Source organism: Halobacillus naozhouensis, assembly GCF_029714185.1.
GTDB lineage: Bacteria > Bacillota > Bacilli > Bacillales > Halobacillaceae > Halobacillus_A > Halobacillus_A naozhouensis.
In genome coordinates, this window is sequence record NZ_CP121671.1 from 230686 (window position 1) to 346028 (window position 115343).

Annotated in this window: 119 protein-coding genes and 5 riboswitches (2 of these 124 only partly in view); of the genes, 75 read left to right on the top strand and 44 right to left on the bottom strand. The window is 41.5% G+C overall.

What is annotated here, in order from left to right; genetic code table 11:
- From P9989_RS01355 to P9989_RS01365, 3 genes are all read right to left on the bottom strand, one after another.
- Nucleotides 1-642 carry the 5' portion of a type 1 glutamine amidotransferase domain-containing protein gene (locus P9989_RS01355; RefSeq protein WP_283077052.1) on the bottom strand. Its footprint begins 21 nt before the window's first position, so the window shows 642 of its 663 coding nt (coding positions 1-642); the start codon lies at nucleotides 640-642; its stop codon lies off the left edge, out of view.
- A 155-nt stretch (nucleotides 643-797) separates the two neighbouring features.
- The gene (locus P9989_RS01360; protein WP_283077053.1) at nucleotides 798-2264 is read right to left on the bottom strand and encodes a UDP-N-acetylmuramoyl-L-alanyl-D-glutamate--2,6-diaminopimelate ligase; all 1467 of its coding nucleotides are present in this window, start codon (nucleotides 2262-2264) and stop codon (nucleotides 798-800) included.
- Between the two features lie 148 nt (nucleotides 2265-2412).
- Entirely contained in the window at nucleotides 2413-3243 is an 831-nt protein-coding gene (locus P9989_RS01365; RefSeq protein ID WP_283077054.1) for a YitT family protein, read from the bottom strand.
- A 177-nt stretch (nucleotides 3244-3420) separates the two neighbouring features.
- Between P9989_RS01365 and P9989_RS01370 the strand changes: the two genes are divergently transcribed.
- The gene (locus tag P9989_RS01370) at nucleotides 3421-4914 is read left to right on the top strand and encodes a UDP-N-acetylmuramoyl-L-alanyl-D-glutamate--2,6-diaminopimelate ligase (protein ID WP_283077055.1); all 1494 of its coding nucleotides are present in this window, start codon (nucleotides 3421-3423) and stop codon (nucleotides 4912-4914) included.
- Nucleotides 4915-4919: 5 nt separating this feature from the next.
- Here P9989_RS01370 and P9989_RS01375 read toward each other — a convergent pair whose 3' ends face one another.
- Nucleotides 4920-5462 carry an HD domain-containing protein gene (locus P9989_RS01375; protein ID WP_283077056.1) on the bottom strand — a complete coding sequence of 181 codons (543 nt, stop codon included), beginning with the start codon at nucleotides 5460-5462 and terminating at the stop codon, nucleotides 4920-4922.
- Nucleotides 5463-5560: 98 nt separating this feature from the next.
- Here P9989_RS01375 and P9989_RS01380 point away from each other — a divergent pair, with 98 nt between their 5' ends.
- From P9989_RS01380 to bioB, 5 genes are all read left to right on the top strand, one after another.
- On the top strand, nucleotides 5561-6379 hold the full coding sequence (locus P9989_RS01380) for a riboflavin kinase (RefSeq protein ID WP_283077057.1): 819 nt from the start codon (nucleotides 5561-5563) through the stop codon (nucleotides 6377-6379).
- 51 nt (nucleotides 6380-6430) lie between these two features.
- Nucleotides 6431-6643, top strand: coding sequence for a YuzB family protein (locus P9989_RS01385; protein ID WP_283077058.1), 213 nt, complete (start codon nucleotides 6431-6433; stop codon nucleotides 6641-6643).
- A 404-nt stretch (nucleotides 6644-7047) separates the two neighbouring features.
- Complete coding sequence (locus P9989_RS01390; protein ID WP_283077059.1) at nucleotides 7048-7872, top strand: aldo/keto reductase; 825 nt, start codon at nucleotides 7048-7050, stop codon at nucleotides 7870-7872.
- A gap of 125 nt (nucleotides 7873-7997) precedes the next feature.
- On the top strand, nucleotides 7998-8600 hold the full coding sequence (locus P9989_RS01395; RefSeq protein WP_283077060.1) for a biotin transporter BioY: 603 nt from the start codon (nucleotides 7998-8000) through the stop codon (nucleotides 8598-8600).
- A gap of 12 nt (nucleotides 8601-8612) precedes the next feature.
- The gene (gene bioB / locus P9989_RS01400; RefSeq protein ID WP_283077061.1) at nucleotides 8613-9605 is read left to right on the top strand and encodes a biotin synthase BioB; all 993 of its coding nucleotides are present in this window, start codon (nucleotides 8613-8615) and stop codon (nucleotides 9603-9605) included.
- A gap of 35 nt (nucleotides 9606-9640) precedes the next feature.
- Here the strand turns inward: bioB and P9989_RS01405 are convergent, their stop codons facing one another.
- Complete coding sequence (locus P9989_RS01405; RefSeq protein WP_283077062.1) at nucleotides 9641-10228, bottom strand: TetR/AcrR family transcriptional regulator; 588 nt, start codon at nucleotides 10226-10228, stop codon at nucleotides 9641-9643.
- A 185-nt stretch (nucleotides 10229-10413) separates the two neighbouring features.
- Here P9989_RS01405 and P9989_RS01410 point away from each other — a divergent pair, with 185 nt between their 5' ends.
- From P9989_RS01410 to uvsE, 6 genes are all read left to right on the top strand, one after another.
- On the top strand, nucleotides 10414-11367 hold the full coding sequence (locus P9989_RS01410) for an ABC transporter permease (protein WP_283077063.1): 954 nt from the start codon (nucleotides 10414-10416) through the stop codon (nucleotides 11365-11367).
- Nucleotides 11357-12301 (top strand): iron chelate uptake ABC transporter family permease subunit, encoded by a 945-nt coding sequence (locus tag P9989_RS01415; protein WP_283077064.1) that lies wholly within the window; start codon nucleotides 11357-11359, stop codon nucleotides 12299-12301. Before P9989_RS01410 ends, P9989_RS01415 begins: the two co-directional genes overlap by 11 nt.
- Nucleotides 12298-13053, top strand: coding sequence for an iron ABC transporter ATP-binding protein (locus P9989_RS01420; protein ID WP_283077065.1), 756 nt, complete (start codon nucleotides 12298-12300; stop codon nucleotides 13051-13053). The genes P9989_RS01415 and P9989_RS01420 overlap by 4 nt, the downstream gene beginning before the upstream one ends.
- 19 nt (nucleotides 13054-13072) lie before the next feature.
- The gene (locus tag P9989_RS01425) at nucleotides 13073-14005 is read left to right on the top strand and encodes a siderophore ABC transporter substrate-binding protein (protein WP_283077066.1); all 933 of its coding nucleotides are present in this window, start codon (nucleotides 13073-13075) and stop codon (nucleotides 14003-14005) included.
- Nucleotides 14006-14340: 335 nt separating this feature from the next.
- Complete coding sequence (locus P9989_RS01430; RefSeq protein WP_283077067.1) at nucleotides 14341-14850, top strand: GNAT family N-acetyltransferase; 510 nt, start codon at nucleotides 14341-14343, stop codon at nucleotides 14848-14850.
- A gap of 43 nt (nucleotides 14851-14893) precedes the next feature.
- Nucleotides 14894-15850, top strand: coding sequence for a UV DNA damage repair endonuclease UvsE (gene uvsE / locus P9989_RS01435; protein ID WP_283077068.1), 957 nt, complete (start codon nucleotides 14894-14896; stop codon nucleotides 15848-15850).
- 69 nt (nucleotides 15851-15919) lie between these two features.
- Here uvsE and P9989_RS01440 read toward each other — a convergent pair whose 3' ends face one another.
- Nucleotides 15920-16450, bottom strand: a complete 531-nt coding sequence (locus P9989_RS01440; RefSeq protein WP_283077069.1) for a YceI family protein — start codon at nucleotides 16448-16450, stop codon at nucleotides 15920-15922.
- Between the two features lie 380 nt (nucleotides 16451-16830).
- Between P9989_RS01440 and P9989_RS01445 the strand changes: the two genes are divergently transcribed.
- On the top strand, nucleotides 16831-17409 hold the full coding sequence (locus P9989_RS01445; RefSeq protein ID WP_283077070.1) for a cell wall hydrolase: 579 nt from the start codon (nucleotides 16831-16833) through the stop codon (nucleotides 17407-17409).
- Nucleotides 17410-17462: 53 nt separating this feature from the next.
- Here P9989_RS01445 and P9989_RS01450 read toward each other — a convergent pair whose 3' ends face one another.
- The 3 genes from P9989_RS01450 to P9989_RS01460 all read right to left on the bottom strand — a co-directional run bounded on the left by P9989_RS01450 (nucleotide 17463) and on the right by P9989_RS01460 (nucleotide 20799).
- Entirely contained in the window at nucleotides 17463-18293 is an 831-nt protein-coding gene (locus tag P9989_RS01450; protein ID WP_283077071.1) for a 5'-methylthioadenosine/adenosylhomocysteine nucleosidase, read from the bottom strand.
- A gap of 75 nt (nucleotides 18294-18368) precedes the next feature.
- Complete coding sequence (gene ade / locus P9989_RS01455; protein ID WP_283077072.1) at nucleotides 18369-20108, bottom strand: adenine deaminase; 1740 nt, start codon at nucleotides 20106-20108, stop codon at nucleotides 18369-18371.
- A gap of 89 nt (nucleotides 20109-20197) precedes the next feature.
- Nucleotides 20198-20299: riboswitch (purine riboswitch) on the bottom strand.
- An 83-nt stretch (nucleotides 20300-20382) separates the two neighbouring features.
- Nucleotides 20383-20799: an RDD family protein gene (locus tag P9989_RS01460; RefSeq protein ID WP_283077073.1), complete on the bottom strand. Its 417-nt coding sequence runs from the start codon at nucleotides 20797-20799 to the stop codon at nucleotides 20383-20385.
- Nucleotides 20800-20928: 129 nt separating this feature from the next.
- Here P9989_RS01460 and P9989_RS01465 point away from each other — a divergent pair, with 129 nt between their 5' ends.
- From P9989_RS01465 to P9989_RS01490, 6 genes are all read left to right on the top strand, one after another.
- Complete coding sequence (locus P9989_RS01465; RefSeq protein ID WP_283077074.1) at nucleotides 20929-21732, top strand: SDR family NAD(P)-dependent oxidoreductase; 804 nt, start codon at nucleotides 20929-20931, stop codon at nucleotides 21730-21732.
- A gap of 85 nt (nucleotides 21733-21817) precedes the next feature.
- A riboswitch (TPP riboswitch) is annotated at nucleotides 21818-21923 on the top strand.
- 88 nt (nucleotides 21924-22011) lie between these two features.
- Nucleotides 22012-22800 (top strand): thiazole synthase, encoded by a 789-nt coding sequence (locus P9989_RS01470; protein WP_283077075.1) that lies wholly within the window; start codon nucleotides 22012-22014, stop codon nucleotides 22798-22800.
- Nucleotides 22797-23900, top strand: coding sequence for a 2-iminoacetate synthase ThiH (gene thiH, locus P9989_RS01475; RefSeq protein WP_283077076.1), 1104 nt, complete (start codon nucleotides 22797-22799; stop codon nucleotides 23898-23900). The genes P9989_RS01470 and thiH overlap by 4 nt, the downstream gene beginning before the upstream one ends.
- Nucleotides 23901-23902: 2 nt before the next feature.
- A complete protein-coding gene (locus P9989_RS01480) occupies nucleotides 23903-24499 on the top strand; it encodes a thiamine phosphate synthase (protein WP_283077077.1) in 597 nt (198 codons plus the stop codon).
- A complete protein-coding gene (thiS, locus tag P9989_RS01485; RefSeq protein WP_283077078.1) occupies nucleotides 24496-24702 on the top strand; it encodes a sulfur carrier protein ThiS in 207 nt (68 codons plus the stop codon). Before P9989_RS01480 ends, thiS begins: the two co-directional genes overlap by 4 nt.
- Before the next feature lie 303 nt (nucleotides 24703-25005).
- Entirely contained in the window at nucleotides 25006-25158 is a 153-nt protein-coding gene (locus P9989_RS01490; RefSeq protein ID WP_283077079.1) for a hypothetical protein, read from the top strand.
- A gap of 205 nt (nucleotides 25159-25363) precedes the next feature.
- On the opposite strand, the gene P9989_RS01495 is transcribed toward P9989_RS01490, so the two are convergent.
- Nucleotides 25364-26770: an alanine/glycine:cation symporter family protein gene (locus P9989_RS01495; RefSeq protein ID WP_283077080.1), complete on the bottom strand. Its 1407-nt coding sequence runs from the start codon at nucleotides 26768-26770 to the stop codon at nucleotides 25364-25366.
- A gap of 182 nt (nucleotides 26771-26952) precedes the next feature.
- Between P9989_RS01495 and P9989_RS01500 the strand changes: the two genes are divergently transcribed.
- From P9989_RS01500 to P9989_RS01520, 5 genes are all read left to right on the top strand, one after another.
- Nucleotides 26953-27540, top strand: coding sequence for a flavin reductase family protein (locus P9989_RS01500; RefSeq protein ID WP_283077081.1), 588 nt, complete (start codon nucleotides 26953-26955; stop codon nucleotides 27538-27540).
- A gap of 212 nt (nucleotides 27541-27752) precedes the next feature.
- Nucleotides 27753-28130: a GntR family transcriptional regulator gene (locus P9989_RS01505; protein WP_283077082.1), complete on the top strand. Its 378-nt coding sequence runs from the start codon at nucleotides 27753-27755 to the stop codon at nucleotides 28128-28130.
- A complete protein-coding gene (locus P9989_RS01510) occupies nucleotides 28123-29022 on the top strand; it encodes an ABC transporter ATP-binding protein (RefSeq protein WP_283077083.1) in 900 nt (299 codons plus the stop codon). Before P9989_RS01505 ends, P9989_RS01510 begins: the two co-directional genes overlap by 8 nt.
- Nucleotides 28997-30964 (top strand): DUF6449 domain-containing protein, encoded by a 1968-nt coding sequence (locus P9989_RS01515; protein ID WP_283077084.1) that lies wholly within the window; start codon nucleotides 28997-28999, stop codon nucleotides 30962-30964. The genes P9989_RS01510 and P9989_RS01515 overlap by 26 nt, the downstream gene beginning before the upstream one ends.
- Nucleotides 30965-30984: 20 nt before the next feature.
- A complete protein-coding gene (locus P9989_RS01520) occupies nucleotides 30985-31515 on the top strand; it encodes an RNA polymerase sigma factor (RefSeq protein WP_283077085.1) in 531 nt (176 codons plus the stop codon).
- A gap of 23 nt (nucleotides 31516-31538) precedes the next feature.
- Here the strand turns inward: P9989_RS01520 and P9989_RS01525 are convergent, their stop codons facing one another.
- On the bottom strand, nucleotides 31539-32063 hold the full coding sequence (locus tag P9989_RS01525) for a PCYCGC motif-containing (lipo)protein (RefSeq protein WP_283077086.1): 525 nt from the start codon (nucleotides 32061-32063) through the stop codon (nucleotides 31539-31541).
- A 189-nt stretch (nucleotides 32064-32252) separates the two neighbouring features.
- On the opposite strand from P9989_RS01525, the gene P9989_RS01530 reads away from it, so the two are divergent.
- Complete coding sequence (locus P9989_RS01530) at nucleotides 32253-32525, top strand: GNAT family N-acetyltransferase (RefSeq protein WP_283077087.1); 273 nt, start codon at nucleotides 32253-32255, stop codon at nucleotides 32523-32525.
- A 180-nt stretch (nucleotides 32526-32705) separates the two neighbouring features.
- Here the strand turns inward: P9989_RS01530 and P9989_RS01535 are convergent, their stop codons facing one another.
- A complete protein-coding gene (locus tag P9989_RS01535; RefSeq protein ID WP_283077088.1) occupies nucleotides 32706-33662 on the bottom strand; it encodes an iron-hydroxamate ABC transporter substrate-binding protein in 957 nt (318 codons plus the stop codon).
- A gap of 259 nt (nucleotides 33663-33921) precedes the next feature.
- Between P9989_RS01535 and P9989_RS01540 the strand changes: the two genes are divergently transcribed.
- From P9989_RS01540 to P9989_RS21615, 5 genes are all read left to right on the top strand, one after another.
- Nucleotides 33922-34896, top strand: a complete 975-nt coding sequence (locus P9989_RS01540; protein WP_283078804.1) for a FecCD family ABC transporter permease — start codon at nucleotides 33922-33924, stop codon at nucleotides 34894-34896.
- Nucleotides 34896-35918 carry a FecCD family ABC transporter permease gene (locus tag P9989_RS01545; protein ID WP_283078805.1) on the top strand — a complete coding sequence of 341 codons (1023 nt, stop codon included), beginning with the start codon at nucleotides 34896-34898 and terminating at the stop codon, nucleotides 35916-35918. Before P9989_RS01540 ends, P9989_RS01545 begins: the two co-directional genes overlap by 1 nt.
- A 15-nt stretch (nucleotides 35919-35933) precedes the next feature.
- Nucleotides 35934-36917 (top strand): NAD(P)/FAD-dependent oxidoreductase, encoded by a 984-nt coding sequence (locus tag P9989_RS01550; RefSeq protein WP_283077089.1) that lies wholly within the window; start codon nucleotides 35934-35936, stop codon nucleotides 36915-36917.
- Between the two features lie 90 nt (nucleotides 36918-37007).
- Nucleotides 37008-37466, top strand: a complete 459-nt coding sequence (locus P9989_RS01555) for a DinB family protein (RefSeq protein ID WP_283077090.1) — start codon at nucleotides 37008-37010, stop codon at nucleotides 37464-37466.
- Nucleotides 37444-37518 carry a hypothetical protein gene (locus tag P9989_RS21615; RefSeq protein ID WP_390305510.1) on the top strand — a complete coding sequence of 25 codons (75 nt, stop codon included), beginning with the start codon at nucleotides 37444-37446 and terminating at the stop codon, nucleotides 37516-37518. The genes P9989_RS01555 and P9989_RS21615 overlap by 23 nt, the downstream gene beginning before the upstream one ends.
- A 160-nt stretch (nucleotides 37519-37678) precedes the next feature.
- Here P9989_RS21615 and P9989_RS01560 read toward each other — a convergent pair whose 3' ends face one another.
- Complete coding sequence (locus P9989_RS01560) at nucleotides 37679-37909, bottom strand: hypothetical protein (RefSeq protein ID WP_283077091.1); 231 nt, start codon at nucleotides 37907-37909, stop codon at nucleotides 37679-37681.
- A gap of 245 nt (nucleotides 37910-38154) precedes the next feature.
- Nucleotides 38155-39102 (bottom strand): glutaminase A, encoded by a 948-nt coding sequence (glsA, locus tag P9989_RS01565; protein ID WP_283077092.1) that lies wholly within the window; start codon nucleotides 39100-39102, stop codon nucleotides 38155-38157.
- 152 nt (nucleotides 39103-39254) lie between these two features.
- Here glsA and P9989_RS01570 point away from each other — a divergent pair, with 152 nt between their 5' ends.
- Nucleotides 39255-39872: a winged helix-turn-helix domain-containing protein gene (locus P9989_RS01570; RefSeq protein WP_283077093.1), complete on the top strand. Its 618-nt coding sequence runs from the start codon at nucleotides 39255-39257 to the stop codon at nucleotides 39870-39872.
- A 75-nt stretch (nucleotides 39873-39947) separates the two neighbouring features.
- Nucleotides 39948-41210 carry an MFS transporter gene (locus P9989_RS01575; protein WP_283077094.1) on the top strand — a complete coding sequence of 421 codons (1263 nt, stop codon included), beginning with the start codon at nucleotides 39948-39950 and terminating at the stop codon, nucleotides 41208-41210.
- A gap of 85 nt (nucleotides 41211-41295) precedes the next feature.
- Here the strand turns inward: P9989_RS01575 and P9989_RS01580 are convergent, their stop codons facing one another.
- On the bottom strand, nucleotides 41296-42174 hold the full coding sequence (locus P9989_RS01580) for a class I SAM-dependent methyltransferase (protein ID WP_283077095.1): 879 nt from the start codon (nucleotides 42172-42174) through the stop codon (nucleotides 41296-41298).
- 149 nt (nucleotides 42175-42323) lie between these two features.
- On the opposite strand from P9989_RS01580, the gene P9989_RS01585 reads away from it, so the two are divergent.
- Nucleotides 42324-43154, top strand: a complete 831-nt coding sequence (locus tag P9989_RS01585; protein WP_283077096.1) for an ABC transporter ATP-binding protein — start codon at nucleotides 42324-42326, stop codon at nucleotides 43152-43154.
- Between the two features lie 188 nt (nucleotides 43155-43342).
- Entirely contained in the window at nucleotides 43343-43510 is a 168-nt protein-coding gene (locus tag P9989_RS01590) for a large conductance mechanosensitive channel protein MscL (protein WP_283077097.1), read from the top strand.
- A gap of 105 nt (nucleotides 43511-43615) precedes the next feature.
- Here P9989_RS01590 and P9989_RS01595 read toward each other — a convergent pair whose 3' ends face one another.
- The gene (locus P9989_RS01595) at nucleotides 43616-43756 is read right to left on the bottom strand and encodes a hypothetical protein (RefSeq protein WP_283077098.1); all 141 of its coding nucleotides are present in this window, start codon (nucleotides 43754-43756) and stop codon (nucleotides 43616-43618) included.
- 530 nt (nucleotides 43757-44286) lie between these two features.
- On the opposite strand from P9989_RS01595, the gene P9989_RS01600 reads away from it, so the two are divergent.
- The 3 genes from P9989_RS01600 to P9989_RS01610 are packed head-to-tail and all read left to right on the top strand — an operon-like array spanning nucleotide 44287 to nucleotide 48002.
- Nucleotides 44287-45816, top strand: a complete 1530-nt coding sequence (locus P9989_RS01600) for a spore germination protein (protein WP_283077099.1) — start codon at nucleotides 44287-44289, stop codon at nucleotides 45814-45816.
- On the top strand, nucleotides 45809-46927 hold the full coding sequence (locus P9989_RS01605; protein ID WP_283077100.1) for a GerAB/ArcD/ProY family transporter: 1119 nt from the start codon (nucleotides 45809-45811) through the stop codon (nucleotides 46925-46927). Before P9989_RS01600 ends, P9989_RS01605 begins: the two co-directional genes overlap by 8 nt.
- The gene (locus P9989_RS01610) at nucleotides 46917-48002 is read left to right on the top strand and encodes a Ger(x)C family spore germination protein (protein WP_283077101.1); all 1086 of its coding nucleotides are present in this window, start codon (nucleotides 46917-46919) and stop codon (nucleotides 48000-48002) included. Before P9989_RS01605 ends, P9989_RS01610 begins: the two co-directional genes overlap by 11 nt.
- Nucleotides 48003-48142: 140 nt before the next feature.
- Here the strand turns inward: P9989_RS01610 and P9989_RS01615 are convergent, their stop codons facing one another.
- The gene (locus tag P9989_RS01615; RefSeq protein WP_283077102.1) at nucleotides 48143-48571 is read right to left on the bottom strand and encodes a BrxA/BrxB family bacilliredoxin; all 429 of its coding nucleotides are present in this window, start codon (nucleotides 48569-48571) and stop codon (nucleotides 48143-48145) included.
- Nucleotides 48572-48586: 15 nt separating this feature from the next.
- Entirely contained in the window at nucleotides 48587-49723 is a 1137-nt protein-coding gene (locus tag P9989_RS01620; RefSeq protein WP_283077103.1) for a conserved virulence factor C family protein, read from the bottom strand.
- Nucleotides 49724-49889: 166 nt separating this feature from the next.
- On the opposite strand from P9989_RS01620, the gene P9989_RS01625 reads away from it, so the two are divergent.
- From P9989_RS01625 to P9989_RS01650, 6 genes are all read left to right on the top strand, one after another.
- The gene (locus P9989_RS01625; RefSeq protein WP_283077104.1) at nucleotides 49890-53315 is read left to right on the top strand and encodes a hypothetical protein; all 3426 of its coding nucleotides are present in this window, start codon (nucleotides 49890-49892) and stop codon (nucleotides 53313-53315) included.
- A 108-nt stretch (nucleotides 53316-53423) separates the two neighbouring features.
- The gene (locus P9989_RS01630) at nucleotides 53424-54344 is read left to right on the top strand and encodes an ABC transporter ATP-binding protein (RefSeq protein WP_283077105.1); all 921 of its coding nucleotides are present in this window, start codon (nucleotides 53424-53426) and stop codon (nucleotides 54342-54344) included.
- Nucleotides 54337-55293, top strand: coding sequence for an ABC transporter permease (locus tag P9989_RS01635; protein WP_283077106.1), 957 nt, complete (start codon nucleotides 54337-54339; stop codon nucleotides 55291-55293). The genes P9989_RS01630 and P9989_RS01635 overlap by 8 nt, the downstream gene beginning before the upstream one ends.
- A 22-nt stretch (nucleotides 55294-55315) precedes the next feature.
- Nucleotides 55316-55765, top strand: coding sequence for a DUF4064 domain-containing protein (locus P9989_RS01640; RefSeq protein ID WP_283077107.1), 450 nt, complete (start codon nucleotides 55316-55318; stop codon nucleotides 55763-55765).
- Nucleotides 55766-56006: 241 nt separating this feature from the next.
- A riboswitch (SAM riboswitch) is annotated at nucleotides 56007-56103 on the top strand.
- Between the two features lie 234 nt (nucleotides 56104-56337).
- Complete coding sequence (sfnG, locus tag P9989_RS01645) at nucleotides 56338-57426, top strand: dimethylsulfone monooxygenase SfnG (protein WP_283078806.1); 1089 nt, start codon at nucleotides 56338-56340, stop codon at nucleotides 57424-57426.
- Nucleotides 57423-58013, top strand: a complete 591-nt coding sequence (locus P9989_RS01650) for an NADPH-dependent FMN reductase (protein WP_283077108.1) — start codon at nucleotides 57423-57425, stop codon at nucleotides 58011-58013. Before sfnG ends, P9989_RS01650 begins: the two co-directional genes overlap by 4 nt.
- A gap of 38 nt (nucleotides 58014-58051) precedes the next feature.
- On the opposite strand, the gene P9989_RS01655 is transcribed toward P9989_RS01650, so the two are convergent.
- Nucleotides 58052-58228, bottom strand: coding sequence for a hypothetical protein (locus P9989_RS01655; RefSeq protein WP_283077109.1), 177 nt, complete (start codon nucleotides 58226-58228; stop codon nucleotides 58052-58054).
- A gap of 133 nt (nucleotides 58229-58361) precedes the next feature.
- Between P9989_RS01655 and P9989_RS01660 the strand changes: the two genes are divergently transcribed.
- Complete coding sequence (locus P9989_RS01660; protein WP_283077110.1) at nucleotides 58362-59255, top strand: formate/nitrite transporter family protein; 894 nt, start codon at nucleotides 58362-58364, stop codon at nucleotides 59253-59255.
- Between the two features lie 67 nt (nucleotides 59256-59322).
- On the opposite strand, the gene katA is transcribed toward P9989_RS01660, so the two are convergent.
- The 4 genes from katA to P9989_RS01680 all read right to left on the bottom strand — a co-directional run bounded on the left by katA (nucleotide 59323) and on the right by P9989_RS01680 (nucleotide 62934).
- The gene (katA, locus tag P9989_RS01665; RefSeq protein WP_283077111.1) at nucleotides 59323-60786 is read right to left on the bottom strand and encodes a catalase KatA; all 1464 of its coding nucleotides are present in this window, start codon (nucleotides 60784-60786) and stop codon (nucleotides 59323-59325) included.
- Between the two features lie 248 nt (nucleotides 60787-61034).
- Nucleotides 61035-61505, bottom strand: a complete 471-nt coding sequence (locus tag P9989_RS01670) for a DinB family protein (RefSeq protein WP_283077112.1) — start codon at nucleotides 61503-61505, stop codon at nucleotides 61035-61037.
- A gap of 132 nt (nucleotides 61506-61637) precedes the next feature.
- Nucleotides 61638-61892 carry a hypothetical protein gene (locus tag P9989_RS01675; RefSeq protein ID WP_283077113.1) on the bottom strand — a complete coding sequence of 85 codons (255 nt, stop codon included), beginning with the start codon at nucleotides 61890-61892 and terminating at the stop codon, nucleotides 61638-61640.
- Between the two features lie 4 nt (nucleotides 61893-61896).
- The gene (locus tag P9989_RS01680) at nucleotides 61897-62934 is read right to left on the bottom strand and encodes an AimR family lysis-lysogeny pheromone receptor (RefSeq protein WP_283077114.1); all 1038 of its coding nucleotides are present in this window, start codon (nucleotides 62932-62934) and stop codon (nucleotides 61897-61899) included.
- Nucleotides 62935-63462: 528 nt separating this feature from the next.
- Between P9989_RS01680 and P9989_RS01685 the strand changes: the two genes are divergently transcribed.
- Together P9989_RS01685 and P9989_RS01690 are read left to right on the top strand one after the other, a co-directional pair.
- On the top strand, nucleotides 63463-64092 hold the full coding sequence (locus tag P9989_RS01685) for a flavodoxin family protein (protein ID WP_283077115.1): 630 nt from the start codon (nucleotides 63463-63465) through the stop codon (nucleotides 64090-64092).
- Nucleotides 64093-64169: 77 nt separating this feature from the next.
- On the top strand, nucleotides 64170-65576 hold the full coding sequence (locus P9989_RS01690) for an FAD-binding oxidoreductase (protein ID WP_283077116.1): 1407 nt from the start codon (nucleotides 64170-64172) through the stop codon (nucleotides 65574-65576).
- A gap of 87 nt (nucleotides 65577-65663) precedes the next feature.
- Here P9989_RS01690 and P9989_RS01695 read toward each other — a convergent pair whose 3' ends face one another.
- Complete coding sequence (locus P9989_RS01695; RefSeq protein ID WP_283077117.1) at nucleotides 65664-67172, bottom strand: UDP-N-acetylmuramoyl-L-alanyl-D-glutamate--2,6-diaminopimelate ligase; 1509 nt, start codon at nucleotides 67170-67172, stop codon at nucleotides 65664-65666.
- A gap of 171 nt (nucleotides 67173-67343) precedes the next feature.
- Entirely contained in the window at nucleotides 67344-67895 is a 552-nt protein-coding gene (locus tag P9989_RS01700) for an NADPH-dependent FMN reductase (RefSeq protein ID WP_283078807.1), read from the bottom strand.
- Between the two features lie 307 nt (nucleotides 67896-68202).
- Between P9989_RS01700 and P9989_RS01705 the strand changes: the two genes are divergently transcribed.
- The 3 genes from P9989_RS01705 (at nucleotide 68203) to P9989_RS01715 (ending at nucleotide 71020) form a co-directional block, all read left to right on the top strand.
- A complete protein-coding gene (locus P9989_RS01705; protein WP_283077118.1) occupies nucleotides 68203-68355 on the top strand; it encodes a hypothetical protein in 153 nt (50 codons plus the stop codon).
- A 209-nt stretch (nucleotides 68356-68564) separates the two neighbouring features.
- Nucleotides 68565-69581, top strand: a complete 1017-nt coding sequence (locus P9989_RS01710; protein WP_283077119.1) for a thiazole biosynthesis adenylyltransferase ThiF — start codon at nucleotides 68565-68567, stop codon at nucleotides 69579-69581.
- A 281-nt stretch (nucleotides 69582-69862) separates the two neighbouring features.
- Complete coding sequence (locus P9989_RS01715) at nucleotides 69863-71020, top strand: AI-2E family transporter (protein ID WP_283077120.1); 1158 nt, start codon at nucleotides 69863-69865, stop codon at nucleotides 71018-71020.
- Nucleotides 71021-71118: 98 nt separating this feature from the next.
- On the opposite strand, the gene P9989_RS01720 is transcribed toward P9989_RS01715, so the two are convergent.
- Together P9989_RS01720 and P9989_RS01725 are read right to left on the bottom strand one after the other, a co-directional pair.
- Nucleotides 71119-71586 (bottom strand): GNAT family N-acetyltransferase, encoded by a 468-nt coding sequence (locus tag P9989_RS01720; protein WP_283077121.1) that lies wholly within the window; start codon nucleotides 71584-71586, stop codon nucleotides 71119-71121.
- Between the two features lie 23 nt (nucleotides 71587-71609).
- Nucleotides 71610-72611, bottom strand: a complete 1002-nt coding sequence (locus P9989_RS01725) for a YeiH family protein (protein WP_283077122.1) — start codon at nucleotides 72609-72611, stop codon at nucleotides 71610-71612.
- 118 nt (nucleotides 72612-72729) lie between these two features.
- On the opposite strand from P9989_RS01725, the gene P9989_RS01730 reads away from it, so the two are divergent.
- Nucleotides 72730-73629, top strand: a complete 900-nt coding sequence (locus P9989_RS01730; protein WP_283077123.1) for a LysR family transcriptional regulator — start codon at nucleotides 72730-72732, stop codon at nucleotides 73627-73629.
- A gap of 323 nt (nucleotides 73630-73952) precedes the next feature.
- Here the strand turns inward: P9989_RS01730 and P9989_RS01735 are convergent, their stop codons facing one another.
- Nucleotides 73953-75164 (bottom strand): MFS transporter, encoded by a 1212-nt coding sequence (locus P9989_RS01735; protein WP_283077124.1) that lies wholly within the window; start codon nucleotides 75162-75164, stop codon nucleotides 73953-73955.
- Nucleotides 75165-75272: 108 nt separating this feature from the next.
- Between P9989_RS01735 and P9989_RS01740 the strand changes: the two genes are divergently transcribed.
- Nucleotides 75273-76121, top strand: coding sequence for a LysR family transcriptional regulator (locus P9989_RS01740; RefSeq protein WP_283077125.1), 849 nt, complete (start codon nucleotides 75273-75275; stop codon nucleotides 76119-76121).
- 119 nt (nucleotides 76122-76240) lie between these two features.
- Here the strand turns inward: P9989_RS01740 and cypC are convergent, their stop codons facing one another.
- From cypC to ehuB, 5 genes are all read right to left on the bottom strand, one after another.
- Nucleotides 76241-77500, bottom strand: a complete 1260-nt coding sequence (gene cypC, locus P9989_RS01745; protein ID WP_283077126.1) for a CYP152 family fatty-acid peroxygenase CypC — start codon at nucleotides 77498-77500, stop codon at nucleotides 76241-76243.
- A gap of 155 nt (nucleotides 77501-77655) precedes the next feature.
- On the bottom strand, nucleotides 77656-78432 hold the full coding sequence (gene ehuA / locus P9989_RS01750; RefSeq protein ID WP_283077127.1) for an ectoine/hydroxyectoine ABC transporter ATP-binding protein EhuA: 777 nt from the start codon (nucleotides 78430-78432) through the stop codon (nucleotides 77656-77658).
- Complete coding sequence (gene ehuD, locus P9989_RS01755; RefSeq protein ID WP_283077128.1) at nucleotides 78429-79139, bottom strand: ectoine/hydroxyectoine ABC transporter permease subunit EhuD; 711 nt, start codon at nucleotides 79137-79139, stop codon at nucleotides 78429-78431. Before ehuD ends, ehuA begins: the two co-directional genes overlap by 4 nt.
- Nucleotides 79136-79795: an ectoine/hydroxyectoine ABC transporter permease subunit EhuC gene (gene ehuC, locus P9989_RS01760; protein ID WP_283078808.1), complete on the bottom strand. Its 660-nt coding sequence runs from the start codon at nucleotides 79793-79795 to the stop codon at nucleotides 79136-79138. Before ehuC ends, ehuD begins: the two co-directional genes overlap by 4 nt.
- 68 nt (nucleotides 79796-79863) lie before the next feature.
- On the bottom strand, nucleotides 79864-80748 hold the full coding sequence (gene ehuB, locus P9989_RS01765) for an ectoine/hydroxyectoine ABC transporter substrate-binding protein EhuB (protein WP_283077129.1): 885 nt from the start codon (nucleotides 80746-80748) through the stop codon (nucleotides 79864-79866).
- Between the two features lie 347 nt (nucleotides 80749-81095).
- Here ehuB and P9989_RS01770 point away from each other — a divergent pair, with 347 nt between their 5' ends.
- The 5 genes from P9989_RS01770 to P9989_RS01790 all read left to right on the top strand — a co-directional run bounded on the left by P9989_RS01770 (nucleotide 81096) and on the right by P9989_RS01790 (nucleotide 85016).
- Entirely contained in the window at nucleotides 81096-82256 is a 1161-nt protein-coding gene (locus P9989_RS01770) for an acyl-CoA dehydrogenase family protein (RefSeq protein WP_283077130.1), read from the top strand.
- A 99-nt stretch (nucleotides 82257-82355) separates the two neighbouring features.
- On the top strand, nucleotides 82356-82916 hold the full coding sequence (locus P9989_RS01775) for an NAD(P)H-dependent oxidoreductase (protein WP_283077131.1): 561 nt from the start codon (nucleotides 82356-82358) through the stop codon (nucleotides 82914-82916).
- Between the two features lie 149 nt (nucleotides 82917-83065).
- Nucleotides 83066-83620: a spore coat protein gene (locus P9989_RS01780; RefSeq protein WP_283077132.1), complete on the top strand. Its 555-nt coding sequence runs from the start codon at nucleotides 83066-83068 to the stop codon at nucleotides 83618-83620.
- Nucleotides 83621-83753: 133 nt separating this feature from the next.
- Complete coding sequence (locus P9989_RS01785; protein WP_283077133.1) at nucleotides 83754-84620, top strand: manganese catalase; 867 nt, start codon at nucleotides 83754-83756, stop codon at nucleotides 84618-84620.
- A gap of 219 nt (nucleotides 84621-84839) precedes the next feature.
- A complete protein-coding gene (locus P9989_RS01790) occupies nucleotides 84840-85016 on the top strand; it encodes an asparagine synthase (RefSeq protein ID WP_283077134.1) in 177 nt (58 codons plus the stop codon).
- Nucleotides 85017-85191: 175 nt separating this feature from the next.
- Here P9989_RS01790 and P9989_RS01795 read toward each other — a convergent pair whose 3' ends face one another.
- Together P9989_RS01795 and P9989_RS01800 are read right to left on the bottom strand one after the other, a co-directional pair.
- Nucleotides 85192-85716: a type 1 glutamine amidotransferase domain-containing protein gene (locus tag P9989_RS01795; RefSeq protein WP_283077135.1), complete on the bottom strand. Its 525-nt coding sequence runs from the start codon at nucleotides 85714-85716 to the stop codon at nucleotides 85192-85194.
- Between the two features lie 58 nt (nucleotides 85717-85774).
- Nucleotides 85775-86146, bottom strand: a complete 372-nt coding sequence (locus P9989_RS01800) for a DoxX family protein (RefSeq protein WP_283077136.1) — start codon at nucleotides 86144-86146, stop codon at nucleotides 85775-85777.
- A 185-nt stretch (nucleotides 86147-86331) separates the two neighbouring features.
- Here P9989_RS01800 and P9989_RS01805 point away from each other — a divergent pair, with 185 nt between their 5' ends.
- Nucleotides 86332-87231: a DUF1002 domain-containing protein gene (locus P9989_RS01805; RefSeq protein ID WP_283077137.1), complete on the top strand. Its 900-nt coding sequence runs from the start codon at nucleotides 86332-86334 to the stop codon at nucleotides 87229-87231.
- 32 nt (nucleotides 87232-87263) lie between these two features.
- Here the strand turns inward: P9989_RS01805 and P9989_RS01810 are convergent, their stop codons facing one another.
- Nucleotides 87264-88544, bottom strand: coding sequence for a helix-turn-helix domain-containing protein (locus P9989_RS01810; RefSeq protein WP_283077138.1), 1281 nt, complete (start codon nucleotides 88542-88544; stop codon nucleotides 87264-87266).
- A 265-nt stretch (nucleotides 88545-88809) separates the two neighbouring features.
- Here P9989_RS01810 and P9989_RS01815 point away from each other — a divergent pair, with 265 nt between their 5' ends.
- On the top strand, nucleotides 88810-89343 hold the full coding sequence (locus P9989_RS01815) for a sigma-70 family RNA polymerase sigma factor (RefSeq protein ID WP_283077139.1): 534 nt from the start codon (nucleotides 88810-88812) through the stop codon (nucleotides 89341-89343).
- Nucleotides 89344-89397: 54 nt separating this feature from the next.
- Here P9989_RS01815 and P9989_RS01820 read toward each other — a convergent pair whose 3' ends face one another.
- Complete coding sequence (locus P9989_RS01820; RefSeq protein WP_283077140.1) at nucleotides 89398-89982, bottom strand: SCO family protein; 585 nt, start codon at nucleotides 89980-89982, stop codon at nucleotides 89398-89400.
- A gap of 196 nt (nucleotides 89983-90178) precedes the next feature.
- Between P9989_RS01820 and P9989_RS01825 the strand changes: the two genes are divergently transcribed.
- Nucleotides 90179-90961, top strand: coding sequence for an alpha/beta fold hydrolase (locus P9989_RS01825; RefSeq protein WP_283077141.1), 783 nt, complete (start codon nucleotides 90179-90181; stop codon nucleotides 90959-90961).
- 6 nt (nucleotides 90962-90967) lie between these two features.
- On the opposite strand, the gene P9989_RS01830 is transcribed toward P9989_RS01825, so the two are convergent.
- Complete coding sequence (locus P9989_RS01830; RefSeq protein WP_283077142.1) at nucleotides 90968-92395, bottom strand: hypothetical protein; 1428 nt, start codon at nucleotides 92393-92395, stop codon at nucleotides 90968-90970.
- Between the two features lie 169 nt (nucleotides 92396-92564).
- Complete coding sequence (locus P9989_RS01835) at nucleotides 92565-92741, bottom strand: hypothetical protein (RefSeq protein ID WP_283077143.1); 177 nt, start codon at nucleotides 92739-92741, stop codon at nucleotides 92565-92567.
- Nucleotides 92742-93038: 297 nt separating this feature from the next.
- Here P9989_RS01835 and P9989_RS01840 point away from each other — a divergent pair, with 297 nt between their 5' ends.
- From P9989_RS01840 to P9989_RS01900, 13 genes are all read left to right on the top strand, one after another.
- Nucleotides 93039-93239: a hypothetical protein gene (locus P9989_RS01840; RefSeq protein ID WP_283077144.1), complete on the top strand. Its 201-nt coding sequence runs from the start codon at nucleotides 93039-93041 to the stop codon at nucleotides 93237-93239.
- Between the two features lie 62 nt (nucleotides 93240-93301).
- Nucleotides 93302-93928, top strand: a complete 627-nt coding sequence (locus P9989_RS01845) for an NUDIX hydrolase (protein WP_283077145.1) — start codon at nucleotides 93302-93304, stop codon at nucleotides 93926-93928.
- Nucleotides 93929-94000: 72 nt separating this feature from the next.
- Nucleotides 94001-95146, top strand: a complete 1146-nt coding sequence (locus tag P9989_RS01850; RefSeq protein ID WP_283077146.1) for a trans-sulfuration enzyme family protein — start codon at nucleotides 94001-94003, stop codon at nucleotides 95144-95146.
- A 74-nt stretch (nucleotides 95147-95220) separates the two neighbouring features.
- Nucleotides 95221-95330: riboswitch (SAM riboswitch) on the top strand.
- Between the two features lie 131 nt (nucleotides 95331-95461).
- Nucleotides 95462-97249: a PLP-dependent aspartate aminotransferase family protein gene (locus P9989_RS01855; protein WP_283077147.1), complete on the top strand. Its 1788-nt coding sequence runs from the start codon at nucleotides 95462-95464 to the stop codon at nucleotides 97247-97249.
- Nucleotides 97250-97267: 18 nt separating this feature from the next.
- Nucleotides 97268-98251, top strand: a complete 984-nt coding sequence (locus tag P9989_RS01860) for an aliphatic sulfonate ABC transporter substrate-binding protein (protein WP_283077148.1) — start codon at nucleotides 97268-97270, stop codon at nucleotides 98249-98251.
- 24 nt (nucleotides 98252-98275) lie between these two features.
- Nucleotides 98276-99109, top strand: a complete 834-nt coding sequence (locus P9989_RS01865) for an ABC transporter permease (protein ID WP_283077149.1) — start codon at nucleotides 98276-98278, stop codon at nucleotides 99107-99109.
- A gap of 15 nt (nucleotides 99110-99124) precedes the next feature.
- Nucleotides 99125-99838 (top strand): ABC transporter ATP-binding protein, encoded by a 714-nt coding sequence (locus P9989_RS01870; protein WP_283077150.1) that lies wholly within the window; start codon nucleotides 99125-99127, stop codon nucleotides 99836-99838.
- Between the two features lie 14 nt (nucleotides 99839-99852).
- Complete coding sequence (gene acsA / locus P9989_RS01875; RefSeq protein WP_390305418.1) at nucleotides 99853-101544, top strand: acetate--CoA ligase; 1692 nt, start codon at nucleotides 99853-99855, stop codon at nucleotides 101542-101544.
- A 263-nt stretch (nucleotides 101545-101807) separates the two neighbouring features.
- Nucleotides 101808-102371: an RNA polymerase sigma factor gene (locus P9989_RS01880; protein WP_283077151.1), complete on the top strand. Its 564-nt coding sequence runs from the start codon at nucleotides 101808-101810 to the stop codon at nucleotides 102369-102371.
- Nucleotides 102361-103185: an anti-sigma factor gene (locus P9989_RS01885; RefSeq protein WP_283077152.1), complete on the top strand. Its 825-nt coding sequence runs from the start codon at nucleotides 102361-102363 to the stop codon at nucleotides 103183-103185. The genes P9989_RS01880 and P9989_RS01885 overlap by 11 nt, the downstream gene beginning before the upstream one ends.
- Nucleotides 103186-103325: 140 nt before the next feature.
- On the top strand, nucleotides 103326-104657 hold the full coding sequence (locus tag P9989_RS01890; RefSeq protein ID WP_283077153.1) for a copper amine oxidase: 1332 nt from the start codon (nucleotides 103326-103328) through the stop codon (nucleotides 104655-104657).
- Nucleotides 104658-104953: 296 nt separating this feature from the next.
- Nucleotides 104954-105175, top strand: a complete 222-nt coding sequence (locus P9989_RS01895) for a hypothetical protein (RefSeq protein WP_283077154.1) — start codon at nucleotides 104954-104956, stop codon at nucleotides 105173-105175.
- Nucleotides 105176-105219: 44 nt separating this feature from the next.
- Nucleotides 105220-105363, top strand: coding sequence for a hypothetical protein (locus P9989_RS01900; protein WP_283077155.1), 144 nt, complete (start codon nucleotides 105220-105222; stop codon nucleotides 105361-105363).
- Between the two features lie 401 nt (nucleotides 105364-105764).
- On the opposite strand, the gene P9989_RS01905 is transcribed toward P9989_RS01900, so the two are convergent.
- Entirely contained in the window at nucleotides 105765-107918 is a 2154-nt protein-coding gene (locus tag P9989_RS01905) for an MMPL family transporter (RefSeq protein WP_283077156.1), read from the bottom strand.
- Nucleotides 107919-108117: 199 nt separating this feature from the next.
- Between P9989_RS01905 and P9989_RS01910 the strand changes: the two genes are divergently transcribed.
- Nucleotides 108118-108789 carry a uracil-DNA glycosylase gene (locus P9989_RS01910; RefSeq protein ID WP_283077157.1) on the top strand — a complete coding sequence of 224 codons (672 nt, stop codon included), beginning with the start codon at nucleotides 108118-108120 and terminating at the stop codon, nucleotides 108787-108789.
- A 106-nt stretch (nucleotides 108790-108895) separates the two neighbouring features.
- Here the strand turns inward: P9989_RS01910 and P9989_RS01915 are convergent, their stop codons facing one another.
- Nucleotides 108896-109561, bottom strand: a complete 666-nt coding sequence (locus P9989_RS01915) for a hypothetical protein (protein ID WP_283077158.1) — start codon at nucleotides 109559-109561, stop codon at nucleotides 108896-108898.
- Nucleotides 109554-110138, bottom strand: a complete 585-nt coding sequence (locus P9989_RS01920; protein WP_283077159.1) for a sigma-70 family RNA polymerase sigma factor — start codon at nucleotides 110136-110138, stop codon at nucleotides 109554-109556. The genes P9989_RS01915 and P9989_RS01920 overlap by 8 nt, the downstream gene beginning before the upstream one ends.
- A gap of 199 nt (nucleotides 110139-110337) precedes the next feature.
- Between P9989_RS01920 and P9989_RS01925 the strand changes: the two genes are divergently transcribed.
- On the top strand, nucleotides 110338-111243 hold the full coding sequence (locus P9989_RS01925; RefSeq protein ID WP_283077160.1) for an SDR family oxidoreductase: 906 nt from the start codon (nucleotides 110338-110340) through the stop codon (nucleotides 111241-111243).
- A gap of 68 nt (nucleotides 111244-111311) precedes the next feature.
- Here the strand turns inward: P9989_RS01925 and P9989_RS01930 are convergent, their stop codons facing one another.
- Entirely contained in the window at nucleotides 111312-112352 is a 1041-nt protein-coding gene (locus P9989_RS01930; RefSeq protein ID WP_283077161.1) for a ribonucleotide-diphosphate reductase subunit beta, read from the bottom strand.
- 15 nt (nucleotides 112353-112367) lie between these two features.
- Nucleotides 112368-114599, bottom strand: coding sequence for a ribonucleoside-diphosphate reductase subunit alpha (locus tag P9989_RS01935; RefSeq protein ID WP_283077162.1), 2232 nt, complete (start codon nucleotides 114597-114599; stop codon nucleotides 112368-112370).
- Between the two features lie 226 nt (nucleotides 114600-114825).
- A riboswitch (cobalamin riboswitch) is annotated at nucleotides 114826-115005 on the bottom strand.
- 175 nt (nucleotides 115006-115180) lie between these two features.
- Here P9989_RS01935 and P9989_RS01940 point away from each other — a divergent pair.
- Nucleotides 115181-115343, top strand: partial view of a class I SAM-dependent methyltransferase gene (locus P9989_RS01940; protein WP_283077163.1) — the 5' end (the start) only. It continues 518 nt past the right edge of the window; only the first 163 of its 681 coding nucleotides appear in the window; the start codon lies at nucleotides 115181-115183; its stop codon lies beyond the right edge, outside the window.

The following is a 115343-nucleotide window of genomic DNA, read 5'->3' on the forward strand; positions in this document are numbered from 1 at the left end:
GAGTTCTTTAGCAACGACTAATGTAGATTGAGGATTTTGACCGGTAATTAAGTGATCATCGATTTCCACATGTTTAGACCAATTATCTGCGGTCGCAAAGTTTGCCCCCAACTCACGCAGTTTGCTTTCCAAAAGAAAAGGCATGTATTGATCCAGAGCAGTGTCAGCTTCTTCAGCGTTTGTAAATGAATTGACTTGCTTCCCTTTTACAAGCGGTTCGCCATTTGAAAGCTTCACTCCTACCAACCCTGCTGGGCCGTGACAGACTGCAGCAACGAGTTTATCCGATTCATACATGTCCCGGATTAATTCTGCAAGCTTCTGATTGTCTGGAAAATCGAACATCGTACCATGTCCGCCCGGTAAGAAAATGGCATCAAAAGAATCAGCAGACAGTTCATTAATGGAAATCGTATCTTCAAGGTGTTGTTTTGATTCAAGAATTTCCTGCGGTTCATCCTCACTGACACTGTTTGGATCAACTGGTGCCTTACCTCCCCTCGGACTAGCAACGGTCACCTCATATCCATGCTTTATAAATTCATTATAAGCTTCACCGAATTCGGACAACCAAATCCCGGTTGTTTTATCTTCATTAATTTTTTCATGATTTGTAACGACCATTAAGATCTGTTTAGACATCTGACATTCCTCCTGCTCTTATTGCAAAATTAAAGGTTTTACACAAATCAACTATTCCCGTATCTAAGGCTTTACAAAACATGAAAACACTTAATATAAGAGAAGGAGGGGAAGCGAGGGCGTTTTCAATAAAAAAACGTGAGCAGCTGCTCACGTCAATTGGCTTCAGATATTTCGTTTTTTCGTAGGTAATTTACTGTGTTTTCGTCCGAATGGGTAGGAAGTGAATAGGATTGAGTGTATTCTTCATGACCTTTCCCCGTAATGACGATCCATTCTCCAGGTTGGCTGTTGTCTATAGCTGTTTTAATCGCGAGTGTCCGGTCAGGGATGATTTCTCCTTTTCCGAACTTTGTATGGTTAAGATAAAAGGTCAGCATCTGCTCCATGTCACGTTGATGAACCCCATTTAAATCATCCATTGTTAAAATAAATTGATCACTCATTTCTGCAGTAATGTTCATCATTTCCTGCCTCTTTGTTTGGTCCCGATTGCCTCGAAAACCGAAGATATGTGTGAGTTTTTTCGCTTCTGCTTCCTGGACGGTTTGTAAACAATTGAATACTGCATCCGCTGTATGAGCATAGTCTACCACGACAGTAGCACCGTTCTTTAGAGGATACGTTGTAAAACGACCAGGCACACCAGGAAAGCCGCTAATGGAATCTAAAACCTTTGCCGTCTCTCCGTCAAGCTGCATCGCTGCGGCGTAGGCTTGAAGAGTGTTATATAAATTATGGATACCTGCCATGGGGGAGTGAAGTGTATGTATGTCATGGTCTTTGAATCTGCATGAAGGGGGGTCAACAGAAAGTTGATCCAATATTTGTAAATCGTTTGCGATTGACTTACCCAGGGTGTAAGTTTGCAAACCTTCTTGTTTAAGTTCGTTAGCCAACTGTTCTCCATAAGCATCATCGGAATTGATGACAGCCGTTCCATTAGGTTTTAATTTACGGAACAATGCTTTCTTGACTTCATAGTACTGGTCGATGGTTCCATGATAGTCAAGGTGTTCATGCGTCAAGTTTGTAAATAAGCACAGATCAAAATGCAGGCCTTCCAGACGGTATTCCGCTAATCCGTGAGAGGATGCCTCCATAATGACAACCTCGTCATTGCTTTTATCGATTAACTGGTTAAGAGTCAATGCGTTTGGAGTGGTATTGGCTGTCTTTGAGCATTCTCCATTGATGACGTTTTGAATTGTACCGAGGAGGGAACAAGTGTAATCCATGTTCTCAAGAATATGCTTCACTAAATAACTGGTCGTTGTTTTACCATTTGTTCCGGTAATTCCGACCATGATTTTTTGTGAAGCAGGGTTCTGGTAGTAATTGCGTGCAAGCATTCCTAATGCTTTTTTGCTGTTTGGGACTTGTATATAAGGAACATCTGTAACTTGGTGATCCTTTTCACCGACGATCGCAGCAGCTCCATTGTTAATGGCATCTTGAATGTAGGCATGTCCATCTAGCTGATGACCTGGAATGGCTATAAATAGGAATCCTGGTTTCACCTTCTGAGAGGAATCAGTCAATCCATGAACAGTCACATCATTAGACTTGGACACTTCCTCGTACCGGAAGGAAATATCTTGCAATAGTTGATCAAGTTTCATTTATATCGTGCACACCTTTTTTATATTTAAAATTAAGTAGAGTTTTAATGTTAATTTTATCAAATAAGCAGCATGCTATGTGGTGAAAACGAAAAATAAGCTAAACGATTCATAAATAAGCCATAAAGAGGGAATGGCGTCTATAAACTCATCTTCCCTTATATCCTTTACGAAAGATTTCCTGAACGCCATGAACGGTAACGTAAGCATTTGGGTCAATGTTTAGAATGATCTTCCTGAAGGGCACAATTTCATGTTTGTTAATAACTAGATAGAGCACCTCTCGTTGTGCACCTGTGTAACCGCCTTTCCCTTCAAGAACTGTGATTCCACGAGCCATTTGGTTTGTGACTGCATCGAGTACTTGAGCGGGGTGGCTTGAAATGATCATAACCGCTGTACGTTCGTTAGCACCTTCTACTACGACATCGATAACTTTTGCACCGACATAAACAGAAATAAGGGTGTACATGGCTTTTTGTTGCCCTATGATGAAGGAAGATCCCACGATGACTGCAATATCAATAATGAGCATTCCTTTGCCAATCGTCCATCCGAAAAATTGGTTGCCAAGACGGGCGAGGATAGCTGAGCCGCCAGATGTACCACCGGATCGGAAAATGAGCCCAAGGCCAAACCCGACTGCTAAACCAGCAAATAAAGCTGCAAGTAATGGATCGCTAATCTCTTTGCCCCAGTCCACTGTGAAGTGTAAAAAAAGAGATGATGAAATAATTGCGGTAATTGTATAGATAATCACTCGATTATTGAAAAATTTGTACCCGATGGCAACGAGCAGAGTATTTAGAACAAAATTGACAATACCGGGCGACCATTCAAACAAATAATAAGTAACAATCGTAATCCCGATCACGCCGCCTTCGGATAAGCGGTTAGGGATTGCGAAGTAGTTTACACCAATCGCAAAAACAAATGATCCGATAATGATCATTACGATATCTTTTACGGCACGTTTCATAGATAACCCTCCTTTCCTTCATTTTATTATAATTGCGGGGAAGAAATATACCGATAATAGTAAGTCTTACTATTCATACTAAATGCTTAATAATATATCCGGATAAGTCAATAATAAGTAGAGATAAAAACACGAACATTCGAAGGCGACTATAAAAAACATGAGTGAGGAATAACTATGATGACAATACGTTTCGACCAAATAAAAGGGGTTGTTGTGAAGGAAATCTACGGACCGAATGAACAAATGGTATCAAGCCTGGCTTTTCATTCTGGACGGGTCTCAGTCTCTTCGCTGTTTTTTAGTATTAAAGGAGCTCAGGAGGACGGACATCACTATATCGAAGAAGCGATTAGCAATGGTGCTTCTGCAGTCATCGGCGAAAATTCTGAACAGCTTACAAGGTTAAGTGAGTCTTACCCTTCCTGTACCTTTATCGTCGTTGAGGATGTAAGAAATGCGATGGCCCACATGTCTAAGCACTTTTACAATCATGCGGATGAACAAATCTTTACGGTTGGGATAACGGGTACAAATGGTAAAACAACTGTAGCTGCCTACGTACGTTCCTTACTGATGCTGTTAGGGGTTCCCAGTGGATCGATCGGCACGACAGGGATATGGTCATCCCAAGAAAAGTGGATGTATAAAAAGAGTACGCCTACGACACCTGAAGCTATTGATCTTCATCAAATTTTTCGCGACTTTAAAGAAGCGGGAGATGAAGCAGCGGTCATGGAAGTTTCTTCGATTGCTTTAGATCAGAAGCGGGTAGAGGGGATGTTGTTTGATATAGGTATTCATACCAATTTCTCAGAAGAACACTTGGAATATCACAAAACGATAGACCATTACAAAGCGAGTAAAATGAAATTATTCGAGCAATCCAGGCAAGCGGTTGTGAACATCGATGATGAAGGTATGGGGAAGGACCTTATACATTCCTATAAAGGTCCGTTACTAACGTATAGTTTAATACCAGGAAGCGAAGCAGACCTCATCGGTACAGGGATTGAAATAACCGAAGAAGGGTCCATGTTTACCATTCAATACAGGAATAAAACTTTTCGGGTTTTCACCCCTGTATTTGGGGCGTTTAATGTAGCAAATGTTCTCTCTGCCATAGCTGTTGCACTTATGCGAGGGTATACGATGGACGAGGTTGCTGCCGTACTGCCAGAACTTCAAGGCCCTGAAGGAAGGTTTCAAATTATTGAAGTTCCTGATCGTACAAAAGTGATTCTCGATTATGCTCATACCCCCGTCGCCCTCGATAGACTTGTAGAAGAAGTCCGGAAAATGAAGCATGGTCGTCTTATCACTATGATTGCCGGGATTGGGATTCGTGATTTTAGTAAAATGCCAAAAATGGCTGCAACCATTGAAGGAAGAGCCGATGAAGTCATCGTGACCGTCGATCACCCAGGGTATCACAACCCTCAAACCATCGTTGACCAAGTTATGAAAGGGTTTAAGGAACCGAACGCAGGCAATATTCATCACGCCTTGACGCGACAGGAAGGGGTACGGCGCTCCCTTATGCTAGGACAAGCAGGGGACATTATTCTATTAACGGGCGGCTGCATGAATAATGCTCAAATTATAAAAGGGGAAGAGGTTCCCCATTCTGATGAAGACATTATCCATGAGCATTATCTACAATCAAAATAAAGGGTCTATTTTTGGAAAAAGCGGTCGACAGTTTCTTGATACACATGAAAAAATTCAGGAATGTCGCCGCTCGTGATTCCTTTGGTCATGTTCTCAGCAATTGATGTATTATACCACTTTTGCTGTAGATAGCCTGCGTTAAAGTGCTTCCACAATGCATCGCCATCGCGTTCGAAATCTTTCTCAAGCGACAACAAATTGTCTAATTTATCTGCCACAATTAAACATTTCACTTCAAGGGAGCCCATTCGAACGTTGTCTACTGTGTGCTGTTTGCGTTCCTGCCATGACTTTGACTTATCTTCTGTATGGGCTGCTACTAGATCACGAACCTTCTTTGTAAATTCCCGTTCAATATCTGCAAGTTCATACATTGTATCCTCCACAACGTCATGCAGATACCCGGCGCAAATAACCTCTTCCCGGTAGCCGGCCGATTTTAAGGTAGCAGCTACCTGAATGGGATGGATGATATAGTCAGTATCAGAATTCTTTCGTTTCTGGCCCTGGTGTGCTTTCTCAGCGAATTGTTTCGCCTTTTCTATCATAACGGTCACTCCTTTGTAAGCGTAAAATTTGTCGGAATATACCCTTTGCAGATACCATAGAAACAGGCTTATAAAATGGAGTAGAGGAGTCATGTACGATGCAAATCAATCAGATAGATGATCAGCCAGTTATTCTCATAATTGCAAGGTTCGATGGTATTCACCGCGGGCACCAGCAACTTATTAATAAGGCCAAACATTATGCTTTATCTCAGCTCGAACTAGCTGTTTGGGATCTGTCCAGTCCTGAACCTATCTTAACAACCGTTGAAGATAAATTACGCATCCTTGCAGAGCAAGGTGTTGATCGATATTATGATCATTCTGAGCTTAAGCCATTAAACTGCAAGCGAATTGTGATCGAGGAAGATTTACAACAAGAGGCAGCTGGCTTGTATGATTTTCATGACATCCCTGTTACCATTGTACAACAGCCCATGTTCAACCATGAAATGATTCAAAGAGCATCCATTCAAACCTTTGTGGAAAAAGGGCAAATAGAAGCAGCCCAAGCTCTTATGGACCGGCCATTCCAAACGACAGGCATCGTCGTTAAAGGGGATGCACTCGGCCGTAAGCTTGGTTTTCCAACTCTTAATCTCGGCGGTATTGATGAATACGTCAAACCAAAACCTGGGGTGTACCTCGGAGTAGTGGAAGTGCATAAGGAAACTCCAGACTACTATTACACCTTAATTAGTGCTGGATACCGTCCAACCGTGAATGGAGAGACCTTTAAAGTGGAAGCCTATTTACTGAACTTTTCAGGTGACCTATATGGCGAGACCGTGACCGTAAGTTATCTGCGCCACATGCGCGATGAGGAAGATTTTGACGGGTTAGATGTACTCGTCGAACAAATGAAACAGGATGAACGGGATGCAAGAGCGATCTTAGGCATGCCGGTCATTTCATAATAAAGGGGCTATCATTATGGGGTAGTTGTAGTTGAAATATGTGATGGCAATTTGATTAACGAGCTTGATGTGGAGACCATTATAGAGTCAGAGTACCCGGATGTCGCTGTTCTGATGAGCGAATGTTTATCATTCTGTGGGCTGTGTGCGCTAAAGCCATATGCACTCGTTAATGGAGCACGAATTTTTGGTAAAACGCCTGAAGAGGCTTTAGATAAGATTAGAAAGAAAATAGAAGAAGAACTAGCATTATTTGCTGAGTAATGAGTAGAGGCTGCCAAGTGACGTGGTCTCTTTTTTTTGTGCACCAGAGAGCAGAGCGTTGTGAGCGTCGGATTATAATATCGTTAATTTATCTTAAATTTGAAAAACATGACGATGGAACGCCTCCATGGAAAATGGTACTGTCCCTCCTGCTCGACAAATTGCTGGGTTGCTCACCATCAAGCTCTCCAGGATTATGCTCATCTTTTACGTAAATAGCTCTCTTCTTACCAATTGCGCTCTGTGTTTGAGGTTAAATGCTCAAGATTACTGAAAAAGGCTCCAAGTTGGGTTATTTACGCCCCCTTTAAAAAATTCATTAAGCTCTTGAAGATGCTGTAGATTAATGATGTGCTACACTTGCAGGGGAACCCTATTTATAATAGAAAGGAAGAGATAGCAATATGAACACAGTGAAGCTGCATGACAAGATTGACATTCCTCAACTAGGCTTTGGTGTATTTCAAGTTGAGGAAAAAGATGCCGAACCGGCTGTGTCAAAAGCGATTGAAACAGGATATCGCTCCATAGATACAGCTGCGATTTACGGAAATGAACAACAAGTCGGGGAAGCGATCGCTAAAAGTAACGTACCGCGTGAAGAACTGTTTATCACTACAAAAGTGTGGAATACAGATCAAGGCTATGACAAGACATTAAACGCCTTTGACGAAAGCCTGAAGAAACTAGGACTTGATTATGTAGATATGTATCTGGTTCATTGGCCAACTCCAGAGTACGACGACTATGTAGAAACGTATAAAGCTCTCGAGAAATTGCAGAAAGATGGAAGAGTGAAGGCCATTGGTGTGTGCAATTTTAATATTGAGCACTTGCAGCGTTTACTTGATGAATGTGACGTGAAGCCTGCTGTGAATCAGGTGGAATGCCATCCCTATCTAGCACAAAATGAACTAAAGGAATTTTGTCATGAAAATGGAATTCTGCTTGAGGCATGGGCTCCAATCATGCAAGGAGGAGACGTGCTGACTGACGATGTTATTCAATCGATTGCACGTGAGCATAACAAATCTTCTGCCCAGGTTATTATTCGCTGGCATTTGCAAAATGGAACGATCGTGATTCCTAAGTCCATTACTCCTTCACGTATCGAAGAAAATTTCGATGTCTTTGATTTTACGTTAAGTGATGAGGAAATGAACAACATCAATGAACTCGATCGTGGGGAGCGTAAAGGCCCTGAACCTAGCGAAATGAATGTACGATAAAAATATTTTTGTAAAAGGGCGCTGATTGGGCGTCCTTTTTTACATCTAATATGTTAACCTATTTTTATTAACGTTGACATAGTTTAGGTCATTAATTTATCCTATAAACAGAGAGGAGGTATAAGATGGAATCAAGAAGGAGGTGGAGCCCTCTGGATTTAACGATGGGGAGTTTATTTGTTGCGATGATGGCGATCGGAGCAAATATTACATCCATTGCTCCCTTCATGGTCATTGGAGGCGTCCCCATTACGTTACAAACTTTTTTTGCAACTTTGGCAGGATTAATCCTTGGAAGTCGATTAGGGGCCCTGTCTATGTTTACGTACATGTTGCTCGGGTTAGCTGGTGCGCCAATTTTTGCCCAATTTAAAGGGGGTTTTTCAACACTGCTTTTTCCGACTTTCGGTTTTATTGTATCGTTTATCTTCATTGCTTATATTGCGGGTAATATGGCAGAAAGGAATCGCAGCTTGCTCAAGTACATATTAGCTTCTCTAATGGCTATGACAGTTAATTATATTTTTGGAACAAACTGGATGTATGCGGCTTATATTCTATGGTTTGATGCGCCGGAAGGTTTTACCTACAAGATGGCCTGGTATTGGATGATCTTCCCGCTGCCAAAAGACATTGTTCTATCGATATTTGCAGGGATCATGGCTTTTCGGCTTGAGAAAAGTATTGTTTCAAAAAGTCCTTTTCGTCAGCAGAGAAAAATTTCTTGAAGGGGGAATTACATGCATAACTGGAGGTCATTGGCTGAACAAGTTCTTCGAGGTGAAGAAATAACTGATCAAGAGGCTTTTAATGTCCTGGATAGTCCAAATGAGGAACTCTTGGAGTTGTTACATAGTGCGTATTTGGTACGTAAACGTTATTACGGCAATCAAGTAAAATTAAACATGATTATCAATACAAAATCAGGGTTTTGTCCGGAAAACTGCGGATATTGTGCTCAGTCTAGGGATTCAGGTGCCCCCATACAAAAGTACCGCATGATGGACAAGAACACAATTATTGAAGGGGCCGAACAAGCTCATCGATTGAAGTCAGGCACGTATTGTATCGTAGCTAGTGGCCGTGGACCATCGAAGCGAGAACTCGATGTTGTTACGTCAGCGGTCAAAGAAATTAAAAGCAACTTTGACATGAAAGTTTGTGCATGTCTCGGATTGCTAAAACCTGCACAAGCAAGACAATTAAAAGAAGCCGGAGTTGACCGTTACAACAATAACATTAACACCTCCGAACAGCATCACGATAATATCACCACAAGCCACACCTACCAGGACCGGGTTTCCACCGTTAATCATGCAAAAGAAGCGGGGATATCCCCATGTTCAGGGGTCATTGTTGGAATGAAGGAGTCAAAACAGGATGTCGTTGATATGGCACGCGCACTAAAAGAACTTGACGCTGACTCTATTCCTGTTAATTTTTTACATGCCATCGATGGAACATTGTTGGAAGGAACCGATGAACTGACACCAACCTACTGTTTAAAAGTACTCTGCCTATTCCGCTTTATTAATCCTACGAAAGAGATCCGTATCTCGGGAGGAAGAGAAGTCAACTTGAGGAGTCTACAGCCGTTCGGTCTTTATCCGGCAAATTCAATCTTTGTGGGAGATTATTTGACAACTTCTGGACAGGAAGGAACAAAGGACCATCAAATGCTTGAGGACCTCGGTTTTGAAGTCGATTATGTAACAACAGAAGAGACCGTATAGTTTTTAAAAAAGGACGCACTTATGTAGCGTCTTTTTTACTTGCTTTCATAGATTCCATAATCAATCATGTCCGTTATATGTTGAGCGAGGACAGCTGGTTCACAGGGGAACTTCTCTTCCACCCACCATCTAATAATTCCTAAGATACTTGTTGAAATAAAGACTCGAGTTATATGTTCAGAATATTTTACCTCATGCTTATATGCAAGTGCGATATCTAGGGTCGCTAGGGAGGAATCATGAACGAGTGCCTCAAATTTCCTATAAAAATAAAGGGATTTCTGTTTCTTTAACATGATGAAGAAGAATGAATCACGTTGTTTAATAGACGTGAGCAGCTGAACGAATCTTGGGTGAGGTTGTTTCACTTTTACAAAATCGAATGCAGAATTGCAAGCTTGAACCTCATTGGTCAGCTGCTCGAAATTTTCATTAATCATTCCTTGCAGTAAATGATCTTTATCGTGAAAGTGCCTATAAAAAGTAGCGCGGTTAATCTTGGCTTCATATGTTACTTGTTTTATTAAGATATTCTCGTGGTCCTCATTTGCCAGTAGCACCAGGTAAGCTTCTTTAATCCGTTTTTGGGTACGTAACACCCTTGGATCCTGCTTTTTACTCACATCAAGTCCTCCCTTCCTCTAGAATTTTTAGCGACATTTAAAGCAAATATGTTTATTAAGTGTGGAACTTATTGACGCTTTATTTGACCTTGCTATAATAATATTGTCCCATTTAATTGATAATGATTTTCAATTTCATTATAACAGAAAAATAAGAAAGTGGGATAGTGGGCAGGGGAATATGGATGAAATTTAGATACACTCTTTTTATTCTTATCATTTTAAGTTTTGGGTCATTGTTTATTGGAGTATCGGATATCTCGTTTATGGACATTTTCCACTTATCTCAGGAGCAATTTCAAATTCTGATGATCAGCCGTTTTCCAAGGTTAGTAAGCATTCTAATTGCCGGAGCTAGTATTAGTATTTGTGGCCTCATTATGCAGCAGCTGACTAGGAATAAATTCGTCTCTCCTACGACAGCTGGCACCTTTGATTCGGCTCGGCTTGGCGTTTTAGTCTCGTTACTCGTGTTTACTTCGGCAAGCCCCTTAGTGAAAATGCTTGTAGCATTCGGATTTGCTCTCTTGGGCACGTTCATTTTTATGAAAATCCTAGACCGAATTCCTTTCAAGGATACGATCTTTATCCCGCTTGTTGGATTGATGTTTGGGAATGTGATCAGTTCGATTGCAACGTTCTTTGCATTGAAACACAACCTTGTTCAGAACATGTCCTCTTGGTTACACGGTGATTTCTCTATGATTATGGAGGGACGTTATGAGCTAATGTACATATCGATTCCCTTTCTTGTGATTGCTTATTTATACGCGAATCAATTTACGATCGCAGGTGTAGGGGAGGATTTTGCAAAAAACGTAGGGTTAAACTATAAACAAGTCGTAAATATAGGGTTAGCAATTGTTGCTATGGTGACAGCGTCAGTTGTCCTTACCGTAGGCATGATTCCGTTTTTGGGCTTAATCATTCCTAACATCGTTTCATACTATTACGGGGATCACTTGAAGAAAAGCATTATTCAAACTGCGATAATTGGTGCAGCATTCGTCCTTGTCTGTGACATCTTAGGTCGGGTCATCCTTTACCCATATGAAATTTCCATCAGCCTGACTGTAGGTGTCATCGGGAGCGCAATCTTTATTTACTTACTGATGAGGAGGCGGTCGTATGCAGCTTAGAAGGAGAACTATTATGATCGGTCTGTTTGCGACCCTGCTTATCGTCATTTATTTATTCACAGGTATCAGCAGCAATTGGGATTATATTTTGCCACATAGAGGAATGAAAGTTTTGGCGATTATTGTGACAGGGGGAGCAATCGCCTTCTCTACGGTGATTTTCCAAACAATCACAACGAATCGAATCTTAACTCCCAGTATTCTAGGTTTGGACAGTATGTATTTGCTCGTTCAAACAGCTGTAATATTCTGGTTTGGATCGGGCTCGATGGTGATGATGAATAGTCAATACAACTACTTGCTCTCCGTCGGTGCGATGGTCTTATTTTCTTTCATTTTGTTCAAATGGTTATTAAAGAAAGGTGAGAATGTTTATCTCTTATTATTGGTTGGTATCATTCTCGGAACCTTTTTCTCAAGTCTATCTTCGTTTATGCAAATGTTAATTAATCCAAACGAATTTATGATGGTCCGGGACCGCATGTTTGCCAGTTTTAACAATATTAATACTGACTTACTTTGGATTTCCATCCTGCTCATGGTACTGGGTGCTGTATTTTATTTACCATTACATAAATACATAGATGTAATGGCACTGGGTAAAGACCATGCCGTTAACTTGGGTGTTCCTTATGACAGAGTTGTTAAGAAACTGTTGATTATTGTAGCAATTCTTATCTCTGTAGCAACAGCCCTTGTTGGTCCCATCACGTTCTTAGGCTTACTTGTTGTCAACTTAGCCCATGAATTTATGAAAACGTACAAACATAATTATCTAATTCTCGTGTCGATCCTATTCGGTATCGTGGCACTTGTAGGAGGTCAGTTAATCGTGGAGAGAGTATTTACGTTCTCTACCACCATAAGTATATTGATTAATTTTATTGGAGGAATCTACTTTATTTATCTATTACTAAGGGAGAATAAAGCATGATCAAACTGAGAAATTTATTTAAAAGATATGGCAATAATTCTGTCGTGGACAACATCTCTGTTGCAATACCTAAAGGGAAAATCACCACATTTATCGGTCCAAATGGCGCCGGGAAAAGTACCTTATTATCAATGGTCAGCCGCCTTATTGCTAAGGATGAGGGAGAGGTGTATATCGAAGAGAGTGAGATTGGTAGTTGGAAGACTCAAGAGTTATCCAGAAAACTGGCCATTCTTAAACAAAGCAACCACATCCATTTAAGATTAACCGTCAGGGAGCTCGTTTCTTTTGGGAGGTTTCCTTATTCAAAAGGCCGATTGACCGCAGAGGATGAAGAAATGGTAGATCAAGCCCTGGAATTTGTGTCCTTAAGGAAAAGGGAAGAACAATATTTGGAGCACTTGAGTGGCGGGCAGCGGCAAAGAGCCTACATTGCCATGGTAATTGCTCAAGATACAGATTATGTGCTGCTGGATGAGCCATTAAATAATTTGGATATGAATCATTCCGTTCAGGTAATGAAAACATTGAGGAGGCTTGTTTGCGAACTTGGAAAAACAGTGGTGCTTGTTGTTCACGACATCAATTTTGCCTCCGTCTATTCAGACTATATTGTTGCCTTGAAGGATGGTGGAGTTGTGCGGGAAGGTCCCACGGAAAAAATGATTCAGGCGGATGTGTTGAATGAAATCTATGATATGGACATTGATATTCGAACAATTAATGACAATAGAATTTGTGTTTATTTTTAAGAAAGGGTGAGGTAATTTTATGAAGAAATGGTTATTGTTAATGAGTGTGGCAATCGTTCTAGTCGTTTTATCAGCGTGTGGTGAATCTGGGGAAACTTCTGGTGCTGAAGAGGGCGAAATAATTACAGTGGAACACGAGCTAGGTAAGACAGAGGTACCTAAAAATCCGGAAAGTGTCGTTGTATTTGATTATGGGATTGTAGACAGTCTTGATAAGCTGGGAGTAAATATTGAAGCCGTTGCAAAGAAATCGCTTCCGGAATACTTAAGTCACTATAGTAGTGATCAATATGAGAATGCCGGATCATTGAAAGAACCCGACTTTGAGAAAATCAGTCAAATGGACCCAGATTTGATCATTATTTCTGGTCGTCAGGCTCCTGTATATGAACAGCTAAGTGAAATTGCTCCGACCATTCATTTAGGGGTAGATACAACCAACTATATGGAATCATTTAAACAAAACATGATGACACTTGGTGAGATTTTTGACAAAAAGGATGCCGTAAAAGAAGAACTGACTACCCTTAAGGCTGAGATTGAAAAAGTATATGAGAAGGCTTCAAATATGGATGAAGAAGGATTAATTGTTTTAGCGAACGATGGAAAAGTAAGTGCATACGGACCATCCTCGCGCTTCGGACTTATTCATGATGTCCTGGGGGTCAAACCTGTCGATGATACAATTGAAGCATCCACACATGGTCAAAGTATCTCATTTGAATACATCACCGAAAAAAATCCAGATTATCTATTCGTCATTGACCGCGGAGCTGTAGTTGGCGGGCAATCCTCTGCGAAGCAAGTAGTGGAGAATAAGCTGGTCAAGAAGACGGATGCCTATAAAAATGACAACATCATCTATCTTAATCCAGAATACTGGTACTTATCCGGTGGTGGATTACAGTCTGTTTCGGCGATGGCTGAAGAAATAGGTGCCAGCTTAGAATAATCATTGGAAGGACGCGCCTGGCGTGTCCTTTTAATGTGAGCACTGATAAAAGGAGAGTGAGCGCCAGAAAAACGAAAGCATCCTTTTCTTTTTATAAGCGGAAGGTTTATAATCTTAAATTAAAAAAGGAAGAAAAATATGATTATAAAAACTCGCTCCTATCTTTTGAAATTAAGAAAGTTAGGGACACACTCCAAAGAGGAAGACCCCCGCTAGATCACCTCAAGAACTCCCTTGTACGAGAAATACTTGCCCGCACGCGTGCTGGTTACAAGAAAATAGAGGTAAATAAATTTAAACGAAATCCCCCTTGAATACCCAAAGAGGTGAAAGCTATGAGTATAAACATTAGAAAATTCGCCAAAAAAGATTGGACCGAAGTGAAAGAAATCTATCAATTAGGAATTGCTACAGGCAACGCTACACTGGAGGCAGTTGTTCCAGCCTACGAAACGTGGGTTTCTTCCGGCGACCCTGCGTGCACTTTTGTTGCATATACAGGTCAAGAAGGGAGTATCTTGGGATGGTGCAGGTTAGCTCCAGCTTCTACACGCAAAGTATACGAAGGCGTAGCTGAGGTGAGTGTGTACGTTCACCCGGCTGAAACTGGTAAGGGTATCGGAGGACTTTTGCTTGAAAAGTTAATTCAAGCGTCCGAGCAAAAAGGCTACTGGACGTTAACAGCAGGAATCTTAGTTGAAAACACCAGCAGTATTTCATTACATAAGAAGCATGGATTTAAGGAGATAGGCGTTCGTGAAAAAATAGGCAGCTTACATGGAGTATGGCGTGATGTCCTCCTTTTAGAAAGGAGAAGTCGGATCGTTAACTGGAATACTTTTTAAATTATGGGAGTTAGGGAATAACTGAAGAAAAAAGGAGCTCACTATGATCATTCGATTTGGGTATGTAGCAATGGCTACTTCCTTATATGATGCTAGTCCATCTAAAACGATGACCTTTTCTCGTTACAAACAACTCGGGGAAGAGCAACGAGATAAGCAGCTTAAGAAAATTACGAAAGCCAATTTAGAACATACAAAACGTGCATTACATTATAATATTGCCCATCAAATTCATCTTTACCGTCTCTCATCGTCCATTGTCCCCCTTGCCACTCACGAGGAGGTTAATTGGGATTATCTCACCCCTTTCCAGCAAGAGTATAAGGAAATCGGACAGCTTGTAAAAAAGTATCAAATGCGGACAAGCTTTCATCCTAATCAATTTACACTTTTCACAAGTGATAAAGAACATGTAACAACAAATGCAGTCAAGGATATGGAATATCACTATAATCTGCTGGAAGCGATGGGTCTTGAGAATGAATCCCATATCAATCTTCACGTAGGGGGAGCCTATGGTGATAAACCCTCAGCTATAAAGCGATTTCACGAAAACCTTAAGCAGCTTCCTCCACGGATTAAAGAACAAATGACACTTGAGAATGACGACAAAACGTACACGACTAGCGAGACGTTAGCTATTTGTGAAAAGGAAAGCATTCCGATGATGTTTGATTATCATCATTATATGGCAAACCGTGAGAAGGAGGAGAAGCTCGTAGATCTGTTGCCATGTTTCTGTCAAACATGGTCGAAAAGCTCCCAACCTCCTAAAATCCATGTCTCTTCGCCAAAATCAGAAAAGGCCTATCGTAGTCATGCTAATTATGTTGACATTGATTTTATTAAGCCTTTGCTCAAAGAATTAAAATCCCAACAGGTGGATGTAGATTTTATGATTGAGGCAAAGAAGAAGGATAAGGCGGCTTTGCAGTTAGTTGAGGATGTGGGAAAAATCAGGGGGGTGAAACGGGTAGATGGAGCTACGGTAGAAATGTGATGGGGATACAAGCAAAAAACAAAAAACCACCCATTACCAATAAGAGGTAATGGGTGGGGTAATATGACTTTAGTCTTCTACAATAAACTCAAAGTCACCTTCGAATTTAACATCTTTACCTAGTAACATACCGCCAGTTTCAACAGCTGCATTATAAGTCATGCCGTAAGCTTCACGGTTTACCTTTCCACTAACCGCAAAACCAGCAACTGTGCTTCCATCAAGTGGACTCTTAGAAGTGCCGTTGTATTCTACGGTAAATGTTTCTTCATTTGTCTCGCCTTTGATCGTAAAATCACCAGTAACTTTATATTCATCATCGGATACCTTTTTAACAGATTTACTTTGAAAAACCATGTTTGGATATTTCTCAGCTTCGAAGAAATCACCAGCTTTTAAGTGTCCGTCACGGTCTTCATTACCTGTATCAATAGAAGTAACAGGAATTGTTACTTTAATACTTGATGATTCAAGATTAGAAAGATCTCCACTGAAATCAACGTCGAAATCCTGGAATTCACCTTTTGCTTTAGAAACTACCATATGCTTGATTGAAAAATCTAAACTGCTGTGTACTTTATCTAGTGTTAATGTTGCCACTCTAATTCCTCCTAATTTTATTGGACAGACCAATATTTTAAATATTTTTCTCTTTATTTTGGAGATTATCCCCTAATCACTTACCTTATGTAAGTAACTTTACAATACATATTGATAATCGTCAAGAGATATCTCGAATTCGAGTAAATTTTTTAGTTTTAATCACTTGTAACTCTATCATTCCTGTTGTTGATTATTTTTAAACTTTCTAATATTGTCGCTGGCAAATCCTTTACTCGTCGATGAGACTGGGTACTTTTATATTGAGATATAAGGTAGGAACCCTCTCCTTGTTTGGAAACAATGGAAATAATTAATAGTGATATCCTTTACAGACGTGTGTTACCTTTTAAAATGATTAAACATCAAGGAGGTAAGTCATGTTGTTTAAACAAATGATGATTGCAGCGATTACAATCGCCTGTTCATTGACGTTTTCAAGCCAAGTTTTTGCTCAAAACAATGCTCATACCGTTCAAAAAGGTGAGTCTTTATATATTATTGCAAATCAGTATGGAATTTCTATAGATCAGCTTAAAGCCATGAATAACATCGAGAAAAATGAAATTTATTCTGGTGAACAGCTGAAACTTCCTGTTACCCCGGATGAATCCGGAAAAGACCTGCTAGCCAGGTTAGTGGAAGCAGAGGCTAAAGGGGAAAGCTATGCGGGTAAGGTAGCCGTAGCCACGGTTGTGCTCAACAGGGTCTCAAGCGATCAATATCCTGACTCTATTTATGGGGTTATTTATGATGGGTATCAATTCTCTCCTGTTTTAAATGGAACGATTAATCAGCCTGCAAGCGAGGAATCTAAGCGTGCGGTTGAAGAGGCGCTAAATTATCAAGGGTATGACAACGAATCTCTGTTTTTCTATAATCCTGATAAGGCAACTAGTGAATTCCTGAGTGATCAGGAAGTAACTACAGTGATTGGCAACCATGTTTTCCTTAGATAGTCCACCTTAAAATAAGAAAGGCACACTCTCAATCCAGGGAGTGTGCCTTTTTGCTATTCCATATTTTTTAGCATATTTTCGATAATGAAAGAGGAGTTATTGATAGCTTGCTGTTTGAAATCTTCCCATTTCATAACGGCTTCATCCCCCGCATCATCTGAAGCAGAGCGAATGACTATATAAGGAACATCATTCAAATAGGCTACTTGTCCAACTGCTGCTCCTTCCATTTCTACTACGTAGGCATTAAATGTTTCATAAATCCATTGTTTTTTTTCGGCACTGGCGATAAATTGATCTCCTGTTGCAATCAGCCCTTTAAAAACGTCGACCTTATCTGGCAGTTTTTCTGTCGCTTGTTCTGCAAGGGCAATGAGGTCTTTATCTGCTTTGAAATATCCTTTGTCTAAACGTGGGATGACTCCGGGCTCGTAACCTTTTGCAGTTTCATCCATGTCGTGCTGAACTGTTTCGGTTGAGATGACGATGTCTCCAAGGCTTACACCGGGATGAATGGCTCCAGAAATTCCGGAATTAATAAGCTTGTCGGCATTGAAGTGGCTGACTAATAGCTGGGCAGCCATGGCGGCATTTACTTTACCGATACCCGATTGGACGAGGACGATATTTTGGCCCTTTAATGTTCCTTCATAAAAGGTCATGCCTGCAATATCTTTCGCTTTCTTTACTTCCATATCGGAATGTAAGATTTCAATTTCTTCTTTCATGGGGCCGATAATGCCAACGATTGTTTCGTCGGTCTGCTTTTGTGAATCATTTGATTCGGCCGTGGCTTTTTGCTGTTCTTGTTGTGAGCATCCAATGAGCAGGATACTTAAGAAAATAAATAAGATGGGATAAGTGCTTTTTTTCAAAAGGTTCATGGCTGGTCTCCTCCAATGATGATTTTTAATTTATATAAAACAATTACTTACTGAGCTCTGGAAGTTCTTTGTTAGTTAAATTTCTACCTGAATGTGCTGAAAAGTTTCTACATCGAACAGACCTAAATCTGTTAATTTCAGTGATGGAATGACAGGCAGGGTAAGGAACGACAGCGTCAAAAATGGATCGAATTCTCCAGCAAATTCTAAAGCAGACAGAGCTTGTTTTAGTTTTATGAGGTCCCGATTTACAGTATGGTAGTTTTGGTCAGACGTTAATCCAGCTATGGGCAGGGTAAGGGAAGCAACCGTTTCCCCGCTCTTAATAATAACAAGGCCGCCACCGAGATTATGGACCACATCAATCGCCTTTAGGATGTCTGTATCGTTTGTCCCTGTTGCGACAATGTTATGGGAATCATGGGCGATCGTAGTCGCAATTGCCCCTCCTTTTAACCCGAATCCTTTTACTACTCCTAATCCGATGTTTCCAGTATTCTGATGTCTTTCTACCACAACAATTTTAAGTTGATCTTTCTCAATGGAAGGGATAAAAGAACCGTCTTCGAGATGTACGTCTTCTATTAATTTGTTCGTCGTTAATTGATTGGGAACCACTTCGATAATGTTCCCCTTACCTGATTTACGGAAAGGGATTTGCAGATCCTTTTGACTTAGTTTGGGGATATGTACACTATGTTTGAATGGCTGAGTTAGCTTTGCTTTTGTGGGCCAATCGCTCACATAGTCACCGTTACGGGCGACAAGCTGTCCGGATTTAAATACTTGTGAAATTGTAATAGATTCTAAATCGTCTAAAAGTAAAAAGTCTGCGTCATAGCCGGGGGCGATCGCTCCTTTTTCATGTAACTTGTAACACTCAGAGGCATTCAAAGAGGCCATTTGAATAGCGGACAAGGGCTCGATTCCGTGTTGAATAGCTAAACGAACATTGTGGTCAATACTGCCCTCTGCTACCAAATCATCCAGGTGTTTATCATCCGTACAAAACAGACAGCGTCTTAAATTATTTTGATTTACGACAGGGATTAATGTAGGTAAATCCTTAGCAGCAGAACCTTCTCGAATTAAGAGGTACATTCCGCGTCTGAGGCGTTCTACGGCATCTGAAGCAGTGTGGCATTCATGATCTGTTCTAATTCCTGCTGATTTATATACATTTATAGCATTTGTATCTAAGCCAGCCAGATGGCCATCTATTTGCTTGCTATCAGAAGACGCCATTACGATTTTGTCTATGATCGAATCATCCGCGTTTTGCAATGCAGGATAATCCATCACTTCAGCTAAACCAAGAACACGGTTATGGTTGTAAAATGGTTCCAGATCAGCAGCAGTTAATTCGGCACCGGAGTTTTCGACTGAAGTAGCTGGTACGCATGAGGGAAGCATAAAAAATACATCGAGCGGGATATGATCAGAGTCATCCAGCATAAACTTGACCCCATCTTTGCCAAAAACGTTCCCGATTTCATGTGGATCTGTCACAACGGTTGTGACTCCGTGCGGAAGGATGACTTTCGCAAATTCAGAAGGCGTCACCATGGATGATTCGATATGGACATGCCCATCAATAAATGCAGGGCAGACATAACGGCCCTTGGCATCGATAACTTGTTTTCCGTGGAACTCCCCGATCCCAACAAACACCCCATCAGAAATGGCAAGGTCACCTGTGGTAACTTCCAGGTTGAATACATCGATAATTTGCCCGTTTTTGATGACAATGTCTGCCGGGATTTGTTTAGTAGCAATAGCAATTCTCTTTGTTAGTTTTTCTTTATCTGTATTCATGGATATCCTTCTCCTTAAAATAAAAAACCCCAGGAAGACCCGGGGTTTGACATAGAGAAGGCAACTGGAGTTTTTGCATGATGAATGCGTAAGATTCCAGTTGCCCTCGTAGTCAAACCATTTACGGTAGTTTGGTAGAAACTTCTGGACCATATCTCCAATATTATACGAGTGAATGTTATAAGATTTTTTCAATGATTAATTCACATTCTATAAGGCATATATAAGTTCGTCAATGCTTTACGAAGAGTTTGAAAATTAGCTTTATTCCTATTTAAAGGTTAGAGTCCCCAGGTTTTGCTTCCGTCACATAAGTACCGGCAATAAAGTCATGAATGGCGCGATTATCTTCCCTGAGTCCTACCATAAAGGCACTGACAATGAGTCCAATTCCCAGTGTCAGTAAATAAACGAGTCCACCTACGATCAGACGCAAGAACATAGTCCAGAGACCGACATTGCGTCCGTCAACCTTTACTATCCGAATACCCATAACCCTTTTTCCGACCACATAACCATTCCAAAGAACAGGTACAATCAATGAATAGGGGATAATCACCCAATCGGTGTATGAGCTGTTAAAATCCCAGCCAAATAAGATCACACCAAGCAGGGAAATAGGTATTACAACAAGGAGGGAATCCAGTATATTAGCACCAAGGCGTTTCCAAAATCCTACTGTTTGATACATAAAATCTTCCTTTCTAGTAACATACGACTATTGTACGACCCCGCACAATTGTAATGCAATTAGAAGAGACAGTTTCATAACTCGGGTTAAAAGGTATGGAAAGACATAGCTGTAAAGGAGGCGGAATTCGTGAGAAATATTTTTTCAAATGAAGCTCTTAAGAAAGAACATATTCTGATTACTGGGGCTACAGGAGGAATTGGGTATGCCACAGTAAAAGCAGCTGTTCAAGCTGGAGCTCATGTAACGATCACAGGACGAAGAGAGGAGAATTTAAATGAACTTAAGAATGAGTGTGAAGACGTAAACGAATCTGTACATGTATATGCTCATCCTGCTGACCTTAATGATGATAAAAGTCGTAATCAATTAGTTGAACAAGCGGTGAAGGAAAACGGGCCAATTACGGGTCTTGTCAATTCAGCGGGAGTGGTTGGCGGTGGTCCTCTCGACAACTTAACGGAACAAGATCTTCGCCAGGTGATGGAGTTAAATTATTTTTCTACCGTACTTTTCACCCAACTTGTCTATGAAAGAATGAAGCCTCAGAAAGCAGGAGCCATTGTCAACTTGTCCTCATTATCAGGACTGCGCGGTACGTATGCAAACACAGCCTATAGTGCCTCGAAGTTTGCTATAACTGGATTTACCCAATCTTTCGCTGTCGAAGCAATTGAACACAACATTCGGGTAAATGCCGTTTGTCCAGGTTATGTCGATACTGATATGGGTCGAGACTCCATTCGTTCCAAAGGAGAACGGAATAAAAGAAGTTTTGAAGAGCAATTAAAGGTGGCGGAAGACGGAATTCCTTCTAGTAGGATTTCTACAGCCGAAGAAGTAGCGAATACAATTGTGTTTTTGTTGTCAGAGGCAGCCGGGAACATCGTCGGTGAGTCTGTAAAAATTTCTGGTGGAAGTGTAATGAGGTGAAAAAATACAGGAAGTTGTTTCCAAAGTGAAATAGTTTTGCTATCCTTTAAGTGAATGGTCCAAAAAATTTTCAACAATTGAATAGGAAAAAAGCTAGGGGTGCCAGGCATGTGGCTGAGAGGAAGAGTAATTCCGACCCTTTGAACCTGATTTTGGTTAGAACCAGCGTAGGGAAGCTTCCGAGACTCAATGTATTGTGTAATGCATAAGGTTAATTCGAAGCTCACCCTAGCGCAGGTGAGCTTTTTTTTATTGAAAAATGAAGGAGGAGGAGATGTGATGAAGGATCCATTGGTCATTGCAGGGGAAGAGATTGAAAGTCGTTTGTTTACAGGGACTGGGAAATTTGCGAACCATAATGAGATGCACGAGGCAATTGAACAGTCTCATTCACAAGTGGTTACAGTAGCGATAAGAAGGGTGGATTTAACTGGTTCCGGCAAGCATATCGTCAGCGACATTCCTAAAAAGGTGACCTTAATGCCGAATACTTCAGGGGCGAGGACGGCTGAAGAAGCGGTGCGGATTGCCCGGCTTGGAAAAGCTAGCGGAATGGGCAGTTGGGTGAAAATTGAGGTGATTTCCGATCAAAAATACCTTCTGCCGGACAATGAGGAGACAATTAAAGCCACGAAAGCGCTGGTTGAGGAGGGGTTTGTTGTTCTGCCTTATATGAGTCCTGATTTAATGGCCGCTAAACGTATGGAAGAAGCTGGGGCAGCTGCCATCATGCCGTTGGGGTCCCCAATTGGCTCCAATCGGGGGATCCGCTTGAAAGAAATGATTCGGATTATGATTGACGAAATCCATGTACCCATTGTGGTGGATGCAGGTATTGGCAGGCCATCTGAAGCTGCGGAGGCGATGGAAATGGGAGCAGATGCTGTGCTTGTGAATACAGCTATTGCTACTGCGGATGACCCTGTGGCTATGGCGAAGGCTTTTGACATGGCCGTTAGAGCCGGAAGATTAGCTTATCGGACAGGGCTTGAGCCATCATCAATTCAGGCGAAAGCTTCTTCCCCGCTTACAGGATTTTTAACGCCAACAGGAGGTGGGGATCAATGAGTTTCTATAACGTATATGAAAAGCTGAAAGACCAGCCGTTTCACACATGGTTTAATGAGGTGACAACGACTGACGTCGAGAAAGTTTTGCGAAAAGACCGACTAACGGAATCGGATTATCTCACTTTACTGTCCCCTGCCGCGGAAGGATATATAGAAGAGATGGCTCAGAAAGCGCATCGAGTCACATTGCAGCACTTTGGCTACACGATGCAGCTGTTTCTACCGCTCTATGTGTCCGATTACTGTGTAAATACATGCAAATACTGCAGCTTCAGTGTCGATAACGTTTTCCCTAGAAGGCGGTTAACGATGGAAGAAGTAGAAGAGGAGGCTCAAGCGATTGCAGCAATGGGGATTGAACAAATTATCATTCTCTCGGGAGAGTCCCGTATTCATTCATCTGTTGATTACCTGACGAAAATTTTGAAGGTGCTTAAGAAGTATTTCTCATCCGTAGGGCTCGAAGTTCAGCCGATGGATCGGGAAGATTATGAAAAATTAGTGGGGAGCGGGATTGACGCTCTGACAGTTTTTCAAGAAACCTACGATGAAAATATATATCGTGCTTTGCATACAAAAGGGCCGAAGCGGTTTTACAACTATCGATTAGACACACCAGAGAGAGGGTGTCAGGCTGGAATGAGGTCTGTCACGATTGGTGCTCTGCTTGGTCTTAATGATTGGCGTAAGGAAAGTTATATAGCTGGATTGCACGGACATTATCTTCAAGATAAATACTTGGAAACTGAAATTGGGATGTCGTTCCCAAGGGTTCAGCCGAATGCGGGGAGCTTTCAACCCGAAGTTCATGTAACCGATAAAAATATGGTTCAGGCTATGCTTGCGTTCAGGTTATTTCTACCACGGGCAGGTATTATAGTATCAACGCGTGAAACTCCCCAACTACGCGATCAACTGATTCCGCTTGGGGTGACCAAAATGTCGGCTTCTTCCTCAACTGAAGTTGGAGGATATGCTCAACCTGAGGAGACTCAGAGCCAATTTGAGATTTCTGACGAACGTTCTGTCGAGGAGATTCGTCAGTTGCTTCATAAAAAAGGATATCAACCAGTTATGAAAGACTGGCAAATCGTGTAGAGATGGAATTTCATGTGATCTCAAATGGCAAATGGCCAATGAATCAGTTCGCTGACAAAATCGCCCCGCTTCATGGTGAGGATGTATTTTTTCATATAAGGGAAAAACGGAGGAGTGCAGAAGAAATCTCACAGGGAATCATCGAGATGCGGAAACGAGGAACAGCGTCTGAACAGATTGTTGTCAATGACCGTGTAGATATTGCGCATTGTTTTGGAACTGGGGGCGCCCAGCTCACGAATCAAAGCTTAAGCGTAAGAGATGTGCTTCAATATTTTCCTTCCTTACGAATTGGAAAGTCCGTGCATTCCATTAAAGAAGCTCAACAGGCAGAAGGTGAGGGGGCTGATTACGTTATGTTCGGTCACATTTATCCGACTTCCTCAAAGCCAGGCAAAGAGCCGCGGGGATTGAGGCTGTTACAAGAGCTGACCGATTCGGTTACGTTGCCGGTTATTGCGGTAGGAGGGATTAAACCGGAACATGCTCCGGACATACAAGAGGCTGGTGCAGCAGGGATAGCGGTTGTATCTGGTTTGTTGGATGCAGACGATGCGGTGAAACAATATGAGTGGTACAGGAAAGGATGGGGTTCATGATGACCATACAGGTAAATGGAGAATCTCTAAAGTGTCCAGAAAACGTTATGACGTTGACGGATCTCTTAGATTTTTACAAGTTGGATGGACAAATGGTGATCATTGAGTATAATCAAAAGATTGTACAACGGAAAAGGTATTCGAATGTTTACTTACAAAAGGGTGATCGGATTGAATTGGTTCATTTTGTCGGAGGCGGTTAAGCTCAATTGAAATTAACTCTATTCTGAAAAAGGGGCTTCTCCTTATGGGAATCACCCTTCGCTCTTTACCTAGTTTTCACTTACCATAATACTTCATCTAATACATGTCTGATGAACAAGTTTTGTCAATGTTACATTCTTGTACTTCTCTTCTATAGTATATTGCCAATCGACGTTACAATTAATGTAAACATCAATGGTATTTTCCTGTCCTTCTAGTTAGGTATAAATTTTTAAGGATGAATAAGGGAGGGCAAAGTTCAGAAACTAATACTGAGTTGCCAGCTGGAAGGAGGGAAAATAATGACGAATAAAGAAAAAGAATTTAATAATCAATTTAAGGAAAACAAGAATAATGGGGAGCATCGTAATGGTCGTTTGAGCCAATTTAAAAATCATAATGATGGGCACGGAGAAGAACCGAATGAGTACATTAGCAACAAGAAAGAAGAATAATATAGACCTCTAAGTGTTCGTTTGTGGTCTATTTTAGCGCAAATTTCTCCTTGCTTCCATGAATCGTTGACACCTGTAATCAAGAAACTCCTCTGTCATATTATCCATTATTTGGATGACCTGAGGTGGGGATATTTGGGATACCAACATATAAAAAGAAGCTGCTTCCGCTATGTGAAGGGAAACAGCTTCTTCTTTAAAGTCATTAATCTTCTTCTGCGAATAGTTTAACCTTTCTCTCTGTTGTTTTCTTTTTGAGTACTCTGTTTACATAGTCGTCACTAATGGCTGCAATTTCTTTATGCAGGAAGATGAGCGGTATAATGTTGGCCAGAACGACAAAAGCAAGAGTGATATCGAGGAATTGCCAAATTAATTGGAGACCTCCAATCGCACCAATAAATGCCGATACAATATATATGATTCTCATGACCTTGGCTGCCTTCAATCCATACAAGTACTCGGCCTGTTTTTCACCATAAAAGACCAGAATACCTACTGTTGTTATGATAAAAAACAGTAGAAAAATGGATACGAAAGCCCCGCCAAATACATCACCCAATTCAGTTGCAAAAGCAACGTTAATCATATTGGATGCATTCCCTGCACTGACATCTTTCCAGGCCCCTGTTACTAAAACTACAAGTCCAGACACCGTACAAATTACAATGGTGTCGATAAATACACTAAAGATTCCCCACATTCCTTGTTTAGAAGGGTGATCCGTCTGCGCTGCGGAATGGGCAATTGGTGCAGTACCGATCCCGGCCTCATTAGAGTAAAGACCACGGGCGACACCCCAACGTAGTGCTTCTGCAATTCCAGCTCCGGCAAATCCCCCAACAGCCGATATAGGGGTAAATGCGTTCGTAAATATTAGACCGAATACCTCTGGGATTTGACCAATATTTACAAAAATCACATATAAACCTACTCCGAGATAAATGAGAACCATGGTAGGTACGACTTTATCCGTTACCGTGGCAATTCGCTTAATCCCGCCAAAAACAACTAGTGCTATCAAAGCACACATAGCAAATCCAGTTAGATAGACAGGCCAGCCAAAAGCGCCTTCTGTCTGTGTGGCAATGGAATTGGATTGTACCATTACACTAGGAATCAGTTCGATCATTAGTAAAAAAGCAAAAGCTGAAGATACCCATTTCCATCCAAGGGCCTTCTTTATGTAATATTGCGGTCCGCCGACCCAGACATTATCCTCGTTCTTTTCCCGGTACTTGATCCCGAGCATAACTTCCGCATACTTTGTGGCCATCCCAATCAAGGCCACGAACCACATCCAGAATAAAGCTCCTGGTCCACCTAAAGCAATCGCTACAGGAACCCCAACAATATTTGTGGCGCCTGCTGTTGAAGCCAAGGCTGATGTGAAGGCTTGGAAAGGAGAGATCGTCCCGGTATGTTTATTCTTCTTAAAGATTTGTCCTACGGTTTGCTGAAGAACGTGACCAAAGAAACGAAACTGGAAAAACTTTAAGCGAATGGTTAGAAAAATTCCTCCGAAAATGAGAATGATGGACAAAAGATACGTCCATAGAAATCCTGATACATTTGCTATTGCTGCTTCAAAAAAGCCCCAAATTTCAGCCAAAAAACTTACTCCTCTCTAAAAATGGTATATCCTTATATTCCCTATTTCAAATCAATTAAACAAAATTGAGGCAATTTTCTGTTTGAAGGTAAATACTGCCACCTCAGGTCATCCATATTATGGATGACCTGAGGTGGCAGTATTTGGATGTGATATGATGTAAGAAGTGAGGGGGGATATATATGATTATTCAGCAAAATCAGTTTCACGACCATAATATGAGTAAGCTTATTAAAGGGGCTGTGGTTCCACGGCCTATTGCCTGGGTTTCTAGTCTCTCTAGCCAGGGCGTTCGGAACTTAGCGCCGTTCAGTTTTTTTACAGTTGCGTCTATGAATCCCATTACTCTCTGTTTTTCCGTAGGGGCAGAAGGACGGGCGAAAGATACATTGGTAAACATAAGAGAAACAGGACAGTTTGTGGTTAATATCGTATCTGAATCTCTCGCTAATCAGATGCATGAAAGCAGTAAAGCCCATGAGTCCGAGGTAGATGAATTCAAAAAAGCAGACCTGAAAGCAGCAGAAAGCAAAACGATCCAACCACCTCGGGTGATGGAAGCGCCAGTTAATATGGAATGTGAGCTTGACCAAGTCATCGAAATTGGAACGAACCATCTCATTCTCGGGAAAGTGGTATGCTATCATATTCAGGAAGATGTCTATATGGAAACAGATAAAGTGGATCCATATAAACTTGCGCCGGTTGGGAGAATGGCTGGTGATTACACATATGTTAAAGAGTTCTATAAATTGCCAACATCAGAATAAATCATAAGCACTTGACCTCTTCTAAAGGACAGGTGCTTTTTTAATGGCATAGGAAATTATAAAAATATTTGGCTGTGGAAGTGGAGGCATCTGAATGATTTCCATAAGTTTAATAAAAAATGACTTCTCAAATTTAATTCCATTATATATACTGTTACTGTACTACGATTAATAATACAGTTGGTACAGTAATGGATTTTGGAGGTGTATTTATGTTCGAGCTGGATATGAGGAGCCGTAAGCCTATTTATGAACAGCTTGTTGAAAAACTAAAACATCTCATTATCAGTGATGTTTTACAGGAAGATGAGAAGCTCCCATCTGTCCGCGAGCTGGCTCAGGAACTGACGATTAATCCTAATACGATCCAAAAAGCCTATCGTGAACTCGAAATACAAGGATACACTTATTCCGTTAAAGGGAAGGGGAGTTTTGTTAATCCAGCTTCTCCATTTAAGGATAAACACAAATTAGAAGAAGTACGCTTAGAACTAAGGAAATTGTTTGCCGAAGCGATATACCTTGGTATGACGGTACAAGAAATTAAGGCATTGGTTGAGGAAGTAAAGGGAGGACCTGATCATGATTGAAGTGAAGAATATTACTAAATCATTTGCAAAAGAGATGGTTGTGAACAATGTGAGCTTTGGTGTGAAACAAGGGTCGATTTACGGGCTTCTTGGTTCAAATGGTGCTGGAAAAACAACTCTTATGCGTTTAATAAGTGGAATTCTTAAGCAGAACTCAGGTACAATCCGCATGTTTGACGAAGACGTATTTGAGAATTTACATGTAAAAAATAGACTTGTCTTTATTCCGGATTCTCTTTATTTTTTTCCACAATACAATGTGAAACAACTTGCTAAATATTATAAGGAAATGTATCCAGATTGGAGCGAGGAACGTTACGAACAGCTCAAAAAGATGTTTAATTTGGATGAAAATAAGAAAGTACACCAGTTTTCTAAGGGGATGCAGAGACAGGTCGTGTTTTGGTTGTCGATGTCAGCTATGCCTGACATTCTAATCCTGGATGAACCGTTTGATGGCCTTGATGCCGTAATGAGAAAGAAAATAAAGAATCTAATTATTCAAGATGTAGCAGAGCGTGCAATGACGGTCCTTATTTCTTCTCATAACCTGCGGGAAGTAGAAGACATCTGTGACTACATAGGTATTTTGCACAAAGGTGAAGTGTTACTTCAGAGGGATTTAGACGATTTAAAAACGGACATCCATAAAATTCAGGTTTCCTTTAAAGACTTCGATATGGCCCCACTTAAGCGCAGGTTGAATATTTTATATCACGAGAAGCGAGGAAGTGTCCATCTCCTAATTGTCAAAGGGAAAGAGGAGGAGGTAAGTCATACGGTGGAAAAATATTCGCCTGTCCTGTATGACCGTTTGCCCCTAACCCTCGAGGAGATTTTCATCTATGAATTGGGAGGTGCAGGGTATGCCATCGAAACCATCACTGTTTAAGAAAGAGGTTATCAAACAGGATTTTAGAAACATCGGCTGGATCGGAATCGTTTATTTACTAGGGTTGCTGTTCACATTGCCGCTTCAACTGATGATGGACATGAACAGTGAATTCAGCAGAGAAATGTATTATGATAATGGGCTGTTTGACCCGTTATTTTTGTACGGAATTCAAATAATTTTTTTATTTGTTATGCCCGTACTTATGGCTATTTTCCTCTTTCGCTATGTGCATGTCAGGGAAGCGGCTGACTTCATTCACAGCCTGCCAATTAAGAGAGGCTCTTTATTTAACTACCATATAATCTCGGGAACAATTCTTTTGATTGCTCCGATTTTAATTACAGGTTCAATTCTCATTATTTCTCATTGGATATGGGATGTAGGAGACTATTATACTCTTAGTGATTTAGGCTATTGGGTGTCTGTTTTTGTGATATTCTCACTTTTTCTATTTATAACTAGTGTTTTTGTGGGATCACTGACTGGATTATCTGCCGTACAGGGTGTATTAACGTACGTTTTATTAGTGTTACCCGCTGGGGGGTATGGATTAATTTCCTATAATCTGAAATTTTTCGTACAAGGTTTTTCCATTGATAAAGCAATGACCCAGGCTATTGAAAACTATTCACCTCTCCTTGAATTTGCAATGTATCAACCTAGGGGACCTATTGGTACAGAGGTGAGTCCGCCTATCGGTTTTGTAGGGTTAGTCATTTATTTTGGATTAGCTCTCCTGTTATACGCAGCCGCCTTATTGATCTATAGAAAACGAAATATCGAAAATGGCAGTCAGGCTTTCGCAGTTCTCACTCTTCGGCCCGTGTTTAAATATGGGACCACCTTTTCCGTCATGTTGCTTGGAGGTTTATATTTTAGTAGCTCGCAATTGAGCTACTCCTGGTTATTTATCGGCTATGCCATAGGGGCGTTCTTTGGCTTTGTCATTTCTGATATGCTTCTACAAAAAACATGGCGTGTCTTCCATATCCATAAGTTAAAAGGGATAGTCAGTTATACAGCAGTAGTAGTTATTCTTATTTTAGCAGTGCCTATTATTGCAAGAGGGTATGAATCTGCCGTGCCTCCAAAAGATGACATTAAAAATGTGTACATGGGCACCAGCTATTCTGAATATCAAGGGAAACTCGAATTAGGTGCCCCTTTTATTCATAAACCAGACAACGTTGAGGCTGTACGAAAAGTACATCAGGAGTTAATCGATGTAGCTGAACCGATGGAAGGCGGGAGGCGTACTATCTTCCTGGCCTATGAGTTAAATAATGGGGAAAAAGTTTTTCGTGAATACCATGTGAAAGAACAGCGTAGGCTTCCCTATATAGAAAAAGTTTATAACAGTAAGGAATATAAATGGATGACTTACGATGCATTTCATGTAGACCCCTCTAAGATAGATCGGTTGACCCTTCATTCCCCTATCTCTCAAGGGGGCCCCGTAAATATTGTAGATCCTGAAGAAATAACCCAGGCACTACAGCTTATTAAGAAGGATATTCTGAACCAATCTTATAGAAATATGAGAGGGCCTAATGGGTTATCTATTAGTTTAAACATTGAGGAAGGATATAAACATCATAATGTCCAAATCCCTATAAGTTTTACGAACTTCAAGGATTGGCTAAAGGATAAAAATTTGTATGCCAAAATGTTTCTACAAGCAGATCAGGTTCATAAAGTAGAAATAATCAAGATGAAATCACCAATGAGAAGAGGAGAGAGCCCTTATGATCTCTTGCTAGGGGAAAGTGGACTAGAAACATCAGATAATGAAAAAATTGCTGAGGTGATTTCTGCTGCTAGTGAATCCGCAGGGGGCGATTATCTAGTAGGTTTCTATATAAGTGAGGATGAACTTTTTACGGTTGCCACCTTAGAAGCAAGTGAAGCACCCGATTGGATTATGGACCAATTTAAATAATGGTTAAGAGAGGAAATATAATGATGGATGAAGATTTTGATGAGCTCTATCTAACCTATTATAATAGAGTCTATTATTCAGCCTATCGAGTTACTAAGGATCAATGCTCTGCAGAGGACGTCCTTCAGGAAACGTTTATAAAAGCCTACCGAAATTCCGACCAACTCAAAGACGTTGAGAAAATCGGGGCGTGGTTGTCTACTGCAGCTACCAGAACAGCTATCGATCTTTTGCGAAAAGAAAGAAAGTATGTGGTAACGGAGATCGAAGAGGTTCCACTGAGAGTAGGTGAAGTTGCTTCGTTTCGTTCAACCGTAGAAGAGTCTTGTGAGCAGCGGGAACTGGAAGAAGAAGTATGGAAAAGTACAAGTTCTTTGTCCCCGAAATTGAAGGAGATCTTTAAGATGAAATATTACTTTTATTTTAAGGAGGCTGAAATTGCCAAGCATCTACAGTTATCGCCGTCTGCAGTGAAGTCAAGGCTTTACCGAGCAAGGAATTACATGAAAAAACAGGTGGAAGGCTTGACCGAACACGATCAAACCGCATGAAAAAACCCGCTTCTGGCGGGTTTTTATATTTCTGGAGTTGGAGTTGGCTCGGCATAACCTTGTTTGTACTGTGCATCGATGTTCTCTCGAATTTCCTGCACCGATTTGCCATTTTGGTAGTCAATCATAGCCTGAGCGGCAATTTCTAAACAGACTCCACATTTTGTTCCATGATCGTCCCAAACAATAGCTCCGTTTTCTTTGTTGTCATGTATGAAACAGTCGTAATTATTCTTATGGCCGACAGATTCACCACAGCCGCAGTAGCATGGTATTTGCTCTAACAGTTCTTTATGCTGAGAAGCTGATGTATAGATAAGCTGCATATTTTCAGGCTTATTTTTTAAAAACTTTGGCATTACCTCATAACTTGGTGTTTTAACTCGTTTATCCCCCATAACTATTTCACTTGAATGTTGGTGTTGTGAGTGAGTTTCAGGTTGTGATGGGGTGGAGGATTGCTGAGTTTCTTCTGTATGATTGCTTGAACAACCTGCCATCAAGCTGCCTACTAAAAAACCGATGACGATCAAAAGCTTTACTCTCATTCGTTACTCTCCTTTCAGGTAACACTTGCTTCTATCTTAGACGCTACTGAGGCGGAGGGCAAGCAGGTAATCAAAAATTCGAAAATAGACCTAAAGAAACCAGCAGAGAACTGTGGGTGACAGCAGGATGTTCAATCATGCAAAATTAAGGGTATAACAACTAAGTAAATCGTAAGGAAGGGTGATTGTATGCGAAACATCGCTAAAGAAGGAGATCAATTTGTGATGAAGGAAGATGGCAATCGTATTGCAGAAATTTCTGTTGTACCTTCCGGGAGTGACCGGCTTATTGTGGACCATACCTTTGTTTCGGAAGCGCATCGTGAGGAAGGGAATGGCGAAAAGCTTGTGGAAAAGGTTGTTCAATTTGCACGTGAGGAGAATAAAAAGATCATTCCCCTATGTTCTTTTACTAAGAATGTGATGGAGCAGAATGAAGCTTATCATGATGTCCTAATTTAACCCTCCTAAATGAAAGGATCCTCCTGAAATTCATTTGAATGAAGTTCAGGAGGATCCTTTTAGGACAGCAGGAAGCGGATCAGTTCGACGTTGACACAGGAAGTGCGTTCTTAACCCAACTTCCTTTGAATACAAACTTAGTAGAACGTCCTCTCATGCTTATCGGGAGTGTTTACTCGTTCATTCGGCTAATGTTTCAACGATTTTATCAATAGACATACTATGAGCAATTACACCATCAATCGTCCAGTGACTTGGCTTGTTCATAACATAAATTTGATCTTTTTCAGCAGCAGGGATACTCTGCCAGACAGAGCTGTTCTTGAGAGTTTCAAACCCTCCTTCCCCTTCAGATCCAATCAAAAATACATGATCTGCCTTGAGCTGTCCCAATTTTTCTATCGACATTGGCTTCCATTGGGCGCCCGCTTCAGGAAGGTTTTTAATGAATTCCGGCTGTGTAACACCCATTTCGCTGTAAACTACTTCGGCAATATATCGGTTGTTTTCAAAAACAAAAAACTGGTCGCCTTTGGTCCATATAAAAGCAACTGATTCATCTCCAATTGCTTCTTGCAGGCTTGTTTTAGCCTCTTTTACTTTCTTGTCAAAATCAGCGAGTATTTGTTCAGCTTTGTCTTGTTTCCCTAGGATTCTACCCATTCGTTTCAGCTGATCTCTCCAGTTCGAACTTACTTCTTCTTTATATACATAAGTTGGAGCAATCTTGCTGTAATCTTCGTAACTGCCATTTTGTAAGGAAGAAGGGGAACTGAAAATCAGCAGATCCGGTTTATGTTTAAGTACTTGTTCGAGCGGCATATCCCAGGCAATCTTAGGAACTCCTTCAAGCTGTGGCTGCAAGTAGTCAAGAACATCGCTGCCTATTGACCATTGAGCAGCAGGGGTTACTCCAAGAGCTACTAAAGAATCTTCTAAGTAGGGAGCAATAATTCTTTCCGGATTGGCCGGTATGGTTACTTCACCGGAAGCATGCTCAAGGGTACGTTCTTTGTTAGCACCTTCCTCTTTATTAGTTGAATCAGATGTACCTTCCTCATTGCCGTTCCCGCAGGCTGTGATGAAAGTCAAAACGAATAACAGGCTAAACATTATACATATTTTTTTGTTAAACATGAGGCTCCTCCTAATAATGATGATTATATACGATAATGATAATCATTTTCATTTGATCAGTCAAATCTTATTTTAGTATGGCGATAAGACCTTGAATTATGAGAAGGAGAATTATATACTAGTTTAAGTGATAATGATTCTCATTTCAGATGATATAAACGATTTACAGCTTGTGGGGAACTAGAGAGGGTTGAATGACGTGGGAGAATTGGACAAGGGTCGCATAGAAGGATTAACAAGCCGTTTTTTTCGAGCGGTTATGATTTTCGTGGGTGGTTTTATTGCTCTAATTGTATCATTGGGGTTTTCAGTGGCCCTGGGTGTAACCGATATCAAGCTTGCTACAGTTTGGCAAGCTGTCGTTGCCTTTGATCCAGATCTGACTAACCATCAAGTGATTAGAGAGTTGAGGCTGCCCAGGGCAATTGCTGCTGCTCTTATCGGGGGATTCCTGGCTGTTTCAGGGGCTGTGATGCAAGGTCTCACTAGAAACCCGCTTGCCTCTCCATCAATCATGGGAGTTACTCACGGGGCTGCTTTTGCTTTAATCATTGCGCTTGTCTTTTTTCCAACTGTCAGTAATCTTGGCATGACCTTAGCCTCTTTTGTTGGAGCTGGAGTAGGGGTTGTTCTCGTGTTTGCCGTGGGGTCCTTTTCGAAGGGTGGACTTACTCCGGTTAAGCTGGCGCTTGCTGGTGTAGCGGTAGGCGGTATGCTTAGTTCACTTTCCACAGCTATTTCTCTGCATTTCCAAGTGGCAAAGCAAATGAGCTTCTGGTATGCAGGAGATCTATCCAGTACGAGTTGGACATCTGTGCAGTTATTATTAGCAGCTGGGGCTGTTGGGCTACTATTGGCTGTAATCATATCCCGAGCAGTGACAATTCTGAGTTTAGGGGAAGAGGTCTCAAAAGGGCTGGGGCAAAACACGCTCGTAGTTAAGACACTTGGTGTTATCGTCGTGCTGGTCTTGACGGGGGCGGCTGTTTCAGTAGCAGGAACTGTTGGATTTCTTGGACTGGTTATTCCTCATATTACTCGATTTCTCGTCGGAACAGATTATCGTTTAATTATTCCGGTATCAGCTGTGCTTGGAGGCTTGCTGCTCGTACTAGCTGATATCGGTGCTCGACTGGTTAATGCTCCGTATGAAACACCGGTTGGGGCCATTACGGCTTGTATTGGTGTGCCGTTCTTTCTATATCTGGCCCGCGGGGAAAGGAGCGGGTTATGATGAAACAACTTTCATTACAAAACAGGAGCCGGTTTTGGTGGACGGTGGGCAGCTTGCTCGTACTCATTGCGGTTATGCTGCTAGTCAGTTTAAATACTGGTGTTGTCCAAATTGCCCCGGTGGATGTTATGCGGACATTGTTTGGTTTCGGGAATGAAAGACAGGAACTGGTGTTATTTGACTTCAGGCTGCCAACAATAGTTCTGGCATTATTGGTTGGTGCCGGGTTTGCCATCTCCGGTGCAATTTTACAGGGAGTCACTCAAAACGAATTGGCAGACCCCGGGATATTAGGAATTAACACGGGAGCGGGATTAGCTGTTGTCGTGTACATATTCTTTTTTCAAAGTTCAATGGCCGGTATTAGTGGATTTGGTGTTTATATTCTTCCGATATTTGCCTTGATTGGCGCGTTTGCAGCAGCCGTGCTTGTGTATCTTTTAGCATGGAAAAAAGGAGTTAACCCTGTTAGGTTGATTCTCGTTGGAATCGGAGTCAACGCAGGATTTAGTGCAGCTTTAATTATTTTTCAAATAAAAATGAACCCGCAAGATTTTACGCAGGCTTTAGTCTGGCTGTCGGGAGACATTTGGGGCTCTAGCTGGAGTTTCGTAATCGCTCTCTTTCCATGGATTATAGGATTGATCGTTTACAGCATGTATAAATCGCCTGTCATTAATATATTAAATTTGGGGGATCAGATGGCGGTAGGACTGGGAGCGAGAGTTGAACGGGAACGCCGGCTGCTTCTTTTGCTGGCTGTAGCCATTGCAGGTTTATGTGTAGCGGCAGCCGGAGGGATTGCGTTTCTCGGTCTTATTGCACCACATATTGCCCGAAGGATAGTTGGCCCCAAGCATCAGCAGCTGCTCCCGGTCACTGCTCTGCTGGGCGCACTCATATTACTTGTGGCTGACACGATCGGAAAAAATATTATTGCCCCTGCTGAAATTCCGGTTGGTATTGTAGTCACCATTGTTAGCACACCTTATTTTCTTTATTTGCTCATGAAAACGAAATAAAAGGAGACTGAACGAATGAGTGAACTTTATGATGTAACGATAATTGGCGGAGGAACGACAGGGCTCTATACAGCATTCTATAGTGGCATGCGTGATTTGAAAACGAAGGTCATTGAATATCAGCCGGATCTTGGCGGCAAGGTTTCCTTTTTTTACCCCGAGAAAAAGATCTATGATGTCGGGGGATTCCCTGGAGTACTTGGAGATGATCTGGTAGCAGATGTAAAAGAACAAGCCCTAAGTGTTCAACCGACCATTGTAATGGGGGAAAAGATCAAAGCCCTCGAAAAGCAGGAAGATGGAACATTTGTGTTGACCTCCCATTCCGGTGAAAAGCATTTTTCTAAAACGGTGATCGTGGCATCAGGGTTAGGAACTTACGATCTGCGTCCTCTAGATGTGGAAGGAAGTCATTATTATGGAGGTCAGCATATTCATTATACGATTCAGAACCTTATGCAGTACACAGGTCAAAAAGCTGTCGTGATTTCAGAGAATCGGGTGGGGCTAGATTGGGCTCTGGCCCTGGAAAACGTGGCCTCGGAAGTTCATCTCATTAATCGGGGGGCGGAATTTAAAGCTGTCTATGGAAATGATTTAGAAAAGCTAGAGCATTCTAATGTCCATGTTCATATGGAAGCGAGAGTGGAAAAGCTGGAAGGTACAGAAACTGCACTGGAAAGAATCATCCTCGACAATGGGGAACAAATTCAGACGGATCACCTGCTCGTATACGAAGGACTACAAATTGATAAGAGTTTGTATGACCAGTGGGGATTAGTGACAGAAAAGGGACGAATTCCTGTAGGTACCGATATGGCTACATCACTTGAAGGGGTGTTTGTGGCAGGGGATGCAGCTGTTTATCCGAGTAAAACAATGTTGATTGCTTCAGGTTTTAATGAGGCCATGGCAGCTGTGAATAGTGCCAAATCATTTATTGATCCAAAGGCGAAATCGCAGGTATATAGTACGGTTATTTATAAACACGTGGAATAGCGGGGTCTCTCTCAATTCCCTTCTATAAAATTAAGGCTAAGTTAGGTAATGTTAATCTATATCTATTTAGCTAGAGAGGGGAATGAGGCAATGAATCATGTATTAATGAAGCAGTTTGAGTTTCATGTTTGGGCTTATGAAAAAACATTCAGGCATTTAGAGAGTCTGCCTGATCACGTTTTCGAAAAGAAAATGCAAAATGTCTTTCCTTCCTTAGCGAAAGTGTTTGGACATGTATATGTCGTGGATAATCTTTGGCTGGGGGCCATTGCAGGGAAAAGTTTCCATGAAGTTCGCCGCTCTATAGGGCAATGGACAGAGGAAACTGAGGGAAGAAGTATCGTTGGTATGGAGGAGTTGTTTGGCCATCTTGCCCACCAGTACAGAAACTTTCTCCATGACAAACACGAAGGTGAGGTAATAAAGGTTGTTCACCCTGAATTTGGAAATTTGACCGCTTCTTATTTTGATCTTATTCAACATGTCGTAAAATCATGGTACATATCATCGGGGAAATATTACGTCCATGTTGCGCCAGTTAGGTTATGAAGGTGTGTCGACAGATTATATATTTTATTTGTATGCCTCAGCAGAAGCATAACCTTTATAGGAAGATGGTATGGTAAAATACACATAAAAAGGGGGATTCCGGGTGGATCGGTGCCCTTTTTTTATGTGTATAATTACCAGTAAGATCACAATTAGTGTGCGAAATGTGGTCATGACTAATATATAATCGTGTACAACGTCCTTGTACAGGATTAAGTTGGTCTGACTACACCAGTTTCGATATAAGAGCGGACGAGCTGCCATTCATTATCTATCAACTTAAATGTATTGAAGTATAGATGAGGGGCTGCCTCTTCTCCTTTAATAATCGGAGAAAGATAGAAGCTGGCCAGCCATTCGTCTTCCTTTAATTTTGTTAAGAATGGTCCGTATATTTCCACTCCATATCCATAGATGCAAAATGATCGAACGCTTGCTCCCAACCCATAATTGACTCTTTATAGGAGTAATCCATAACTTCGCCTTCCCTCACCTCTCTTACTATGAGGTTTTTAGAAGTTACCTTTTTTAAGTATGAAAGATCGTGTTGACTTATCCTGGTTTTAAACTGTTCATAGAATTCTTTGAAAGTTAACTGTTCCACGTATAGTCACCCCTGATTTTCAGTAAGTTATTCTATACTTTACCATATAGTAAGAAACAGTTTGGTTGTTTTGAGCAAGATAAATTAATACTTTATTTCAGTTCGGAACATATTTAATTTCAAATCCTTAGATAACTTCTTAATAAGAGCTCCTCCAGCTGTGCTGTTTCCCTTTTTGTCAATTGCCGGACCAACAACACCGATTCCCATCCGGCCCGGCACAGCTCCAATAATACTTCCAGAGACGCCGCTCTTACACGGGAAACCGGCCTCAACGGCGTATTGGCCGGAAGAATTATACATTCCTGAGGTCATCATGATGGCTTTCACGGTTCGCAAGTGATGGGGAGGAATCAGCTTCTCATCTCCTCCAGGAGCTATTCCGCCCCGGGCCAGAAAAAGGCCTGCTCTTGCGAAATCATCGCAACACATCATGACAGCGTTTATCCGAAAGTAAAGATCAAGAGCTTCCTCTACATCTGTAATGAGGGCTCCAGTACTTTGCATGAAATAGGCTAAGGAACGATTACGCGCTCCATTAGCGATCTCAGCCTGATACACCTTCTCATCCATTTCCAGGGTTGGATTATTGGTCAGGTCTCTCAAAAAGTGCAAATAGCGTTCAAAGCGGTTATCGTTATTGCCGCCTTTTATCAATGAACAAACAGCAATCGCTCCAGCATTCACCATAGGATTAAAAGGTTTAATGTCATCATGAGACTCAAGGGCGCTAATGGAATTAAACATCTCTCCAGTTGGTTCCATACCTACCGCTTGAAAGACTCGTTCCTTGCCGAAATCCTGCAGGGCAAGCATCAGAGCAATGATTTTGGATGTGCTTTGCATAGGAACTTTATGGGAAGAGTCACCGGCTGTATAATGATTCTGTTCACTCGTAATGATAGATACCCCTAATTTATCTCTTAACGTCTCGTCAAAGTTAGGAAGCTCCGTATTCACGCGTCCATTTACGGCATAAGGTTTGCTGTCTTCGATTACTTTATTCAAATATTCGTTTGATAGTTGGTTCATATGAAAACTCCTTAGTTGGATGGATGGTAGTAATATATACCCAATATTGGCAGAGCTAATTCTTTTTAAGTTCTCCTGATTTGGTTTGACAATTCATAGATTTGGTATATGATTTAGTTAAATAATTTTTACTGTATAAAAGGAGTTAACCGATGAAGGATATACAATTGCTCACCACCCATGAACAGCTCAAAACATTAAGTGATCCTTTTCGTTCTCAATTACTGCTTCGCCTCATGGAGAAGCCAATGACAGGACAACAACTATCTGAGGTGTTTGAGTTATCAAGAGCTCGAATTCATTACCATCTAAAAGAACTTGAGAAACATGAACTGGTCCATATCGCAAAAAAGGAAGAAAAGAACGGAATTGTACAGAAATTTTACCAATCGGTCTCACGCGGCTTTGTGGCAGATCGCTCATTACTGCCTCATCCAGAGGAAATGAGTGAGTCTGTTCGCCAGATGATGATTAATATGCTAGAGCGCTCTCAAAAGCGAGTGTTAAGTGCACCGGAGGAAGCGTTACATGAGGAGACTGGTTCTCAGGATCCTACTGAGTGGAAGTACTTATCGGCAGCATTTGAATTCAAAGCGACGGAGGCTGACTTCAAAGCCTGGCAGAAAAAATACTTTGCATTGATGGAGGAGTTAAGTGATATGCAGAAGCAGAATCCATCGGCAGATGCTAAAACGTATTATTTTCATTCATTAGGGATTCAAGTAGATGAACCATTATTTAATAGGCAAAAGTCTGAAGGTGAAAGCTGACTCAGGCTTTTCTTTTTTACGTTACAGTAAAATTATTTTTACTGAATTATTTATTTTACCTAAGGGGTGGTTAAGGTGGAGGAGCAACAAACAGCGGAGGAGTTGAAGAAGTCAGGACGTGCGTTTTTTAAAACCAAATCATTTTTTATGTTATGGATAGCTTCCTTATGTTCCAGTCTAAGCATGTCAATATTTATGTTTGTGCAGTCGTGGTATGTAGTGCAAGGATTAGGGTTAGAGGCTGCTTTAGGCATTGTACTTATCTCTTTGTCCGTTCCAAGAATCATATTTATGTTGGCGGGGGGCGTGCTTTCAGATCGAAAGGATCAAGCAAGAATTATGTTCTGGTCAGATTTATCGAGAGCTTTCCTTGCTTGCCTGCTGGCCATCTTATTTGTATTTGCCCATCCACTCCCCATTTGGGTGCTGATAATCAATGCAATAGGGTTTGGAATACTGGGTGGGATCTTTGAGCCCGCGCGAGACTCCATTATACCCACTGTCGTTGAACCGGATATGCTTACTCGGGCAAATTCAGTTCTTCAGGGAACCATGCAGATTGCCCTTTTTGCAGGGCCTTTGTTTGCTGGCGTCATTCTAGGTATAGCTGGTTATGGAATATTATTTTTACTTATCGGTGGTTTATTGGTGATTGGATCATTATGTGTTGTATTAGTAAATAGTGATAAAGGAAGAACGGAAGTTACAGAACAACTAGATGATTGGTTGGGATTCTGGGTTCAGTTAAAAGAAGGAATCATGTATTTGTGGTGTTCAAAATTGCTTAGGGCATTGTTTATTATAGCGATTGTTGTAAATTTCTTTATGTCAGGACCATTGTTCATAGGTTTGCCGATTTTCGTTGAAGGAGTCCTCGAGGGTAGTGCTCTTGATTACAGTTATGTGCAAGGAGGATTAACATTTGGGATGATTCTAGGTTCGATCATCATGGGGATCATTAACATTCGTAGAAAACGAGGCTCCTATGCTTTGATTCTGATGGCAGCCCAGGGAATTATTATTATACTTTTTAGTCAATCCAACACGATTTGGTTAGCAGTAGGGATTATTATCTTCATCGGTCTGTTGAATCCTGCGATTAATATTCCACTAATCTCCATGATTCAGGAGTACACTGATCCAGGCAAAATGGGTCGTGTGATGAGTCTGATCCGCATGGCATCCTTTGGACTAATGCCGCTATCCTATGCCATGGTATCTTTCCTGCTCGGCCAGGGAGTTTCCATTAGAGCGATTCTTTTTTGGAGTGCCCTTCCGTTAATAATTAGCGTGATTGTTCTATTCGCCTGTTTCCCAGTCCTTCGAAAAGCAAATTAAGCAGGAAGACCAGGTATTCCTTACATTGGGTTACATACCAATAAGTGTATGACCTGGTCTCCCATTTATTTGCATCAATAAATTTTTAAAATTTCTTTGCTTTGATCATCCATTCATCGATTGAGAATGCATCAATCTTTTCTCCTTGTTCCTGAACAGCGAAGTACAATTTTACATCGGCATCCGCATTCCTCAAATAGTTGGTTACCTGTTTTTTATCTTTTTCATCTTCAAGAGTGCGATCCAGCCAATCCGTAAATGGTAGCTTTTTTTTGCGTTGAAGTTGATCTTCAAGCTGAAATCCATTTTCCCGAAATAATTTCTCCCATTCAGAAACTTTTAATGCTCTAACATGGCTAGGGTCTCTCATTTTCTCAAGCGTATTATAGAAATGATCCAGTTCATCGTTCTCTGGGGCTGTATTATCAATCATAAGGAAATATCCGCCTTTTTTTACTACACGCTGAGCTTCTGTAATAAATCGTTTCGGATAAGGAAAATGGTGTGGTGCAATTCTGCATGTTACGATATCGAAGCTTGATGGGAGAAAAGGCAGCTCCTCTGCATCGGCGATTACATAGTGGATATTATCAAATGATGACAAGTGAGAAGCCGTGTTCTCCAGCATTTTTTTAGTTAAATCAGTAGCAAATACCGTCTTCACATAGGGGCTTAATTGACGAGCGACATGGCCGCCGCCTGTTGCAATATCTAACGCTGACCATGCAGGATCCGGTTCAAGCCATTCGGTGATTAAACTCAAATCTGACTGGTTGTTATGAACCTTGCTTTGCACATAAGCTTCATTATTCTTGGCAAAAGTCTCTTTCACACGATGTTTAGTCTCATCTTTCAATTCGCCACCCGCTTTCAAGAAATGTGATAATTCTATTGTAAGCAATTGAATAGAATAAGGATAATACACAATTCGAATAACGAACGATAACCAAAACCAATCGCTCATGAAATGGAAATGAATGGATGACCTGGTCTGGAAATTGGTAATACGCCTTGCACTTGTCGGAAAAATACCTTATACTTTTCAATGATAATGATTTTCATTATCGTGATAAATATAATTCTCATGTTTACATATATAGGGAGGATTTTTGCATGGCTAAGTTAACAACTGAACATGTAGATATTGCTTATGGTGACCATCAAGTAGTGGAAGATTTAACATTAGATATTCCTGAAAATAAAATCACATCCATTATCGGACCAAACGGATGTGGTAAATCGACCATTCTGAAGTCCCTTGCAAGGATCCAATCTGTAAATAGTGGCTTTGTATATTTAGATGGCAAGGCTATAAAGAAAGAGTCATCGAAGCAAATAGCAAAAAAAATGGGCGTATTGCCTCAGTCCCCTGAAGCGCCTAATGGGCTGACCGTTGCGGAACTAGTTTCTTACGGAAGGTTTCCCCACCAGAATGGTTTTGGCAAACTAACCAAACATGACCTTGAAATCATCCAGTGGGCGATTCAAATTACTGGAGTTTCTGATTTCGAAAACCGTCCCATTGACTCCTTATCTGGAGGACAGCGTCAACGAGTCTGGATAGCGATGGCATTAGCACAGGAGACGGAAATACTGATTCTGGATGAGCCAACTACCTATTTAGACCTTGCCCATCAACTTGAGGTCCTCCAATTGCTTGAACGATTAAATAAAGAGGAAGGGCGGACGATTGTGATGGTCATTCACGATTTAAATCAAGCCGCCAGATTTGCTGATTATATCGTAGCCATCCATCAGGGGGAGATCGTCAAAGAAGGTACCCCTGAAGAGGTTATTGAGAAAAACGTGCTTCGAAACGTATTTCATATTGATGCAGAGGTCGTTACTGACCCAAGAACACAAAAACCAGTCTGTCTCACTTACGATTTAGTACCCGAGCAGTCGCACAGCCATACAGAAGATAAAGTCGTTGCATTTATGTAAAAGAGAGAAGCCCCTGGACCTATACTAAAGTTCAGGGGCTTCTTTCTCTTTTCATATACTCGTACAAGGGAGGGACGAGCTGTTGCAAGAATTCCGGGAATTTGCTGTCAGAGGATATGTGATAGATAGGATGTTGGAGTTGTTCTGGGAGCAGCCCTCAATGGGTTTATTAAATCGTTAGTTTCAGAATGTACTGTTACCAACCTATTGGGGTGATTCTAACGAAGGTGAACTTTGAAAATCTCTATATTAACCTTACTGGGGAAACGTTTGCATCATTAGCTAAGGCGAAAGCTGTTGGTACAGCTACGGTTAATTATGGGGTAATTATTAATGCGTTCATTCACTCCTCGTAGTCAGATAAATCAATCGATGGAGAAAACTGAACAAGAGTACAATGGGTTCCTTGAAAAAAGATTACCCGTATTACTGTTTTGCCAATCGTTTGTAAGAGAATAAAACTAGCTGGTACGGTCTTCAATTTTCTTTGAGTGTTCTTCGGCTAACCAATTAATAAATTGTAATTCTTCTTTTTTCAGTGATCTTTCAAGTTTAGATTCAAATTCTTTAATCAAATATTGATAATAAGTTTCCTGATTCACAATTGGGTCACCTCTCAGATGTTAGGGTTTAATAGTGCTTCGTGCTTACCTTAACATAAAACATTCATAAATAGTGTACCTTTATTAATTGTTTATTCCAAAGTTTAGAGTATGGTAAAAACCCCCGGCTCAGGTCATCCAATTATTGGATGACCTGAGCCGGGGGTTTTTGGTTATTAAGCTACCAAATTTCATCCTCGGTTTCTGATCGTTTGCTCACTCTAACTTCCTCTTTGTATAGCAGAAGAAAAGGAATGAACATAAGCCAAATAATATATATGAATAAGAAAAATTTCGCAAACCCTTCTAATAAAAAAAACACCGAAATGAAGAATGCTGCAAGTAATAATAATGGGCTAGTATAGATCAGGACTTGAATCATGAAATCCCTCCTCACATTCTCTCCTCATATCCTTTCCTTACTGGTATAAATTATTACCTTAGGGTGAAAGATAAATACAACTAATTATGTGCAATTTATACGTCGAAATAAATAGAAGACAGTCTGGTGTAGAAGAAGGAGTTTTCTAATGTTTAACTGGATGAAGAAAAAGAAGGGGAAAAAAGGCGACGGAAGCACTCAAAAAGAGATGCTCAAAAATAAGCAACAAGAACAATCCTTTCAAGACTTATTTGATTTGGCGAAAGACTCTAAGGACTTTATCGTTTATCATCATACGGGGCGGACTAAATGTGTTCTCTCTTATTATAAGACTCTAAGTGGCTCTAAATTTCTCAATGACTCCATTCTGCCTCCCTTAAAAAAACATACGCTGTTAACGTTAGAAGATATAAAAGAAAAAGTGCCTGTCGAGAACGCCTATATTTCCAAAGATTTGAAAAAGATTAAAGAAAATATTACTCAGGGCTTTGTCATAATTAGATTGAATGAAATGGATGAAGAAGTTCTCCTGATTCCTGCTACTAAAAATGAGGGACGATCCATTAGTATTCCGGAAGTAGAGTATAGTGTGGTGGGTCCGAAGGAAGCATTCGTGGAAAACCTGGATCAGAATATGAATCTTATTCGTAAACGATTGCCAATCCCCGAGTTAACGATGAGGGAAGTAACGGTTGGCAACCTAACCAAAACACGGATAGCGGTTGTGTACGTCGAGGGGATTGCCAATAAAGAAAATATTAATACCGTCCTACAGCGCTTAGACGATATTCAATATGATCAGATTATTGATAGTTCATTTATTACTCAAATGGTTTCGGATAACTCAAACTCTCCATTCCCACAATTATTAGATACCGAACGTCCAGATCGTGTAGTTGGGACGCTTGTAGAAGGAAAGGTTGGCATCGTGGTAGACGGATCGCCGCATGCTCTGACCGCACCGACTACCATTACTGAATTCTTTTCATCTTCAGATGACTACTTTTTACCATGGCATTTAGCAACAGCTTTCCGTTTGATCCGGTTATTTGCCATCTTCTTTTCCGTTTTAAGTACGCCCTTATATGTAGCGATATTAACGTATCATCATGAAATGATTCCGCAGGAGCTTTTAGCTACGATTAGCTCCTCAAGAGCCGATATTCCTTTCCCGCCCATTCTTGAGGTAATCATCCTGGAGTTAACAATTGAATTATTAAGGGAAGCTGGAGCGCGTCTCCCAAGTAAAATCGGCCAAACCATCGGTATTGTTGGGGGTATCGTTATTGGGACAGCTGCAGTTGAGGCAGGTCTTACCAGTAACGTGCTACTAATTACCGTCGCATTAGCAGCGCTGGCATCCTTTACAACCCCGGTCTATCAAATTGGTAATACGGTCCGCCTTGTTCGTTTTCCCTTTATTATTGGAGCACAAATGTGGGGATTAGTTGGAGTTTCTATGTGTATGGGATTCTTTCTTGGTCATCTGATGAATTTGCAGTCGATCGGAAGACCCTTTTTCGCTCCATTGTATCCGCTCAGGTTCCATGACTTGAAGGATGCATTTGTTCGATTGCCATTTAACAAGCAAAAGAAACGACCTATGCAAATGCGCCCGGTCCATTCAGCCCGATTTAACCCGGAATTGGTTAAGGGAAAGAGGGATATTGATGAATAAACACTCGCGTCCTATCGAAGGTCTCTCAATCCCTGAATATCTCATGATTACACCAACGTATGTCTTTTTTTTAATAAATGCGATGCAAGTTGGAGTAGGGATTCTGGGGTTTGAAACGTACATTGCTAGATATGCTGGTTTTGATGCATGGATTTCGATACTAATAAGTGGTGTATGCATTCATGTCCTGGTATGGATGATTTACCATATCCTTCAGGATAGTAAAGGAGATATCGTTTCAGTTCATAGAAATATTTTCGGTAAATATTTTGGCGGATTTTTAAGTATGCTCCTAAGCCTCTATTTTCTCATGCTAACCTTAACAGTTCTAAGATCATTTATAGAGGTTATTGAAGTTTGGATTTTCCCTGAATTGCAGCTTTGGCTCTTTACGTTTGTTTTTGTGATGATTGTCTACTACTTCGTGGCAAGTGGTTTCCGTGTCGTCACCGGTGTATGTTTAATCAGTGTAGTATTGGGACTCCCGATTTTATTGTTAAAATTCTTCCCGATTATGGAAGGAGATGTGATGAATCTTTATCCCGTTGTTGATCATAGTATCGGGGAAATTCTCGGTGGAACGAAACAGAGCGTCCTTAGCTTTCTCGGGTTTGAACTATTACTGGTTTTCTATCCATTTATAAAAAATCCGCACGCATCTAAAAGTTGGGCACACTTCGCTGTGTTTTTCACGGTTTCGATTTACCTAATAACAGCCATTACGTCGTTTATTTATTTTAGTGAGGGCCAACTTCAATATGTTATATGGGGAACCATCACTCTTTGGAAGATCGTCGAGTTTCCATTTATTGAACGATTTGAATATATTGGTATCGCCATGTGGTTTTATGTTGTTTTACCCAACATAGCATTAGCCTTATGGTCCGCAAGCCGTATTCCAAAACGCGTGTTAAAGATAAAACAAAAATATGTGCTGGCCCTCTTTAGTATTACTCTTGTCGTAGTATGTAGTTTATTTACGGACCGTCAGGCTATTGACACGCTTAACAGTATTACCAGCCGAATCGGGTTTTATATTTTGTTGTACATTCCGATATTATTCGTTCTGTCGAAAATCATGGTTAAAGTGAGGAATCGAGATGAAATATAAGTGGTTATGTCCATCAATCATTGCCTGCTTAATGTTACTTACGAGCTGTATGCCTAACGTGAGTGTGGAAGATGCAGCTATTGTCCAAATAGCCGGGTATGATTTTGTCGATAAGGACCAAATTAAAGGGACTTTTGCTGTTGCTCAGTATACTAAAAGTGAGCAGAAAACGTCTGCTAATGAAGTATATTTATCGACTACGGCAAATACCGTTAAAAATATCCATGCTAAGTTGCAGAGACAATCATCGAGACCGATATCCACAGGGAAATTGACCATCGCTTTATATGATAAGGAACTCGCTAAGGATGGTATGTCCAAGTTTATTGACTCGTTAAGCCGTGACCCCAGGATCGGGAGAGACATTCTACTTGCGATTGTAGATGGAAGCACGGAAGAAATGGTCAAAATGAAATATGAGCAAAATAATACAACGGCAAGCTATATGAAGGGGATGATCGAACACAACATGTATAGCAATTTCCCGAATACCAATCTGCATAATTACTTACATGCCTATTTCGGGCAGGGGATTGATGGTTTCCTTCCTTATCTGGAAAAGATAAAGGATCATATAAAGCTTAAGGGGATTGCATTTTTAAAAGACGGCCGTTTAGCCCACACAATTCCTTATTCAAAAAGCTTATTCTTTAAAATGATGAAGGAAGAAGTAAGGGAGGGAGTGCAAGAAATGAACTTCCAAGGGGAGGGAGTCATGATGGAAAGTATCAGTTCAGATGTGGAGATTCATATTAAGGGAGAGACCGAAAATCCTGAATTTCTAGTTAAACTTAATGTGAGAGGGATTGTCAACGAAGTTTCCAATCTGTCCCATTCATCAACTCCTCCACTCGTTGAAAAAATAGAAAAGGAGTTTACGAAATTTTTCAACGAGCAATGTACCGCTTTAGTTCATGAGTTTCAGGAACAAAATATTGACCCAATTGGTTTTGGAAATGCGTTAAAAAACCGAAGAAGAAATGTCGACATGAAAAAGTGGCAGGAGCAATACCCTGAAGTACCTATTGAGGTGGAAATACAATTAGAAATTACCGAAACAGGAATATCTACTTAAGCAAAGGTGGACACAATTCACAAAGGATTGTGTGCGTTTCTTATGAAAGTCTTTAAAGAGACATTTCCCGGGAAATAACGTCGGACTTTACCAAATTTCGAAAAAAACCGCTGCTTCTTCTAGCAGCGGTTGATTACTGTTTAGCAATATTTGTTATAAGCAGTTGTTAAATTGCTGACTATCTCTTCAACATCATGATCTTCAATTTCTTCCCTAGGTATGAAATGAAGAACTTGGCCATCCTTCAAAAGTGCCATGGATGGTGAAGAAGGTTCATAGCCTTCCAAATAATCGCGCATGCGACTTGTTGCTTCCCGATCCTGTCCAGCAAAAACGGTTACCAGGTGCTCCGGTTTCTTCTCATTTGCAAGCGACTCTCTGGCGGAAGGGCGCGCTAACCCGGCTGCACATCCACACACAGAGTTAATAACAACAAGTGATGTTCCGTCTGTTGCACTGATGAACTCATCGACAGATTCTGGGGTCGTTAACTCAGAAAAGCCAGAATTGGTTAACTCGTCTCTCATAGGTTGAGATATTTCCTTCATATATGCTTCATATGGGTTCATTTAAAAAACCTCCAATTATTTTTGTTTTGTAGCTTGAGTCATTTGATGCCATACGGAACCTTTAGCTTCTTTGCCTCCTTCAATTCGTTCAATGGCCATATTGATCTGCATTCGAACTTCAAATTCAGGATCATTGGCAGCCTCCTTCAGAGCAGGAAGAGAGGATTCATCCCCGAGCTCATATAAGAACATGGCTGCTCGCCACCTTACTAAGCGGTTAGGGTCAGCCAATGAATCAACCATTTCGGGTATTGCTTCTTTTAACCCCAAGTCAGATAAGCAGTCTCCAGCTGTTCTTCTCACTGTTACGGTCTTATCCTTTAAGGCTTTGTAAAGGTAAGGAAGAACTTCTGGTTCTTCGATCATACCTAGATAAGCAGTTGCTAAGCGTCTAATGGATGCTTTCCCATCGCTTAGTGCTTTATCTAATACAGGTAAATCCTCTATTGTCGGATCCATCCGGTCAAGGGCAGCATAGCGGACCTTCCAGTCAGGATCATCCAGTGTATCCAGAGACACCTTCTGGCCTTCTACAGGCTCTGATTTACTCGGGTTTTCCTCAAAAGCCAGGGTAACTAACCTCTTTAATCGCTCTGCATCGTAACTGGCTGTAAGTTCCTCCTTAACTTGTTCTCCAATATCCATCGGATCACCGTAACGCGGACTTTGTTCCACCCATTTTCGTTCCATAATCATATTAGGGGAAGCTGGAGAAGCCTCCATTGCTGCTTCCATAAACATCTCAGGCAGGCCAACCCGTTTTTCTTCGTCACCGTTCTCCAGCTTTACTTGCATGGGGATTCCACGAAACATTTGGATAAACACTTTTACTTCGCCAAAAGAATCATCAAAGGTTTGCTCATCCTTTTGACTTGTCCCATCTAATTCTTTCTCTGAGCCAAAAACGGCACGAACTTCTGGCAATATAGCCTCCCAGCTTACTTTAGGGTGTCTTTCTAACGCGATAAAATCAGCCACATGATACAAACCTTTAACTCCTTCAATCTCAAAGAGCTGTGGGATGAAGGAAGGAGCACTATCGAAATTGTCACCTTGCTTATAGTTCCGAGTATCGCCGCTTGGCAACTCTTCATTTAGATTGATTTTCATCGAGTTAGGGCTGGGTGTCGGTTCGATCGACACGATCTTCATAGCATAATCCCCTCCATACATTCTTTATGCTAATTTTATCAAAGAAGTATAACTACTTCCATTGAAAGGCACATGGGGTTATTGGAAAAAATAGGTTGATATTCATTTTACAAGGGTGTTATATTACACGGGTAGAGGAATAAAATGGAATGAAGGGGGCGAGCAGATGGGGGAGCTTTCTCGAGAACAGCGTGAAAAAGGATTTCGTAAAGAATTAAAAGAGTTAAGAGAGAAGCATTACATAACCAGCGAAGAGTACAATCGGGTATTTGATGCGCACGAACAACATGTGAAGAGTCAGTACGTCGAACCTGAACCAGCGGATGAACAGATGGAAGTACCGGAAAGTGTTATTTCACAACCGAAAGCACTAAAAGAAAAGTCAGTAAAACCGGCTAAGCCCAAAAAAGTAAAGACAAAAGAGCAAGTGCGTGAAAGGAATATCACTTGGTCTTTAATTCTTGGTGTCGTTCTTTTACTGATTAGCGGACTGGTTGTAGCGACTAGTCAGTGGGAGCAAATGGGGGCAGCGATGAAGGTATTCTCCATTTCATTTGTTTCCCTGTTCTTCTTGGGTTTAAGCTATGTTACCAGAAAGTATTTACGAATTGAACAAACTGCTTTTGCTTTTCTGACACTTGGGAGCCTGCTCGTGCCCATTGTGATCCTCGCAATTGGCTATTTTGAGCTGCTAGGAGATTATTTATCCCTTAGTGGTCAAGGTCGCTATATTTTAGGAATATTGGGAGCGGCTATTCCATTGCCTCTTTATATTAAAAATGCTTTCAATCATCAATCACGATTATTCGTATGGATTTCTTTTATTTTTCTCTCCCTTACAGTCGGTTTTACCCTTGGGGCGTTAAAACTCCCTGTCGATGCTTTTTACCTCCTGTTAATGCTGTTCAATGCTATTTTATTATTCCTCTATCATCGGTTTGAGAAAAAGAAGATATGGAAGTTGTTTATAAAGGAAATGCCGTTATACGCCCAGGTCAATCTGATTTTGTCCACATTGCTGATGCTTACACTGTTTGAGAATGAATTATTGTACAGCTTCAATCTTTTTCTAACGGCAGGACTTTACATGGCTATGGTTTTCGTATATAGAACAAAAGAGTATCAATTTGTTTTTTCAGTACTATTTGCATATGGAGTGTATCAACTCGTAGAGCATTCCCCGTTGCAGGCCGTTGATTATGTGATCTATGCCTCTGCAGGCATGCTTTACCTTGGATTTGCCTACGCTGGACGACATCATGCGTTTATGAAGCAGGCTTTTACGTACACGAGTGGAGTTATCTCTTTTTTCGCCTTTATTTATGTGAGTTATGAAGGAATTCTCCTGCATGCAGAAAAAGGGTCAGTACTGCTTTTGTCAGCCTACCTGATTGTGGCATTGAATTATGGAGTGCTTGCTTATTTTACTAGAGAACAGGTTTTTGAGTATCTCACACCAGTGTTTATATTTGCAGCCGCCTGGCAGCTATGGATGGTAACTGAGCCGGACTGGCTGAATATAGAGATGTTTTTGTTTGTAGTGGCAAGTGTTATGCTGCTTTACCTTGGTTTATGGACGAAGCTTAAATGGCTCCAGCCAATTAAAGATAGCAGCTTTTATGAGTCTGCCGTGATCATGGTCCTTTGTATTGGCTTTGGAGCTCAAACGAATGAATATGGTGCAACGGCTGTTATGTTGTTCCTATTCGGTGTATGTGCATATTTATCATTTAATAAATCAACAGTTAAAGAAGTATTGGATCTCGCGGAATGGGCTTTTCCAGTGAGCTGGCTTTTAGCCCTTGTTATGTTTTATTTTCTTATGGCTAATCATATTACCGGTATAAGGGATGTTTATGGGGAAGCTGCTCATTTAGCATTTAGCGGATTGGTATTATTGGCCGTGAGCGCTGGATTGAGAAAGGTTAAAGAAGAGAAATTATCAACGTCCACGTTTTATATCAGTCAATCTACGTATGCTCTGTCTATCTTCTTTTTACTGAATGGCCCAGTCGTAGAACCAGACTGGCTGCGCTCATTGATTTTGATGGCAGGGATCGGGGTATTTACGTGGCTTGTTCTACGCTCAGCCGTTGCTCAGCTCTGGGTAGTCGTTTCATTAACGGTATTGGCTTTTTATGTATCGCTTGTTCCATTGATGTCATTACAAGGACTCCCTGAGGTATTACTGTTTCTCATTGGTGCTCCTGTGCTGCTTATTGGAATCGGTTATGTTGGTGCTAGAAAATGGCCTGAAATGAACTCCTACTTCTTTTGGGTCGCTCACGGATCTATGGTTGTGCTAATTTGTATTATTTTGCTTGAACAGACCATTTCTATGAGGTTAACACCCTATATCTTACTCGTTCCGATAGCAGTTTATCTCTATAGCAGTTTAATCAACAGACAGGAATGGAAAGTGAAATTGTTCCTATATGCCAGTTTCTCAATCTTGTTCTTCCTGATCGGTTATACGGGCCTTTATTATGATTTATTTAAAGACATTTCGGTAAAATATACGTTCATGATTACAAGTATCATCCTTTCCCTAGTTTGGTATGGTACACCTGAGGTATGGAAAAGGCGGATAGAATGGTATGTTATCCCGTTTTCCGTTGTAGGATTGTTTAATATAATTTATCAGACGAATCAGCTTCACATCATAGAACTGGTCCCTATACTTGCGTACGTAGTGCTAATCTGTTTTTTTACATGGATTCGAAAATGGTCAGTTGTTACAATCCTCCCTCTCCTTGGCACCATGTCTATGTGGGGGGGGTATCGTGATGTAATAGATACTCCCGTGCTGCTCTCCTTATTAGTGCTAAGTTTTGCTTTGCTCATGGGAATAGGGAAGTTCCTGTATAGTCGCCTCATTGTTAAAAAAGGAAAAACAATAGTAGTAGATAGCTTTACATGGGTAGCTTTCCTTTACATTCCCTATTACACTATGTTTTTGGATAGAGACTTGACGATTTGGCTTCAGGTGCTGCCTTGCTTCCTGCTAAGTATTTGGCTCATTTTGAACCGTTTCAGGTGGAAGTCTCGAATGGTCTCGTCTGTATTTGAGACGTTAGGTATGTTCAGCATTTATCCCGCCTACCTGCTTATTATGGAGGAGTATCGTCACTTATGGACAGATTTAATACACGCTGAACTTCAAGTACTTCCGCTAATCGGAGTGTTAGTATTCCTGCGTCAGCACACATGGCCGGGCTATAAAAAGGTAATGAATCATGTTCAGCTTGGCTTACTGTTGGGGATCTCCGCGTTTTTAGTAGTAGATGCTATATGGAGTCACACCATCTGGGATGCGTGGATCATTGGCAGTCTCTCTTTGATTTCCCTGATTGTTGGTATGCAGCTAAGAATTAAATCTTACTTTTTTGTGGGGGCAGGGGTGCTGATTTTTAACGTGATCTACCAAACACGCCCGTATTGGGGAAATCTACCTTGGTGGGTTTATCTTCTTCTCTCCGGACTTCTGTTAATAGGGATTGCCAGTTACAATGAGTGGCAAAAACAAAAAGACCATAAACCCCTGGAGGAAATGGTGAAACGAATCTTTTCTGCTTTTAAGAAATGGAACTAGAAGCGGGTGCGACAATATATTCCATGAAAGTTACAAGATCTGTGAAACATAATCCATACTTATTCGTAGAATAGGGGGATATGGAAAGAAAGGGAGGGGATTTAAGTTATGTCGGAACCCGTAATGCAATTAAAGAATCTAAAGAAAACGATAAGTGGTAAACCGATTATTAAAGGTTTGGACTTTGAGATTTATAGTGGTGAGGTATTTGGTTTCCTTGGACCAAACGGTGCTGGGAAAACGACTACCATTCGAATGATGGTTGGTCTTATGAGCATGACAGCTGGAGATGTGATCATCAAAGGTCAGAGCGTTAAAACCGATTTTAAAAACGCTGTGCGCCATGTAGGGGGTATTGTAGAGAATCCCGAGATGTACCCATTTATGACAGGGTGGAAGAATCTTGTTCATTACTCACGGATGATGCCAGGCATCAGTAAGGAAAGAATACATGAAGTTGTGCGTCTCGTAGGACTTGAAAAAAGGATTAAAGATAAAGTATCCAAATATTCGTTAGGAATGAGGCAGCGACTTGGGATTGCCCAGGCTCTTTTACACAATCCTTCCATTCTCATACTTGATGAACCCACTAATGGACTAGATCCTTCAGGAATTCGTGAGATTCGTTCTTACATAAGAAGACTTGCAGCTGAAGAAGGAGTAGCAGTTATTGTCTCAAGCCACATTTTATCTGAAATGGAAATGATGTGTGACCGAATTGGTATTATTAAAAATGGAGATCTTGTTTCCATTCAGTCTGTGGATGATGCTTTACAACAGTCGGAACAAAAGGAAGTAGCACTTGAGGCACATCCTATGGAGAAGGCTTTTGAAATCCTGCAGCAAATTTTAGAAGGGCCTGTCACTCAGCATAAAGATGAGTTGGTATTTTCAATCAGGAAGACGGAGATTCCGAATGTCATCCAGAAACTTGTCGAACAAAATATTGATATCTACAGTGTGAACGTGAACCGTTCTACCTTGGAAGATAAATTTCTAGACTTGATCGGAGAGGGAAGCATTGAGTAACTTTATCCAGCTAGTTAAGAATGAACAAATGAAGACTTATTCCCAGATAGCTACATGGGTGATGTATATCGTTTTAGCAATCTTTATTATTGGATTCGGTGTTGTTATGAAAGTTGATCAAACAATGACCGACGATCAGCAAGCCTCAGGAGACAACTGGAAGCAAGAACTGAAAGCTGAAAATGAACAGCTCCAGAAGGAAGCCGCGGAACAGGAATTTGTTGCACCCATAAACGAAAAGCAAATCACTATGAATGAATACCGGATCGAAAATAATGTAGAGCCGGACGGATATGATGTTTGGAATTTTGTTCAGGACAATAGGGCGAATATTTCCATAATCAGTCTACTGACGATTATTATAGCAGCGGGAATGATTGCGAATGAATTCAAATGGGGTTCCATTAAATTACTGCTGATCAGACCGATTTCCCGTACGAAAATATTAGCCTCGAAATATGTTTCTGTGCTAGTATTTGCGATGACCATGTTATTATTTTTATATGTACTCTCGTTTCTAACAGGTTCTGTTTTATTTGGCTTTGAAAACTTTATGGAACCTTATTTATACTGGAAAGGGGAGGAAATCCAACAGGCCGCGATTTTCCAGTTTACGTTGTCCCAATATCTATTGAGCTCTGTGAATTTGATTATGATGGCAACTTTCGCATTTATGATTTCTGCTATTTTTAGAAATAGTTCACTTGCAATTGGGATCGCGATTTTCCTAATGATGTCGGGAAATGCGATAGTGGGCTTTTTTAGTAGTAAAGAGTGGGCAAAATTTATTCTGTTTGCTAACACAAATTTGAACCAATTTTTCACAGGGACACCGGTCATATCGGATTTAACCTTAACCTTTTCCGTATCAATACTTGTGGTTTACCTAGTGCTGTTCCTTGGTCTATCCTGGTTTTTCTTCTCCAAGCGGGATATAACGAATGTTTAGTCAGTAAAGGAGTGTAAGTTATATGAAAAGAATTGTAGAAACCGTGTTTGTGGTGATAGGACTGCTTATTTATGGGATTGCAACTGCACTAAGCTTTGTTTTTCTCAATATCCAGGATAATGAAGGATGGAGAGCAGAGATGCAGAGTATGTTGAATCAAGATCCAAACTTTGAACAAGCTCAACTCTCTGTTGACCAAATAATGCAGGGTGTAGCATCTGTAGTCTGGGTCATTATCATTTCTGCTTTATTGGCAATTATTCTGGGGATTTTGGCTATTGTTTACCTTAAAGGAAATAAAAAGCCGAAAGCGGCCGGGATTATCCTGATCATAACAGGGGTCGTTACAACAGTTGGAACACTCGGATTTGGACTGTTCGGCGGACTTGCTTTTCTGATTGCGGGAATTGTTGCTTTAGTCAGGAAAACGAAGCAGCCAATTGAAGGAGAAAGCTCTTCCGCAAGTTATTAATTAATTCATAAGGAGAAGCATGGGCAGCTGCCCATGCTTTTTTTGCGGAAAAAACAGACTTCTCATATGTGCGGACCTTCGTATTGTAAGAAGAACAAATATGATATTCATTCATAAAAATGAATATTTGGAGAACAAGCTCACTAACTCCAATAATTATGTAAATATTTAAAAAACGGATTGACAGTAGGTAATTTAACTATTATGATAGGGTCTAATCATTCAATTAAATAGTGATATCTTCTTATCAAGAGAGGCGGAGGGACTGACCCTGTGAAGTCTCGGCAACCAGCGTTTGCATGGTGCCAAATTCAGTGGATTGCATCCGAAGATAAGAAGGTCGTGTAAGACGGATGTTTAATCGTCTACTATATACGCCCTTTCTTGCTTCGTGAAGCAGGAGAGGGCTTTTTAATTGAATGAAAAAGGCAAAAGGTGCTGCAACACCTTCTGCCTTTGCTGATCATTCAAGTCCTACCCGCCTAAGGGAAATACGGACATCTATGACCATTATTATTAATGTATCATGGTCGTATTGTGTCCGTCTACTTATGAAAGGAGACGGTTTAATTATGGGAAATTTAAAATTTGCTTATTGGGTTCCGAATGTAAGTGGAGGGTTAGTGGTATCAAAGCTGCCCCAGCAAACGGATTGGAGTTTTGAAGCGAATAAGAGATATGCACAAATCGCTGAGGATTCGAACTATGATTTAGCATTATTACAAACAAGGTTTTTTGCAAGCTATGGAGCAGAATACCAGCTCGAAGCAATCACGTTAGCTTCAGCATTGGCAGCCGTTACAGATCGCCTGCAGCTGATTTCGGCGGTTCATCCCGGGCTATGGCATCCGGCCGTGTATGCCAAAATGCTGTCGACGCTGGATCAGATTAGTGGGGGGAGAGCCGCTGTTAACGTAGTGAGTGGCTGGTTTAAACAAGAATTTACTGGTTTCGGCGAACCTTGGCTCGAGCATGATGAACGATACCGCCGTTCTGAGGAGTTTATTCGAGTACTTCGTGAATTTTGGACAAAAGAAAAAGCTGCATTCAGCGGCGATTTTTACAAAATAAATGATGCGCCATCTAAACCAAAACCTGTTCAGGGAGGTAATCTTCCTATTTTCCAAGGAGGGAATTCTACAGCGGCCAAACAGATGGCAGCACGTGTATCAGATTATTACTTTATGAATGGTAATACACTCGAAGGGTTCCAAAAACAAATTAATGAGGTGCGTGAGCTGGCACAGCAAGAGGGGCGCGAGGTGAAATTTGCAGCTCATGGTTTCGCGATTGTGAGGGATTCTGAAGAGGAAGCATATCAACAGTTAAACGATATCGTTCACGCTGCAGATGATGAGGCAGTCGAAGGGTTTAAGCAGTCTGTAAAAGAAGCCGGTCAATCCACACAGGACAGGCAAGGCATGTGGGCTAATTCCAGCTATAAAGATCTTGTTCAATATAATGACGGATTCAAGACTGGCTTGATTGGTACAGCCGAACAGGTAGCAAATCAAATTATCGAGTTAAAAAAAATAGGTGTCGATTTGATTCTAACTGCACACTTTCATTATGAACAGGATCTTGAGCGCTTCGGGAAGGAGGTAATTCCGCTTGTAAAAGAGAAGGAAGCAAAGCTTAAAGCTGAAGGAGTTCTGGCATGAAGGTGTTAGGCCTGTCAGGAAGTGTAACGTTAAGCTCGAAGACGTGGATTTCAGTTAAACGAGCTATTGAAGCGGCTAAGAAAGCTATGCCTGAGGCTGAAGCAAAGCTTGTGCATCTCGGTGAGTACGATACTACGTTATGTGATGGACGTGATCCGTCGTTATATGAAGATGATACAAAAGCACTAATAGACTTAATTGTTGAAGCTGACGCATTGATCATTGGGACGCCTGTCTATCGAGCTTCATTGACCGGGGCTTTGAAGAATGTCTTTGACTTAATTCCGAATGATTCGTTAAGAGGCAAGGCTATTGGTTTCATTGCGACAGGAGGCAGTTATCACCACTATTTAGTGATCGATCACCAATTGAACCCACTCGCTAATTACTTCCGAGCACATGTTATACCAGGAGGAGTGTACGTTCATAATGGTCATTTCAGTGAAGGAGAACTGGTGGATGAAGATGTTCAAAGCCGTTTACGTAAATTGGGCGAGGCAGCTGTCCAGTTAACGGATCACCTTCAAAATAAGGATTTTGAGATTCAACAGCCATCGATCCCCAGGCGAAAACTGCATCAAACATAAAAAAGAAGTGCTGGCATTGATTCCAGCACTTCTTTTTTCTAGTCCAAGATACGGTTTGTTTCGTCTACATCGGCCAACTGCCGATTCGCTACGTTTGTACCCTGAGGCATGAATCCATCACCATTGCAAATTTTACAAGTATAATGCCATTCTTCATCATCCATAAGCAATCCTCGTCCATCACACGCTAGACAAGCCTGATCTCTACTGGGCACAGGATATCCTCCTTTGTTGGGGTGGTGTAACTAGTAATGTGTGCTTCTAGCCTCAAAAATATACCCAGGAAGGAAAAATAGGTTATCTGTTTCGTGAAACCGGGTAAAGCAGAAGAATTGGAGGGTGAGACCTATGGCTATTGAAGATAGAAATGAACAAGATATAACATCTAGCGAGTCAGTGGATCGTCCGAGCCGTCAGTTCTATATCCCATCCCAAATTATCGAAGAGTTTGGGGAAAAGGGAAGAGATCATTTAAATAAACCATTCAGTGGCCAGTTTCTACTGGCTATGACGGCGGGTTCGTTTATGACATTCGGAGCTGTTTTTTCCATATTGTTAGCAGTCGGTGTGGAAACAAAAGGGATCTATCACTTATTGTCCGGGTTAGGGTTTGCAGCAGGTTATGCGATGGTATTTATTTCAGGCGCCGTGCTGTTCACGGAAATTAACGTCCTTCTGCCATCCTACTTGTTTAACAAAACCAATCTTATGAAAAAAAGTATCTATCGTTTCTGGGGTGCCACTTATATTGGAAACATTATCGGTGCCTTCTCAGTTGCCGTATTAATTCAATTGTCAGGCTCGCTCGCACCGGAATTTTATGCAGAGCTTTCGATATATTTAGATCATAAAATGAAGTTTTTAGAACATGGAGTTAAGGGCTGGTTTGAAGTGGTCATATCAGGGATATTGGCCAACTGGCTTATCGGTATGGCAGCCTTTTTGACGACTGCAGCACGGGATTTTACCGGTAAAGTTTTAGGAACCATTCTTCCGGTGGTTTTATTCGTTGCGGGTAACTTCCAGCACAGTGCTGCCAATATGGGGTACTTTAGTATGGGGCTCCTAGCCTCGGATCAATATACTTGGTATCAGTATATCTTCTTTAATCTTGTGCCGGCTAGTATTGGTAACTTAATTGGCGGTGCCATACTTGTATCACTTTTATTTTCTTACGCATACAAAGAAGATATTCAAACTTCTTTAGGACAGGGAAAACAAAAAAAGAAACAAAATCATTAAGTTTTTCATAAACCACCTCAGGTCATCCAGACTTTGGATGACCTGAGGTGGTTTATTATTGAAATTGCTAGGCGTTTTGTGGGACTTGCAGGCCAAGGCCTTCAGCCACCCGTGTGCCGTATTCTGGATCTGCTTTGTAAAAGTGTTCAATTTGGCGAAGTTTCACTTCATCTCTTTCCACAGGTTTCATGGAATCAACAATGTTCTGAACGAGACGAGTTTGTTCTTCTTCACTGAGCAGACGGTAAAGATCTCCTGCCTGAGTGTAATGATCATTATGATCGTAGCCTACACTTTCTGCAAGTCCAGATACCTCATAAGCTGCTTGTTTGCTTTCAGGCTGTTCAGCAGGTCCCCCCAGACTGTTTGGTTCATAGTTTGGAGCGCCGCCTCCGTTACCATCGAAACGCATAAAGCCATCTCGCTGATAATTGTGCACCTGTGCCCTCGGGCGGTTAACAGGAAGTGCCTCATGGTTAGCCCCAACACGATAGCGGTGTGCGTCAGAGTAGGCAAATAGTCGACCTTGCAGCATTTTATCAGGAGAGACATCAATTCCAGGTACGAGTGCACCAGGTGAAAGTGTTGCCTGTTCTACTTCTGCAAAGTAATTCTCAGGGTTTTGGTCAAGGACCATACGACCCACCTCAATGAGAGGGTAATCTTTTTGTGACCATACTTTTGTGACATCAAATGGGTCAAAACGGTACGTATTTGCATCCTTCAGCGGCATGATTTGTACATACAGCTTCCACGCTGGGTAGTCACCATTATCAATTGCAGCATACAAGTCCTCTGTATGGAAATCAGGGTTTTCCCCACTCAGGCGTGTACCTGTAGCCTCGTCAATATTTTTAACTCCTTGTTCCGTTCTGAAGTGATATTTCACCCAAACGGATTCACCATCAGCATTTGTCCACTTGAAGGTATGACTGCTGTAACCGTGCATATGTCTATAAGTAGCCGGAATACCACGATCAGAATGAAGAATGGTCACCTGGTGGAGCGATTCCGGTGAAAGTGAGAAGAAATCCCAAACCGCATTTGGGTCTTTCAGGTTCGTGGCTGGATTCCTTTTTTGCGTGTGAATAAAGTCTGGGAATTTAATAGCGTCTCTTAGGAAAAAGACCGGTGTATTGTTTCCAACCATGTCATAGTTGCCGTCCTCTGTATAAAACTTCAGTGCAAATCCGCGCGGGTCACGTACGGAATCAGCTGAGCCTTTCTCTCCGGCAACTGTCGAAAATCGGGCGAACATTGGAGTACGTTTACCAACCTCGTCCAAAAATTTAGCCTTCGTGTAGGCAGTAACATCATTTGTCACTTCGAAATATCCGTGAGCTCCTGCTCCTTTAGCATGGACAACACGCTCAGGCACGCGCTCACGGTTAAAGTGAGCCAACTTTTCTAATAAGTGTACATCTTGTATTAAAGTGGGTCCTCTTGACCCAGCGGTGATGGAATTCTGGTTGTCACCGACGGGAGTGCCGGCATTATTTGTTAAATACGGTTTGCGATTTTGATCTGTCATTATTTCGGTCCCCTCTCAACATTTTCTACACTAATTATTATAATATAAATTTATTAAAAATCAATATCTATTTATAATAATTTTAAACTATCAGGTGGATAGTTTATTAAGAGGCTTCATATAGGGGTTTTCATTCATTGTTAGAAATTATCAATAGAAACCCTATTGATATTAGATGCCTCGACTATCAATTGACCCTGTTTATTTTCAATTATACATAAGGCCTATTCGTAATAGAAGCGAAGTGTCTATTCAAATAATAATATTTCCGGATCCTTATCATAAGTATGAACGAGCATCGCATGAAGCTGTCCCCTGTGGTGGTACATATGTGCGATCATTTCGAGGAGCCATTCAAACCGTGTGTAGGTAACTCCCCACCAAGAAGTCGTTTCCGTGAATAATTCATCTTCCGAGTAACCTTCAAATTGTTTTTTTAGTAATGAGAAATGTTCATATAAAGCTTCTGATATTTCGGCCTTTGTCGTTAATAAAATGGAACTGTATAAGGTAATCATGTCTTCCTCAGAAGCTTCTTCCAGCACTTTACCATCGGCTATGGGGATCATAGCTAAGTGTTCAAGGGTTTCGCCGACTGAGAACTTACCCTGCGTGGGTCGAAACGCTAAATCTTCTTCTGTTAACTGACCAATAATTTCAGAAAGGGAAGCAATAACAATTTCTAATTGGTGAAAAGCACTTTGGCAATATGGATTCATGGGATACCCCCTTTAAATAAATAGTGGTAAATTTATATTTCTATATGTAGCTGATTAATTCCTATCTAATTGTAAAATTATTCATTAAAAAGAGGCTGCCGATTGCTCGGTCAGCCTCGCTCTGAATTGTTATTAACCCATCCCCGGATCGCCTGGATCTAAGTATGATGGTCCGCCCGCGGCTGTAAGTTCAATAGAACCCATCCCCGGATCACCCGGATCAAAAGCTAACTCGATTGATCCCATCCCCGGATCGCCCGGGTCTTTAGCTAATTCAATGATCCCCATTCCCGGATCGCCCGGATCATACACAAGAGCACTGTAACCTGACCCGAAAGCACCCAATAAAACCAACGTTAAAAATGAAACAGAAAGTATTTTTTTCATAAAGTTATTCCTCCTGATTGGTGTGATGGATTCGCTCCAAATAGTAAAGAGGCAGCTGGGCAAAAAAGTGATCGCCGTATTCCTTAATAAACCTATTATGGGCTCGGTTAAGCATAGTTCGATCTTTCCTTGTCAGGCCTAAATAGCTTTCTTGGAACGGTGTTAATACGGATAGCCGTGAAAGAATGGACTCAGCCGTGTTTAGATCATTGTTAGCAATAGCTAAATGAGCTGTTTCAACCGGGTCAGGCGTTGTGATGTTTAGGGTTCTTTTATGAAAAGCTGAGATAAAAGGGATCGTATAATTTTGAATCGATGTAATAACCTTATTTAATTGATTTTCTCTGGCAATGCTAAGTCCTGCATAAGCATAGCCGATTGACAAATCGTAATCTTCGTAGAGGTGGCATAGGGCCAGATTGTGGTTCATACTACTTTGCTTTCTTGGTGAAAGGTCTGTATTAAGGACTTTATAGATATACTTTTTAGCTAAAAGAATGTTATTGGTCTTCCAATAATGCTGAAAAAGTAGTTCATCAAATCTTAATTTCATATAGTAGTAGAATAAAGGTTCATTAACCTGCAAAAGGGCATCATAGCACTCATCTACATATTTATCTAACCCTGTGTACTGTTTACTGTCATAGTAGGCATAGACTAGGGTAAATAAATGAAGACATCTCAAGGATGGATGGCTGAAGGAGAGTGTCTGCAGCCATTCTAAGTCTTCATTAGTCAAAGGCTTTGAGTATCGTGTTAATAGAATTTGATATAGCAAAGGGATTTCAGAATTATCTTGTGTAGTAGAGAGAACGGCATCCAATTCATGGAAAAAGTCGTTCATATAGAGAAATTCATAACTTGCCAGCTTGTCTTCTGTCTTAACATGCGCGCTTGAAAGACAATAATTCTTTGTCGCTTCAGCAGCTTCTTTACTCGAAGTGTGTCTAAGCTGATCATGATAGACTTGGTAAATTGTCGACACTTCATTCATATGGGCTTGGCTTAATCTACTAGGTTCAATAACCTTATGACTCACCATGATAATCCCTCAACCTTTCTCTACTATAGGTTTAGTATAAAACTATTATTTACCATTACAAGTGATTTGACAATACTACAGAAAACTTCCCAACAAACGACAATATTCCCCGGGAAATAAGGATTGACTCTGACGTAACGTTAAAGATATGTGTAAAATGAAATAGGTTTTTGCTGGAGAAAAAGTGAGAATGGTCACGAATGGTTGACACATCGATATAGGTATATTTTTATAGTAACAATAAGAATCCTGCTATAAAGGGGTTTTTCATTAGCAATAATTGGATAATGAACTTGAGGTTAAGAACATGTCGAAGTTGTATTCGACAAAAATAAGTACCCATTTTCTCTAAAATGGGCACCTTCGTATCTAAAATAAGTTACAACGTGGAAACACAATCCAAGCAAACTCACTCGTATGCATTTTAACATACCCATGTTTTATGGAGGGGAAACAGCTTTTGTAATAAATGATTTGCTTCCGTGCTAAATGGGAATAGAAATATAGATATAAGGAGGCGAGTTTACAATGAATGAATTAAAAGCAATTATATTAAATGCGTCACTTAAACAGAGTGATGAACCGTCGAATACAGCAGCGTTAATCGAGAAGGTCACCGACATTTTCAAGAAGGAAAAAGTGGAATATGAAATGGTTCGGCTTGCAGACTACAACATAAGGTATGGAATTAGTGATGATTTAGGAGATGGGGATGAATGGCCTCAAATTTTTCAAAAGATTAAGGGAGCGGATATAGTTATACTAGGTACTCCAATATGGCTGGGAGAGAAGAGCAGTTTAGCTGCATTGGCCATTGAACGTATTTATGGAGGGGCAGGCGTAACAAATGATAAGGGGCAATCGGTCTATTATAACAAGGTCGGAGGCGTGGTGATTACAGGCAATGAAGATGGAGCTAAAACAGCAGCCAGATCCATCCTTTTTGCTCTTTCCCATGTAGGATTTGTTATCCCGCCTAATGTTGATACGTATTGGCTTGGGGAGGCTGGCCCAGGTCCGTCTTATATGGAAGCAGAAGGCAGCGTAAACGAATTTACAGATAAACATGCCACGATGGAAGCCTATAACCTAATTCATCTAGCAAGGATGCTTAAGAACAATCCTATCCCTGCTGAAGGCAACACCATGGACAACTAATGGAACATGAAGAAGAAAGGCACCGAAGCATAATCTATTGTTCGCATACTATTTAATTTGCGAAGGGAGGGCTTGCTATGGAGGCGTGGATTACAGAATTACAGAAGGAGTTACCTGCTAATCAAATCATGACAGCATTAGCAGATCGCTATAGCTATAGCTTTGATGCATCATTTGGAGAGTATCTACCTGAAGTTGTCGTCCAAGCGAAAAATAAATTCCAAGTCGTATCGGTATTAAAAATTGCTAATACTTATGAAATACCTGTATATCCCCGGGGGCAGGGGACGTGCCTGAGTGGGGGCCCGTTACCGGTCCACGGAGGAATAGTTCTTGATTTATCCCAGTGGCCTGAAGCTATTAATGTACGTGCTGATGATCTGACTGTTGTTGTGTCTCCAAGTACTTTGACTGCTAATATTAATAAAGCAGCAGAAAAGCATGGTCTGATGTATGCCCCTGATCCCAGCAGTGCTCATGTGGCGACAATTGGAGGGAACCTGGCTGAAAACTCTGGTGGCCCCCGTGGGTTGAAATATGGAGTGACCAAGGATTTTGTGCTGGGTCTCGAGGTTGTAACACCAGAAGGAGAAATTATTCGTACGGGCGGCCAAACCATCAAAAATGTTACTGGTTTTGACTTAACGAAACTGTTGGTCGGATCTGAAGGAACGCTTGGAGTGATTACAGAAGCTACGCTGAAGCTTATTCCAAAGCCTCCTCGTATTCAAACTGTGATGGCAGTGTTCGATGACGTACGTTTAGCAGGTAGAGCCATTTCGAAAACGTTAACTTCAGGAGTTCTCCCATCTAAGATGGAATTCATGGACCAGGCCTGTATTCGTGCTGTTGAGAACTTCCAGCCTGCTGGCTTACCGGTCAATGCCAGGGCAATTATCATTATTGAACTAGATGGCCATCCTGAGGCTCTGAAAATCGAAAGAAAATTAGTAGAAGAAATTATGAGAGATCTTGGAGCCAAAGACACAGTGATCCCAGAATCGGAAGAGGAAGCTGTAAAGATCTGGCAAGCCAGAAAACAAGTTTCTCCAGCGATTGCAAAGATCAAACCAACGAAGGTTTCTGAAGATGCCACAGTGCCGAGGAGCAAGATTCCTGACATGATGGATCGGATGCAAGAGATAAAGGAGAAGTACGATGTAGAAGTAGTCGTCTTTGGTCATGCAGGGGATGGCAACCTCCATCCAAATATTTTATGTGACAAGCGTAATCAAGAAGAGATGGCCAGAGTGGAACTTGCGGTTGAAGAACTTTTTCAAGCAGCGATTGAGCTTGGCGGAACGTTATCCGGAGAGCACGGTATTGGAACAATGAAAGCTCCTTTTATGGAAAGTGAAGTTGGAGAAGCAGGACTTAGTATGATGAAGAGGATCAAGGATAGCTGGGATCCCAATGGCATTATGAATCCAGGGAAAATTTTTGCCGAGAAAGGCCAGAAACTGGTGCTTCGAAGTGAGCCATAACCTTTATTTGTTGTATAGCTGTAATAGAAGAAAAACTCATAAAGGCAAAGACGAAAGTCGCCGGCTTACAATAAGCGGGCGACTTTTTTAGACAGGTTCTTTCAACGTTGTCTTTTTAGAAGAAAAATATTGATCAATCACTTCGAATTCTGAGTATGGTACTTTTTCGTCACCAATGATTTGATAACCGCCAAACCCAATTCCTGTCAACAGAACGAGGTCTCCAGATTCAGCTAAATCAAAGGCATGATGAATAGCTTGTTCTCGATAGAGCCGTGAATGGATATGGTTCGTATAAGTTTCAGCGAAACCCTTTAATACGTCATTTACTACTACTTCTCGATCTGCAAAACCTGGTTGATCGACACTAACTACAATTTCGTCGGCCAGTCCCTCGACCTCTCTAGCCATGAGCGGCCTTTTTCTGGGGTCCCGTAACCCTACTCCCGTAATCATAACAATCAGCTTCTTGTATGGAATTTCCTTTACAGCTTGTAGTACGTGTGAGAGAGCGTCAGGAGTATGAGCATAGTCGAGAACAATTTGGTAAGGGGCATGATTGTCTACTATTTGAAAACGCCCCTCGGGACTCTTCACTTTGGAAATGACCGATAGAACTTCCTTTAGAGAGAAGCCTAGCTGGTAGCACGATGCTACAGCAGCTAACAGATTGGATACGTTATACTTCCCGTAAATGGGAGCCTCAACCTTGTAAATGCTTCCTAGTGCATGCAAGTTAAAGAATGTCCCCTTGTCAGAAAAGTGAATTTCTGTAGCTTCAAAGTCGGCCATTGCCGTAACACTGTAAGTTACAAGTGCCCCATCAAATGTATCGATAATACCTTGTGCCATACCCTTATCATCCAAATTAACTATCGCTTTTCCCGCTTGTTTGAAAAGCTTCATCTTTGCCTTTCTGTAGTCGTCCATGGTTTTGTGGAATTCCAAATGTTCTGGCGTCAAATTAGTGTGGACAGCCACATTGAATTCGATACCACCCAGTCGTTTTTGATCCAGGGCTATCGAAGTTGATTCCAGAAGAGCCCCTTGAACCCCATTTTCTTGAAAATGATTCAGTACGTGATGAATGTCCGGTGCCTCAGGAGTAGTGGGAACAGTTTGCTTGAATTTTGTTTTTTTCTGATCGGTCCATATTCCTGCTGTCCCAATAGAACCTGTTCGGAAAGATAAGGCATTGAGCATGGAATAAATATAAGATGTCACGGTCGTTTTGCCATTTGTTCCGGTGATACCAACCGTAGATAATTGGTCGGCGGGGGAATTGTAAAAAGCAGTAGATAACCTGGCTAAAGCCTCCTTACTGTCATGAACTGTTATAAAGCTTACATCGTTATCATAAGGTGTGTACCTGTTTAAGTGCTTGGAGTCTGTACCTACGATCGCTTTTGCACCACGGCCTAAAGCTTGTTCTATAAATAGATGGCCGTCATGATGCTCACCTTTTATACAGATGAATACAGATCCATTTGTGGCTTCCCTTGAGTCATAGACAATAGAACTGACTTGCTGGAGGGAAGGACCGGTTATCGTGCACTTTCCCAAACACTCAGGAAAATGCAGAGGTGTAATGGTCATTGGAATATCCCCTTTCTCTAAAAACTGCACGTTTAAAAATAGTGGTAGGGGTATATTCCCGGCCGTTGAAACTGTGAAACGTGATACCCGGAGATAGCTATAAATTTAAAGAAAGTCAATAAAAAAAGTCCCTTATACATTGGAAGCATAAGGGAATGTAGAGATTATCATTTATGATTTGATCAGTGCAGCCTCTGTAAACAGGACAAATTGGTCGATGACGCCATCAATAAATTCAATCGTATCCTCATCAGTAAGTTGACCCTGTTCGTTAATCTTATTGTGTACGGAGCCTATAAGGATTTCATTGCCGGGCAAAACGCTAGCTCCCATACCAGGAGCATTCAGTATTTGACGGAGCTGCATTTGCGCTCTCACTGTACCAAGTACTCCCATGGAAGCACCAGCAATGAAAGTAGGTTTTCCAGCCATTTCGCGATTTCCGCGTGACAACCAGTCCAGGGCGTTTTTCAATACGCCTGGTATCGAGTGATTGAACTCCGGTGTGACGACCAGAAACGCGTCTGCATCGCTTAGTTCATCTTTAAAGCGTTGCACAGAGACTGGGGCTTCATGCTCAATATCCTGATCATAATGAGCTATATCACGAATCGGAACGATGTTTATTTCTAAACGATCTTTATATCGTTCTTGAATGGAGTTTGTCAGTTTCATGTTATATGAGTCTTTTCGGATGCTTCCGACAAGAGCGGCAACTTTAATCATTATAAAAAAATCCTCCCCAATAGTAATCAGTAGTAATTATAAAAAGAATAAGAAAATAATTCTAGATATGTGCTCACGAATATGGCCTGTATATCAAGTCTTAGGGATGGAAAACCTATATTATGAAGGGGGTGGCTTCGTCAAATATGAATTTGTAGAAAATGGTCGAAAAATGGGTAAAAAAGGTTATAAAAAACTATTGCGTAACCCCCACTTTAGGGAGTAAAATTTCTGTAATTCCTAAGTTTTATCCATTAAGACTTCGGGAATTGTTCTATATACTACTAGAAAGGAGGTCACCACGATGACTATGCTATATTCCAAGGCTCGTGAGCTATTTGACGAAGATTACAAAAATAGCCCTGAAGCTAAGGAATCTAATATGGGCGCTCCTAAAGTGAAGCGTACCATGAGCGGGAAACTTCTAACCCCATTCCGTAAGAATAAACGGAAGTAGTGACTAAGAAGTGGTGACGTTTAGCTATGCGAGAACAAATTATCAAATTAAAAGTGAATGAGCCAATGGCCGTTCCTTGGATCAGCGTCTTAGAGACAAAAAACTGTCTTTAGGCGCTGATTTTTAATAGGTACGAGATATTTGAAGGCGGAGAGTTGAACTATTTTTTGCTACACTTATACATAAAGCAGGTTAAAGGAGGGGAAACCATGAGTGCAGATCGTTATTCACGACAGAAATTGTTCGCGCCCATTGGACAAGCCGGCCAACAATTGATCAGAGAAAAACATGTAGTGATTATCGGAGCCGGAGCTTTGGGGGCCAGCAGTGCTGAGCAATTAGTTCGGGCTGGAATTGGCCACTTAACAATAGTTGATCGCGATTATGTTGAAATGAGCAATCTTCAGAGACAGCAGCTTTATTCAGAGGAGGATGCTGAATTAAGAACCCCGAAGGCGATTGCCGCAAAAGGACGACTGCAGCAAATTAACTCAGATGTTTCGATAACGGAACTGATTATGGACGTGCAACGTGAGGAGTTGGAGGAGCTTTTTCAAGCAGCAGATCTTGTCCTTGATGCAACCGATAATTTTGAGACGAGGATGATGATCAACGATGTATCGCAACTCTATCATGTGCCATGGATTTATGGAGGGTGTGTGGGGAGTTATGGACTCAGCTACACGATTATACCTGGCCAAACTCCTTGTTTACATTGTTTATTAGAGACTGTTCCGCTTGGCGGGGCAACCTGTGACACAGTGGGGGTCATTAGTCCGGCAGTCCACATGGTTACAGCACACCAAGTCACTGAAGCTTTGAAAATTATCGTCGAAGACTTCGATTCCCTTCATAAAAAGTTAATTTCCTTCGATTTGTGGAACAACCAATACACATCCATCAAAATGGATAATGTGAAAAAGGCGGAATGCCCTAGTTGTGGAGAGGATGCAAGCTATCCTTTTTTATCACCTGTGAACCAGACGAAAACAGCGGTGCTTTGCGGCAGGGATACAGTGCAAATTCGCCCGGCTGTCAAACAAGATTTAAACTTGGAGTCTTTACGTGAACGATTGCATGAGGGAGATACGTCGTTAAACCCCTTTTTATTGTCTTATCAAACAGGGGAGCAGCAAATGGTCTTTTTTAAGGATGGTCGTGTATTAATTCACGGTACAAAAGACATCACAGAAGCTCGTCGACTTTACCATAAAATTTTAGGGTGAACGTTTATGATGAGGATGTTTTGTTTTAAATTGGATTCTCTGGGGGAATTATAAAGACAAAGGCATAGTAACAGGAGGAGGTATGAAAATGGGTAAATTGATCAAACGTTTAATTAAATACGGTCCAATGATCTATCCAATTATAAAGAAAATAATGAACAAACGAAGATCAAAAAGATATTAAAATGATCGTGCCTTTTTAAAGGCATGATTTTTTATTGATATGCTAGAATAATAGATATAGTAAAAAATGGTGGAGGATAATAAAGGGGTTGTAGAAAATGAATCGATGGGATTCAACACCAGTTATCCGCTTCTTTGGCGGGCGCAATTTGTTGTACATACTTGGGGTTATCCTTTTTTTAGGAGTTAATATATTAGTCTATACAAAAGTTTCATTTATTTTCCACCCGTTCGTTGTATTTATAGAAACCATTGCTTTACCTGTTATTCTAACAGTCGTGGCTTATTATTTACTTCGACCACTCATCGGAGTGTTGGAGCGGTTTGGTATCAAGAGGGTGTGGGGAATCCTAATCACCCTTGTCTTTGTCGCAGGCCTGATTACTTTTCTAGTCATTCTTATCATTCCATTTCTGGAAAAGCAGTTTATGAGTCTTGCTAAAGAACTTCCCCAGTATTTGATGGAGATGGCCAACTCTATTGACCAATGGTTAAGGAATTCTATGTTTGCGGGTTACTATGATAACTTATTTACGGATGTTGGCAGTTTGGTTGACCGTTTGCCAGAGGACCTTTCCTCTTTTGCAGGGTCGACCATCGAAGGGATTACAAACTTTATCTCTACATTAACGAGTGTCCTGATTGCGATCATTACTTTACCCTTTATTCTATTCTATCTTCTTAAGGATGGGGAAAGGTTTCCACGAATGGTTCTGAGAGTACTTCCGCCTAAGGTGAGACCTGAGATTTCCAGCGTGTTCAAGGGAATTGATCATCAGCTTAGTGCTTACATCCAGGGTCAGATCATTGTCAGCTTCTGTATTGGTATAATGATGTATATCGGATTTATTATAATCGGGCTGGATTATGCGTTGTTATTAGCGGCTATTGCCAGTGTTACCAGTGTCGTTCCTTATCTAGGACCGACGATTGCGATTATGCCTGCGCTAATCATCGCCATCGTAACATCGCCCTTTATGGTGCTAAAACTGGCGTTTGTCTGGACAGCCGTGCAGCTTCTTGAAGGGAAATTTATTTCTCCTCAGATTATGGGAAAAAGTTTACACATCCATCCTGTGACCATAATTTTTGTTTTACTGACAGCCGGTCATTTGTTTGGAGTCCTCGGTATTATTGTGGCGATCCCGGGATATGCCATTTTCAAAGTGCTTGCTGTCCATATATTCTACTGGTTCCAACTCAGGTACAATAAGTACGTAAGAGAAGAAAAAGACCAATATGAACTGCCTAAATAAAGCCCGGGTTTCCGGGCTTTATTTGCGTAAAGAAGAAGAAAAATACCATAAACCCCCACCTCAGGTCATCCATTATTTGGATGACCTGAGGTGGGGGTTTATGGTAGCTCTCGTTTTGGTGTGCGTTTATAGTGATTTATCCATAAATTCGGTTCGACTTGTGTGCTTCTAGTCTGAATGAAACCTGTGTTCTCGTAAAGGTTTCGGGCGGGGGTGTTGTCTTCCCCGGTACTAACTGTAAAAGTCGAGTTTGGAAACCTGTTGAGTAACGATGATAGCAAAGACTTTGCAATTCCTTTCCTGAAATGGGCTTGGGCAACGACAAGGCGATGGATATCCACCAAGTTACCCTCCCATTTCTTGAAAGAGATGAAGCCAGCAAGTTCTTCTTTCTGAAAATAGCCGAGAAATATTTCATTACAAGAAAGAATATCGTTAATAGAATCGTAAAGTCTCGGAATTCGGTCCGTTTGTAAAAGTTCTGCTTCCTTTTGGTAGGAAGGAATTTGGACGTTAAGGATTTGTCGAGCTATTTGTCGCTTGTTATGAGCTAAGAGTGTGATCATCGTGCGCCTCCAGTAGGTTAATATCATAAGATAGTGTACGAAACGATAGATAATAGAATCGAAGTGATAACGACCGCAACGATCGGCTTAATCGCTTTATTCCTTAAATCGTGCAGACTGATGTTTACACCAAGTCCAACCATAGCCATCGTTAAGATAAACGAGGTCACGGCAGAAACTACATTCGCAAATTGCTCAGGTGCAGGGATATAGAAGCCTAATACGTAACTGCCTAATAAGCTCATCACAATAAATCCGACTAAAAACCACGGAAAATCTACTCGATTGTCAGACTCCTTATTTCCTTTTCGCCCCATAATCCAAATAATGATCAGGCTTACAGGGATAAGTAGAAATACGCGTCCAAGCTTAGCCAGTAGCGCCATGGCCAGCCCTTTTTCTCCAGCAGGTTCCCCAGCTAATACTACATTTGCTATTTCATGAAGGCTGAGACCGGCCCACATGCCGTACGCTTCTGCGTCAAGCGGAAGGAAGGGTCTCAATCCAGTATAAATTAATGCGAAAACAGTACCAATAAATGAGATGATTCCTACACTAATAGCCGTATCCTCTTCTTTTGCCTTCAAAATCGGGGAAACGGCAGCGATCGCAGAGGCCCCGCAAATACCTGTTCCGACTCCAATCAGTAAGGAAATAGAACGGTCAGCTTTGAAGAGGTAAGCAAGAAGCATCATCACTCCAATTGCAAAAAGAATGACTAACAGGTCTCGTAATAATAAAGGTACGCCTTCATTTAAGATGACGTCAATATTAAGTTTGAGACCGAATAATACAATGGCGATCCGCAACAGTTTTTTAGCGGAAAACTGAATCCCTGTATGAATGCTGTGAGGGTATCCAAAAAAGTGACGATACAACACAGCGATGAGAATGGATGTGGCCAGAGGGCCAACCTGGGTCATTCCTGGCAGAAATGCGAGTCCGTACCCGATCCATGCTAGTAGAAAGGTAAAGCCAACTCCTGTTAACAAGGGACCTATCTTATTTCCTAGATTAGCGAACATAATTTTGACCTTCTTTATAAATGAGTATAAAAATACTATACGATCCGGACTGGTCATTAGTAAAATAAAACTTTATAATAGCAACTATTAATAATACTAATCATTAAGGTGAGGCTTTATGGATTTTGAAGCACTAAAAACGTATGTAACGGTCATTGAACTACAGAGCTTTACAAAAGCATCGAAAATGTTGAATCTTTCTCAACCCACAGTAAGTTTTCATATTAAAAATTTGGAAAAATTTTATCAATCAACATTAATTGATCGTTCCCCGAAAAAGTTCCAACTGACACAAACAGGGGAACTAGTCTATCAGCGGGCACGCCAGGTTTTAGGAGTAATTGATAAATCACGGACGGAGGTTAATGATTACCACAATCAATTGCGGGGTTCTTTGCATATAGGCGCGAGTTATACGGTAGGGGAATATATTTTGCCTGGGCTGCTGAAGGTTTTTGACGAAAAATATCCAGAAGTTGATTTGCATATTGAGATCGAAAATACAGAGCGGATAAACCGGGGGGTTCAGCTTCATGAATTAGATGTTGGACTCGTAGAAGGGCAAGTTAGTAAAAGGGAACTGGACTCGGTTCCGTTTCTGGAGGACGAAATGGTCGTGGTCGTGCCTCTCGAACATTCCATACGCAAACAGGAAGAAGTAGGCTTTCATCAACTCCAAGACCATACTTGGATCGGGCGTGAAGCAGGGTCGGGCACCCGGGCAGTTATGGATTCCATTCTTGAATCTTATAATATCCGTCCTCGCAAAATGATTACCATTGGAAGTAATCATGGAGTCATACAAGGTGTGAAGCAAGGACTTGGTTTGTCTTTAATTTCGAAAACGGTTGTGGATCACACGCATGCACGCCATCATATTTATGATCTCCCGTTTATCAAGCCGCCTACACGTTTCTTTTCATATGTTTTTCCGGCTTCAGAACAGGAACTGTCCAAAAATGCAGAAGTTTTTATCGAATTGATGAATGATTTTTTTAATTTACAAGAAAATCTGTGAAGACCTGCATAATTTAACTTAGTGAAGGGTATTGTAAAATTGGGAGAAAATGTTGAAACATTCGAATGAGTGAAAACGTACAAAATATATCGGAACGAATAGGTGTGGTTTCGAGCCAAATTTTGCAAGTTATACTGAGGTGAAAACATGAAGAGCCTGGACCAGTTCGTCGACTATTTAAAGACTCTGGGAGTTGAGGTAGAGAAGGTTTATAAAACACCGAAGGAAGAAACGAGATAACAGAGAAGCTTGCTGATAACGTACTTAATCTGGATTTAGAACATATGCAGAGATGAGGTGTGTCTTAATGACATGCCTCATCTCTATGCCGTTTTATTCGATGTGATTTCCATGAAGAGAGGGTGGCGGGATTGATAGATTGACCAAATCATTCCTAAGCTAACCGGGATAAGTAACGTCATAAATACGACATTTGCGCTAAGTGTAGAGGCAATGACACCGAACAATGGGCCGGTGATGATAACAGATGCCTGGTTACACAGCATACGAAAGCTTGACATTCTTCCATGATACTCTTTTTCAGTAGCTATTTGTTGAACAGACTGCAACAGCGCTCTTACAAAAGAAGTCCCGACCCCGACGAATAGCACACCGGTAAAAGCCATCCATACGTTTCGCGTTATCCCTAACAGGAGCAATCCCAGAGCTATACTCGCAAGTGAACCAATCGCCAAATGGTTTTTCAATTTTCTCCACCACCATGCACCCAATAGACCGGCTGTAATCCCTCCAATGGAAAAAGTAACATCCAGAAAACCGTAAATCAGGGCTGAACGATCTAAATAAGCACTCGTGTACACAGATAGGAAACCTAATGTTGTATGAAAGGTGAGCTGTCCAAGCATCATCATCATAAATAAACTATGAAGGATGGTATGACTCTTTAAGTAGGCAAAACCATCTTTCAACTCGGTGAAGAACCGCTGTTTTTTCATATGTTTCCGCTCAGAGGAAGGGATATACTTCATTAGAGAAATGGAGATAAAGGCACTCAAGTAGAAGACTAGCACCATCGCCAAAGATAATGGAGTTGCAAACCAACTGGAAAAGATCCCACCTAAAGCCGCTCCTAGTAAACTTCCAGAAATGGTGGCTGCTCCCGATAATGAGAAAATCCTCGGCAACTCTTGCTGATCAAATACTTCAGCAACTAATGCCTGCAGCGATGGACGGAACAAGGAACCAGTAGTCTGCAGCACCATATGGGTAGCGATCATCCACCACGGAGTGACCCATTCATAAACAAATGAGAAAAGCAGCAAACTTAGAATGAAAAGACTCATTCCGCTCGCAAGGTTTGCAAGCATCTTACGATTATGTCGGTCCACTAGCACCCCGAAGATTAAATTAGAAAATAACCCCGGGACGAAGCCAAAGCTAACAAATAATCCAGTATATAAAGCATTCCCCGTCCATTGAAAGAGAACCCATGTGACAAGAACAAAGTACATAGCCCTTCCGCATTCATATAAAAAGTAGCCTGATAAAAGCTTGTTTCTGTTCGTGCGATTCATCCCATCACCCCACATCTTTAAGCTAACTTCATCCTACCCCAGCTTATGAAATAAGTATAATATTGAATTATAATAATACTTGATAAGTATAAGTTATAGGGGGATCTTATGAGAATAGATGATTACCAATTACTCTTAAATTTGAGAGAACATAAAACAATACGAGCCACAGCTAAAAAAATACTTTTATCACAGCCTGCCATCACACAAAGACTTAAATATATAGAAGAATATTTCAGTGTGAAGGTTTTTCTGCGTACGCCAAAGCAGCTCATCGTGACGGCTGCAGGTGAACAAATTATCAAACATGCTGAACAATTGCTTTTTCAGGAAACCCGATTACATCATCAGCTGATAAAGTCAGTGGATGAGGTGACGGGAACTCTGTCACTCGGGGTTTCTTCCTTAGTCAGTCAGCACTATCTCCCGAAGATTTTAGATGCTTATACGAAAGCTTATCCTAAGGTAACCATTGATTTAATTACAGGGGTGAGTGAAGAAATACGCCAGTCAGCTGCTGATTTTCATGTATGCATTGTTCGTGGAGAACAGCTCGTGGATTACCAATGTCATCACCTGTTTAGCGATCGGCTTTATCTTTTCGATACGATAGAGATTGGGGAAGACCAACGCCCTTTCATTGAATTTAAAACAGACGCCGACTATCAGAAGCTGATAGAAGACTGGATGCTGGAACAAAGGGGGGTGGATATTCGACGATCCATGAAGGTGGATCAGTTTGAAACAGCAAAGGAGTTAATGAAAATAGGATTGGGGATGACGGTTCTTCCTAAGAGTATGGTAACAGAGGAGTTAATGAATTTACCCCATCTTCCATTAGAGGTAAAAGGAGAACCTTTAGTCAGGGAAACGTGGTTGTGTTTAAAAGAGGGGATTCGTGCTCTTCCTCAAGTAGAAGCATTTGTGGATATGCTGAAAAATAAGCCCTGGATATAAGGAAAGTGCTGTTGATAGATCCATTGCAGGATACTCATCGGGTTAATTATCATCCTAAATTTAAAACCCCAATCAGCATGGATTGGAGTTTTAATGGATAGCTGGTTTGAAAGTGAGGTTCAGGCTTCCTTTGACTTAACATTAGTCATTATAAATCTACTGTTAGGTAGTGTAGGCATCCTCACCAGGCTGTAGTGTAAATTTTGTTTGGGAACTTTATAGTCAAGTTGATTTAAGAAATTCAAACTGGCTTTCATGGCTTCAATCGTTGCCCATTCCCCCGGACACCGATGATTTTTATAATAGTTGCCACCACCTTGCGGAATTAAGTCATACAGACCGCCATTCCAGTTCTTAAACCGTTTAGGTGAGAAAGTATTGGGGTTCTCCCATAAGCGTGAATCGTGATTGGTGCCATAAATATCGAGTAACACTAACTGACCTTCATTAAAATGGCAATGATTCCAGATGAAACCACGTCGAACTCGTGCTCCTAAAAATGGGCCGAATGGGTAGTACCGCCGGACTTCCTGAACAAACATTTGGATATAGTCGTCATTGCCATCCTCAAGCTCATCGCGCAGTTCAGGGCGTTTATGCAACGCTAAGGCACTGAATGTAATATAAGTAGCAATCGCTACAATAGGACGGAGCACATTAATTAACTCAATAGCCGCCATCCTTATGTCCAGCGGTTTTCCTTCCATGTCTTTATGAAAAGCCATAGCATAGGCAGCGGTCTCTTCTTCTGCTTCTAATTTACCGGAACGAATTTTTCTAATGACTTGTCTAATCCATTTTTCTGCTCGAGCTCTCGCTTTTCTTCCGCGCCAATGCCTTGGCCCAACGGCTCCGAAAGCATCCACCATATTTGAAAAATCAGCAGCTCTTTGGGTTACTTCTGTCTTTTTAATAGGTACCCCAGACCATTCACAGGCTGCCTGACATAGAACTTCCTGTGCTTCATCGAACAGTACTATTTTATCTTTTTTCCTCCATTTGGAAGCCTTTTGTTCCCAGTACTTATGGGTTAATTCACCTAGCTTCTTGAGTCTTGGGGCCGTCATAAGTGACATGAAAAGGTGCTTGCGGTGTTCGTGTGGTGATCCATCCATGGTTTGGATCCCATTTTCACCAAATAACGTTTTTTGGATTCTTTTTGGAGCTGCCCCATCTCGTTGGAATCGCTCCTTATCATAAAACATCTTTGCTGCTTCCTGACCTGTTATACAAATTACATTTTCCCCAAGCAGCCTTGTCTGAAAGAGATCTGTTCCAAAACGAGCAGTTCTTTTAGGGATAAACTGATAACCTTCAAATAATAAAGTCAAACTATGGTCCAACCCTTTATCACGGGGGGTTTTATCGGCTTTTTTCATGAGGAAGCGCTCCTTCCATTCGGTAGTATGATCGAGGCTTTTCCTTTGTATTAATCTTCCCTGGATTCAAAGCATTAAACTCTCTAATTCTTTTGTATCAAAATAATAAAAAAACACTTCACTGTAAAAGTGAAGTGTTTTCTTCGTCTTTGCTTCTATAAGGTGGAGCGGAATCGTTCCAGGAAAGATTGAAGACGGTCGCTTTCAGGGTTTTCTAAGATTTGTTGAGGCGGCCCTTGTTCGGCGATTTTTCCTCCTTCAAGGAAAACAATTCGGTCCGCTACATCTCGGGCAAAATCCATTTCATGAGTAACGAGAATCATGGCCATTTCACCCTCTTTGGCAATGTCCTTAATCACTTCAAGCACTTCTCCCACAGTCTCGGGGTCGAGGGCAGAGGTAACTTCATCAAAGAGCATGACTTTCGGGCGCATCACAACAGCGCGGGCGATGGCTACACGTTGCTGTTGTCCACCAGACAATTGGGCAGGGTAGGAGTCAAGTTTATCACCAAGCCCAACTTTGGTGAGCATTTCTTTAGCTCGTTGTTCGGCCTCTTCCTTAGGAACACCTAACACGTTAATAGGGGCCGAGATGCAATTTTTCAAAATAGTCATATGGGGGAACAGATTAAAATGCTGAAAAACCATCCCGATGTTTCCTCTTACTTGTCGCAGGTGTTTCTCATCAGCTGGAACAAGTTCACCGTTCACTTCTTTATGCCAAAGGGGTGTGCCATCGACGTTAATGATGCCGGATGTCGGTTTCTCGAGTGTCATTAACATGCGGATGATCGTTGTTTTCCCAGAGCCGCTTGGTCCGATCAGGGATAGTTTTTCTCCTGGGGCCACTGTCAGGTTAATTCCTTTGAGTACTTCGACATCATCAAATGATTTGTGTACATCCTTATATTCTACGAGTGGTTGACTCATGAGGCTGTCACTCCTTTTTTACCAGATTTTTTATCAGTGGATTTATACCGTTTATTTAATTTTCGTTCAAGCCATTGTACAAATAGAGCTGATGGATAGCTCATTGCCAGGAAGAAGAAGGCAACTAATGTATAAGGCTCTAAGTATTCGAAGTTATTGACCCCGTACACTTCTGCTGCAGTCAGCATTCCAGCAACACCCACAACAATGGTTAAAGGTATCTCTTTAAACATGATGATCAAGTAGTTACCCAGCATTGGGATGACGGGCGGGATTGCCTGGGGTAGAATAATCTTTGTCCATTTTTGTGCTGTTGTATAATTTAGTGCTGTTGCCGCTTCTAATTGGCCCTTTGGCACCCCTTCAATTCCAGACCGGTAAATCTCTGAAATATACGTGCTGAAATGAACCCCTAAGCCTAGAACGGCCACAGTAAATGGCTCAAGTGTTACTCCGACATAAGGAATTAATGGCCATGCGAAGAACAAGAAATAAAGTTGCACAAGTGGCGGAGTGGAACGAATAAATTCAATTATGAAACTGATAAGCCAATAGAATGGTTTGAATTTAATCCTTCTAAGAGCTGTCCATACCCCACCTACTATAAGCGACACAGTAAAACAAATAATGGTTAAGCCAAGAGTCGTCCACATGGCTTCAAAAATGTAAGGGAAAACGTCGATAACTGTGCTCCAATTCCATTTCATTCAGTAGCCACTCCCTTCGAAGCCCAGCGTTCCAGCCAGCGTGTTAAGCCGATGAGCGGCAGAGCAATGATGAAGTATAGAACGAGAAGCATTGTAAACACTGCGACACCCTCAGATATATTGGCATCACGATACAGTAATCCTACATAAGTAATATCGGCAAGCGATATGATAGAAACGAGTGAGGTCGCTTTTAACATTTGAATTAAGTAATTTCCAAACTCCGGAAGCATCATCCGAATGGCCTGGGGCAGGATTACAAATCTCATTCGCTGAAATCTAGACATATTTAAGGCAGTCGCTGCTTCTGACTGACCGGAGGAGACAGCTAAAATCGACCCACGAACGACTTCAGACATATAGGCGCCGTAGTTCATGCCGATCGTGATGACCCCTATAAGATAAGCTGACAGCTCGATGCCTAATAAACCCGGCAATACGTAGAAAAACCAGAATAACTGGACAACTAATGAGGTACCTCTAAATACTTCAATATAAACTTTGGTGAAGTTTCGTATAAGGAAATTCTTAGAAAGGCGTCCGAACCCGGCTAAAAATGCAATAAGGTAGCCAAAAATAGCTGAGCCGATTAGAACAGTAATCGTTATATCTAAACCTTCTAATAGTATGGGAATTATCTCAACATAATTGTTAATTTGAGCTCACCCTTTCTTTTTTCTGAAAAAAAGGCACCCGGTTATCGGGTGCCTTTCACATTCGTTATTTACCCTTTACAAAGCTCTTCTACTGTTATGTCTTCTGTGATGAGGTTACCATCGCCGAAGAATTCAACGGAATTTACGATCTCTGCCAATTCGCCGCTTTCTTTCATCTTCTTCAGCTCTTCGTTATACGCTTCACGGAGTTCGTCAGAGTCTTGGGAAAAGCCTGCTGCACCGTAACTTGGTACTCCTTCTACATCAGGCTGTTTGAATTCTTCAACATATTCCAGTGACTCGCCGCCTGTTGATTTCATGGCTTTTTTCACGGTTAGCTCAGTAGCAGTTGTTGCCTGGGCACGTCCTGTTTTAACAGCATCAAGGGTTGCAGCAATATCAGGGTATGTTTCAATTTGATCTTCACTTACTCCTGCGCTTTTCAGGAAGTCAACCTCAGTAGCTCCTGACATAACCGCAACTTTCACATCCGGATTTTCTGCAATATCTTTGTAACTGGTTAAAGAAAGAGGGTTCCCTTTCTCGACAACCATTCCTTCACCATATTTAATTCCTGGCATACCGAAGTCAATTTGTTCACAACGATTTGGTTTAATGGCCATCGCAGCGGTAATAACGTCGAACTTTCCGGTTTTAACACCTGGAATAAGCTGTTTCCATTCTGCGATTTCACCTCGTACTTCTTCAACTCCCATGTTTGCAAAGGCTGCTTTTGCAATTTCAACAGCCACACCTTTTAATTCATCACCTTCTTTATAGGCGTAAGGAGCTTCGTTTGCAAACCCAACTGTCACATAACCCTGTTCTTTGATTTTAGCAAGGGCAGAATCTCCACCATCGCTGCCATTACCATTGGATTCTTCAGATCCACAGGCTGCTAGCAGCATAATGGAAAACGCAATCATAAGAATTGAGAGTAATCTCTTTTTCATAATTGACCTCCTTAAGTTGATTTATAGGATAAGTATCAAGAAATGTGGTGCATCGGTCTTAGGGCGAGATATCTAGGCAAGTAGTATTTATACTACCAAGGTTACAAAAAAACAGCAAACTCTAAATTTTCCGATTATAACGAATATAAGGTCTTTAGACAGTGTTTATTACGGACAACTTCCATATCCTTTAAATACGTAGGATATTTGTAATAAGTTTGTAAAATAAGAGCTTTAGTACATGCTATGAAAGTATCATGAAAAATAGACGTGCAATCGAATGATTCGCCCAAACCCGACTCCTTTAGTATGATTTAAGAAGGAGAGTAATGGGGAGTGAATAGTTAATGAATAAGATATTAAATTCTTTTATTAAAAATGAAAGACATCAGCGTTTAATTGGAAAAGCTTCGAATATAGCTGAAGAAGCTCGGTTACATGTTAAAGCTGCCGATCGAGAGGCTGCCTTTTCCGATGAAACCTTGAACGTCATTAAACAAGAGGAGTACCCATCTTTTACCTTGCCAGCCAAATATGGAGGAGAAGATCTTTCTTTATACGAATTCCTGCTATTACAGGAAACGGTTGCTGTCGGTGATGGCTCCACTGCCTTATCAATGGGCTGGCATCTTGGAATTATGATGGAACTTAGTGAAGATAGACCTTGGAAACAGGAAACGTTTGAGCGGTTAGCCTGGGAGGTAGCAAGCGAACAAAGGGTAGTTAACCGATTAGCCACAGAAGCAGGGACAGGGAGCCCAACTAGGGGAGGTGTTCCTGAAACAAAGGCCGTAAAACGAGAGGGAAGATATGTGCTTAACGGCCGCAAAACATTTGCGTCGATGGCCGACCACCTGGACTATTATATTGTCTCAGCGTTCGTAGAAGATTTAGATGAAGTGGGCTGGTTTTTAATTGATCGGCATCAGCCTGGACTCCGTGTTGATAAAACCTGGGATACACTAGGAATGCGTGGTACGGAGAGTGATGATTTAGTTCTTGATGGAGTGGAAGTGAATGAACAAGATTTAGTTGAGGTTAAGGGGCAGAGTAAACCTTCTCCAAAAGGCTGGCTGCTTCATATTCCAGCCTGTTATTTGGGAATTGCTGTAGCAGCTAGAGACGCGGCTATCGAGTTTGCTACATCCTTTCAGCCGAATAGTCTTGATACGACCATTTCAGAGGTAGGGCATATCAGGGATAAAATTGGTGAGATGGAATGGAAACTCATGCAGGCTCATAGTTTCATGTATGCAACGGCCAGGAAATGGGATGAAGAACCGGAGAAACGTAAAAAGATGGGCTCCGAACTCGCAGCCGTAAAGCTTACTGTGACGAATGCCGCGAATGAGGTTGTTGATTTGGCGATGCGTATCGCTGGCGGGCGAGGGTTGTCGAAACAACAGCCATTTGAAAAATTTTATCGGGATGTGCGTGCAGGTCTGCATAATCCGCCGATGGATGATGCTGTGTTAAGGATGCTTGCCGGGGAAGCTCTTGATCAATAGAAAGAAAGCATGTTCCTTTAGTCAGGAGCATGCTTTTTAATTAGGAAGAAAAAATTGGGGTATCTATAATAGTACACTTAACAACTTAGGGGGCTTAACATGAGAATCCTTGTTATTAACGGGCACGAATATTATCCCCATTCAAAGGGTGTGCTCAATCAAACCCTTTTTCTATACTTGATCGAAAAGGTAAGAAAATCATCTGAATTTCAAACAACAAACATACAAGAGGGGTATGAGGTGAGGGAAGAACAGGAGAAGGTGAAGTGGGCAGATATTGTAATATATCAAACCCCGATTTATTGTTATAGTGTTCCAGCCTTGTTGAAAAGGTATTTTGACACCGTTCATGAGTATGGGGTTTTTTTTAAAGGGAACCAAGGTGATTATGGAACGGGTGGTCTGCTTCATGGTAAGCGGTACATGTTTTCAACAACATGGAATGCCCCTCGTTCAGCTTTTAACAATCCAGACAAATTTTTTGAAGGGAGAGGGGTGGAGGAAGTTCTTTTTCACCTCCATCTTATTCATAAGTATACCGGAATGAAGCCAATTGACACATTCGCTTGTTTTAACGTCAAGAAACAGCCCGACTTGGAACAGTATAAAAGTGAATTAGATTCCCATATCAATCGCTTTATCCCGGAACTTACATTTTAAAAAGAATCAGCAGACGCTCTTCCTTTAATTAAGTATGATTTTCCAAAGGATCCATGTGAGGTGAAAAATTTTAAAGGTGCTATATTACTTTTTAATACACTGTACACAATAGACGTGTGCTTTATATTAAGAATTAAGGAGGAAAAAAAGTGCAGTTAGCCTCACATGAACTACATGATTTAACTGAATTAACAATGGGGTGCTATAATACAATTGGCTGTATGGCAAGTTTTATTCAGCAGGCACAAGATCCCGAACTTAAGGATATGCTGACACGTCAATTCCCTTTGCACGTAGCAGATTACAATTTGAAGGTTGAATTTTTACAAAGTCAAACGACACCGGACATTAGTAAATTTCAACCTGATCAGCCAGTAAGAAAACTCTCCGACTTTACGACTGGAACTGTGCCTTTTCAACCGGGCCAGCCAAGAACAGAAGTGCAAACACACAATGACAGAGAGATTGCTACTGCTTATTTATTGAATCAAAAGGGTTCAGCTAAAAATTACGCTGCAGCAGCGGTGGAGTGTGCAAACCCTGACTTGCGTCATTTCTTAGAAAAAGCATTTTTGAACAGTAACCGTCATGCCTATGAAACGTGGCAATATATGGTCCAAAAAGGATACTATCCTTTAATGCCAGCGCCACAGGAAAGTACACAAGATATGGCAGGTTTTTTCACTCCTGTTCCTATACAGTAACCATCACGAAGAGGTCCGTTTTCTATCTAATAGAAGGCGGGCTTTCTTGTTTGGAAAAATTTACGGAGAATAGCTGCTTCCTTTTCACAAAAGATAACAGGAGTAAATGACTAATTGAAAAGGAGAAATAAAAATGTTCTCACATGTAAAAGAACTTCAATATAATGCTAAACCTTCCCAGCCCGATCCGGTATATGCGAAAAAATTGCAGGAAATATTAGGCGGGCAATATGGTGAAATGACTGTTATGATGCAATACCTTTTCCAAGGATGGAACTGCAGAGCTGAAGGCAAATATAGAGACATGCTACTTGATATAGGAACGGAAGAAATTGCTCACGTAGAAATGATTGCAACGATGATAGCTCAATTACTGGACGGTGCTCCTGCCCATGATCAGGAGCAGGGGGCCAAAGATCCTGCTGTTAAGGCAGTACTCGGTGGCATGAATGCTCAACACGCTATCGTTAATGGACTAGGGGCACAGCCAAATGACGCGGCGGGATACCCGTGGAATGCACGATATACGATTGGGAGCGGCAACTTGCTGGCAGACTTCAGAGCGAACTTAAATGCTGAATCACAAGGACGTCTTCAAGTCGTTCGTCTATATGAAATGACGACTGATCCTGGGGTAAGAGATATGCTTTCTTTCCTGATTGCCAGGGATAAAATGCATCAAAACCAGTGGATGGCTGCTATTGAGGAATTAGAACAAACTCAGGGAGCTGTGGTCCCGAGCACGTTTAGCCCTGATCATGAGAAGCTTGATGTGGCTTATTCGTTTATGAACTTTTCTGAAGGAGAAGAAAGCAGTACGGGTCGTTGGGCCAGTGGTCCGGCATTAGATGGGAATGGTACATTCGAATACGTACAGAATCCTGGTGCCAATGGTCAAAATCCGGCGCTCATACCAGCTCCGGCTTATATTCATGGTACACCTCCAGAGGATATGAGAGTTATGCAAAATAGCGGCGGAATTCAGCCTCATCTGCAGTAAAAGCATGTTAAAAAGGTGAGTGTCGAGATATATGGAAGAATTTATACCAGCTTCGAATAGGAAAGAAAGACATGAAGAAATTAGGCAGCAACAATTTTTGGAAGCGCCTGTGCTGCTTCATTATTTTTTCTAATTTCAGCATAAACACCTGTATATTTACACATGGACCGGTAACACTAAAAATGGTGTATAGACACCAATTTCGACTTCGAGAGGACAATGACTACTATGCGAGAAGGTTTAATTCCAACTGCATTAGGTTCAGCTGTTACGACCACTGGTTATGTCTTGAAGCAGAAACACGGTTCAAATAAAATGGTTGCTAACACTATGTTTGGCTTTGGATTAGCCCATGTAGTATTAGGTACCATCGATCTTGTTCAACATCGCCGTTAGGAAAAGGGAGCACTAATCACCTGCTCCCTCAGCTTGTAGAGGTTTTCTCTACAAGCTTTTTCGTGCGTACGTACGAGCGAATGCAACCAAACATAAGATAGACTTTACATACACAGTTAGGGGTTACAGATTGAAAGTCCCGAATTTTTTCAATTGGGACTTCCAAGTAAATGGCCTATGATTCAGCTAATAAATCAGCAAAAGTTTTTGCATATGGTGGAAGATCCGGAGGGCGACGGGCGGAAATGATATGTTCATCTTTTACAACAGCTTCATCGTGCCAAGTTGCACCGGCATTGATCATATCATCCTTAATGCCAGGTGTACTGGTTACCTGGCGCCCTTCTAAAATCCCTGCTGAGATCAATACCCAGCCAGCGTGACAAATTTCGCCAATCGGTTTATGTTGTTCGTCCATATGACGTACCATGTTGATCACGCTGTCATAACGACGCAATTTATCAGGCGACCACCCGCCTGGAACAAGGATGCCATCGTAGTCTGCCGGATCGATCTCGTCAAAGGCATAGTCAGAAGTTGCAGGTACCCCATACTTTCCTGGGTACATCTCGTTTGCTTTCTCGCCAACGAGATGTACCGTTGCTCCCTCCTCCTGCAAGCGTAGCAGCGGATACCAAAGTTCTAAATCTTCAAAGTCATTACTTACGAGTTGAATGACTTTCTTGTCTTGTAAGCGCATGTGGTGACCTCCTTATCTGTACTAATATAAGTGTATCAAACGGAATAAGCGGATTCGACTATTTTGATACAGCTAACACCCACCATATTAATAACGGCTGCAGAAAAGGCCGGATCCAGAGAAGAATCTGACTTGTATCCTCGCTCCAGGGGGCGGGAATGCCATTTACGGCAGCATAAATATTAGCCGGTAGAACAGCCACTAGAAAAAACGCAGTAGCTATTCCTGCTGCACGTCTAGATTGCGGGAAAATAAGGAGCAATGCGAGCAGCCATTCCGTATTACCGGTCATGTAGACAATTTCAAGCTCGAGCGGTACAAAATCTGGAATCATTTGTGCATACCCTTTATCATAAATAAAATGAGTTATCCCTGCTATAAAAAGCCCTAAGGTAAAGAGGTATAAACCGAATTGCTTTAATATCTTCATACCTTTCCTTCCTTTCTAATAAACCAGAAGTGAAACATTTTCCCTTTGATGAACGTATAATTGGATGAATAAACTAAAAAATAAGGCAAAGAGTTGATGATATATGCTTGAAAATAGGTATAATAAAGTTTAAGTTTAGCATAATCTTATTTGAATTGTGAATCTAGCAAAAAGGAGCCGTGGTTATGAAGAAACGGAGTCTGTTGTTCTTAGCCTTTATTGTGATAATTGGTTTTATAATCCCAAAAGGGGCATTTGCTTCTACAGGGAGTGAAGGGATAAATGAAAAGCTGGGATTGCCAATCGTAGTGTATGGTGAAGCCTTAACGGAGTCGCAAAAGAGCAGAGTTACCGAACTGCTTGAGGTCAATCAGCATGAACAAGTGGACGAGTTTACCGTGACGGGTCAGGACCTTGCGAATTATATTGGCGGGAACCCGAATTCTAATATGTACTCCTCTGTTAAAATTCTACACCAGGATAACGGAACAGGGCTAAATATTGAAATTGTAACACCGGATCATATCACAGAGGTAACAAAGGAAATGTATGCGAATGCTCTATTGACTGCTGGTGTAGAGAATGCAGATGTATTCGTTGCCTCGTCCGTTAAAGTAAGCGGACATTCTGCTTTAACAGGTATCTATAAAGCTTATGAGGCTAAAGGGGTCACGCTTGATAAGGAGCGTATGGAAGTGGCCAGTGAGGAGCTGGATGTTGCGACCTCTATTAGTGAAAAATCCGGAATTGATCAAGCGCAAGTGAGCAAGCTGCTGACGGAGATTAAAAAAGCGATTGCCGAACAAAATCCTGCTACAAAAGAAGAGGTAGAACAAATTGTGCAGGATCAGCTGCAGAACCTAAACATTGAATTAAGTCCCGAGGACCGCCAGCGTCTCGTTGATTTATTTGAACAAATGCGCGATCTGAATATTAATTTTGATCAAGTGAAAGACCAGCTTGACGAACTTGCAGGAGGCATTCAGGACTTAGTGAATGATGAAGGGTTCTGGAACAGCCTCACATCCGCTGTAAAGAGTTTCTTCCAATCACTAGCTGATTTCATTCGTTCAATTGTCAGTTAAGTGATATCTATTCCACTTTATACCACCTCAGGTCATCCAAAATTTGGTATACCTGAGGTGGTTTTAATGTGGGAGAGGTAACAGTCGGCGGCTCGTTTGTATTTTCCTAACTCATAGAAGTGATCCCCAAGCTTTTGATAGAGTGTTTCAAGTGGTTCTTTATCTGTTCCTTCTTCAAAATAAGTAATACAGCTTTCTAACCCTTGCTCGTAATGGACTTGGTCTCCTGTCTGTCTATAGTAATCAAGAAAGGACTCGAGCAGGTAGTAGTGGTCAGCGTCATCTCTAATCTCTTCTTTAGCTTTCTTAAAGATTCTTAGAGCTTGTGTCAACTCTCCCTCTTGTAAATAAGCCTTACATAAGGAATGGTAAGAGATTTGTTTGTTGGCTGAAATTCCTTCTAGTTCCTTCAGTTTAAGAGCGCTTTCTAAAAAGGAACAGGCTTTTTTGATTTGCCCTAAATTCCTCATCACCACCCCTTTATTGTGAAGAATCTGCGCAAGTAAATAACGGTTTTTGTCTTTCTCAGACTGTTCCTGGGCTTGATTCAGAAAACCCATAGCTTCTTCATATTGTTTTTGGTTTAGATAGATGATTCCAAGTAAGTTCAAGATCATGCTTACATCTTCTGTTTGATTAAGACTTTCATAATAGGTTTGAACCTCTTTGCAATAATTTATTGCCATCTGATAATCCTCAAGGGCATTTGACAAAACGGCCCGATTATAAGTAAGAGCTGCCTTGATAGGAAGGGGACTTTTGGCAAGGGAAAAGTCCTGATAATGACATAAACTGCTTTGGTAATCAGCTTGCTGATAGTATCTGATGCCCTGACAGTAGTGATAAGCATTTCTAAGGTAGAGGGGTAAATCTTCAAGTACATATTCGTGTAGAAAAGCTTTAATATATAGGTCATAAACTTTCTTTGCTTCCTTAACCATTCGGGCTTTGCAATAGTAGCTGCACCTTAATAACAGAAAGTACATTTCTTGATTTACGTTGGATAAATATTCATAATAATTCTCATCTATGGCTTCAATAAGGGGAGCTGCCTTGTCTAGATCGGTAATGATAAACAATTGTAACTGGTTGAGGACATGGTGTACTTCATGATCCTCCGTTTCATATTTATTAAAAAAAGCTTCTGGCAACCCTAAGGTATTAGATATGACTTGCAGAGTATGTACGCCTGGACGCCGGTGACCATTTTCTATCTTACTAAGATGCGCTGTAGAAAGATGTTTTCCTCCAAGTTGTTGCAGGGTCATGTTGTGTAACTTACGGTAGATAGAAATTCTCCTGCCAATATCCAAAGTTCTACACCTCCTTGAAAAAATTCCCTATCTCTATCATACAGGAATCGACAATTTAATAATAGGTCTAAAGTTATATAAAAATGGAATAGCTGTAAAATTATAAGCACTTCTTAATTTTCAGCTTTATTTTTTAATGCACACTTGCTTTTTTGTCCCATGATAATAGTTCAATAAAAAGATTTGAAAATATATGAAATATAGTACGATTAGATTATAAAAACAGAACGAATGAGTGTAGGGATATACAATGGAGTGGGGCAAAATGGAAAAAGATAAAGAGACAATGCTGACAGAAGCAATGAACCATGAATATTCAACGTTACTGCGCACCGCACAGTCATATGTGAAAGATGTAATGATAGCTGAAGATATGGTCCAGGAGGCGTTTTTGAAGGCATATGAAAAATTCGATTCTTTTCAGCAGGGAAATAGTCTTCGAGCCTGGATATTTAGAATAATGATCAATCAATGTAAAGACCATCTTCGCAGCTACACCTGTCGAAAAGTGGCACCATGGGAGGATCAATGGCTCCATGCTGTACAGGCAGACCAGCAGAATCCACTGTCCATCATGGTGGAAAAGGAAGATTATGATAGTATTCATGAAGCAATCGGGCTATTGCAGCCTGATTATCATGAAGCGGTACAGCTTTACTATTTTAGGGAATTATCTGTTAAACAAATGTCCTTAGCCCTTCATATGAATGAAAACACGTTAAAGACGCGGATGAAACGGGCTCGTGATCATCTAGGACAGCGTCTGGAAAATCATAAAGAAAGAGTTTATTCTGCCTAAAGCACTGCATGTAAAAAAAGCTGAGCACCTCTAGTCGAGGAGCTCAGCCTTTTTCTATTCAGCAGCAATTTTGACGTCTTCAACAATTTGTTCATAGGGAACTTCTGATGAGCCTCTATAATATTTTACAACTTTCCCCTCTTGATTAACTAAGAAAAACTGGGATCCGTGAGCCACTTGATCAGCGCCTTCCGGCTTATCGGCGATCGTATGGAAGCTTTCTTTAGCAAATGTTTCGATCTTATCTTGGTTGTAACCTGTAACAAATGTCCAATTGCTAAAATCTGCCCCTTGAGCAGAAGCGAATTTCTTCAGCTTTTCTGGCGTGTCCACTTTAGGGTCAACACTGAATGATACGATTTCGGCTTCGACCCCTTCATCTTTAAGCATATCCTGGATTTTAGCCATATTACGAGTCATAGGTGGGCACACTGTCGTACAGGAGGTAAAGATGAAATCAGCGAGCCATACCTTTCCTTTCATCTCTTCGATCGAAAAATCCTCTTTATCCTGGGTGGTGGCCTTGATACTGCCCACTTTCCAATTCAGCGGATCTTCTAGCTCTTTAGTACCGCAACTGGCCAGGATAAGGACAACAGTTATAAGTAATATAGGTATAATCAAACGTTTATGATTCATAAGGGCACCCTCTCTTCCTTTGTTTCTATACCTCAGTTTACGACTCTGTGATAGTCAGGTCAATTTTATAAAAGGTACATTTAGGGATGTCTGTGCAAACGTCAAGAAGTATTCACAAATTGACGGCAGGTTTCTACATATTTTGGATCGTTTCGGGGGAGAATAATGAACTAAGAAATGTCAGTGAGGGATGCTTATGCCTTATTTTACAAATCAATTTGGGCAACGGTTATTTTATGAAGATGTGGGGCATGGAGAGGTGCTTTTGTTTCTCCATCCGCCGGGGATGGGGAGAAAAGTGTTCAAGCAGCAGCATGAACTTGCCGATTACTATCGGCTTATTATTCCTGATCTGAGTGGCCATGGAGATTCAGATACGACTGATCTCTCCCCAAGCCTGGAAGACTTTGCGGAAGAAATTAAACAATTGATCGATGTTTTACATATTGATCAAATCATTCTTGTCGGGTACTCGGCTGGAGGAGCCGTAGCTCAATATTTTGCTCTTCAATACCCCAATAAGGTTAAAGCACTTATCTTATCAGGTGCATTTCCTTTCGTTGATACGTTCTTTTTACGCTTTGAGTTCAGTATGGGCATGAGATGGGTAAAAAAAAGTCCACGGACTCTTGCCATGCTGTTAGGAAAATCCCATTTTAGAAGGCCAGAATACAAACAAGAACTGCGTGAACACATGAACAAGTCAGACCCTAAGGTATGGTATGAGTTTTATAAGCAGGCCTTTAATCATGATTGCCGACAAGATTTGGACCAATTAAAGATTCCTATCCTATTAATGTATGGGGAAAGGGCAATCTGGATCAATCACCACGCAAAGTTTTACCGTGCCTGTCCCGATGCCACTTTAGTTATTGTGGATCGTGCATTGCACCAGCTTCCAGCCACCCACTGGCCGATCTTTAATCAGTCTATTATCGATTTCATCGAACGTAAAATAGGAAAAAAAACAGCCAAGTGATCCCAGTCACTTGGCTGTTTTCAGGTCAAAAGTGAACTCATGATTAATTCGCTGACTGATGGCTGCTTCTTTAACAGTAAAGGTTAACTCATCGGCACCCATAATGGAGTGGGCAGAAACTGAGATGTTCAGTGATTTATGGTCAGGAGAAAAAACATGGACCTCATCTTTGCTGCCTTGATCGTTCTCTACGATTACCGGTTTTTGGGAATAATCCGTTCCCATGACGAAACTATCGTGAGGAGCAAGGGATATGGCTTGTTCTTCCCGTGTTGGTTTAAATGTGAAAATGAAGCGTGATTGACCAGGAAGATGATAGATCTTCTTTTTTAAATAAACATGAGTGTTATGCAAAGCGGCTACTTTTTGATGAACATCAACTACTTTGCCTTTACTGTTTTTCCCTATATTTTCTTTGAAATCAGTGACATCTACAGTAAAGGAATAGCCATCGTCTGATTTTAGGCCAACTTGTTCAAGTTGAAAAGTTAAGGAATCAGGCATTTTTTCAAAAGGGGGGAATTCAGCCACATACATTTCCTGATTTTCCCCGTATGGCGCTAGAAACCTTACCTCTTTTTCTTCCCCGTAATTCGACTTGATGGACGCTTGAAAAAAGTTGGTAATCGGTAAGGACTGGTGATTCATATCCAAGATGATTCGCGTCTCCGTCAACCCAGCTTCTGCTTTTTTAAGCTCTATAGATAGCCCTTTCTCCTGATAGGTTTTTTTCAATTTTGCAGTCCTTAATATACTATCTCCAGGTTCATAGGTGAAATGGATGGGAGCTGCATCTGTCTTATAGCGGTCCCCATTTACTTCAACATGAAGAGCGGTAAGCACCGTCTGATCAAAGGGTACCCCTTTCCTGTTTCGAAAAGAAGTATTATTCTTCAGCCGAACAGGGGGTATCGTTGCGTAGGTGTACAGTTTTCCGTTATAAGCGATTGAGTGCTCTGGATCAGTGATAAGTACTTTCAGGGATTGCATCGGAAGATCCCCGTCTAAAGCCTCCATTTGAACATCAGCAATAGCAGCCGGAAGCTCTTCCATGTTTTTTTTATGTTTATAATCTTTAATTATACTAAGGTCGTAACTGTAATAGATTAAAATACGATTTCTTGTATACCATACATGATTTAAAAATAAGCTCCCTTTGTGTTGGGGTATTGAATATTCCTGATTCGGTGAGGAGACGATTCCAAGTGTTTTAGCCTTCATGATTCCGGGTGTCAGCTTCTCATAAAATTGACTAACTTCATCTTTGCTCTTGGCGGTCTTTACGTTATCGGGGAGATTCACTTGAGTCATGGAAGGTAACGTTTCTTGGGTCAATTTGGGTTTTGTCCCCTTATCCATAGACAACTGGACAGCGACAGCGAAGGTGATGAGGAGGATGGCAATCCCGCCCCATTTTAGTTTTCTGCTTTTCATAAACAGGTCGAACCCTTTCTCGGCCTCGCACGACTTGGGGCCGATCGACGGTACCTCTGTCGTTTCTACCAGGCACTATTGGTTGGTATCTACATAGTAACAGAATAGTTAGAAAAGTGAATAGGTTGTACCATAAAAATAAGCTTTGCCTCAAGGTTGAAGACAAAGCTTATTTCGTGTCATCTTCTGAATAATGTTCATACATGGCATCCGATTCTTGTTCGTTTTCGATATCTTTTTCTTCATGCTTATGGTCGAAGGCATCGTTAAGTTTTGCCCGTTTCCTGAAGGAGTTGGCTAATTCATTTGTGACATGTTCTTTTTCTTTGCGTTTTTTATCACTCATTGGTAAATCCTCCTATCTTCTTTAAATCCTTTTCCTTGTTAGAGACAACCGTAAACCTTTGTGTAGAGTTAATGAAAAAAGACTCCGATAGTAAAAGCAACGAAAGAGATGATGTGATCCTAAGTAGAGCAGGTGAAGGAAAGTAACTCAGAAAGTTGGACACCCTTGGAACGTACTTAAACAGCTATTCTTCCCGGTTTGGTTTTATGGCAGTGGAAAGGATAGAGTCTATATTAACGGACCTTTAGAGTAAAAGGTTTCAGGACAACAGTCTTCTTTTAGTTTAGACGATTTTGCTTGGATCATACATCCAAAGATGTGGTACATGTACTGGAATCTCTCCAGAGTCAACAGGGGGGAGCCGTTTCATTTAAACTATCTGCTGAAGGTGTAGAAACAGATGAGCACATTGCCTATTTAAGTAACAAGGGATGTTATGAATATAAAGGGTATTACTATAGCAAACCTCTCTCTGTAAAAAGCGTGCAGCCATGCTAATGGTTGCACGTTCTGTTTTTGAAGTATGATACACTTATTGAAAGAGTTTATCTTCGGATTCAATGATTAACACTTGCAGAGAAATGGGTGGGGCTATGAGAGAAATGCTTAAAGTTTACAGTGAATGGTTAACGCCGATTGGGGAAAAGGAGAGGGAAGACGTTCATCGTGATGGAGATTGGCATGAAAGTTTTCATTGCTGGTTTTACCAGCATGAAGAGAACCAAAGTTTGATCTACTTTCAAAAACGTTCTGACAGTAAGAAAGACTTTCCCAGCCTTTTCGACATTACTGCTGCTGGTCATATTAAAGCAGGGGAGAGCAGGGTCAATGGCGGCTTGCGTGAAATTGAAGAGGAGCTTGGTTTGAAAATAACGGAGGACCAATTGAATTACACCGGATTTTACAAAGAAGAGCTGCTCTTTAAAACGATTAAAGACCGGGAAATCTGCCATATTTATTTATGCCCCTATGAGGATCGTATGGAGCTGACGATCAATGAGGAAGTTACAGATGTTGTACAGATTGACCTTGAAGACTTTCTAAGCATGCTTTCAAAAAAACGCCCGGATCTCATTGCTAAATCCATGTTGACTGGTGAAGATCTTCCGCTATTCCGCTCAAACTTTTGCCCCCACCATTTTAATTATTATCAGCATGTAGTGCAGGCCATATTACAGACGCGCTAGAGCTCGATTATTGACAGAATATTGCGTTGATCTATATACTTTAATGCATTCATGGAAAAAAGGAGCGAACTTATGAGTCATTCATCTTTTGAAACGCGTGTTGTGCATAATAAAATAGAGCAAGAGAGCGCTGTACATAGTAAATCAACACCGATCTATCAAACCTCTTCGTTTACTTTTAAAGACCTGGATCATTTAGAAAGTTACTATGAAGGAGAGACGGCTTTTTCTTATTCGCGAGAGAACAATCCTAACACAGAAGAATTAGGACAGGCAGTGGCAAATCTCGAAGGAACGGAGGCAGGCGTTGCCGCATCTTCCGGTACCTCTGCCATTTTAGCTGGAATTCTTGCTGTTGTTCAGGCGGGGGATCATATTGTAGCTGCTGAAGATCTTTATGGAGGAACCTATAACTTGATTACTAAAGAGCTAACCAGCTTTGGTATTGAGGTTACAGTCGTATCTTTTGCTGATCAAAAGGCAGTTGAGCAGGCTATTCAGGAAAATACGAAACTACTCTACACTGAATCAGTATCTAATCCATTTTTAAGAGTAGAAGACCTGGGGGGACTTGTAAAGATTGCCCGCAAACACGGCTTATTCACAATGGTCGATAACACATTTGCAACGCCGTATTTACTTCAGCCTTGCAAGCAGGGAATCGACATAGTTGTTCATAGTGCTACGAAATACATTGGCGGCCATAGTGATGTTACGTCAGGGGTAGTAGCTGGCAGCAAGGAAATTATGGAGCAGGCGAAGCGTAAAGTGATTTCTCTTGGGGCAAATTTAAGTCCTTATGAAGCCTGGCTGACCCAAAGAGGGGCAAAGACACTAGCTCTGAGGATGAAACAGCAGTCAGCCAATGCAATGGAAGTGGCTGAATCCCTACAGCAGGAGGAACTCGTGGAACGCGTTTATTACCCTGAGCATGTCTCTGAAAATGGACATGGAGCGATTGTTACGATCGAACTTAGCAGGGAAATAGATATTGAAAAGTTCTTTCGGTCTTTAGGGTGGATCCAATTAACCCCAACCCTTGGAGGAGTGGAAACAACGGTTTCGTATCCCATCAAAACTTCCCATCGAACACTGACAGATGAGGAGAGGAACAAGATCGGCGTCAATGATTACGTTGTGAGATTGTCGATCGGGATAGAAGATCCAGCAGATATGGTGTCTCAATTTAAAGAATCGATTACTGGTTCTGTAAAATAATATTCAAAAATGATTGACTTTTCTAATTGTTGTACTTTATAATTCATAAACATAGCCAAATTAAATAGTAAGTACTCTTATCAAGAGCGGCAGAGGGAATAGGCCCTGTGAAGCCCGGCAACCTTCAAACATCGGTTTGAAAAGGTGCCAAATCCTACAGATTTTCGAATCTGAGAGATAAGAGGAGGACCCGTTTATTCAAACCCCTCTTCTTATCGAAGAGGGGTTTTTTCGTATAGAAAATGTCCTGTTCCGAGCCTTCCTGAAGCCCTCTTGTCATTAAAATTCAACCCATTATTTGAGGAGGATGTAAACATGACAAACTCATTTGAAAGTTACGATCTAAGTACAATTTCCCTGCACGGTGGTCAATCTCCGGACCCTACGACTGGATCAAGAGCCGTTCCTATTTACCAAACAACTTCTTATGTATTCCACGATACAGATCATGCACAGAGCTTATTTGCTCTTGATGAACCAGGAAATATTTATTCAAGAATTGGTAATCCGACGGTAGATGTTTTTGAAAAACGGATGGCGCTACTTGAAAATGGGGTTGCTTCGGTAGCTACAGCTTCAGGGATGTCAGCGATTGCACTATCCATCTTAAACTTGGCTGGCTCAGGTGATGAAATTGTTGCAGCTTCGAATTTATATGGAGGCACCTATAATTTATTCGCTAATACTTTGCCGCGATATGGGATTAAAGTTAATTTTGTTGACCCTGAGGATCCTGAGAACTTCCGCAAAGCGTTAACAGACAAAACGAAGGCTGTATTCGCCGAGACCATTGGAAATCCAAGCTTGCATGTTTTAGATTTCGAAAAAGTTTCTGCGATCGTCCATGACCATGGCGTGCCGCTTATTGTTGACAACACATTTGCTACACCTTATTCCTGTAAACCGATTGACTTTGGAGCTGATATCGTTGTTCATTCGGCTACGAAGTGGATTGGAGGACATGGAACTGCCATCGGTGGAGTGGTAGTTGATGGGGGAAGATTTGATTGGGCGAACGGCAAATTCCCTGTTTTCACCGAGCCGGATGAGAGTTATAACGGCATCCGTTATGCTTCAGATTTTGGGACATTAGCCTTCGTAACTAAATTACGTGTTCAGTTGTTAAGAGATCTGGGTGCCTGCCTGAGCCCGCAAAATGCTTTCCTATTATTACAAGGACTCGAAACGTTGCCTTTACGAATTGAACGTCATAACGATAATGCGATAGAGCTGGCAGAGTATCTCAAAGGCCACCCTGATGTTGAATGGGTTTCCTATCCGGGATTAAAAGAACACCCTGCTCATTCATTAGCGGATAAGTATTTAGAAGGCGGTTATGGTTCCATTGTCAATTTTGGCATCAAAGGAGGCCGTGAAGCTGGTCGACAAGTCATTAACAACATTGCTCTATGGTCACATGTAGCCAACGTAGGGGATGCGAAGTCGTTAATCATTCACCCTGCATCGACTACCCACCAGCAGCTATCTGTCGAAGATCTCGCTGCAAGTGGTGTTTCCGAAGAGTTGATTCGCTTATCTGTCGGTTTAGAGTCAGTGAAGGACCTTGTAAATGACCTGGATCGTGCAATTGCCACGGCAACGGGTAAAGAAACGAGTTCAGCGATTACCGAGAATGATGAAGGAGTAATTAAGTGGGCCCTCCAGTCTGCCCAAATTACTGAAGACCAGGATGGAGAACAAGTAACCCGTACGAAGCGGCTGGCGGTTGTCGGCTTAAGCGGCAAGCCTTCTCGTCCAAGTCATCGGTTAGCACGTAAGATGCAGCGTCTCGGTTATCAAATTGTGCCGGTCAATCCGAGAGAGGATGAGGTGTTAGGGGAAAAATCATACCCAGACATCAGCTCAATTCCTTTCAAAGTCGACGTGGTTCAAATCTTCCGCAGTCCTGAGGCAGCGGTTGAAATTGCTAAGGAAGCAGCAACAGTTCAGCCTGGAGTGTTCTGGCTGCAAGAAGGAGTTATTGCACCAGAAGCGGCACGAATTGCCAGTGAAGCAGGTTTGCAAGTAGTGCATAACCGTTGTACTTACAAAGAAGCACAACGGCTGAGAGGAACCATCGATACGTACGCATGCGAAATTTAATTTAACGGGGGAAAATAGATGAGAACAAAATACTTATTTCTCACTCTCGCACTCCTGCTGACCATTACTTTAATTGGCTGTTCAAGTAACGCCGAAGGAGAGAGTGGAAAACCTGGTAAAGTTACGCTCGATTATGCTTATTATTCACCAACCAGTCTTGTTTTAAAAAAGAAAGGCTGGGCTGAAGAAGCATTCAAAGAGCAAGGAATCGAAGTAGAATTCGTCTTAAGTCAAGGTAGCAACAAGGCACTTGAGTTCCTGAATTCGAGCAGTGTGGATTTCAGTTCTTCAGCGGGGGCAGCAGCGCTGATGGCAAAGGCGAATGGCTCACCAGTTGAGTCCGTGTATTTGTATTCAAAGCCTGAATGGACAGCGCTTGTCACGAATGCAGATTCCGATATTTCTTCTGTTAAGGATTTAAAAGGGAAGAAAGTTGCGGCTACGTTAGGAACGGATCCCTATATTTTCCTCGTTCGAGCCTTAAAAGAACACGGAATGTCTCCAGATGACATTGAACTTGTGAACTTGCAGCATGCCGATGGCGCAGCTGCACTGACAGCGGGCAATGTAGATGCATGGGCAGGACTTGATCCACACATGGCAAGACTTGAGCTCGAATCTGATGCGAAATTATTTTACCGTAAGCCGACCTTTAACACATATGGATCATTAAATGTACGGTCTGATTACGCCGAAAAGCATCCTGAAATTGTAAAAACAGTGATTGAGGTTTATGAAAAAGCAAGGAAATGGACTATTGAGCATCCTGAAGAAGCGGCGCAAATATTAGCCGAAGAAGCCAATATTGATTTGGCTGTGGCTAAAAAAGAAATGGAGCGAAACGACTTTTCCGCCCCTATCCCAGGGCAAGCTTTAAAAGAAACAGTTAAGGGCGCTGGTGAAGTGTTGAAAGATGTAGAAATTATTGATCAAAGTGTGAATATAGAAGAACTAACGAATGAACTTGTTAATCCGAGCTTCGCAAAGGAAGTTATCGAGTAATGGAATATAGGGAGGAGTGAAGAAATGTCAAGTCAATCAGAAACAGCCGTTAGGCCTTCAGTCGAAAGTCATGAGAAAACAAATTTTAATCCGTTCACATCCAATCTGTTTATAGGAAGTCTCCTCCCTATTGTTCTCATTATTGTTTGGGAGATTGCTTCAAGAAGTGGTTGGGTAGCTCCTTATTTGCTTCCTGCGCCCTCTGTGGTTTTAGAGGAGATAGTTGGTATGGCACAAGAAGGTGAACTATGGGGACACATATCGATTACGTTATACCGTGTATTTGCAGGATTTCTACTAGGAATGGCTGCAGCTACTATTTTAGGTGCTGCTACTGGTTATATTAGCATCGTCGAAAAGGTTCTTGATCCAATGCTGCAGGCCCTGAGAGCAATTCCATCATTAGCATGGGTGCCGCTGTTTGTTTTATGGATCGGTATCGGCGAAGCCTCTAAAATTACATTGGTAGCTGTAGGCGTATTCTTTCCAATTTATTTGAATTTGACTTCTGGTATACAAGGTGTGGACCGTAAGTTGATCGAAGTAGGGCGTATGTACCACTTCTCGAGTCTGCAGCAAATCCGTAAAATCATATTCCCTGCTGCACTGCCTTCCTTTTTAGTAGGGGTGCGAAGCGGGCTCAGCCTTGGCTGGATGTTTGTCGTCGCAGCTGAACTTCTGGGCGCAAGTCAAGGATTGGGGTATTTGATGGTATTCGGGCAAAATACTTCTTCTCCCGAGCTGGTAATCGGTAGTATCGTGTTGTTTGCGATATTTGGAAAAATAACCGATGAGATTTTGAAACGGATTCAGACGCGGACGCTGCGCTGGCAAGATAGTATTGAAAATTCTGTTTAGATGGGGGGAGAAATCATGCTGGCAGTTGATCAAGTCACACGTGTTTTTCAAAATGGTAAGGCGGGCTTCAAGAACGTTAATATTCGATTAACCAAAGGAGAGGTTGTCGGTGTCCTCGGTACAAGCGGGTGTGGAAAAAGTACCTTATTGCGAGTGCTTTCCGGGCTGGACGTCAATTATCAAGGGCAGATTGATACAAACGTTAGTGACCCAGAGCAAGCCTTTGGGATGATGTTTCAGGAGCCAAGACTGATGCCTTGGCTTACGGTTTGGGAAAACATTACCTTTGGGATAGCCAGGAAGCAAAATAGGGATCAGGCATTGGATTTACTTCAAACCGTTGGGCTGGAGGGATTTGAAAATCATTATCCTAAAGATTTGTCTGGCGGGATGGCCCAGCGAGTGGCAATTGCCCGTTCGTTACTCAACCGTCCTGAGATTTTATTACTTGATGAACCGTTAAGTGCACTTGATGCGTTTACGAAAATGCAACTGCAAGATTTACTGCTATCCATCTTTGAGAAACATCAAACGACAACTCTTCTTGTTACACATGATATCGACGAAGCCCTTTATCTATGTGACCGTGTGGTTATTATGAGGGGACAGCCAGGGAGAATTCAATCCGAAATATCAGTCGATAAGCCTAAGCCACGCAGACGGGGCGACGTTTATTTAGCAAATTTAAAAGAAGAGATTTTACAAGAATTAGATTTTACAAGAGTGTAAGGAGGTTTTGAGAAATGGCTGATAAAATTCTCCCTCCAAGACAGGGGAACTATAATATAGCAGAAGAATGGATGGAAGGAGAGCCCTTCTCCTGGGAGCGAGTCCATCCGACCTTTACCTGGTATCGTACTGGAAAGGTGAACATGACATATGAATGTGTAGACCGTCACGTCCTTAATGGGAACGGGGAGAAGACGGCCCTGCAATACTTTTCAGAAACGGATAATTTTTCATTCACATACAAGGAATTACAGCAAGAAGTGAATCGCTGGAGCCATGTGCTTGCGGCGTCAGGTGTAAAGAAAGGTGACTTTGTGTTTGTTTTCTTACCGAAGCATCCGTATTGCTATATTGCCATGCTTGCAGCGATTAAGGTCGGGGCTGTTGTAGGTCCTTTATTTGAAGCCTTCATGGAAGAGGCTGTTCGTGATCGAATCAATGATTGTGAAGGCGAATTTCTTATTACGGATTCTAGCTTTCTATCTCGTGTTCATCGTGAGCAAATCCCTAGTTTAAAGAAAATCTTTACAACAGACAACGAAGCTGGAGAGGCAGATCTATCGATTACGGCTGAGGCTGAAAAAGTTGATGATGAATTTGATGCCGTATGGGTGGAGCTTGATGATGGTTTAAATATTCATTATACTTCGGGTTCCACAGGCAAGCCGAAAGGGATTATACATGCTCACCGAAATATGGTTCAGCAATATCAGACCGGCCGCTGGGTACTTGACTTAAAGGAAGATGATGTCTACTGGTGTACTGCTCACCCAGGATGGGTCACGGGAACGGTGTACGGTGTGTTTGCTCCTTTATTGAACGGTGTAACGACAGTAATTCATGGCGGACGCTTTTCAGCAGAAGCCTGGTACCAAGTACTCGAACAAGCTGCAGTGACGGTATGGTATAGCGCGCCGACAGCTTTCCGAATGCTGAAGGCAGCGGGAGATAAAACGATAAAAAAATATGACCTTTCTTCATTAAGGCATATTCTGAGTGTCGGGGAACCACTCAACCCGGAAGTCATTCATTGGGGTGTAAATGCCTTAAACCTACGAATACATGATACATGGTGGATGACAGAAACGGGTGCACAGTTAGTGGCCAACCTCCCTACACGTCCCATTAAACCAGGTTCGATGGGCCGTCCAATCCCGGGTATAGAGGTTGCTGTTTTAAATGAAGAGGGGGAGGAATTGCCTCCTGAAGAAACCGGGCATTTAGCAATCCGATCTTCCTGGCCGGCTATTATGAAAGAAGTTTGGAAAAATGAACAAAAATACCAATCATACTTTCCGTATGGAAAAGAGTGGTACATTGCTGGAGATCTTGCTTATTTGGATGAAGATGGGTATGTGTTTTTCCAGGGTAGAAGCGATGACATGATCAATTCCTCCGGGGAACGCATCGGTCCATTTGAAGTCGAAAGCAAGCTGCTTGAGCATCCAGCAGTGAAAGAAGCGGGAGTAATTGGTAAGCCTGATCCTGTACGGGGCGAGATTGTCAAAGCTTTCATTGCATTGAATTCGACGTATCAGGAAAGTAAAGATCTAATCGAGGAGATTCGCTTATTTGTCCGTGGCCGGCTGGCAGCCCACTCTGCTCCTCGTGAAATCGAAGTGATCCAGGAATTGCCGAAAACACAGATTAGCGGGAAGGTGTTAAGGAGAGAGTTGAAAAAAGCAGAGATTAACCAGGCAGGGTAATGAGTTACCCTGCCTCTTTTATGTAGAAATGGATTAAGTAATACATATTCCCCATCTTTTATAAGGATACACTTATATTTGCGTTATAAACCCTCAGTCAGTAGACTTATCCCCTACATGACAGGGTTTTCATGAGAGTGATTTACTTTAAAAGTGATCCAAAGAATGCTTTTTTTCGATAGCTATGTAAGCATACCTCCAATAGAAGATATATACCTTGCTGATATGCTATGATAGCTTTATCCACCACAAAGGAGTGTGCTATGAGCAATCAAGACTTAGAGCTCTATCACCAGATGACGGGTGGCGATAAGCAGGCACTCGAAGCTATTTACGATAAATACGAACGGCTGCTTTATTCATTTGTCATGAAATTATCTGGGGATCAGACATTAGCCGAAGAAGTATTGCAGGAAGTTTTCATTAAGCTATGGACGAACAAAGCAACATATGATGATACAAAGGGAAAGTTCTCATCATGGATCGTCACGATCACAAGATACACAGCAATCGATATCATTCGTAAAAATAAAAATCAGGCTGTTACCTTAGAAGAAGAGACAGATCTTCCTGAGCAAGTCGGTGATTCTACAGAAGATTTAGTAGAGTGGAGAGAGCAGGGAGATAAGGTCAGGGGAGCAGTAAAAGAATTATCGAACGAACAAAAACAAATGGTGGATCTGTTTTATTTCAAAGGATTAAGTCAACGGGAAATCTCTGAAACATGTAACCTCCCGCTGGGTACAGTCAAAGGCAGGCTGCGACTGGCATTAAAGCATCTAAAAACACATTTATCAAAAGGGAAAGGGGGCGTTCATGATGCGTAACGAATGCGAGAAAGTAATTGATTATTTTAATGATCAGTTGACCGAAATTGAACAAAATGAATTCGAGAAGCATCTGGAAACGTGTGACGAGTGCCGAGAAGAGTTGGCAGAGCTTCGTGCACTTACAGAAGATTTAGCGTTCGCTTCAGAGCCCGTCAACCCTCCAGAAGGTATGAAAGATCGTGTGTTAGATGCTGTTTTTGCCGAAGAATCAAATGATAGCAGTGGTGGAGATTCAGACCAAACAGATGACTACCAAGATTCGTCAGTTGTAGCATTTGAGCCAAGGAAAGATAAAGACAGTCCAGAACCTGAAGAGTTGGCGCAAAAGAATAAAAAACCATGGCTCATGCGTGGATTAGCTGCTGCATTGATTTTATCTATAGCTGGTAATTTATATGCAGTGATGAATGAGCAGGAGTCCGCAGCGCCAGGGCCAGTTGAGGATCCAGACACTCAGGAACCTGATACAAGTACAGATGAAATTGCAACTAAAGTTCAACTGCAAGGTGAGACGGATGCTCAGGCAACTGCCTCTCTTATTCAACAGGAAGACGGAAAACTTCTCACATTACAGGCAGATGCCCTGCAGAAATTGGAAGGAGAAGAAGTGTATCAAGTTTGGTTAATTGAAGGTAAAAAGCCATATCGCGCCGGAACATTTGTGGCTAATGAAAACGGAGAAGGGGCAGTCGCCTATGCGATGGAGCAACTCCCTGAAGGAACCAATTGGGATGCCGTAGCGATATCCAAAGAACCTGATGCTACCAGCCAGACGCCACAAGGTGAAGTGATTTTACAAGCAGAATTATAAAAGAATAGAATGACACATGCAGACAGTTTTTCACAACTGTCTGCAATTTTTTTAAAATTTTTCAGGAAAATAGTGATCCATTTTTAATCTGCCTTCGATAGCTAAGTGAATAAACAAAACAAGAAGGGGAGATTGGTAAAATGGACATGAAAAAAGCACTATTTGCTGTACCGTTAAGTGTTTCACTGTTACTGCCAACGTCATTGGATGTAGTAAACGCTGAGGAACACAATATGCCTACAGTTGAAACAGAGGCTGTGGAGCTTCGGTCAACATTAGACAAATTGTTTAGTGAGCACGCATACCTAGCTGTTGAAACCATGAGAAAGGGAGCAGAGGGGGCTGCTGACTTTAAAGCTTCAGCTAACGCTTTAGCTGCTAATACGGAAGATCTTTCTGCAGCAATCGCCTCTGTTTACGGTGAGAAAGCGGGAGACAAATTCCAGCAAATGTGGAGTGAACACATCGGCTATTTCGTTGATTATGTAAAAGCGACTGGCAATGGAGATGAAGAAGCTAAGCAAGCTGCTCTTGAAGAACTTGAACAATATCGTCAGGACTTTTCTAAATTTATTGCAACAGCAACAGAGGGTGCTGTAAAAGCTGATGGATTAGCACAAGGGTTACAAATGCATGTAAATCAGCTGATTGGCGCGTTTGATGCTTATGTAGCAGGGAATTACGACGAAGCTTATGCAAAAGAACGTAAAGCCATTGATCATATGTATGGTGTGAGTAAAGGGCTGTCTAAGGCCATTGTTAACCAATTTCCTGATAAATTTAACCATACCAAAGCTGTAACGCCTGCTGCTGATCTTCGTTCAAACTTGAATCACTTACTAGGTGAACATGCCGGACTAGCTATGATGGCTATGCAGAATGGCTTAGATGGTTCTGAAGATTTCCAGGCATCTGCAGAAGCATTAGCAGCTAACACAGAAGATCTGTCCGCAGCAATTGGTTCTATTTATGGGGAAGAAGCCGGTCAAAAATTTAAAGAAATGTGGTCAGGACACATCGCTGATTTCGTATCATACGTGAAAGGAACAGCTGCAGGTGATGAAGCTCAAAAAGAGAAAGCATTGCAAGCATTGGAAGACTATCGTGCTGACTTCTCTGAGTTTATTGCCACAGCAAATGGCGAAGTCCCAGCTGATGTTCTTTCCAGCGGGTTACAAGAACACGTTGGCTATTTAATTGGCACATTTGATCAATATGCTGCTGAAGATTATAAGCAAGCTTATGACACATTAAGAGACTCTTATGCACATATGTTTATGACTTCTAAAGCTCTATCAGGTGGAATTGTAAGCCAGTTCCCAGATAAATTTGCTATGGAGAATATGCCATCTGATATGCCGAAAACGGGCATGGGTGGAACAGCGGCAAACAGTGATCTATGGATCTTTGCTTCTGTCCTTGCACTAGTTGGGGCAGCTGGAGTTTATCTTCGTAAGCAGTCTAAACAATAATTAGCTCAATCATTTAAGACTGTCTCCTGTAAAGGAGGCAGTTTTTTTGCTACACAGGGGGGGCAGTTCGGCGCTGGCACATGCCCACAGGATGTGAACTTAGTCGAACTTCCGCTATTCCCACTTCCTTTAATGCCATTCTTGGTCGAATTTCTTCTGTAGTGTCTACCAGGGTGCTTGCAGTTTTGTTCCTAGTAAAACTCAACTCGTTGACGGGTATCCCCAAATCGATGTGTTGTCTGCTGATTTATTGGGTATAAATGTAGTAGAGGACACTTGCGGAAGAGGTGAGTTAGATGTATTCGGTAACATTACAAAAAATATTAATTTACATTGGCTGGGGAATCATTATTGGAGCCATTATAGGATTCAGTGCAGTACTAGGCTTTGATCTTGATGGATCAGTATTTGTGCTATCGATGTTTCTAAGTATTTTTGGAGTATTTCTGGCGGCAATGTATGCAGAGCTTTATCATATACGTGAGGCTGTAAACAAGCAGCGACGCGAACATAAATAACTTAAAGGGAGGCAGGACTCCATTAGTGGGGCTGCCTCTTCTTAATGGGACAGGAAGGAAAAGGCGAGCATTACGATATACAAAACGGCAATAACCGCCATCAGAAGGTAGCTTTGACGGGTCAGTTTTTTAAAAATGATATAAAAGGTAGCGGCGACTACAGACAGGATGAAAATCCAGTAAAGTAAAGTCATGGAGCGTACCTTTTCTTGTCATCCAGGAACTTTGTGAAATAAGCCGCCAGCATGAGTAAAACAATTGTAATAAACCAGCTTACTGCGCTAAGTAAGTCAAGTGACAATATAATAAAGTTAAAGATACCAATTGTGAAAAAGCAAAAGGAAGACAGGTACATTTTGAATGATCCATAAGTGCCGGTGCGTTTTTTGTAACATTTTGCCCTTCTTATGAAAAAGTAAATACTTATTGCGAGAGCAAATAGAAATAAGATTTGAAGCAGTAACATTACGGACCCTCCTACTTTTATTATCATACCTCAGGAAAGCCATTTTTTTCAAATTAGTTTATCCTGCTAAAAAACACAGGAGCACTGTCCATTAACTCAGTGCTCCTGTTAATTGAGGGTAGACTATGTTTGAGTTTGAGATTTCCTCTTTTTCCTGCGAAAAGGGAGCCACCAGTTCCAGTCGCCGAGCATCTTCATCAAGCTCGGAACGAGAAGCAGCCTGATTATGGTGGCATCGATAAAGATGGCAATCGCAATGCCCACACCGATTTGTTTGACAGGGACTACACCTGTAAAAGCAAATGCACCAGTAATGACAATCATAATCAGTGCGGCTGATGTAATAATTTTACTAGTATTCGCAAGTCCTTCAATTGTAGCTTTTGTATTGTCGCCTGTTTCTTGATAAAACTCCTGAATACGTGAAATTAGAAATACTTCATAGTCCATGCTTAAACCAAACACGAGGCTAAATACGATAACGGGAAGGATTAAGGAAATGTCTGTTTCGTTCATTCCAAAATGTCCTCCTTGAAATAGCCATACGAGAATCCCGAAGGTGGAACTTAGCCCAATTATGTTCATCAAAATCGCTTTTAATGGAATCACAACAGATTTGAAAGCAATCGTTAAGATGATAAAAGTGGAGACTAGAATAATCGCGAGTGTGATGCCGATTTTGTCAAATATTTCGGTGTAAATCTCCTGATTGAATTTAGGCTGGCCGCCAAACATCGTGGTGACTTCCCAATCGGAATTGCTCCATTCATATAGGAGATCTTGGGCTTCATCTGAGTTCGCCGTAACAGACAGTTGTACTGGAATCATGAGCTGATCGTCTTCAATAAACTGATCAATGGCCGGTTCAAGCTGTTCTCTGGTTTGTTGTCGGTCGAGGGCAGCCGCAAGTTTATCTGCTGATCCAATGTCACTCTCTGAGTACAACGTCTGAACAGAATTAACGGTATCAGGTTCTTTCAGTTTTTCTTGGAGCTGTTTCATTTGTTCCAAGCCATCCGACCCAAGCCATCCGCCTTCTCGTTCAGCAATAACGTATGCTGTGCTTTGGCTATCTCCCATGAACTCTGCATCAATTTTCTCATAGGCGGCTCGAGAGTCGTAACTTTCGGGCAGCGCAGTGATAGTTGGGATGGATAGATTCATATTGGATACAGGAATAACCCCAATGAGCAAGATTACAAAACTAACCAGGGCAATGATCACAGGGTGTTTCATAACGACCCGGCCGAATTTTCGCCAGCGTGGTGTTGTATCTGTTTCATATGGAATAATCCTCCATTTATGAATTCGTTGTCCTAATACATAGAGCAGGGAAGGAAGCAGTGTAAGAGAGCTGAGAACAGCAGCTGCGATCACGACTGTTCCACCGATCGCGATATTGGTGAAAATGTCTATCCTAATCACACTCATTGCAGCTAACCCGATAAATACGCAAAGGGCCGAGAATAAAATCGAGCGCCCGGCCGTTTCGATTGTAGTGATAAGTGCAGCGGCTTTATCCTGTTTCTGAAGTTCCTCCCTGTAGCGGTTGATGAAAAGCAGGGCAAAGTCAATGCTTAACGCGAGCCCGATCATGGGAGCAATGTTCAAAATAAAGATAGACAGCTCCATTTCTTTTCCAACGAGGGCCAGCACACCAAACCCAATTACAATTGTCATACCGCCAATGATCAGTGGGAGTAAGGAAGCTACCACTGTTCCAAAGGCAATAAGCAGAATGAGCAAAGCAAAAGGCAAACCGATCAGTTCTGCACGTTTCAGGTCATTCTGGCTTGCTTTATTGATGTCTTCTGAGATAACAGGGGCCCCGGTTACCGTAATGTCTTCATTACCGCCAGTGATATTTTTAACATTTTCAATCACTTGCGCCATGTTTAGTGACTCATTGTCAAAATGAAGGGATGCATAAGCAAGGTTTTCTTTTTTCATCGACTCATCTTTTAGCGGTGACTGGATGGACGATACGTTAGGTAATTGATCTAATTCTGTAAGCTTATTAGAGATAGTGGAGCGGAAACTTTCATTGGATTCGTCTTCTCCTTGTTCAAATAGAACGAGGAGGGTCGAAGCTGGAAAATCGAATGTTTCCTGTAATATGTTTTCTACTTTCTCATATTCACCGTCGGTTCTAAACCCATCACCTTCGAGCAAAGAAGGCAGCTGAATGGCAAAATAGCCCATACCGATTGCGGCAATGATCCAAAAAGTAATTAAGAATTTGTAAGAACGAACAATGAGTGAAGCAAGTCTTCTCATGTAACTATCGAACTCCTTTAAATAAAACTACCCTACAAATGATACTCCTTTTCTTAAAAATAGGAAACCAATAACGTATCCATACGGTTATGAGTCACAACGTGTAAATGAACTAATAAACGGGAAAACATGCTGACAGTAATAGAAATATATCCCACCTCAGGTCATCCAAATTCTGGATGACCTGAGGTGGATAAAAATGGTTGGAGAAAGGGTGAATGGTATGGATCTGCCTGAGCGGTTACTGAAGGATGCTGAAAAGCGTATGGAACCATATGATGTCGAGGGGTTTGTTCTGGGACAAGGGAATGAGAATGCGGAGGTTGTTATCGTAGGGGAGGCGCCTGGGGAGAATGAAGCCGTAAAGGAAGAACCGTTTATCGGGAGAGCAGGTGATGAACTTGATAAGCAGCTTGCTTATGTAGGCCTGCAAAGGGAGGATATCTACATTACCAGTACGGTTCGCAGCCGTCCTTACAAATGGGTGAAAACAAATAAAAAGAACACGAATGGGAAGCGAAAAGCTAACCGTAAACCTAATAAGAAAGAAATTCTGGCACACGCGCCTATACTGGACTACCAACTTGAGCAAATATCTCCTTCATTGGTTATTGCGTTAGGAGGGGTGGCATATGAACGTTTGACTGGCAGAACAGAAAAAATGTCAGAGGTGCTTGGAAAAGTTATCGAAACACCGATTATGAAACTCGAAAACGAAGAATATCAGCCATCACATCATGACTATAGTATTTTCCCGCTGTATCACCCGGCAGCCGTGTTTTATAATCCCAAAATCAAGGAGGATATTTACGCTTCATTAGATAACCTAAAAGCTTACTTAACTAAGCACAACCTTGTAACCAAAACATGAAATTCATTATGACTTGGAAAACCAAAAACCCAAAAACCCAAAAAACCCAAAAACCCACCTCAGGTCATCCAGAATTTGGATGACCTGAGGTGGGAAATCATGTCAGTTATTGGGCTGCAGGGAGGGGTTGTTGTTTTTTGAAGATGAAGAATCCTTGTTGGCTAATGGAACTTGTACCAATGCCCGTGCTTCGTCTGCTGTGGATTGCAATTTTCTCTGAAGAATCATTGCCTTCTATACTGTAGATATCCGTTTCAGGGAAAAAAGCCTGTTTAGCGTGCTGTTCTGAAGCATTGCCTGGCTTGACTGTCCCAATGACTTGATGAAGTTTGGATTTTTCTACGCGATTGCCAGTCTGTACATACATCTCCTCTTCAAACATGACATAGGTTTGACGAATCATGGTTGGACCCTGCTTACGGTCTGTCCACTTCGTCCCGCTTAGAGGTTGTACGGTTTGATCTTGGGATGAGGTTGATGCTAAAGATTGCTGGGCTTTTAATTCGGTAACTAAAGAACGTTCCGAAAGCGGGGCAGCTTTATGAACTTCTGATTCAGCTGGCTGATTGGTTACCTGAAAACAAAGTAAAGCAATCACAGCAACGGCAGGCATAGGAAAGGTGAGTTTTATCCAATTTTTCAATGGCTTTTTGGATTGATGGTTGGTGACTTGCTGAACCATTTCGTCAATATCCTGTTCTTTCATAGGGACTTTACGATATTTCACATTGTGATCCATCTTTTTTAACTTATAGTCTAATAGATCATTCATCTAGAAAACTCCCTCCTGATGTCAGCTGTTCTTGTAAGAGCTGACGAGCCCGCCTAAGCCTCGTTTTTATTGTATTCATACTAACTTGTAAAAGCTGAGCTATATCCTTTATCTCAAATTCCTCAAAGTAATACAAAATAATAATTTCCCTGTATTTGTTATCTAACTGCAAGACATGTTCCAGAAGTTCCTCATCTTCACTTTTATGTATGGTGTACTCTTCTGGTGTGGCATGTGGGGAAGGGATGTTTCGAAAAACTTCTGTACTTTTCCTTATAACCCTTTTTATATATGAGCTCTTGAGATGATCCTTACATAGATTGATCGTTATTTTGTAAAGCCACGTTTTGACACTGGATTGCTGTTTAAAGGTTGAATATTTCTGATAGGCCTTGATAAATGCCTCCTGAGTCAAATCCTCAGCTAAGGAGTAGTCCTTCACATAAGAGTAGGCAAGCCATTTAAGGTCGTGGCTATACTCGCGAATCCACTCCTCAACCAATTCATCGGCCGTTAGTTCAGGTTGCTTATGATTTGGATTTTGAGGGAGTTCCTCTGTGCGTTCTTTGCTAATCAACTTGTCCCACCTCATAGAATAGACGACACCCCTCTCATAAAGGTTTTTGATAACGCGAAAAAAGATAACGATTATAGATTCTATCTTAACACAGGTTTTCTATTGAAATGATATGGTTGTGAAAAAGAGCTTAATGTGGAATGGTTATGGAATTTTAGGGAAGCATTTAAAAAAGATACGTTTGACTGGAGGAATAACTATGTACCCTAAGTATTCATATTATAAAGAGATCACTAAAGCTAAGCAACAGCCATTAACTTTTCCGCCACAGCATCAGAATACACAGCCTGGGATAGAATCTAAAATGCACCCGAAGCCAATTATTGAAAACCAGGAATATAAGGGTAGTGCAAAATTAGCCGGCAAAGTGGCAGTTATTACAGGCGGGGACAGTGGAATTGGAGCGTCTGTTGCGATTGCCTTCGCAAAGGAAGGAGCAGACCTTGTGATCCCTTATTATTCTGAGGATGAGTACGAAGATGCCTTTCGAACGAAGGCTCGCATCGAAGAACTTGGCCGCAAATGTTTGCTCTTAACAGGGGACCTTAGTGAACCAAAGCATTGTGAATATGTTATTCATCAAACAATGAAAACCTTTGGGGTGCTAAATATTCTTGTTAATAATCATGGCGTACAATTTCCTCAACAAAGCTTGGTGGATATCACAAACGAGCAGTTTGATAAGACGTTTAAAACGAATATTTATTCCTTCTTTTATCTGTCAAAAGCTGCCTTGCCACATTTAAGTGAAGGTGATGTTATCATCAATACTTCGTCTGTTGTCGCTTATGAAGGCAATAAACAACTTATTGACTATACAGCCACTAAAGGAGCTATTGTAAGTTTTACCAGAGCTTTATCTCAAAACCTTGCAGACAAAGGAATTCGAGTTAACGCTGTGGCTCCTGGACCAATTTGGACACCGCTGATCCCGGCGAGTTTTTCGGAACAGGACGTAGAAATGTTTGGAGCAGATACTCCTATGAAAATTGCCGGACAGCCGTTTGAGCTTGCTCCCACCTATGTTTATCTATCCTCAGATGATTCCCGTTATGTCACAGGCCAAGTACTCCACGTCAATGGCGGCACAATGGTAAGCTCATAGTCAATACCAAAATTACCCACCTCAGGTCACCCATTTTATGGGTGACCTGAGGTGGGTAAATATACCAATTACAAATCGTCGAATCCGTTGTCTTCTGATACTTTGGTGTATTGTCTTGATTTTTGTTCGAAGAAGTCTGACTTTCCTTCGTCAACTTCTTGATAGGCCCTGATCCATTTCAGCGGGTTTTGATTGTGCTCAGGGAAAGGCTTCTCGGCACCCATCTGGCTGCATCGGTTGTTCGCCATAAAACGAATGTAATCTTCTAGGTCGCCAATTGGAATTCCAGGAAACTGCTTCCCAATAATATGGTGGGCCCACTTAATCTCTAGCTCTGCCGCTTCCGCAAAAGTTTTCGTCACAAACCGCTCATATTTCAATCGGTCAAGCTCTGGATTTTCAGCCAGCGTTTCTTTGAAAATCCGTGTGAACAAATTGACGTGGATTTGCTCATCGCGATTAATATAATTGATCATCGTACTCGTCGATACCATCTTCTGATTGCGGGCCAGATTATAAAAGAAAGCAAACCCTGCATAAAAGAACAATCCTTCCAGCACAACATCATACACAAGCGACTTTAAGAAGCTTTCTAAGGTAGCCTTCTCAGCAAAAGTCTCATAGCCATCTGTGATAAACTGATTTCGTTCCATTAACACTTCATCATGCTTCCAATATTCAAAAATCCGCTCCTGTTCACTCTGATCTACAAGGGTGGAGAGTACATAAGAATAAGATTGATTATGGACCACTTCTTGAAAAGCGAGCACTTGCATAAGCGCCGATAAACTTGAATCAGTCAGGTAGTCTGTAATCTTGCCGGCATAATCGGTTTGGATGGAATCAAGGAATGCCAGCAAACCGATGATCTTCTTAAAAGAAGCCTGTTCCTGTTCTGATAACTGTGGCCACTGTTTTAAATCGTTGCTCATATTAATTTCATTTGGGATCCAAAAATTTGAAAGCATCCGCTTATACATCGGGTAGGCCCATGAATAACGGGTATTATCCCAGTTTAATACGTTCGAGCTCCGTCCGTTTACAATTCCTGTTGAAGCATTTGGTGCCTCATAATCGACTAGTTTTCGTTTATGAATAGACGTTTTCATTTCCATCAGTCTCCTTTAAGATGAGCAGCTTTCGCATTCGTCATATTCCCCCTGACTAGAGGTAGATCGCGTATAGTAAGTTGTTTTCAGCCCCTGCTTCCAGGCATCTACATGTAAGGCAAGCAATTCCTTTGCTTTAACCGTGTTGCGAACATACATATTGAACGAGATCGACTGGTCCACATATCTCTGACGAACCGCATTTTGCTTAATACTCGTATGCTGATTAATATCATAGGCCGACTTGTAATACCAATAGGTTTCCTTATTTAAATCCGGCGCCGTTACAGGGATTTTATAATCTTTCTTCTCCTCGGAATAAAACTTTTTAAAAATAGGATCGATGCTGGCAGTGCTCCCTGCAATAATCGAAGTGCTTGAGTTTGGCGCAACTGCCATCAAATAGCCATTACGCATACCATTTTCCGCTACGTCTTGCTGCAACTGCTTCCAGTTCCAACTTGCATCTTGATCAAACGACCGTTTAATAAAAAATTCCCCTGTCTCCCAGTCGGACCCTTTAAAATAAGGGTAGCTGCCTTTTTCACGAGCAAGCTCACTGCTGGCTTGAATGGTATAAAATGCAATCGCTTCATACACTTCTTTCGTATAATCTACCGCTTCATCCGATTCCCAGGCGATCTTTTTCCGGGCAAGCAGGTGGGCCCATCCAAACGTGCCAAGACCAATGCCGCGATAGGACTGATTTGTCAGTTGTGCCTGCTTTACTGGAATGGAATTTTGATTGATGACATTATCAAGCATCCGTACCTGGATCGGAATCAACCGTGGCAGAACTCCAGCTGGGACAGCGCGTCCTAAATTCACACTGGATAAGTTACAGACGACAAAATCTCCCGGGTTTTGCACAGTAATGATTTTCCCAGCCTCTACATACTGTTCCTCTTGTACGGTAGGACTCTGATTTTGCATAATTTCCGTACATAAATTGCTGCAATACACCATCCCTTTATGGCTGTTCGGGTTCATGCGATTGACCTCATCACGGTAAAACATGTACGGAGTGCCTGTCTCCAGCTGGCCGATCATAATTCGCTTCATAATTTCAATCGCGGGTACCGACTCTTTGGACAAATCAGGATGCTCGACACAAGCCCAATATCGATCACGGAACGATCCGCTGCCACGCTGCTCATCGTAATAATCTTCCAGCGAAAATCCCATCACAGAACGAACTTCATGCGGATCAAACAAATACCAATCCTCGCGATTCTCAACGGCTTCCATAAACACATCAGGAATGGAGACTCCCGTAAACAAATCATGCGTTCGCTGCCGCTCATCCCCGTTGTTCAATCGACTGTCGAGAAACGGAAAGATATCCTTATGCCAAACGTCAAGGTACACCGCGACAGCCCCTTGACGCTGACCAAGTTGATCCACACTGACAGCCGTATTATTAAGCTGCTTCATCCATGGAAGCACGCCTGATGAAACACCCTTAAACCCTCGAATATCACTGCCACGGCTGCGAATTTTCCCTAGATAAACACCAATACCTCCGCCGTGCTTACTCAAATTCGCCACATCCGTATTGGTGTCGTAGATCGACTGCAAACTATCATCGACCGTATCAATAAAACAAGAGCTCAACTGGCCATAACGCTTGCCCGCATTTGCTAGAGTAGGTGTGGCTACTGTCATATAGAGGTTACTCAACGCCCAATAGGATTCCTTCACCCACTCTAAACGCTTGGAATGATCCTCCTCTGCCATCAACGTCATCGCGATAATCATGAATCGCTCCTGAGGAAGTTCAAACACTTCACCAGCCTTTGATTTCGCCAAATAACGGTCGCCAAGCGTTTTTAATCCGATATAAGTAAATAAACGATCACGCTCAGGAACAATGGCCGCCTCAAGTTCATCGATTTCCTGTTTCGAATAATAGTTAAATAGACTAGAACTATAAATTTCTTCATCCCTTAATATCTCGATTAAATGATGAAATCCTGCGTAACGCTCGCTCTGCGTACGATTACGAACAGATTCCTCATACATCATCTCGAGCTGAATTCGCGCAGCCAAATACGTCCAGTCCGGCTCCATTTCATTGATTTCAGCTAAACACTCCAAGACCAATGCCTTACCCTGCTCCTTACGCTTCATTTGGTCCAGGTTCATATCAGGAAGCTTGTCCAATAACCGCTGCACATCCAGTGATGGAAAGTTATCCTTCTGCTCTACTAACCAAGCCTTCCAGTCCAATGTAAACACTGCTGTCATACTAACCACTCCTTTTAAATAACTTTTGAAAAAGGTGATGTGAGAGACCCTGATCTGAAGGGGTACGCCACATCACATGAAGTCTGTCTGCATAATTGACCATAAAAAAATCCGCTCATTCAATTGAGCGGATGAAACCATGAAATGAAAGAGGATATTCTAAAAGAGAGTGGAGTCCCCGATTCATTCCATCGCTTCATCTTCTCAATCCCCGAAGAAGTTGAAACTTTCTCGCGTAGGAAGACAGGTCTCCTGACTCACGCCCATTTCTACTACGGTCCCTTCCCGTGCACGTATGCACAGTGGGTTTTTTCCGTTTCGAGAGCGATGACAGTTGCGGGGGCAGTTCCGGATTCGAACCGGATTCCCTATTAAGCCTAGTGGCATCTTCTCCACGCAATACTATATGTAGTGTTTTATTAGTTGGTGTTTAGCTTATATTGTGTTTTAATCATAACGAAGATTGTAGAACTCTGCAACAGTTTTTCATTGATTAGGAATATATTACCTGTTGCAAAGGAATCGAAAAATAATTGTAGAATTACTATTATAGGGAACGGAGCCAAAAGGAGGCAAACACGATGACTTCATTTAACTGGCATCAGGAAGCTGAAAAGCAGTGGGATGATAGAGTAGAGTTTTGGAATGCAAACAGTAAGAATATGTGGGAAGAGGGAAGCAGGAAAACGATTATCCCCTTTTTAAAAAAGCATGTAGGAACAGGAAGTAAAGTAGCCGATCTAG

Coding starts and splice junctions, on each gene's coding strand:
- P9989_RS01370 (WP_283077055.1), top strand. CDS start 3,421: ATGATGACAATACGTTTCGACCAAATAAAAGGGGTTGTTGTGAAGGAA.
- P9989_RS01850 (WP_283077146.1), top strand. CDS start 94,001: ATGAGTCATTCATCTTTTGAAACGCGTGTTGTGCATAATAAAATAGAG.
- P9989_RS01420 (WP_283077065.1), top strand. CDS start 12,298: ATGATCAAACTGAGAAATTTATTTAAAAGATATGGCAATAATTCTGTC.
- P9989_RS01870 (WP_283077150.1), top strand. CDS start 99,125: ATGCTGGCAGTTGATCAAGTCACACGTGTTTTTCAAAATGGTAAGGCG.
- P9989_RS01845 (WP_283077145.1), top strand. CDS start 93,302: ATGATTAACACTTGCAGAGAAATGGGTGGGGCTATGAGAGAAATGCTT.
- P9989_RS01625 (WP_283077104.1), top strand. CDS start 49,890: ATGGGGGAGCTTTCTCGAGAACAGCGTGAAAAAGGATTTCGTAAAGAA.
- P9989_RS01425 (WP_283077066.1), top strand. CDS start 13,073: ATGAAGAAATGGTTATTGTTAATGAGTGTGGCAATCGTTCTAGTCGTT.
- P9989_RS01620 (WP_283077103.1), bottom strand. CDS start 49,723: ATGAAGATCGTGTCGATCGAACCGACACCCAGCCCTAACTCGATGAAA.
- P9989_RS01670 (WP_283077112.1), bottom strand. CDS start 61,505: ATGAATCCATATTGCCAAAGTGCTTTTCACCAATTAGAAATTGTTATT.
- P9989_RS01915 (WP_283077158.1), bottom strand. CDS start 109,561: ATGAATGATCTATTAGACTATAAGTTAAAAAAGATGGATCACAATGTG.
- P9989_RS01795 (WP_283077135.1), bottom strand. CDS start 85,716: ATGCGCTTACAAGACAAGAAAGTCATTCAACTCGTAAGTAATGACTTT.
- P9989_RS01490 (WP_283077079.1), top strand. CDS start 25,006: ATGACGAATAAAGAAAAAGAATTTAATAATCAATTTAAGGAAAACAAG.
- P9989_RS01585 (WP_283077096.1), top strand. CDS start 42,324: ATGGCTAAGTTAACAACTGAACATGTAGATATTGCTTATGGTGACCAT.
- P9989_RS01505 (WP_283077082.1), top strand. CDS start 27,753: ATGTTCGAGCTGGATATGAGGAGCCGTAAGCCTATTTATGAACAGCTT.
- P9989_RS01380 (WP_283077057.1), top strand. CDS start 5,561: ATGCAAATCAATCAGATAGATGATCAGCCAGTTATTCTCATAATTGCA.
- P9989_RS01880 (WP_283077151.1), top strand. CDS start 101,808: ATGAGCAATCAAGACTTAGAGCTCTATCACCAGATGACGGGTGGCGAT.
- P9989_RS01515 (WP_283077084.1), top strand. CDS start 28,997: ATGCCATCGAAACCATCACTGTTTAAGAAAGAGGTTATCAAACAGGAT.
- cypC (WP_283077126.1), bottom strand. CDS start 77,500: ATGAAAAAAGCCGATAAAACCCCCCGTGATAAAGGGTTGGACCATAGT.
- P9989_RS01450 (WP_283077071.1), bottom strand. CDS start 18,293: ATGAACCTTTTGAAAAAAAGCACTTATCCCATCTTATTTATTTTCTTA.
- P9989_RS01500 (WP_283077081.1), top strand. CDS start 26,953: ATGATTATTCAGCAAAATCAGTTTCACGACCATAATATGAGTAAGCTT.
- P9989_RS01375 (WP_283077056.1), bottom strand. CDS start 5,462: ATGATAGAAAAGGCGAAACAATTCGCTGAGAAAGCACACCAGGGCCAG.
- P9989_RS01775 (WP_283077131.1), top strand. CDS start 82,356: ATGAGAATCCTTGTTATTAACGGGCACGAATATTATCCCCATTCAAAG.
- P9989_RS01800 (WP_283077136.1), bottom strand. CDS start 86,146: ATGAAGATATTAAAGCAATTCGGTTTATACCTCTTTACCTTAGGGCTT.
- thiH (WP_283077076.1), top strand. CDS start 22,797: ATGAGTTTCTATAACGTATATGAAAAGCTGAAAGACCAGCCGTTTCAC.
- P9989_RS01730 (WP_283077123.1), top strand. CDS start 72,730: ATGGATTTTGAAGCACTAAAAACGTATGTAACGGTCATTGAACTACAG.
- ehuB (WP_283077129.1), bottom strand. CDS start 80,748: ATGAAAAAGAGATTACTCTCAATTCTTATGATTGCGTTTTCCATTATG.
- P9989_RS01590 (WP_283077097.1), top strand. CDS start 43,343: ATGTACTGTTACCAACCTATTGGGGTGATTCTAACGAAGGTGAACTTT.
- P9989_RS01895 (WP_283077154.1), top strand. CDS start 104,954: ATGTATTCGGTAACATTACAAAAAATATTAATTTACATTGGCTGGGGA.
- P9989_RS01865 (WP_283077149.1), top strand. CDS start 98,276: ATGTCAAGTCAATCAGAAACAGCCGTTAGGCCTTCAGTCGAAAGTCAT.
- P9989_RS01790 (WP_283077134.1), top strand. CDS start 84,840: ATGACTACTATGCGAGAAGGTTTAATTCCAACTGCATTAGGTTCAGCT.
- P9989_RS01705 (WP_283077118.1), top strand. CDS start 68,203: ATGACTATGCTATATTCCAAGGCTCGTGAGCTATTTGACGAAGATTAC.
- P9989_RS01545 (WP_283078805.1), top strand. CDS start 34,896: ATGAAACAACTTTCATTACAAAACAGGAGCCGGTTTTGGTGGACGGTG.
- thiS (WP_283077078.1), top strand. CDS start 24,496: ATGATGACCATACAGGTAAATGGAGAATCTCTAAAGTGTCCAGAAAAC.
- P9989_RS01650 (WP_283077108.1), top strand. CDS start 57,423: ATGAAGGTGTTAGGCCTGTCAGGAAGTGTAACGTTAAGCTCGAAGACG.
- P9989_RS01410 (WP_283077063.1), top strand. CDS start 10,414: ATGAAATTTAGATACACTCTTTTTATTCTTATCATTTTAAGTTTTGGG.
- P9989_RS01535 (WP_283077088.1), bottom strand. CDS start 33,662: ATGTTTAACAAAAAAATATGTATAATGTTTAGCCTGTTATTCGTTTTG.
- P9989_RS01610 (WP_283077101.1), top strand. CDS start 46,917: ATGAAATATAAGTGGTTATGTCCATCAATCATTGCCTGCTTAATGTTA.
- P9989_RS01580 (WP_283077095.1), bottom strand. CDS start 42,174: ATGAGCGATTGGTTTTGGTTATCGTTCGTTATTCGAATTGTGTATTAT.
- P9989_RS01685 (WP_283077115.1), top strand. CDS start 63,463: ATGAATGAATTAAAAGCAATTATATTAAATGCGTCACTTAAACAGAGT.
- P9989_RS01785 (WP_283077133.1), top strand. CDS start 83,754: ATGTTCTCACATGTAAAAGAACTTCAATATAATGCTAAACCTTCCCAG.
- P9989_RS01365 (WP_283077054.1), bottom strand. CDS start 3,243: ATGAAACGTGCCGTAAAAGATATCGTAATGATCATTATCGGATCATTT.
- uvsE (WP_283077068.1), top strand. CDS start 14,894: ATGATCATTCGATTTGGGTATGTAGCAATGGCTACTTCCTTATATGAT.
- P9989_RS01600 (WP_283077099.1), top strand. CDS start 44,287: ATGTTTAACTGGATGAAGAAAAAGAAGGGGAAAAAAGGCGACGGAAGC.
- P9989_RS01470 (WP_283077075.1), top strand. CDS start 22,012: ATGAAGGATCCATTGGTCATTGCAGGGGAAGAGATTGAAAGTCGTTTG.
- P9989_RS01605 (WP_283077100.1), top strand. CDS start 45,809: ATGAATAAACACTCGCGTCCTATCGAAGGTCTCTCAATCCCTGAATAT.
- P9989_RS01550 (WP_283077089.1), top strand. CDS start 35,934: ATGAGTGAACTTTATGATGTAACGATAATTGGCGGAGGAACGACAGGG.
- bioB (WP_283077061.1), top strand. CDS start 8,613: ATGCATAACTGGAGGTCATTGGCTGAACAAGTTCTTCGAGGTGAAGAA.
- P9989_RS01445 (WP_283077070.1), top strand. CDS start 16,831: ATGTTGTTTAAACAAATGATGATTGCAGCGATTACAATCGCCTGTTCA.
- P9989_RS01900 (WP_283077155.1), top strand. CDS start 105,220: ATGGGACAGGAAGGAAAAGGCGAGCATTACGATATACAAAACGGCAAT.
- P9989_RS01710 (WP_283077119.1), top strand. CDS start 68,565: ATGAGTGCAGATCGTTATTCACGACAGAAATTGTTCGCGCCCATTGGA.
- P9989_RS01925 (WP_283077160.1), top strand. CDS start 110,338: ATGTACCCTAAGTATTCATATTATAAAGAGATCACTAAAGCTAAGCAA.
- P9989_RS01675 (WP_283077113.1), bottom strand. CDS start 61,892: ATGAAAAAAATACTTTCTGTTTCATTTTTAACGTTGGTTTTATTGGGT.
- P9989_RS01430 (WP_283077067.1), top strand. CDS start 14,341: ATGAGTATAAACATTAGAAAATTCGCCAAAAAAGATTGGACCGAAGTG.
- P9989_RS01835 (WP_283077143.1), bottom strand. CDS start 92,741: ATGAGTGATAAAAAACGCAAAGAAAAAGAACATGTCACAAATGAATTA.
- P9989_RS01640 (WP_283077107.1), top strand. CDS start 55,316: ATGAAAAGAATTGTAGAAACCGTGTTTGTGGTGATAGGACTGCTTATT.
- P9989_RS01525 (WP_283077086.1), bottom strand. CDS start 32,063: ATGAGAGTAAAGCTTTTGATCGTCATCGGTTTTTTAGTAGGCAGCTTG.
- P9989_RS01890 (WP_283077153.1), top strand. CDS start 103,326: ATGGACATGAAAAAAGCACTATTTGCTGTACCGTTAAGTGTTTCACTG.
- P9989_RS01510 (WP_283077083.1), top strand. CDS start 28,123: ATGATTGAAGTGAAGAATATTACTAAATCATTTGCAAAAGAGATGGTT.
- P9989_RS01690 (WP_283077116.1), top strand. CDS start 64,170: ATGGAGGCGTGGATTACAGAATTACAGAAGGAGTTACCTGCTAATCAA.
- P9989_RS01540 (WP_283078804.1), top strand. CDS start 33,922: ATGATTTTCGTGGGTGGTTTTATTGCTCTAATTGTATCATTGGGGTTT.
- P9989_RS01735 (WP_283077124.1), bottom strand. CDS start 75,164: ATGAATCGCACGAACAGAAACAAGCTTTTATCAGGCTACTTTTTATAT.
- P9989_RS01480 (WP_283077077.1), top strand. CDS start 23,903: ATGGAATTTCATGTGATCTCAAATGGCAAATGGCCAATGAATCAGTTC.
- glsA (WP_283077092.1), bottom strand. CDS start 39,102: ATGAACCAACTATCAAACGAATATTTGAATAAAGTAATCGAAGACAGC.
- P9989_RS01390 (WP_283077059.1), top strand. CDS start 7,048: ATGAACACAGTGAAGCTGCATGACAAGATTGACATTCCTCAACTAGGC.
- ehuA (WP_283077127.1), bottom strand. CDS start 78,432: ATGAGTCAACCACTCGTAGAATATAAGGATGTACACAAATCATTTGAT.
- P9989_RS01935 (WP_283077162.1), bottom strand. CDS start 114,599: ATGACAGCAGTGTTTACATTGGACTGGAAGGCTTGGTTAGTAGAGCAG.
- katA (WP_283077111.1), bottom strand. CDS start 60,786: ATGACAGATCAAAATCGCAAACCGTATTTAACAAATAATGCCGGCACT.
- P9989_RS01530 (WP_283077087.1), top strand. CDS start 32,253: ATGCGAAACATCGCTAAAGAAGGAGATCAATTTGTGATGAAGGAAGAT.
- P9989_RS01855 (WP_283077147.1), top strand. CDS start 95,462: ATGACAAACTCATTTGAAAGTTACGATCTAAGTACAATTTCCCTGCAC.
- P9989_RS01555 (WP_283077090.1), top strand. CDS start 37,008: ATGAATCATGTATTAATGAAGCAGTTTGAGTTTCATGTTTGGGCTTAT.
- P9989_RS01520 (WP_283077085.1), top strand. CDS start 30,985: ATGATGGATGAAGATTTTGATGAGCTCTATCTAACCTATTATAATAGA.
- P9989_RS01395 (WP_283077060.1), top strand. CDS start 7,998: ATGGAATCAAGAAGGAGGTGGAGCCCTCTGGATTTAACGATGGGGAGT.
- sfnG (WP_283078806.1), top strand. CDS start 56,338: ATGGGAAATTTAAAATTTGCTTATTGGGTTCCGAATGTAAGTGGAGGG.
- P9989_RS01930 (WP_283077161.1), bottom strand. CDS start 112,352: ATGAAAACGTCTATTCATAAACGAAAACTAGTCGATTATGAGGCACCA.
- P9989_RS01860 (WP_283077148.1), top strand. CDS start 97,268: ATGAGAACAAAATACTTATTTCTCACTCTCGCACTCCTGCTGACCATT.
- P9989_RS01360 (WP_283077053.1), bottom strand. CDS start 2,264: ATGAAACTTGATCAACTATTGCAAGATATTTCCTTCCGGTACGAGGAA.
- P9989_RS01805 (WP_283077137.1), top strand. CDS start 86,332: ATGAAGAAACGGAGTCTGTTGTTCTTAGCCTTTATTGTGATAATTGGT.
- P9989_RS01720 (WP_283077121.1), bottom strand. CDS start 71,586: ATGATCACACTCTTAGCTCATAACAAGCGACAAATAGCTCGACAAATC.
- P9989_RS01415 (WP_283077064.1), top strand. CDS start 11,357: ATGCAGCTTAGAAGGAGAACTATTATGATCGGTCTGTTTGCGACCCTG.
- ade (WP_283077072.1), bottom strand. CDS start 20,108: ATGAATACAGATAAAGAAAAACTAACAAAGAGAATTGCTATTGCTACT.
- P9989_RS01695 (WP_283077117.1), bottom strand. CDS start 67,172: ATGACCATTACACCTCTGCATTTTCCTGAGTGTTTGGGAAAGTGCACG.
- P9989_RS01825 (WP_283077141.1), top strand. CDS start 90,179: ATGCCTTATTTTACAAATCAATTTGGGCAACGGTTATTTTATGAAGAT.
- P9989_RS01820 (WP_283077140.1), bottom strand. CDS start 89,982: ATGAATCATAAACGTTTGATTATACCTATATTACTTATAACTGTTGTC.
- P9989_RS01570 (WP_283077093.1), top strand. CDS start 39,255: ATGAAGGATATACAATTGCTCACCACCCATGAACAGCTCAAAACATTA.
- P9989_RS01615 (WP_283077102.1), bottom strand. CDS start 48,571: ATGAACCCATATGAAGCATATATGAAGGAAATATCTCAACCTATGAGA.
- P9989_RS01725 (WP_283077122.1), bottom strand. CDS start 72,611: ATGTTCGCTAATCTAGGAAATAAGATAGGTCCCTTGTTAACAGGAGTT.
- P9989_RS01680 (WP_283077114.1), bottom strand. CDS start 62,934: ATGGTGAGTCATAAGGTTATTGAACCTAGTAGATTAAGCCAAGCCCAT.
- P9989_RS01660 (WP_283077110.1), top strand. CDS start 58,362: ATGGCTATTGAAGATAGAAATGAACAAGATATAACATCTAGCGAGTCA.
- P9989_RS01905 (WP_283077156.1), bottom strand. CDS start 107,918: ATGAGAAGACTTGCTTCACTCATTGTTCGTTCTTACAAATTCTTAATT.
- P9989_RS01460 (WP_283077073.1), bottom strand. CDS start 20,799: ATGTATCAAACAGTAGGATTTTGGAAACGCCTTGGTGCTAATATACTG.
- P9989_RS01630 (WP_283077105.1), top strand. CDS start 53,424: ATGTCGGAACCCGTAATGCAATTAAAGAATCTAAAGAAAACGATAAGT.
- P9989_RS01815 (WP_283077139.1), top strand. CDS start 88,810: ATGGAAAAAGATAAAGAGACAATGCTGACAGAAGCAATGAACCATGAA.
- P9989_RS01910 (WP_283077157.1), top strand. CDS start 108,118: ATGGTTGGAGAAAGGGTGAATGGTATGGATCTGCCTGAGCGGTTACTG.
- ehuD (WP_283077128.1), bottom strand. CDS start 79,139: ATGAAATGGAATTGGAGCACAGTTATCGACGTTTTCCCTTACATTTTT.
- P9989_RS01770 (WP_283077130.1), top strand. CDS start 81,096: ATGAATAAGATATTAAATTCTTTTATTAAAAATGAAAGACATCAGCGT.
- P9989_RS01830 (WP_283077142.1), bottom strand. CDS start 92,395: ATGAAAAGCAGAAAACTAAAATGGGGCGGGATTGCCATCCTCCTCATC.
- P9989_RS01885 (WP_283077152.1), top strand. CDS start 102,361: ATGATGCGTAACGAATGCGAGAAAGTAATTGATTATTTTAATGATCAG.
- acsA (WP_390305418.1), top strand. CDS start 99,853: ATGGCTGATAAAATTCTCCCTCCAAGACAGGGGAACTATAATATAGCA.
- P9989_RS01715 (WP_283077120.1), top strand. CDS start 69,863: ATGAATCGATGGGATTCAACACCAGTTATCCGCTTCTTTGGCGGGCGC.
- P9989_RS01740 (WP_283077125.1), top strand. CDS start 75,273: ATGAGAATAGATGATTACCAATTACTCTTAAATTTGAGAGAACATAAA.